Source organism: Klebsiella sp. PK01 (assembly GCF_057624675.1).
In genome coordinates this window covers 1-113,435 of record NZ_JBYEZM010000008.1, presented here as the reverse complement: position 1 = coordinate 113,435, position 113,435 = coordinate 1, and the positions used below count along the sequence as shown (strand labels likewise).

The 113,435-nt window shown below is 57.4% G+C and carries 114 protein-coding genes, 3 tRNA genes and 1 rRNA gene (1 of these 118 running past the window's edge); 73 read left to right on the top strand and 45 right to left on the bottom strand.

Annotated features, from left to right (window positions below):
• Positions 1–438: the 5' portion of a murein transglycosylase gene (gene sltY / locus AC22LX_RS21710; RefSeq protein WP_047043908.1), read on the bottom strand. Its footprint begins 1,500 nt before the window's first position; 438 of the gene's 1,938 nt are visible here — the first part of the coding sequence; its start codon is at positions 436–438; the stop codon falls past the left edge of the window.
• Positions 439–657: 219 nt separating this feature from the next.
• Between sltY and ettA the strand changes: the two genes are divergently transcribed.
• Entirely contained in the window at positions 658–2,325 is a 1,668-nt protein-coding gene (gene ettA / locus AC22LX_RS21705; RefSeq protein WP_023291900.1) for an energy-dependent translational throttle protein EttA, read from the top strand.
• A 503-nt stretch (positions 2,326–2,828) separates the two neighbouring features.
• On the opposite strand, the gene nadR is transcribed toward ettA, so the two are convergent.
• From nadR to serB, 3 genes are all read right to left on the bottom strand, one after another.
• On the bottom strand, positions 2,829–4,061 hold the full coding sequence (gene nadR / locus AC22LX_RS21700; RefSeq protein WP_487334214.1) for a multifunctional transcriptional regulator/nicotinamide-nucleotide adenylyltransferase/ribosylnicotinamide kinase NadR: 1,233 nt from the start codon (positions 4,059–4,061) through the stop codon (positions 2,829–2,831).
• A gap of 67 nt (positions 4,062–4,128) precedes the next feature.
• Entirely contained in the window at positions 4,129–5,511 is a 1,383-nt protein-coding gene (radA, locus tag AC22LX_RS21695; protein ID WP_015368375.1) for a DNA repair protein RadA, read from the bottom strand.
• Positions 5,512–5,520: 9 nt separating this feature from the next.
• On the bottom strand, positions 5,521–6,492 hold the full coding sequence (serB, locus tag AC22LX_RS21690) for a phosphoserine phosphatase (protein ID WP_015704324.1): 972 nt from the start codon (positions 6,490–6,492) through the stop codon (positions 5,521–5,523).
• Between the two features lie 104 nt (positions 6,493–6,596).
• On the opposite strand from serB, the gene AC22LX_RS21685 reads away from it, so the two are divergent.
• Both AC22LX_RS21685 and lplA read left to right on the top strand, forming a co-directional pair.
• Entirely contained in the window at positions 6,597–7,229 is a 633-nt protein-coding gene (locus tag AC22LX_RS21685) for a YtjB family periplasmic protein (RefSeq protein WP_015368377.1), read from the top strand.
• A gap of 17 nt (positions 7,230–7,246) precedes the next feature.
• Positions 7,247–8,263, top strand: coding sequence for a lipoate--protein ligase (lplA, locus tag AC22LX_RS21680; RefSeq protein WP_063447350.1), 1,017 nt, complete (start codon positions 7,247–7,249; stop codon positions 8,261–8,263).
• A gap of 79 nt (positions 8,264–8,342) precedes the next feature.
• Here lplA and deoD read toward each other — a convergent pair whose 3' ends face one another.
• From deoD to AC22LX_RS21620, 12 genes are all read right to left on the bottom strand, one after another.
• A complete protein-coding gene (gene deoD / locus AC22LX_RS21675; protein WP_002887789.1) occupies positions 8,343–9,062 on the bottom strand; it encodes a purine-nucleoside phosphorylase in 720 nt (239 codons plus the stop codon).
• A 197-nt stretch (positions 9,063–9,259) separates the two neighbouring features.
• On the bottom strand, positions 9,260–10,483 hold the full coding sequence (deoB, locus tag AC22LX_RS21670) for a phosphopentomutase (RefSeq protein WP_213292783.1): 1,224 nt from the start codon (positions 10,481–10,483) through the stop codon (positions 9,260–9,262).
• A 52-nt stretch (positions 10,484–10,535) separates the two neighbouring features.
• Positions 10,536–11,858 (bottom strand): thymidine phosphorylase, encoded by a 1,323-nt coding sequence (gene deoA / locus AC22LX_RS21665; RefSeq protein WP_045395933.1) that lies wholly within the window; start codon positions 11,856–11,858, stop codon positions 10,536–10,538.
• A 113-nt stretch (positions 11,859–11,971) separates the two neighbouring features.
• The gene (gene deoC, locus AC22LX_RS21660; RefSeq protein WP_045395915.1) at positions 11,972–12,751 is read right to left on the bottom strand and encodes a deoxyribose-phosphate aldolase; all 780 of its coding nucleotides are present in this window, start codon (positions 12,749–12,751) and stop codon (positions 11,972–11,974) included.
• A 408-nt stretch (positions 12,752–13,159) separates the two neighbouring features.
• A complete protein-coding gene (locus tag AC22LX_RS21655; protein ID WP_045395917.1) occupies positions 13,160–13,945 on the bottom strand; it encodes a metal-dependent hydrolase in 786 nt (261 codons plus the stop codon).
• Positions 13,942–15,015, bottom strand: coding sequence for a patatin-like phospholipase family protein (locus AC22LX_RS21650; RefSeq protein WP_045395919.1), 1,074 nt, complete (start codon positions 15,013–15,015; stop codon positions 13,942–13,944). The genes AC22LX_RS21655 and AC22LX_RS21650 overlap by 4 nt, the downstream gene beginning before the upstream one ends.
• Before the next feature lie 151 nt (positions 15,016–15,166).
• A complete protein-coding gene (locus AC22LX_RS21645) occupies positions 15,167–15,328 on the bottom strand; it encodes a DUF1328 domain-containing protein (protein WP_015368384.1) in 162 nt (53 codons plus the stop codon).
• Between the two features lie 123 nt (positions 15,329–15,451).
• Positions 15,452–16,063 carry a molecular chaperone OsmY gene (osmY, locus tag AC22LX_RS21640; RefSeq protein WP_487334213.1) on the bottom strand — a complete coding sequence of 204 codons (612 nt, stop codon included), beginning with the start codon at positions 16,061–16,063 and terminating at the stop codon, positions 15,452–15,454.
• Between the two features lie 217 nt (positions 16,064–16,280).
• Complete coding sequence (prfC, locus tag AC22LX_RS21635; RefSeq protein WP_045395922.1) at positions 16,281–17,870, bottom strand: peptide chain release factor 3; 1,590 nt, start codon at positions 17,868–17,870, stop codon at positions 16,281–16,283.
• A gap of 91 nt (positions 17,871–17,961) precedes the next feature.
• Positions 17,962–18,639, bottom strand: a complete 678-nt coding sequence (yjjG, locus tag AC22LX_RS21630; RefSeq protein ID WP_045395924.1) for a pyrimidine 5'-nucleotidase — start codon at positions 18,637–18,639, stop codon at positions 17,962–17,964.
• 14 nt (positions 18,640–18,653) lie between these two features.
• The gene (rimI, locus tag AC22LX_RS21625) at positions 18,654–19,100 is read right to left on the bottom strand and encodes a ribosomal protein S18-alanine N-acetyltransferase (protein ID WP_015368389.1); all 447 of its coding nucleotides are present in this window, start codon (positions 19,098–19,100) and stop codon (positions 18,654–18,656) included.
• Positions 19,069–19,482, bottom strand: a complete 414-nt coding sequence (locus AC22LX_RS21620; protein ID WP_045395927.1) for a DNA polymerase III subunit psi — start codon at positions 19,480–19,482, stop codon at positions 19,069–19,071. The genes rimI and AC22LX_RS21620 overlap by 32 nt, the downstream gene beginning before the upstream one ends.
• Positions 19,483–19,584: 102 nt before the next feature.
• Between AC22LX_RS21620 and rsmC the strand changes: the two genes are divergently transcribed.
• The 4 genes from rsmC (at position 19,585) to AC22LX_RS21600 (ending at position 21,103) form a co-directional block, all read left to right on the top strand.
• Positions 19,585–20,613, top strand: coding sequence for a 16S rRNA (guanine(1207)-N(2))-methyltransferase RsmC (rsmC, locus tag AC22LX_RS21615; RefSeq protein WP_045395931.1), 1,029 nt, complete (start codon positions 19,585–19,587; stop codon positions 20,611–20,613).
• Between the two features lie 172 nt (positions 20,614–20,785).
• Positions 20,786–20,872, top strand: a tRNA-Leu gene (locus AC22LX_RS21610).
• A 28-nt stretch (positions 20,873–20,900) separates the two neighbouring features.
• Positions 20,901–20,987, top strand: a tRNA-Leu gene (locus tag AC22LX_RS21605).
• 29 nt (positions 20,988–21,016) lie between these two features.
• Positions 21,017–21,103 (top strand) — tRNA-Leu (locus tag AC22LX_RS21600).
• A 21-nt stretch (positions 21,104–21,124) separates the two neighbouring features.
• Here the strand turns inward: AC22LX_RS21600 and AC22LX_RS21595 are convergent.
• Positions 21,125–21,364, bottom strand: coding sequence for a DUF1435 domain-containing protein (locus tag AC22LX_RS21595; protein WP_045395533.1), 240 nt, complete (start codon positions 21,362–21,364; stop codon positions 21,125–21,127).
• Positions 21,365–21,629: 265 nt separating this feature from the next.
• Between AC22LX_RS21595 and AC22LX_RS21590 the strand changes: the two genes are divergently transcribed.
• Together AC22LX_RS21590 and fhuF are read left to right on the top strand one after the other, a co-directional pair.
• The gene (locus AC22LX_RS21590) at positions 21,630–22,676 is read left to right on the top strand and encodes a GGDEF domain-containing protein (protein WP_045395530.1); all 1,047 of its coding nucleotides are present in this window, start codon (positions 21,630–21,632) and stop codon (positions 22,674–22,676) included.
• Positions 22,677–22,788: 112 nt separating this feature from the next.
• Positions 22,789–23,577, top strand: coding sequence for a siderophore-iron reductase FhuF (fhuF, locus tag AC22LX_RS21585; protein WP_487334212.1), 789 nt, complete (start codon positions 22,789–22,791; stop codon positions 23,575–23,577).
• Positions 23,578–23,614: 37 nt separating this feature from the next.
• Here the strand turns inward: fhuF and AC22LX_RS21580 are convergent, their stop codons facing one another.
• Complete coding sequence (locus tag AC22LX_RS21580) at positions 23,615–24,958, bottom strand: PTS sugar transporter subunit IIC (RefSeq protein ID WP_487334211.1); 1,344 nt, start codon at positions 24,956–24,958, stop codon at positions 23,615–23,617.
• A 336-nt stretch (positions 24,959–25,294) separates the two neighbouring features.
• Here AC22LX_RS21580 and AC22LX_RS21575 point away from each other — a divergent pair, with 336 nt between their 5' ends.
• Positions 25,295–25,753 carry a YbaK/EbsC family protein gene (locus AC22LX_RS21575; RefSeq protein ID WP_045395524.1) on the top strand — a complete coding sequence of 153 codons (459 nt, stop codon included), beginning with the start codon at positions 25,295–25,297 and terminating at the stop codon, positions 25,751–25,753.
• Between the two features lie 8 nt (positions 25,754–25,761).
• Here AC22LX_RS21575 and bglJ read toward each other — a convergent pair whose 3' ends face one another.
• From bglJ to pobA, 4 genes are all read right to left on the bottom strand, one after another.
• Positions 25,762–26,442: a DNA-binding transcriptional activator BglJ gene (bglJ, locus tag AC22LX_RS21570; protein WP_045395522.1), complete on the bottom strand. Its 681-nt coding sequence runs from the start codon at positions 26,440–26,442 to the stop codon at positions 25,762–25,764.
• A complete protein-coding gene (locus AC22LX_RS21565; RefSeq protein WP_047043894.1) occupies positions 26,403–27,125 on the bottom strand; it encodes a helix-turn-helix domain-containing protein in 723 nt (240 codons plus the stop codon). Before AC22LX_RS21565 ends, bglJ begins: the two co-directional genes overlap by 40 nt.
• Positions 27,126–27,383: 258 nt before the next feature.
• Positions 27,384–28,253, bottom strand: a complete 870-nt coding sequence (locus AC22LX_RS21560) for a helix-turn-helix domain-containing protein (RefSeq protein ID WP_045395518.1) — start codon at positions 28,251–28,253, stop codon at positions 27,384–27,386.
• 24 nt (positions 28,254–28,277) lie between these two features.
• Positions 28,278–29,462, bottom strand: a complete 1,185-nt coding sequence (pobA, locus tag AC22LX_RS21555) for a 4-hydroxybenzoate 3-monooxygenase (RefSeq protein ID WP_487334210.1) — start codon at positions 29,460–29,462, stop codon at positions 28,278–28,280.
• A 270-nt stretch (positions 29,463–29,732) separates the two neighbouring features.
• Between pobA and AC22LX_RS21550 the strand changes: the two genes are divergently transcribed.
• From AC22LX_RS21550 to opgB, 6 genes are all read left to right on the top strand, one after another.
• Positions 29,733–30,509, top strand: a complete 777-nt coding sequence (locus AC22LX_RS21550; RefSeq protein WP_047043890.1) for a threonine/serine exporter family protein — start codon at positions 29,733–29,735, stop codon at positions 30,507–30,509.
• Positions 30,500–30,973 (top strand): threonine/serine exporter, encoded by a 474-nt coding sequence (locus AC22LX_RS21545; RefSeq protein WP_045395512.1) that lies wholly within the window; start codon positions 30,500–30,502, stop codon positions 30,971–30,973. Before AC22LX_RS21550 ends, AC22LX_RS21545 begins: the two co-directional genes overlap by 10 nt.
• A gap of 85 nt (positions 30,974–31,058) precedes the next feature.
• Positions 31,059–31,598 carry a primosomal protein DnaT gene (gene dnaT / locus AC22LX_RS21540; RefSeq protein WP_487334209.1) on the top strand — a complete coding sequence of 180 codons (540 nt, stop codon included), beginning with the start codon at positions 31,059–31,061 and terminating at the stop codon, positions 31,596–31,598.
• A gap of 2 nt (positions 31,599–31,600) precedes the next feature.
• Positions 31,601–32,338: a replicative helicase loader DnaC gene (gene dnaC / locus AC22LX_RS21535; protein ID WP_026612409.1), complete on the top strand. Its 738-nt coding sequence runs from the start codon at positions 31,601–31,603 to the stop codon at positions 32,336–32,338.
• Between the two features lie 65 nt (positions 32,339–32,403).
• Positions 32,404–32,895: a YjjA family protein gene (locus tag AC22LX_RS21530; protein ID WP_015368407.1), complete on the top strand. Its 492-nt coding sequence runs from the start codon at positions 32,404–32,406 to the stop codon at positions 32,893–32,895.
• Between the two features lie 256 nt (positions 32,896–33,151).
• Positions 33,152–35,443, top strand: coding sequence for a phosphatidylglycerol--membrane-oligosaccharide glycerophosphotransferase (gene opgB, locus AC22LX_RS21525; protein WP_045395509.1), 2,292 nt, complete (start codon positions 33,152–33,154; stop codon positions 35,441–35,443).
• Positions 35,444–35,470: 27 nt separating this feature from the next.
• Here opgB and AC22LX_RS21520 read toward each other — a convergent pair whose 3' ends face one another.
• Entirely contained in the window at positions 35,471–36,286 is an 816-nt protein-coding gene (locus AC22LX_RS21520) for a GNAT family N-acetyltransferase (RefSeq protein ID WP_045395507.1), read from the bottom strand.
• 32 nt (positions 36,287–36,318) lie between these two features.
• Between AC22LX_RS21520 and AC22LX_RS21515 the strand changes: the two genes are divergently transcribed.
• Positions 36,319–36,852 carry a GNAT family N-acetyltransferase gene (locus AC22LX_RS21515; protein WP_487334208.1) on the top strand — a complete coding sequence of 178 codons (534 nt, stop codon included), beginning with the start codon at positions 36,319–36,321 and terminating at the stop codon, positions 36,850–36,852.
• An 81-nt stretch (positions 36,853–36,933) separates the two neighbouring features.
• Entirely contained in the window at positions 36,934–37,797 is an 864-nt protein-coding gene (locus AC22LX_RS21510) for a MurR/RpiR family transcriptional regulator (protein ID WP_015368411.1), read from the top strand.
• Here AC22LX_RS21510 and AC22LX_RS21505 read toward each other — a convergent pair.
• The 5 genes from AC22LX_RS21505 to AC22LX_RS21485 all read right to left on the bottom strand — a co-directional run bounded on the left by AC22LX_RS21505 (position 37,794) and on the right by AC22LX_RS21485 (position 42,778).
• The gene (locus AC22LX_RS21505) at positions 37,794–38,393 is read right to left on the bottom strand and encodes a 2-dehydro-3-deoxy-6-phosphogalactonate aldolase (protein WP_049059818.1); all 600 of its coding nucleotides are present in this window, start codon (positions 38,391–38,393) and stop codon (positions 37,794–37,796) included. The genes AC22LX_RS21510 and AC22LX_RS21505 overlap by 4 nt on opposite strands.
• On the bottom strand, positions 38,380–39,252 hold the full coding sequence (locus tag AC22LX_RS21500) for a 2-dehydro-3-deoxygalactonokinase (protein ID WP_049059819.1): 873 nt from the start codon (positions 39,250–39,252) through the stop codon (positions 38,380–38,382). Before AC22LX_RS21500 ends, AC22LX_RS21505 begins: the two co-directional genes overlap by 14 nt.
• Positions 39,253–39,261: 9 nt before the next feature.
• The gene (locus tag AC22LX_RS21495) at positions 39,262–40,749 is read right to left on the bottom strand and encodes a sodium:solute symporter family protein (RefSeq protein ID WP_487334207.1); all 1,488 of its coding nucleotides are present in this window, start codon (positions 40,747–40,749) and stop codon (positions 39,262–39,264) included.
• Between the two features lie 186 nt (positions 40,750–40,935).
• Complete coding sequence (locus AC22LX_RS21490) at positions 40,936–41,328, bottom strand: RidA family protein (RefSeq protein WP_015368415.1); 393 nt, start codon at positions 41,326–41,328, stop codon at positions 40,936–40,938.
• 10 nt (positions 41,329–41,338) lie between these two features.
• The gene (locus tag AC22LX_RS21485) at positions 41,339–42,778 is read right to left on the bottom strand and encodes an N-acyl-D-amino-acid deacylase family protein (protein WP_045395497.1); all 1,440 of its coding nucleotides are present in this window, start codon (positions 42,776–42,778) and stop codon (positions 41,339–41,341) included.
• Between AC22LX_RS21485 and AC22LX_RS21480 the strand changes: the two genes are divergently transcribed.
• Both AC22LX_RS21480 and AC22LX_RS21475 read left to right on the top strand, forming a co-directional pair.
• Positions 42,756–42,935, top strand: coding sequence for a hypothetical protein (locus AC22LX_RS21480; RefSeq protein ID WP_487334206.1), 180 nt, complete (start codon positions 42,756–42,758; stop codon positions 42,933–42,935). The two genes, AC22LX_RS21485 and AC22LX_RS21480, sit on opposite strands and share 23 nt — an antisense overlap.
• 43 nt (positions 42,936–42,978) lie before the next feature.
• On the top strand, positions 42,979–44,199 hold the full coding sequence (locus AC22LX_RS21475) for an amino acid deaminase (RefSeq protein WP_487334205.1): 1,221 nt from the start codon (positions 42,979–42,981) through the stop codon (positions 44,197–44,199).
• 115 nt (positions 44,200–44,314) lie between these two features.
• Here AC22LX_RS21475 and AC22LX_RS21470 read toward each other — a convergent pair whose 3' ends face one another.
• The 5 genes from AC22LX_RS21470 to AC22LX_RS21450 all read right to left on the bottom strand — a co-directional run bounded on the left by AC22LX_RS21470 (position 44,315) and on the right by AC22LX_RS21450 (position 50,475).
• Entirely contained in the window at positions 44,315–45,331 is a 1,017-nt protein-coding gene (locus AC22LX_RS21470; RefSeq protein WP_487334204.1) for an Ldh family oxidoreductase, read from the bottom strand.
• Between the two features lie 11 nt (positions 45,332–45,342).
• On the bottom strand, positions 45,343–46,944 hold the full coding sequence (locus AC22LX_RS21465) for an APC family permease (RefSeq protein ID WP_045395494.1): 1,602 nt from the start codon (positions 46,942–46,944) through the stop codon (positions 45,343–45,345).
• 15 nt (positions 46,945–46,959) lie between these two features.
• Positions 46,960–48,564, bottom strand: coding sequence for an aldehyde dehydrogenase (NADP(+)) (locus AC22LX_RS21460; protein WP_487334203.1), 1,605 nt, complete (start codon positions 48,562–48,564; stop codon positions 46,960–46,962).
• 14 nt (positions 48,565–48,578) lie between these two features.
• On the bottom strand, positions 48,579–49,499 hold the full coding sequence (locus AC22LX_RS21455) for a dihydrodipicolinate synthase family protein (protein ID WP_008807565.1): 921 nt from the start codon (positions 49,497–49,499) through the stop codon (positions 48,579–48,581).
• 151 nt (positions 49,500–49,650) lie between these two features.
• Positions 49,651–50,475: an AraC family transcriptional regulator gene (locus AC22LX_RS21450; protein WP_023288209.1), complete on the bottom strand. Its 825-nt coding sequence runs from the start codon at positions 50,473–50,475 to the stop codon at positions 49,651–49,653.
• A 310-nt stretch (positions 50,476–50,785) separates the two neighbouring features.
• Between AC22LX_RS21450 and AC22LX_RS21445 the strand changes: the two genes are divergently transcribed.
• From AC22LX_RS21445 to AC22LX_RS21430, 4 genes are read left to right on the top strand one after another with little or no spacing between them, the layout of a single operon-like run.
• Entirely contained in the window at positions 50,786–51,733 is a 948-nt protein-coding gene (locus tag AC22LX_RS21445) for a 4-hydroxyproline epimerase (protein WP_045395490.1), read from the top strand.
• On the top strand, positions 51,730–52,839 hold the full coding sequence (locus tag AC22LX_RS21440) for an NAD(P)/FAD-dependent oxidoreductase (RefSeq protein WP_045395489.1): 1,110 nt from the start codon (positions 51,730–51,732) through the stop codon (positions 52,837–52,839). Before AC22LX_RS21445 ends, AC22LX_RS21440 begins: the two co-directional genes overlap by 4 nt.
• Positions 52,836–53,099, top strand: coding sequence for a (2Fe-2S)-binding protein (locus AC22LX_RS21435; RefSeq protein ID WP_045395487.1), 264 nt, complete (start codon positions 52,836–52,838; stop codon positions 53,097–53,099). The genes AC22LX_RS21440 and AC22LX_RS21435 overlap by 4 nt, the downstream gene beginning before the upstream one ends.
• Positions 53,080–54,342 carry an NAD(P)/FAD-dependent oxidoreductase gene (locus AC22LX_RS21430; protein WP_045395486.1) on the top strand — a complete coding sequence of 421 codons (1,263 nt, stop codon included), beginning with the start codon at positions 53,080–53,082 and terminating at the stop codon, positions 54,340–54,342. Before AC22LX_RS21435 ends, AC22LX_RS21430 begins: the two co-directional genes overlap by 20 nt.
• A 3-nt stretch (positions 54,343–54,345) precedes the next feature.
• On the opposite strand, the gene hpaR is transcribed toward AC22LX_RS21430, so the two are convergent.
• A complete protein-coding gene (gene hpaR / locus AC22LX_RS21425; RefSeq protein ID WP_045395485.1) occupies positions 54,346–54,786 on the bottom strand; it encodes a homoprotocatechuate degradation operon regulator HpaR in 441 nt (146 codons plus the stop codon).
• A 287-nt stretch (positions 54,787–55,073) separates the two neighbouring features.
• On the opposite strand from hpaR, the gene AC22LX_RS21420 reads away from it, so the two are divergent.
• The 14 genes from AC22LX_RS21420 (at position 55,074) to yjiA (ending at position 69,231) form a co-directional block, all read left to right on the top strand.
• The gene (locus AC22LX_RS21420; protein ID WP_015704295.1) at positions 55,074–55,706 is read left to right on the top strand and encodes a fumarylacetoacetate hydrolase family protein; all 633 of its coding nucleotides are present in this window, start codon (positions 55,074–55,076) and stop codon (positions 55,704–55,706) included.
• Positions 55,703–56,467 (top strand): fumarylacetoacetate hydrolase family protein, encoded by a 765-nt coding sequence (locus AC22LX_RS21415; protein ID WP_487334202.1) that lies wholly within the window; start codon positions 55,703–55,705, stop codon positions 56,465–56,467. Before AC22LX_RS21420 ends, AC22LX_RS21415 begins: the two co-directional genes overlap by 4 nt.
• On the top strand, positions 56,464–57,930 hold the full coding sequence (gene hpaE, locus AC22LX_RS21410; RefSeq protein ID WP_008807572.1) for a 5-carboxymethyl-2-hydroxymuconate semialdehyde dehydrogenase: 1,467 nt from the start codon (positions 56,464–56,466) through the stop codon (positions 57,928–57,930). Before AC22LX_RS21415 ends, hpaE begins: the two co-directional genes overlap by 4 nt.
• Position 57,931: 1 nt before the next feature.
• Positions 57,932–58,789, top strand: a complete 858-nt coding sequence (hpaD, locus tag AC22LX_RS21405; protein ID WP_009485358.1) for a 3,4-dihydroxyphenylacetate 2,3-dioxygenase — start codon at positions 57,932–57,934, stop codon at positions 58,787–58,789.
• Between the two features lie 9 nt (positions 58,790–58,798).
• On the top strand, positions 58,799–59,179 hold the full coding sequence (locus tag AC22LX_RS21400) for a 5-carboxymethyl-2-hydroxymuconate Delta-isomerase (RefSeq protein ID WP_015368431.1): 381 nt from the start codon (positions 58,799–58,801) through the stop codon (positions 59,177–59,179).
• Positions 59,180–59,287: 108 nt separating this feature from the next.
• Positions 59,288–60,091 carry a 2-oxo-hept-4-ene-1,7-dioate hydratase gene (gene hpaH / locus AC22LX_RS21395; RefSeq protein ID WP_487334201.1) on the top strand — a complete coding sequence of 268 codons (804 nt, stop codon included), beginning with the start codon at positions 59,288–59,290 and terminating at the stop codon, positions 60,089–60,091.
• A 10-nt stretch (positions 60,092–60,101) separates the two neighbouring features.
• Complete coding sequence (gene hpaI, locus AC22LX_RS21390; protein WP_045395484.1) at positions 60,102–60,899, top strand: 4-hydroxy-2-oxoheptanedioate aldolase; 798 nt, start codon at positions 60,102–60,104, stop codon at positions 60,897–60,899.
• Positions 60,900–60,920: 21 nt separating this feature from the next.
• Entirely contained in the window at positions 60,921–62,279 is a 1,359-nt protein-coding gene (gene hpaX / locus AC22LX_RS21385; RefSeq protein WP_045395483.1) for a 4-hydroxyphenylacetate permease, read from the top strand.
• A 9-nt stretch (positions 62,280–62,288) separates the two neighbouring features.
• Positions 62,289–63,179 (top strand): 4-hydroxyphenylacetate catabolism regulatory protein HpaA, encoded by an 891-nt coding sequence (gene hpaA / locus AC22LX_RS21380; protein WP_004182836.1) that lies wholly within the window; start codon positions 62,289–62,291, stop codon positions 63,177–63,179.
• 225 nt (positions 63,180–63,404) lie between these two features.
• Positions 63,405–64,967, top strand: coding sequence for a 4-hydroxyphenylacetate 3-monooxygenase, oxygenase component (gene hpaB / locus AC22LX_RS21375; protein ID WP_002887473.1), 1,563 nt, complete (start codon positions 63,405–63,407; stop codon positions 64,965–64,967).
• 19 nt (positions 64,968–64,986) lie between these two features.
• Positions 64,987–65,499: a 4-hydroxyphenylacetate 3-monooxygenase reductase subunit gene (locus AC22LX_RS21370; RefSeq protein WP_002887467.1), complete on the top strand. Its 513-nt coding sequence runs from the start codon at positions 64,987–64,989 to the stop codon at positions 65,497–65,499.
• Positions 65,500–65,799: 300 nt separating this feature from the next.
• Positions 65,800–67,950, top strand: coding sequence for a carbon starvation CstA family protein (locus AC22LX_RS21365; RefSeq protein ID WP_045395482.1), 2,151 nt, complete (start codon positions 65,800–65,802; stop codon positions 67,948–67,950).
• Between the two features lie 109 nt (positions 67,951–68,059).
• Positions 68,060–68,263: a YbdD/YjiX family protein gene (locus AC22LX_RS21360; RefSeq protein WP_002887451.1), complete on the top strand. Its 204-nt coding sequence runs from the start codon at positions 68,060–68,062 to the stop codon at positions 68,261–68,263.
• Positions 68,264–68,274: 11 nt separating this feature from the next.
• On the top strand, positions 68,275–69,231 hold the full coding sequence (gene yjiA / locus AC22LX_RS21355; protein WP_049059833.1) for a GTPase: 957 nt from the start codon (positions 68,275–68,277) through the stop codon (positions 69,229–69,231).
• Positions 69,232–69,288: 57 nt separating this feature from the next.
• Here the strand turns inward: yjiA and AC22LX_RS21350 are convergent, their stop codons facing one another.
• Together AC22LX_RS21350 and AC22LX_RS21345 are read right to left on the bottom strand one after the other, a co-directional pair.
• Positions 69,289–70,659 carry an NAD-dependent succinate-semialdehyde dehydrogenase gene (locus tag AC22LX_RS21350; RefSeq protein WP_049059834.1) on the bottom strand — a complete coding sequence of 457 codons (1,371 nt, stop codon included), beginning with the start codon at positions 70,657–70,659 and terminating at the stop codon, positions 69,289–69,291.
• Between the two features lie 166 nt (positions 70,660–70,825).
• The gene (locus AC22LX_RS21345; protein ID WP_049059835.1) at positions 70,826–71,764 is read right to left on the bottom strand and encodes an Rpn family recombination-promoting nuclease/putative transposase; all 939 of its coding nucleotides are present in this window, start codon (positions 71,762–71,764) and stop codon (positions 70,826–70,828) included.
• 205 nt (positions 71,765–71,969) lie between these two features.
• Here AC22LX_RS21345 and AC22LX_RS21340 point away from each other — a divergent pair, with 205 nt between their 5' ends.
• The 6 genes from AC22LX_RS21340 to AC22LX_RS21315 all read left to right on the top strand — a co-directional run bounded on the left by AC22LX_RS21340 (position 71,970) and on the right by AC22LX_RS21315 (position 77,104).
• Positions 71,970–73,262: a DUF445 domain-containing protein gene (locus AC22LX_RS21340; RefSeq protein ID WP_163310999.1), complete on the top strand. Its 1,293-nt coding sequence runs from the start codon at positions 71,970–71,972 to the stop codon at positions 73,260–73,262.
• 56 nt (positions 73,263–73,318) lie between these two features.
• A complete protein-coding gene (gene mdtM / locus AC22LX_RS21335) occupies positions 73,319–74,563 on the top strand; it encodes a multidrug efflux MFS transporter MdtM (protein ID WP_049059377.1) in 1,245 nt (414 codons plus the stop codon).
• A gap of 24 nt (positions 74,564–74,587) precedes the next feature.
• Entirely contained in the window at positions 74,588–74,827 is a 240-nt protein-coding gene (locus AC22LX_RS21330; protein ID WP_045395479.1) for a DUF2164 domain-containing protein, read from the top strand.
• Positions 74,828–74,924: 97 nt separating this feature from the next.
• Positions 74,925–76,076, top strand: a complete 1,152-nt coding sequence (locus tag AC22LX_RS21325; RefSeq protein WP_487334200.1) for a putative 2-hydroxyacyl-CoA dehydratase YjiM — start codon at positions 74,925–74,927, stop codon at positions 76,074–76,076.
• A 9-nt stretch (positions 76,077–76,085) separates the two neighbouring features.
• On the top strand, positions 76,086–76,853 hold the full coding sequence (gene yjiL / locus AC22LX_RS21320) for a putative 2-hydroxyacyl-CoA dehydratase activator YjiL (protein ID WP_045395476.1): 768 nt from the start codon (positions 76,086–76,088) through the stop codon (positions 76,851–76,853).
• Positions 76,850–77,104, top strand: coding sequence for a putative Se/S carrier protein (locus AC22LX_RS21315; RefSeq protein WP_045395474.1), 255 nt, complete (start codon positions 76,850–76,852; stop codon positions 77,102–77,104). The genes yjiL and AC22LX_RS21315 overlap by 4 nt, the downstream gene beginning before the upstream one ends.
• Here AC22LX_RS21315 and AC22LX_RS21310 read toward each other — a convergent pair.
• The 4 genes from AC22LX_RS21310 to AC22LX_RS21295 form a co-directional block, all read right to left on the bottom strand.
• The gene (locus AC22LX_RS21310) at positions 77,101–78,165 is read right to left on the bottom strand and encodes a DUF2955 domain-containing protein (RefSeq protein ID WP_045395472.1); all 1,065 of its coding nucleotides are present in this window, start codon (positions 78,163–78,165) and stop codon (positions 77,101–77,103) included. The genes AC22LX_RS21315 and AC22LX_RS21310 overlap by 4 nt on opposite strands.
• Entirely contained in the window at positions 78,155–79,222 is a 1,068-nt protein-coding gene (locus tag AC22LX_RS21305; protein WP_045395470.1) for an HlyD family secretion protein, read from the bottom strand. Before AC22LX_RS21305 ends, AC22LX_RS21310 begins: the two co-directional genes overlap by 11 nt.
• A gap of 6 nt (positions 79,223–79,228) precedes the next feature.
• On the bottom strand, positions 79,229–79,693 hold the full coding sequence (locus AC22LX_RS21300; RefSeq protein ID WP_045395468.1) for a MarR family winged helix-turn-helix transcriptional regulator: 465 nt from the start codon (positions 79,691–79,693) through the stop codon (positions 79,229–79,231).
• 148 nt (positions 79,694–79,841) lie between these two features.
• Complete coding sequence (locus tag AC22LX_RS21295; RefSeq protein ID WP_064571553.1) at positions 79,842–80,006, bottom strand: DUF1127 domain-containing protein; 165 nt, start codon at positions 80,004–80,006, stop codon at positions 79,842–79,844.
• Between the two features lie 177 nt (positions 80,007–80,183).
• Here AC22LX_RS21295 and AC22LX_RS21290 point away from each other — a divergent pair, with 177 nt between their 5' ends.
• Complete coding sequence (locus tag AC22LX_RS21290; protein ID WP_045395466.1) at positions 80,184–81,596, top strand: aminotransferase-like domain-containing protein; 1,413 nt, start codon at positions 80,184–80,186, stop codon at positions 81,594–81,596.
• Between the two features lie 77 nt (positions 81,597–81,673).
• Here the strand turns inward: AC22LX_RS21290 and fosA are convergent, their stop codons facing one another.
• On the bottom strand, positions 81,674–82,093 hold the full coding sequence (fosA, locus tag AC22LX_RS21285) for a FosA5 family fosfomycin resistance glutathione transferase (protein WP_045395464.1): 420 nt from the start codon (positions 82,091–82,093) through the stop codon (positions 81,674–81,676).
• A gap of 179 nt (positions 82,094–82,272) precedes the next feature.
• On the opposite strand from fosA, the gene dagR reads away from it, so the two are divergent.
• The 25 genes from dagR (at position 82,273) to trpS (ending at position 105,282) form a co-directional block, all read left to right on the top strand.
• Positions 82,273–85,074 carry a transcriptional regulator DagR gene (dagR, locus tag AC22LX_RS21280; RefSeq protein WP_063447364.1) on the top strand — a complete coding sequence of 934 codons (2,802 nt, stop codon included), beginning with the start codon at positions 82,273–82,275 and terminating at the stop codon, positions 85,072–85,074.
• Positions 85,075–85,193: 119 nt separating this feature from the next.
• Entirely contained in the window at positions 85,194–85,622 is a 429-nt protein-coding gene (locus AC22LX_RS21275) for a PTS sugar transporter subunit IIA (protein ID WP_015368461.1), read from the top strand.
• Between the two features lie 10 nt (positions 85,623–85,632).
• On the top strand, positions 85,633–86,118 hold the full coding sequence (locus AC22LX_RS21270; protein WP_015368462.1) for a PTS sugar transporter subunit IIB: 486 nt from the start codon (positions 85,633–85,635) through the stop codon (positions 86,116–86,118).
• A 25-nt stretch (positions 86,119–86,143) separates the two neighbouring features.
• Positions 86,144–86,893 (top strand): PTS mannose/fructose/sorbose/N-acetylgalactosamine transporter subunit IIC, encoded by a 750-nt coding sequence (locus tag AC22LX_RS21265; protein WP_015368463.1) that lies wholly within the window; start codon positions 86,144–86,146, stop codon positions 86,891–86,893.
• Entirely contained in the window at positions 86,890–87,750 is an 861-nt protein-coding gene (locus AC22LX_RS21260; protein ID WP_161799897.1) for a PTS system mannose/fructose/sorbose family transporter subunit IID, read from the top strand. Before AC22LX_RS21265 ends, AC22LX_RS21260 begins: the two co-directional genes overlap by 4 nt.
• 3 nt (positions 87,751–87,753) lie before the next feature.
• The gene (gene dgaE, locus AC22LX_RS21255; protein ID WP_049060889.1) at positions 87,754–88,863 is read left to right on the top strand and encodes a D-glucosaminate-6-phosphate ammonia lyase; all 1,110 of its coding nucleotides are present in this window, start codon (positions 87,754–87,756) and stop codon (positions 88,861–88,863) included.
• Positions 88,850–89,596 carry a 2-dehydro-3-deoxy-phosphogluconate aldolase gene (gene dagF / locus AC22LX_RS21250; protein ID WP_213292799.1) on the top strand — a complete coding sequence of 249 codons (747 nt, stop codon included), beginning with the start codon at positions 88,850–88,852 and terminating at the stop codon, positions 89,594–89,596. The genes dgaE and dagF overlap by 14 nt, the downstream gene beginning before the upstream one ends.
• A gap of 166 nt (positions 89,597–89,762) precedes the next feature.
• On the top strand, positions 89,763–90,347 hold the full coding sequence (locus AC22LX_RS21245) for a TetR/AcrR family transcriptional regulator (RefSeq protein ID WP_015704263.1): 585 nt from the start codon (positions 89,763–89,765) through the stop codon (positions 90,345–90,347).
• A gap of 21 nt (positions 90,348–90,368) precedes the next feature.
• Positions 90,369–91,172: a winged helix-turn-helix domain-containing protein gene (locus AC22LX_RS21240; RefSeq protein WP_045395452.1), complete on the top strand. Its 804-nt coding sequence runs from the start codon at positions 90,369–90,371 to the stop codon at positions 91,170–91,172.
• A complete protein-coding gene (locus AC22LX_RS21235) occupies positions 91,169–91,687 on the top strand; it encodes a FidL-like protein (protein WP_023322003.1) in 519 nt (172 codons plus the stop codon). Before AC22LX_RS21240 ends, AC22LX_RS21235 begins: the two co-directional genes overlap by 4 nt.
• A gap of 446 nt (positions 91,688–92,133) precedes the next feature.
• On the top strand, positions 92,134–92,412 hold the full coding sequence (locus AC22LX_RS21230) for a BMC domain-containing protein (RefSeq protein WP_012542984.1): 279 nt from the start codon (positions 92,134–92,136) through the stop codon (positions 92,410–92,412).
• Positions 92,413–92,429: 17 nt separating this feature from the next.
• Positions 92,430–92,714, top strand: coding sequence for a BMC domain-containing protein (locus AC22LX_RS21225; RefSeq protein WP_487334199.1), 285 nt, complete (start codon positions 92,430–92,432; stop codon positions 92,712–92,714).
• Positions 92,715–92,726: 12 nt separating this feature from the next.
• Positions 92,727–93,005, top strand: coding sequence for a BMC domain-containing protein (locus AC22LX_RS21220; RefSeq protein WP_004146125.1), 279 nt, complete (start codon positions 92,727–92,729; stop codon positions 93,003–93,005).
• A gap of 53 nt (positions 93,006–93,058) precedes the next feature.
• Positions 93,059–94,660 (top strand): acetaldehyde dehydrogenase (acetylating), encoded by a 1,602-nt coding sequence (locus AC22LX_RS21215; protein ID WP_045395450.1) that lies wholly within the window; start codon positions 93,059–93,061, stop codon positions 94,658–94,660.
• 24 nt (positions 94,661–94,684) lie between these two features.
• Positions 94,685–94,942 (top strand): EutN/CcmL family microcompartment protein, encoded by a 258-nt coding sequence (locus AC22LX_RS21210; RefSeq protein WP_015368471.1) that lies wholly within the window; start codon positions 94,685–94,687, stop codon positions 94,940–94,942.
• Positions 94,943–94,959: 17 nt separating this feature from the next.
• Positions 94,960–96,141 (top strand): 1-propanol dehydrogenase PduQ, encoded by a 1,182-nt coding sequence (locus AC22LX_RS21205; RefSeq protein ID WP_045395448.1) that lies wholly within the window; start codon positions 94,960–94,962, stop codon positions 96,139–96,141.
• 133 nt (positions 96,142–96,274) lie between these two features.
• Positions 96,275–99,661, top strand: coding sequence for a choline trimethylamine-lyase (gene cutC / locus AC22LX_RS21200; protein WP_487334198.1), 3,387 nt, complete (start codon positions 96,275–96,277; stop codon positions 99,659–99,661).
• 85 nt (positions 99,662–99,746) lie between these two features.
• Positions 99,747–100,694, top strand: a complete 948-nt coding sequence (cutD, locus tag AC22LX_RS21195) for a choline TMA-lyase-activating enzyme (RefSeq protein ID WP_487334197.1) — start codon at positions 99,747–99,749, stop codon at positions 100,692–100,694.
• A 12-nt stretch (positions 100,695–100,706) separates the two neighbouring features.
• Positions 100,707–101,105, top strand: coding sequence for a BMC domain-containing protein (locus AC22LX_RS21190; RefSeq protein ID WP_045395442.1), 399 nt, complete (start codon positions 100,707–100,709; stop codon positions 101,103–101,105).
• Entirely contained in the window at positions 101,102–101,722 is a 621-nt protein-coding gene (locus AC22LX_RS21185; RefSeq protein WP_063447368.1) for a phosphate propanoyltransferase, read from the top strand. Before AC22LX_RS21190 ends, AC22LX_RS21185 begins: the two co-directional genes overlap by 4 nt.
• A 12-nt stretch (positions 101,723–101,734) precedes the next feature.
• Complete coding sequence (locus tag AC22LX_RS21180) at positions 101,735–102,403, top strand: hypothetical protein (protein WP_045395438.1); 669 nt, start codon at positions 101,735–101,737, stop codon at positions 102,401–102,403.
• Positions 102,404–102,434: 31 nt separating this feature from the next.
• Positions 102,435–102,848, top strand: a complete 414-nt coding sequence (locus AC22LX_RS21175) for a DMT family transporter (protein ID WP_045395436.1) — start codon at positions 102,435–102,437, stop codon at positions 102,846–102,848.
• A 17-nt stretch (positions 102,849–102,865) separates the two neighbouring features.
• Positions 102,866–103,195: a DMT family transporter gene (locus AC22LX_RS21170; protein ID WP_004204123.1), complete on the top strand. Its 330-nt coding sequence runs from the start codon at positions 102,866–102,868 to the stop codon at positions 103,193–103,195.
• 240 nt (positions 103,196–103,435) lie between these two features.
• On the top strand, positions 103,436–103,999 hold the full coding sequence (locus tag AC22LX_RS21165; RefSeq protein WP_227504561.1) for a hypothetical protein: 564 nt from the start codon (positions 103,436–103,438) through the stop codon (positions 103,997–103,999).
• A 275-nt stretch (positions 104,000–104,274) separates the two neighbouring features.
• Positions 104,275–105,282: a tryptophan--tRNA ligase gene (gene trpS, locus AC22LX_RS21160; RefSeq protein ID WP_487334196.1), complete on the top strand. Its 1,008-nt coding sequence runs from the start codon at positions 104,275–104,277 to the stop codon at positions 105,280–105,282.
• A 47-nt stretch (positions 105,283–105,329) separates the two neighbouring features.
• Here trpS and AC22LX_RS21155 read toward each other — a convergent pair whose 3' ends face one another.
• Positions 105,330–106,724, bottom strand: coding sequence for a diguanylate cyclase (locus AC22LX_RS21155; RefSeq protein WP_045395430.1), 1,395 nt, complete (start codon positions 106,722–106,724; stop codon positions 105,330–105,332).
• Between the two features lie 372 nt (positions 106,725–107,096).
• Here AC22LX_RS21155 and AC22LX_RS21150 point away from each other — a divergent pair, with 372 nt between their 5' ends.
• The 3 genes from AC22LX_RS21150 to AC22LX_RS21140 are packed head-to-tail and all read left to right on the top strand — an operon-like array spanning position 107,097 to position 112,041.
• Positions 107,097–108,161, top strand: a complete 1,065-nt coding sequence (locus tag AC22LX_RS21150; RefSeq protein WP_045395428.1) for an HlyD family secretion protein — start codon at positions 107,097–107,099, stop codon at positions 108,159–108,161.
• Complete coding sequence (gene rbbA, locus AC22LX_RS21145; protein ID WP_045395426.1) at positions 108,158–110,917, top strand: ribosome-associated ATPase/putative transporter RbbA; 2,760 nt, start codon at positions 108,158–108,160, stop codon at positions 110,915–110,917. The genes AC22LX_RS21150 and rbbA overlap by 4 nt, the downstream gene beginning before the upstream one ends.
• Complete coding sequence (locus AC22LX_RS21140) at positions 110,917–112,041, top strand: ABC transporter permease (protein ID WP_045395424.1); 1,125 nt, start codon at positions 110,917–110,919, stop codon at positions 112,039–112,041. The genes rbbA and AC22LX_RS21140 overlap by 1 nt, the downstream gene beginning before the upstream one ends.
• A gap of 27 nt (positions 112,042–112,068) precedes the next feature.
• Here AC22LX_RS21140 and AC22LX_RS21135 read toward each other — a convergent pair whose 3' ends face one another.
• The 3 genes from AC22LX_RS21135 to rrf all read right to left on the bottom strand — a co-directional run bounded on the left by AC22LX_RS21135 (position 112,069) and on the right by rrf (position 113,435).
• Positions 112,069–112,386, bottom strand: a complete 318-nt coding sequence (locus tag AC22LX_RS21135) for a hypothetical protein (RefSeq protein WP_020079735.1) — start codon at positions 112,384–112,386, stop codon at positions 112,069–112,071.
• A gap of 324 nt (positions 112,387–112,710) precedes the next feature.
• Positions 112,711–112,986 (bottom strand): DUF2574 family protein, encoded by a 276-nt coding sequence (locus AC22LX_RS21130; protein ID WP_020079736.1) that lies wholly within the window; start codon positions 112,984–112,986, stop codon positions 112,711–112,713.
• Positions 112,987–113,320: 334 nt separating this feature from the next.
• Positions 113,321–113,435, bottom strand: a 5S ribosomal RNA gene (rrf, locus tag AC22LX_RS21125).

Below are 113,435 nucleotides of genomic sequence, written 5' to 3'. Positions count from 1 at the left end.
CTGCGACTGGCCGACGCTGAGTTTGGCGTAGTAGTAGTTACACTGCGCTTCGGTTGTCGCCGGTTTATCCGGGCTGAACGCCAGTAAGCCTCGCCAGTCGGTGCGCCGCGCCAGCTCATTAACAAAGCGTGATTTCAGCGAACGCGCCGCCGGTAGCGTCGGGTTCGCCGCAATGAAATTAGTGACCACCAGCGGCGGCTGGTTCATCAGGTCATCGGTAATTTGTCGATATTGCAGGTAGGGATACAGCGGATAGCTGCTGAGCGTGGGCATCAACTGGTTGACGACATCCATCTGGCGGTTGTCCCACGCCTGTTTAATTTGAGCATAGCGGCTGCGCTGTTCATCCAGTGAATCCGCATGCGCCAGCTGGCTTAGCGTCAGCAGACTCACGCCGGCAGCCAGAAGACGCCATGCCGTAGTTTTGGCTTTTTCCACAAGCTCTTCCTCTAGTTTGGTGCATCACCGCGGCATCGTGCCGCTTCAAAAAAATCAGGTATTGCTTAGTTATGCTAATCAGACAACTGAAAACATGCCATGTCCTGAACATTTTTTTACGCTTCTGTGAATCCTGTCGCCTCGCTGGGATTACCGCGCGAAAAAGGCTACACTTCGCCTTTGAACTATCTATCAGAATAGAAAGAGGCGAAGTCCAACGTGGCTCAATTCGTTTATACCATGCATCGTGTCGGCAAAGTGGTTCCGCCGAAACGTCATATTTTGAAAAATATCTCCCTCAGTTTCTTCCCTGGCGCGAAAATCGGTGTTCTCGGTCTGAACGGCGCCGGTAAATCTACCCTGCTGCGCATCATGGCCGGTATCGACACCGAGATCGAAGGTGAAGCGCGCCCGCAGCCCGGGATCAAAATCGGCTACCTGCCGCAGGAGCCGCAGCTGAATCCGGAGCACACCGTACGCGAATCCGTTGAAGAAGCGGTCGCCGAAGTGGTTAACGCGCTGAAAGGCCTGGACGAAGTTTATGCCAAATACGCCGAGCCGGATGCCGACTTCGATAAGCTTGCCGCGCAACAGGGCAAGTTCGAAGAGATCATCCAGGCGCACGACGGCCATAACCTGAACGTGCAGCTGGAGCGTGCGGCCGATGCCCTGCGCCTGCCGGACTGGGATGCGAAAATCGCCAATCTTTCCGGTGGTGAACGCCGCCGCGTCGCACTGTGCCGCCTGCTGCTGGAAAAACCAGACATGCTGCTGCTCGACGAACCGACCAACCACCTCGACGCCGAGTCCGTCGCCTGGCTGGAGCGCTTCCTGCACGATTTCGAAGGCACCGTAGTGGCGATTACCCACGACCGTTACTTCCTCGATAACGTCGCCGGCTGGATCCTCGAGCTTGACCGCGGCGAAGGTATTCCGTGGGAAGGCAACTACTCCTCCTGGCTGGAGCAAAAAGATCAGCGTCTGGCGCAGGAAGCTTCTCAGGAAGCCGCACGCCGCAAATCTATCGAGAAAGAACTCGAGTGGGTTCGCCAGGGCGCGAAAGGCCGTCAGTCTAAGGGCAAAGCCCGTCTGGCGCGCTTTGAAGAGCTTAATAACGTCGAATACCAGAAACGTAACGAGACCAACGAACTGTTCATTCCGCCAGGAGCGCGTCTGGGCGATAAAGTTCTGGAAGTCAGCAATCTGCGCAAATCTTACGGCGACCGCGTACTGATTGACGATCTGAGCTTCTCCGTACCGAAAGGCGCTATCGTTGGTATCATCGGTCCGAACGGCGCGGGTAAATCTACCCTGTTCCGCATGATGTCCGGCCAGGAACAGCCTGATTCCGGCACCATCACGCTGGGTGAAACCGTTAAGCTGGCCTCTGTCGATCAGTTCCGTGACGCGATGGACAACAGCAAGACCGTTTGGGAAGAAGTGTCCGGCGGCCTGGATATCATGAAGATCGGCAACACAGAGATGCCAAGCCGCGCCTACGTTGGCCGCTTTAACTTCAAAGGCGTCGACCAGGGCAAACGCGTTGGCGAGCTGTCCGGCGGTGAACGCGGTCGTCTGCACCTGGCAAAGCTGCTGCAGGTCGGCGGTAACGTACTGCTGCTCGATGAACCAACCAACGACCTGGATATCGAAACCCTGCGCGCGCTGGAAAACGCCCTGCTGGAGTTCCCGGGCTGCGCCATGGTTATCTCGCACGACCGCTGGTTCCTTGACCGTATTGCGACCCACATTCTGGATTACCAGGATGAAGGTAAAGTTGAGTTCTTCGAAGGTAACTTTACCGAGTACGAAGAGTACAAGAAACGCACCCTCGGCGCCGATGCGCTGGAGCCGAAGCGTATCAAGTACAAACGTATCTCAAAATAAAATACAAAAAGGCAACGCAAGTTGCCTTTTTTAGTGTTTGCTCCCTCTCCCAATGGGAGAGGGCCGGGGTGAGGGTAAGGTAAATGCAAAAAGGCAACGCAAGTTGCCTTTTTTAATGTTTGCTCCCTCTCCCATTGGGAGAGGGTCGGGGTGAGGGTAAGGTAAATGTAAAAAGGCAACGCAAGTTGCCTTTTTTAATGTTTGCTCCCTCTCCCATTGGGAGAGGGCCCGGGTGAGGGTAAGGTAAATGTAAAAAGGCAACGCAAGTTGCCTTTTTTAGTGTTTGCTCCCTCTCCCATTGGGAGAGGGTTGGGGTGAGGGTAAGGTAAATGCAAAAAGGCAACGCAAGTTGCCTTTTTTAGTGTTTGCTCCCTTTCCCATTGGGAGAGGGTCGGGGTGAGGGTAAGGTAAATGTAAAAAGGCAACGCAAGTTGCCTTTTTTAGTGTTTGCTCCCTCTCCCATTGGGAGAGGGTTGGGGTGAGGGCTACAGCCCGCAGAGCCTCTACCCCTGCTCGCCCATCAGCTGCTTCACCAGCTCAACGCAGCGCAGGAACCGGGCGTCGTAGTCCGACTCTTCCACGTGGACGAACTCGATGCCGTTTTCTTTCAGCAGTGACACCAGCAACGTCTGAAACTCTTTGCGATCTACCGAACTACCGAGGCTACGCAGCCCATCGGCCACCCAAGGCGTGTTGTTCTCCAGCAGGATCACCAGATCAAAGCGGTATTCATCGATTAACGCCTGCACGAACGGATGCTCGCGGCCTTCGTACTTCAGGCAGAAGGCCTGAGTGCTGACGAAGTCGGTATCGATAAACGCCACCTTATTGGCATACTTCACCGCGAAATCAATGTACTGTGCGTGCCCCAGCGCGATTTTATCGTAATCGGAATACTGCAACGCCATTTCATCGCCGCCGAGGTGTGAAAAGACGTAATCGCGGCCGTATTCCCAGGCGCTGGTGGTATTGAAGATATTGGCGAGCTTATTCACCAGCGTCGATTTACCGCTCGACTCGCCGCCTAGGATCGCCACCGTACGCACAAAGAACGGTTTTACTTCGGTCGGAATATATTCCCAATAGCGGAACGGGTTTTCGCGGATCTGGCCGCCGCTGATACTCATGAAGGTTCGCTTCGGATCGATAAGCACGGTTTCGATCCCCAGATGCTCCAGATACTGCGGCGCATCGGCCTCTTCCGAGGTGTAGATCCAGTTAGGTTCGATCCCTTTCTCGCTCATGAAGGCGCGGATCCCGCGGCTCCAGACGTCCCAGCCGTGCGGGTACGGCTCCATCCCCTCTTCGTTGAAGGCGTGGATGCGAATGTTTTTTTGATATTTAAAGGTTTGCAGCAGCCAGCGCAGACGATCGGGAACCGTCGGCTGTTGCGACATGGCGCTCTCCTCGAACAGCTCGCGGTCACGAGTGTCGTCATAGCCCATGACGATATGAAGCTCATCGACCTGGCTACAGGCGCGCTGAATCAGGTAAATATGCCCGGTATGCAGCGGATAAAATTTACCAAAAACCACCCCGACGCTTTTCTGTTTACGCGGGAATTCAAGGCCGAGGAAGCGGTGTAAGGCTTCGAGCTTCTGGGCGCTCGGGCTTTTGATTTTCGCGTTTAATAGCTGACTGAGATAACCTTTGGTCATCCCGCTGGCTTCCGCCACCTGCTGCAGCGTACAACCCTTTTGCTTAATGGCGTTTTTCAGATAGTCGAATGACGACATAGTTTATGCGTGCCTCCTGCAAACTCGGGTTTGATACCCGTCATACCCTGAAGTATGACGGGTATCATTATAAGTCGTCAAAAACGCTCAGCGCATCGGCCAGTTTTTTCACGCCAAAGATTTGCATCCCTTCCGGCGCTTTTTTAGGCACGTTTGCCGCAGGTACGATGGCGCGACGGAACCCGTGCTTCGCCGCCTCGGAAATACGTTCCTGGCCGCTTGGCACCGGGCGAATTTCACCGGCTAATCCGACTTCGCCAAAGACCACCAGATCCTGCGGCAACGGGCGATCGCGCAGGCTCGAAACCATCGCCAGCAGCAGCGCCAGGTCGGCGCTGGTTTCAGTGACTTTGACCCCGCCAACCACGTTAACGAAGACGTCCTGATCGGCCATCTGCAGGCCGCCATGACGGTGCAGCACCGCCAGCAGGATCGCCAGACGGTTCTGCTCCAGGCCTACCGCGACGCGACGCGGATTAGACATCATCGAGTGATCGACCAGCGCCTGGATCTCAACCAGCAGCGGACGGGTGCCTTCCCATACCACCATGACCGAGCTGCCAGAGGTGACTTCATCGCCGCGGCTGAGGAAGATGGCGGAGGGGTTGCTCACTTCGCGCAGGCCCTGCTCGGTCATCGCGAAGACGCCGAGTTCATTGACCGCGCCAAAGCGGTTTTTATGGCTGCGCAACGTGCGGAAACGGGAATCCGCATCGCCGTCCAGCAGCACCGAGCAGTCAATACAGTGTTCCAGTACTTTCGGACCGGCCAGCGAGCCGTCTTTGGTGACGTGGCCGACCATCACAATCGCCACGCCGCGAGTTTTGGCAAAGCGCGTCAGATAGGCCGCGGTTTCGCGTACCTGGGCCACGCTCCCCGGCGACGACTGGACATCAGCCATATGCATCACCTGGATGGAGTCGATGACCATCAGCTGAGGCTTTTCTTCATCGGCGATCTGGCAGATTTGCTCGATGCTGGTCTCCGAGAGCATATTCAGATTCGCCGTCGGCAGCCCGAGACGATGCGCGCGCATCGCGACCTGCTGCAGGGATTCTTCCCCGGTGACGTACAGCGTTTTCATTCCTTCCGCCAGCTTGCAGAGCGTTTGCAGCAGCAGCGTCGATTTCCCGGCGCCGGGGTTGCCGCCGATTAGAATGGCGCTACCCGGTACCACGCCGCCGCCGAGCACGCGGTCGAACTCTTTAAATCCGGTGGAGAAACGCGGCAGCGCCTCCAGGCTTATCTCCGACAGCTTCTGTACCTTCGACACGCCGGCATTACCGGCGTAGCCTGACAGACGCTCGTTTCTCGCCACCTGCGGCGAGGCGGCGATGCGCATCTCGGTGATGGTATTCCAGGCATGGCAGGCGCTGCACTGCCCCTGCCAGCGCGGATAATCCGCACCACATTCATTACAGACAAATGCGCGTTTTGGAGCTTTCGCCACGTTAACCTCTTACTTTTGATTCATGCTGCCGGAGAGAATACAGAATACCCCCATCAGGTCAGCGTGGCGGATGGTGACTTCCGCCTGTTCATTGACTTTTGGTTTCGCATGATAGGCAATGCCGAGGCCTGCCGCCTTGATCATCGGCAGATCGTTGGCGCCATCGCCAATCGCCACGGTTTGCGCCGGCGGAATCTCATATTTTTCCGCCAGTTTACGCAGAGTATTGGCTTTATATTTGGCATCGACAATGTCGCCGATAACGTTGCCGGTGAGCTTGCCGTCCATGATTTCCAGCTCGTTGGCGAATACCGCGTCGAGATGCAGCTTATCGCGCAGGTATTCGGCAAAGAAGGTAAAGCCGCCGGAGGCGATGGCTACCTTCCAGCCCAGCGTTTCCAGCTTCAGCACCAGTTGCGTCAGCCCCGGCATCAGCGGCAGCGCTTCCCGCACCTGCAGCAGGATGTTCGCGTCGGCGTCTTTCAGGGTGGCGACGCGCTGGCGCAGGCTGGCGGTGAAGTCGAGCTCGCCGCGCATCGCGCGTTCGGTCACTTCCGAAACCAGCTCGCCGGTGCCGGCAAGCTTAGCAATTTCATCGATACATTCGATCTGAATCGCCGTGGAGTCCATATCCATCACCAACAGGCCCGGCGTGCGCAGATGCGGGATTTTGCCCAGCGGCGCGACGTCCAGCCCGGCTTCATGGGCCAGGCGTGTGGCGCGCTGCGTCAGCGAGCCCGCCAGGCGAATCACCTGATAGTCTTCCACGACCCAGGAAGAGACGATAACCAGCGCCGCGCCGAGTTCGCGCTGCCACGCCGTCAGCCGACGTTTATCGAGACCGCGACCATACAGCAGCCAGCCGCTGCGCCCGGCGTGATAATCCAGCGGCATGACCTCGTCGCCGCTCAGGGAAAGCGGCAACCCAGGCCACAAGGAAACATCTTCGGGCAGGTCGCACCAGGTCAAACTGTTAGGCATTACGGCTCCACATCTCTTCATTCAGGCGAGGAAAATAACGCATGAGGCTACCTTGTAACCAGCGCTTCTGGCAACATTAAGCTGCAAATTTTCAAAGGTGGAATATGGTACGAGCAAAACTGAAATTCCGACTGCATCGCGCCGTCATTGTTCTGATCTGTCTCGCGCTTCTCGTCGCGCTGATGCAGGGCGCCTCGTGGTTCAGTCAGAATAGCCAAAAGCAGCGTAATCCGCAGCTGGAAGAGCTGGCGCGGACGCTGGCGCAGCAGGTTACGCTGAACCTGGCGCCGCTGATGCGCAGCGAAACGCCCGACGAAAAGCGCATTACCCGCTTGCTGGAACAGCTGACGGATAAAAGTCGGGTGCTCGATGCCGGGGTATATGATGAACAAGGCGATTTGGTGGCTCGCTCCGGCGAAAGCGTTGATGTGCGCGACCGCCTGGCGCTGGATGGCAAAAAAGCCGGCGGCTACTTTAACCAGCAAATCGTCGAGCCGATCCTCGGCAAAAACGGCCCTGTCGGCTATCTGCGCCTGACGCTGGATACCCACACGTTGGCGACCGAGGCGAAACAGGTGGATAATACCACCAATATCTTACGCCTGATGCTGCTGTTGTCGCTGGCCATCGGCGTGGTGCTGACCCGTACGTTGCTGCAGGGCAAACGTACCCGCTGGCAGCAATCGCCCTTCCTGCTCACCGCCAATAAGCCCGTCCAGGACGAAGATAAAGATTAATCAGACAAGGATATCCTATGCCGACGCTCCGCCTGTTGCTCTCCGATTCCTACGACCCCTGGTTTAACCTCGCGGTCGAGGAGTGTATTTTCCGCCAGATGCCGGCCACCCAACGGGTACTGTTTCTGTGGCGCAACGCCGACACCGTGGTGATTGGCCGCGCGCAGAACCCGTGGAAGGAGTGCAATACCCGGCGCATGGAAGAGGACCACGTCCGGCTGGCCCGGCGCAGCAGCGGCGGCGGCGCGGTATTCCACGACCTCGGCAATACCTGCTTTACCTTTATGGCGGGCAAACCGGAATACGACAAAACCGTTTCTACCGCTATCGTGCTCGCGGCGTTGAATTCGCTTGGCGTGACCGCCGAGGCTTCCGGGCGCAACGATCTGGTCGTGAAAACCGACAATGGCGACCGCAAGGTGTCTGGCTCCGCCTATCGCGAAACGATGGACCGCGGTTTTCATCACGGCACCCTGCTGCTAAACGCCGACTTAAGCCGTCTCGCCAACTATCTTAATCCGGACAAAAAAAAGCTGCAGGCCAAGGGCATTACCTCGGTACGCGGGCGCGTAGCGAACCTGGTTGAACTCCTACCGGGCATTACCCATCAGCAGATTTGCGAAGCCATTCAGGAGGCATTTTTCAGCCATTACGGCGAACGGGTAGAGGCGGAAGTCATTTCGCCGGACAACACGCCGGATCTGCCGAATTTTGCCGAGACCTTCGCCCGCCAGAGCAGCTGGGAGTGGAACTTCGGCCAGGCGCCCGCTTTCTCCCACCTGCTGGATGAGCGCTTTCGCTGGGGCGGCGTCGAGCTGCATTTTGACGTCGAGAAGGGCCATATCACCCGCGCCCAGGCTTTTACCGATAGCCTGAATCCGGCGCCGCTGGAGGCGCTGGCGGCACACTTAGCCGGCTGTCAGTATCGGGCGGAGGTCCTGCAGCAGCAGTGTGAGGCGTTGATTAGAGATTACCCTGAGCAGGAAGCGGAACTGAAAGAACTGTCGGCGTGGATGGCTGGCGCGGTGCGCTAATAAAAAAGCCCGCTGCGCTTAGCGGGCCTGGGAAACCGTAGGCCGGGTCAGGCGAAGCCGCCACCCGGCACAACAGGTCTTACTCTTTATCGCCCAGCAGTACGGATTCCAGCGCGATTTTGATCATATCGTTGAAGGTCGTCTGACGCTCAGCGGCAGTGGTCTGCTCGTGGGTACGAATATGATCGGAAACGGTGCAGATAGTCAGCGCTTTCGCGCCGAACTCCGCCGCGACGCCATAGATGCCGGCCGCTTCCATTTCCACGCCCAGAATGCCGTATTTTTCCATCACGTCGAACATAGACGGGTCCGGCGTATAGAACAGGTCAGCAGAGAAGATGTTGCCGACGCGCGCGTCAACGCCCAGCGCTTTCGCCGCGTCTACCGCGTTACGCACCATGCCGAAATCAGCAATCGCCGCGAAATCATGGTCTTTGAAGCGCAGACGGTTAACTTTAGAGTCGGTGCACGCGCCCATGCCGATAACCACATCACGCAGTTTGACATCTTCACGTACCGCGCCGCAGGATCCAACGCGGATGATTTTTTTCACGCCGAAATCGGTGATCAGCTCTTTGGTGTAGATAGAGCAGGATGGGATACCCATACCGTGGCCCATCACGGAGATTTTGCGGCCTTTGTAGGTACCGGTGAAGCCCAACATGCCGCGCACGTTGTTTACTTCACGCACGTCTTCAAGGAAAGTTTCGGCAATGTGCTTCGCGCGCAGCGGGTCGCCCGGCATCAAAACTACGTCAGCGAAATCGCCCATTTCTGCGTTAATGTGTGGGGTAGCCATCGTTTTATCCTTATATAAATTGTTCGTGCCTGATGGCGGCTACGCCTTATCAGGCCTACAAAACGTATTCAAATACCCTAAGGATTTCGCGTTGTAGGAAGGCGACGAATTCGTGAATCTCCGGGAGCATAGATTAACTATGTGACCGGGGTGAGCGAATGAAGTCAACGCATCTACAGCGCGAAAGACAACGGGTATCACAGCATGTTTTTACCGTATTCCATTGGCGACGTACCAAAGTATGTCGCCAGCGTCTGGCCGATATCGGCGAAAGTTTCGCGGTGGCCTAACGAACCCGGCTTCACTTTCGGGCCGTACACCAGCACCGGAATGTGTTCGCGGGTGTGGTCGGTACCGGTCCAGGTCGGGTCGCAGCCGTGGTCGGCAGTGAGGATGAGAATGTCGTCTTCCCCAACCAGCTCCATCAGCTCCGGCAGACGACGGTCGAACAGCTCCAGACCCGCCGCGTAGCCAGCGACGTCGCGACGGTGGCCCCAGGAGGAGTCAAAATCGACGAAGTTAGTGAAGACGATAGTCTCGTCGCCCGCTTCCTTCATCTCTTTGATGGTCGCGTCGAACAACGCGTCCAGCCCGGTGGCTTTCACTTTCTTAGTGATGCCGCAGTTGGCGTAGATGTCGGCGATTTTACCCACGGAAACCACGTGGCCGTTTTTCTCGTCGACCAGCTTCTGCAGCACGGTCGGCGCCGGCGGCTCGACCGCCAGATCGTGACGGTTACCGGTACGCTGGAAGTTACCGGCTTTGTCGCCAACAAACGGACGAGCAATCACGCGGCCAATGTTATAGCCGCCTTCGGTCAGCTCTTCACGGGCGATTTCGCACAGCTCATACAGCTTGTCGAGGCCGAAAGTCTCTTCGTGACAGGCGATCTGGAACACCGAGTCAGCAGAGGTATAGAAAATCGGTTTCCCGGTTTTCATATGCTCTTCACCCAGCTGGTCCAGAATCACGGTACCGGAAGAGTGGCAATTGCCGAGGTAGCCCGGCAGGTTCGCGCGCTTAACCAGTTTATCCAGCAGTTCCTGCGGGAAGCTGTTCTCGTGGTCGCTGAAGTAGCCCCAGTCAAACAACACCGGCACGCCGGCGATTTCCCAGTGGCCAGACGGCGTATCTTTACCGGAAGAGAGTTCATGCGCCCAGGCGTAAGCGCCAACGACTTCAGCATTACCGTCCATACCGGCGGCAATTTTACCGGTAGAACCTTCATGCGCTTTCACCAGGCCCAGGCGGGTCAGGTTAGGTAAATTCAACGGGCCTTTACGACCATTGTCAGCTTCACCTTTGGCGCAGGCTTCCGCAATGTGGCCCATGGTATCGGCGCCCACATCGCCAAAGCGGTCAGCGTCTTCCGTTGCGCCAATCCCAAAGGAGTCCAGCACCATAATAAATGCACGTTTCATCTTGTTCTCCATACATCATGCGCTGCAAAAAAGCGATCAGATCAGTATATCGCTACTTGGTGATTCGGCGATAGACCGTCGGTGTAATTTCTGGGGCTTGAGCGTCCAGTTTAATTGCCGCTTTCACGGCTTTGGCCGCCTCCTGCCAGCTGGATTCATCTTTCGCATGAATCACCGCCAGCGGACGTTCGCCATCGACTTTATCGCCAAGGCGCGCCATATCAGTAAAACCAACGCTGTAGTCAATGGTATCGGATGCCTGACGACGACCGCCGCCCATCGACACCACCGCCATCCCCAGCGCGCGGGTATCCATATCAGAGACAAATCCGGCGCCTTCAGCATAGACCGCTTTGCTCAGCATTGCCGTCGGCAGGTATTTCGCATAGTTTTCGACAAAGTCGTTCGGCCCTTTCTGCGCCGCCACCATGCGGCCAAAGACTTCCGCCGCTTTACCGTTATCCAGCACCGCCTGCAATTTCGCGCGCGCCTCGGCGTCATCCGCCGCCAGCTTGCCGGAAATCAACATTTCCACGCACAGCGCCATGGTGACGTCGTACAGACGCGGGTTACGGTATTCCCCGGTCAGGAACTGTACCGCTTCGCGAACTTCAACGGCGTTACCTGCGCTGGAGGCCAGCACCTGGTTCATATCGGTTAACAGTGCGGTCGTGCGCACGCCGGCGCCGTTGGAGACGCCAACGATCGCTTCGGCAAGCGCTTCTGAAAGCTCATAAGTCGGCATAAAGGCGCCGCTGCCGACTTTAACGTCCATCACCAGCGCATCCAGACCTTCCGCCAGTTTCTTGGCCAGGATCGATGCGGTAATCAGCGGGATGGAATCCACCGTCGCGGTAATATCGCGGGTGGCATAGAAACGTTTGTCAGCCGGCGCGAGCGAGCTGGTCTGCCCGATGATCGCCACGCCGACATCTTTAATAATTTCGCGGAATCGCGCGTCGTCCGGGAAGATATCGAAGCCCGGGATCGCTTCCAGTTTATCAAGCGTACCGCCGGTATGGCCGAGGCCGCGCCCGGAGATCATCGGTACGTAACCGCCGCAGGCGGCAACCATTGGCCCCAGCATCAGCGAGGTAACGTCACCCACGCCGCCGGTCGAGTGTTTATCAACGATCGGGCCGTTGAGGTTAAGGCTTTTCCAGTCGAGAACGGTCCCTGAATCCCGCATCGCCATGGTCAGCGAGACACGTTCCGGCATAGACATATCATGGAAGAAGATGGTCATCGCCAGCGCGGCGATCTGTCCTTCAGAGATAGTATTATCGCGGATGCCGTTGATGAAAAAGCGAATTTCTTCATCGCTTAATGCATGACCATCACGTTTTTTACGAATAATTTCTTGTGCGAGAAACACGGTAACCTCCCAACGGGTATAAATTGCCGGATAGCGGCGCGAGCGCCTTATCCGGCCTACAGGCATCAATTCGTAGGCCGGATAAGCGCATAACCATCCGGCATATCAAGGGATTAGTAGCTGCTGGCGCTCTTACCGTCGCCGTGACCCAGGGCTTTCAGCAGGCTAGCCAACAGGCTTGATGCGCCAAAACGGTAGTGACGGGAATCAGCCCAGTCGGCGCCGAACAGTTCATCGGCAATCGCCAGGAACTGCTGCGCGTCTTCCGCGCTGCGCACGCCGCCGGCAGGTTTGAAGCCAACGGTTTTCTCAACGCCCATATCGCGGATGACTTCCATCATGATGCGCGCGCTTTCCGGCGTCGCATTCACCGGCACTTTACCGGTAGAAGTTTTGATGAAATCCGCGCCCGCTTTAATAGAAATTTCAGATGCCTTACGAATCAGCGCTTCTTCTTTCAGCTCGCCGGTTTCGATGATCACTTTCAGCAGCACATTCGCCGCCGCACAGGCGTCTTTACAGGCTTTCACCAGATCAAAACCTACCTGCTCGTTACCAGCAATCAGCGCGCGGTACGGGAAAACCACATCCACTTCATCCGCGCCATAGGCGATTGCCGCGCGGGTTTCCGCCAGCGCGATATCGATATCGTCGTTACCATGCGGGAAGTTGGTCACCGTCGCGATACGGATGTCCGGTGTTCCTTGCTCATTCAGCGTCTTACGGGCAATCGGGATAAAACGCGGGTAAATGCAGACTGCAGCGGTATTGCCCACCGGGGTTTTTGCCTGATGGCACAGCGCGATCACCTTCTCATTGGTGTCGTCATCATTCAGGGTGGTCAGATCCATCAGTTTCAACGCGCGCAGGCTGCTTGCTTTTAAATCAGTCATTTCATACTCCGACGGCGTGTTGCCGGTTCAATAGTTTGTTCACCATGCGAGCCTGTTACTATTGTAACATCCGCTCGCCATTACACTTCGACATTCATCACAGTTAATGAAAACTAGTTACTAATTTGCATTACTGTAACGTGATTCAAATCACAATTACCTACCATTTACTTCGATCCTCATCGTGAGGTCCTGTTTAAGCATAATTGGCAAATCGAAGCTCATGATGATGTTATTATTCTAACATAACGAAACGTATTATCTCGACGTCGTGGCGCACAAATTGTGCAATACCGGGACATAAAAACACTTTCGCATTGAAATTTAATAGATTTTATATTTACCAAAAATGATGGGATTGTCACAATCCGTCAAAACCGGGACGATTTTGTCCAGAATGTGGGGGCGTTAGAGGGTTAGCGCGGTAAAGAGGCTTTTGGTATTCGCCAGTAGCGCCGCTTCAATTTCCTGCGCCGGTTCCGCGCGCAGTTCACATAGCGCGTCAAAGACGCGGGCCGCCTGTTCCGGGCGGTTCGGCTGCCCCTGAAAACCATTGAGCGGCATATCCGGAGCATCGGTTTCCAGCAACAGCGAAGAAAGCGGCAGACGCGCCATAACATCACGAGTTTTGCTGGCGCGGGGATAGGTAATGGTGCCGCCGACGCCAATCTTATAGCCCAGCTGTACAAAACGTTCCGCCTGCTGCAGGCTGCCGGCAAAACCATGCACCACCCCAGCGCGCGGCAGGTTATGTTTTTTTAGCAACATCGCCAGCTTATCGTGGGTGCGCCGCGAATGCAGGATCACCGGCAAATCGTAACGCTTCGCCAGCCGCAGCTGCGCTTCCAGCAGCGCCTGCTGGCGATCGAATTGCGGATCGTCGCGGTAAAGATCGAGGCCAATCTCTCCGAGGGCCACGAGTTTCGGATGACGCTGTGCAAGATAGCTTTCCAGTTGCGCTAATCCGCGGTCATCATGCTGTTCGATAACAATAGGATGCATCCCTAGCGCGGCATACAGCGGCTCGTGTTGCTCCGCCAGCGCCAGCACGCGAGCAAAGCGCGCGGCGGATATCGACGGCACGATAATACGCCCAACGCCGGCCTGCGCCGCCCTCGCGATACTTGCGGGTTCATCCTCTGTAAACGGGGGAAAATCGAAGTGACAGTGGGTATCAATAAAGCGTAACGTCACGCCAGATCCTCGTTATTAAAGCTGGGGTCATTAGCCTGCGGCGCGGTGATAATCGCCTGTTGCGGCGTTTCGTTAGCCACCGGCAGCGGCGGCACCACCACCGGCGTCGGCCTTGCCACACGCGGCGCATGGCGTAACAGAGGCGGTTGCTCGGTCAGCAGTTTCCCTACCGTGGCGAGGAAGTAGCGGCCGCACTGGCGCCCGGTTTTATAATCTTCCAGCAGCGCCGGCAGACGGCTGCCAAGCGCCATACTGCGCAGCGGCCGCTGCGGATAAATTTCGAATATCCGCAGTTTACCCGGCGGTTTTTCAATAAACTGCTGCGTCGCGCGATAGGTGGTTTCATGGTGCTGTACCAGGTTCACAAAAGGCTGCAGGCTGCTTTCTCCCAGCCAGCGTTCCATTCGTTTAAACCACTGCGGGGTGTAGAACATCTGCGAAGGGACGGTACGGATCACCACGATAGTCTGCGCGCCGCGGCGTGCCGCCTCCTGCACAGGGATCGCATCGCTGACGCCACCATCGAGGTAGCTCACGCCATCCAGCAGGACGCCGCTACGATAGAAGCCGGGAATGGCGCTGGAGGCGCGGATCAGGTCGAGCCAGGTCTGGCGGGTGGGGGAAAAATAGTTTGCCGTGTAGTCGTCACCGCGGCAGGCGCACATCCACAGCTCTTTACCCAGCGCAAACTGCTCCTCGGCATAGTTCATCGCCAGCGGCATTTGTTGCGAAGTGGAATCGACCAGCCAATCGAGATCGATAAGATTGCCGCCGCGAACAAAGCGCATCGGGTCGAAAAACTGCCTTGAGGTGGTATAACGCGTAATGACTTTGCGGGCGTAGCCCTGCTGATTACAGATATAAGCGGAGATGTTTTGCGCGCCAGCGGAAGTGCCAAGCATCAGGTCGAAAGGGTTAAATCCGGCGCGCATGAATTCGTCCAGAACCCCGGCTGTGAAAATACCTCGCTGACCACCGCCTTCGCACACCAGAGCAAGTTTGCCTGGACGGAAGGGTTTTACCGCTAACGGGGCAATATTGCCCAACGTCACGGGAATGCGCTGCCCCACCCTGCTTTCCTGTTTGTTTATTTTCTGTCATTAAAGTAACGCAAATTGTCGTCCCCTGAAACCGCAAAAGCCAGTCACATTGACTGGCTTTATGTAAGACGTTATGTCATCACTGCGCGGTTATTGATTCACGCCTTTCGGCACATCGCCTCTAGGGTCGTTTTCGACCGGTAAACAGGCTGACCAGGAAAATGATAATACCGACAACAAAGACGATTTTAGCCGCCCACGCCGCGGTACCCGCCAGACCACCAAAGCCCAATGCGGCGGCAATCAACGCGATGATCAGAAAAATAATGCCCCATCTAAACATACTGTTCTCCTTACCATATGATTAACGGTCGCTTTTCTGCGCGCTCAGGCCGCGCATACATCAACCCTGCGTACAACTCGCTCAGCGGTCTCGCCGCTGGCGAATATCTTTTAATGAATACCCTTACTGCACTTTAAGATCGTTCTTCACGCCCTTAACACCGGTTACCGCTTTGGCAATGTCTGCCGCGCGATCGACCTGCTTGCTGGATTCCAGCGTCCCGGAGAGATGAACTACCCCGTTGCTGTTCTCCACCGTAACCTTACGCGACGGAACGATATCGTCCGCCAGCAGTTTGGCTTTGACTTCGCTGGTGATTGCGGTGTCGCCAGCATAGCCCTTCAGGCTGGCTGATTTTTCCCCCGCCACGGTCAGCTTATCGCTTACCGAACTCACTCCTTCGACGCCTTTCGCCGCGCTGACGGCCTGTGATTTTTGCTCAGCGCTCTCCACGGTCCCGCTTAAGGTCACGACTTTGTTTTCCGTTTTCACCGAGATATCGGTGCTACGGATACTTTTGTCATCAATCAGCGCCGCTTTAACACGGGCAGTGATCGTGCTGTCATCCATAAAATCGCCAACCTTGTTGATCGACTTATCGACGCTTTCTCCGGCGCTGGTCGCGGCAGCCTTCGCGCTATCGGTTGCGGTGGTTTCCGCATAGGTCGAGGCGCTTATCAACGCTGAGCCTAAGAAGAGAGGCAGCAATAGCCTGGCGCTCTTTAGTCTGGTCATTGGTATGCCCTCACGATGTCTGCTTTGGTAAAACAAATGGCTATTTATTCAGCCAGGTTTCTGAAAAGTGCTTAATAAATATAGTAGATGAGCGGAGATGCGGCGGAGGGTTTGAATAAAAAAGCTACGATTTGCGCAGATTTAAGAACTTTCTATGGTAAGGATGAAGGCGGACAAAACGGGCTGGAGCGCAGCATCGCCGCGCTCCAGAGAGACATTAGTGCTCGCGCGTTTTGCGGAACACCACATCAGGATAACGCTCTTGCGTCAGGTTCAGGTTAACCATCGTCGGGGCGATATAGGTCAGATTATCGCCGCCATCCAGCGCCAGCTGAACTTCGTTCTTACGCTTGAACTCTTCGAATTTTTTCACGTCAGTTGATTCAACCCAGCGCGCGGTGGCCACGTTGACGGATTCGTAAATCGCTTCAACGTTATATTCGCTTTTCAGACGCGCAACTACCACATCGAACTGCAGCACGCCGACGGCGCCGACGATCAGATCGTTATTAGCAATAGGACGGAAGACCTGTACCGCGCCCTCTTCAGAGAGCTGAACCAGCCCTTTCAGCAGCTGTTTCTGCTTCAGCGGATCTTTCAGGCGAATACGACGGAACAGTTCCGGCGCGAAGTTCGGAATACCGGTGAACTTCATCATTTCGCCCTGGGTAAAGGTGTCGCCAATCTGAATGGTGCCGTGGTTATGCAGGCCGATAATATCGCCCGGGTAGGCTTCTTCAACGTGCGAACGGTCGCCCGCCATAAAGGTCAGCGCGTCGGAAATCACCACGTCTTTGCCGATACGCACCTGACGCAGCTTCATGCCTTTCTCGTATTTGCCGGAAACCACGCGCATAAAGGCCACGCGATCGCGGTGTTTCGGGTCCATGTTGGCCTGAATCTTAAACACGAAGCCGGTGAATTTCTCTTCTGCGGCCGTCACTTCACGGGTATCAGTATTACGCGGCATCGGCGCCGGCGCCCACTCCACCAGGCCATCAAGCATATGATCCACGCCGAAGTTGCCTAATGCGGTCCCGAAGAACACTGGAGTAATTTCGCCCGCCAGGAACAGATCCTTATCGAACTCGTTCGATGCGCCCTGTACCAGTTCCAGTTCATCGCGCAGCTGCTGCGCCAGATCGTCGCCCACCGCGGCATCGAGTTCAGGGTTATTCAGCCCCTTAACCACGCGCACTTCCTGAATGGTGTGCCCTTTACCGGTCTGATAGAGGTAAGTTTCATCTTTATAAAGATGATAAACCCCTTTAAACAGCTTGCCGCAGCCGATAGGCCAGGTAATCGGCGCGCAGCCGATTTTCAGCTCATTTTCGACTTCATCCAGCAATTCCATCGGATCGCGGATATCACGGTCGAGTTTGTTCATAAAGGTGAGGATCGGCGTATCGCGCAGACGGGTAACTTCCATCAGCTTGCGGGTACGATCTTCGACGCCTTTCGCCGCATCGATAACCATCAGACAGCAGTCAACCGCCGTCAGGGTACGGTAGGTATCCTCGGAGAAGTCTTCGTGCCCCGGGGTATCCAGCAGGTTAACCAGGCAGTCATGATACGGGAACTGCATCACCGAGGTGGTAATCGAGATCCCACGCTGCTTTTCCATTTCCATCCAGTCGGATTTTGCATGCTGGCTGGAACCACGGCCCTTCACGGTACCGGCGGTCTGAATCGCCTGTCCGAACAGCAGCACTTTTTCAGTGATGGTGGTCTTACCGGCATCCGGGTGAGAAATAATGGCAAAAGTGCGGCGTTTGGCCACCTCTTGCAGATAAGGAGACAACGTCATAATTCAATCTTCTAAGTAAACGCGGCAATGGGCCGCGCATGTGGAATACGAAAAATTGCGGCTATTTTACCCATCAATGGGGGGGAGGCAATTAGTGTTTACACAGGAGTTGCTCCAGTTCGCTTAAAGAGGTCACCGTCCAGTCGGGCTGCAGGTCTGCCGGCAGCGTTTGCTGGTGCGCATTCAGCCAACAGGTAGCAAGCCCGGCATTGACGCCGCCGCGGATATCCGACTCGGCGGTATCGCCGACCATCAATACCCTGTCGCGCGACGGATTACCCGCCTGCGCCAGCGCATAATCGAAGATACGCGCATCCGGCTTCGCGACGCCGACTTCCTCAGAAATAATCAGCAAATCAAAGTGATCGCGCAGGCCGGTACGCTCCAGACGAGTCTGCTGCAACGAGGTAAAACCGTTGGTGATGATGCCCATTTTTACCTTGCCCTGCAGCGCATCCAGCAGCGATACGGCGCCCGGCAGCGGCGCGCAGATTTCGGCCATCGCATTCATGAAAGCGTCGTTCAGTTCTCCCGGGGGGACGTTCAAACGTTCCGCCCAGCTATCAAAACGCTGATGCTGTAATTGTAGCGAGGTGATGGCGCCGTTTTGATAATCCACCCACAGCGGCTTATTAACGGCCTGATAGTCCTGAAAATCTTCGGCGGTAAATGTCACGCTATAGTCGAGAAACATCCGCTGTAAGCCGCTGAAAGAGTCAAACGTAAACAACGTTTCATCGGCATCAAAGAAAATCCAGTCCCATTTCATCGTTTCACCTTGTCTTACATACTGATTGGCAGAGCCATGATAATTGCGTCCTCACGCCCATCGGCCGTAGGGTAGTAATTGCGGCGGATAGTCGCCTCGTTAAAGCCTAAGCTTTCGTAGAGCGCGATGGCGGCGACATTCGATGCCCGCACCTCCAGCCACAGCGTAACGACGCCGAGTTTTTCAACTTCATCAATAACATGTTCCAGCAGTTCCCGTCCCAGGCCGCGGCGCTGGTATGCGGGGTCGACGGCGATGTTAAAAAGCGTCGCTTCATCAAGGACAATTTGGGTGATGGCAAAGGCCGCCATTTCCCCATCAACTGCTAGTTGGTAATTCAGATAACGTTCACCCTGATTGCTGGCAAAGGTTTGTTCGCTCCACGGAAAAGCGTGGGCGCGTTTTTCGATTTGCCAGGCTTTGGATAAATCAGCCGTGCTGAGGGTAGAAATCGTGTTCATGTGCGCAGATTTGTTGCCAGAGCGCGATGCGAGCCGGCACGCTGCTCTGAAGTTCATCAAAAACGGGCGTCGAGACCTGGGCGCCCGCCAGCGACAGCGGCGTCTCGCAGCCCAGTCGCCAGCTGTTGCAGCGGCTATTTTGCGGCAGCATGGCTACCCGGTCCGGCGTAAGTTGCAGCACCTGATCGGCATTAATCGAGAGCGCGCGCAGAATATCGCTAATTAGCGGTTCAGTCAGCGACGGCGGGGTTTCCGCCACCATCACCAGACGAATATGTTCAGGAAGCGAGATAGCGATTTCGCCCTGCAACGCCCCTGGGCGACGCAGCGACCACTGGGTAATCCCCAGTTGCTGTAATTGCCAGTCTCGTCGGGAAGTCATAGCGAAACACTCCTGTTAAACAAGCGCGCAATATAGCAAATCCGTCGTATCTGCGCCAACAAACTACTATAATCGGCGCCAGTCTTATTGAAGGAGTGTTTCATGTCAGCTTTTACCCCGGCAAGTGAAGTCTTGCTGCGCCACAGTGATGATTTCGAGTCCGCCCGCGTTCTGTTTGCCGGTGACCTGCAGGATGACCTGCCTGCACGTCTGGATACCGCGGCCAGCCGCGCTCATACCCAACAATTCCACCACTGGCAGGTCCTGAATCGCCAGATGGGCGATAACGTTCGTTTTAGCTTAGTAGCCGAGGCCGCCGACGTCGCCGATTGCGACACCCTGATCTACTACTGGCCGAAGAACAAGCCGGAAGCGCAGTTCCAGCTGATGAACCTGCTCTCTCTGCTGCCGGTGGGGATCGATATTTTCGTGATCGGCGAAAACCGCAGCGGCGTGCGTAGCGCCGAGCAAATGCTCGCCGAATACGCGCCGCTGAATAAAGTGGATAGCGCCCGCCGCTGCGGTCTCTACCACGGCCGTCTGGAAAAACAGCCCTCCTTCAACGCCGAACAGTACTGGAACGAGTACGCGCTCGATAACCTGACCATTAAAACGCTGCCGGGCGTGTTCAGCCGTGACGGCCTTGATGTTGGCAGCCAACTGCTGCTGTCGACTCTACAACCGCATACCAAAGGCAAAGTGCTCGATGTCGGCTGCGGCGCTGGGGTGCTGGCCGCGGTACTGGCCAGCCATTCGCCGAAGGTACGCCTGACGCTATGCGACGTCAGCGCTCCGGCGGTCGAAGCCAGCCGCGCGACGCTTGCCGCGAATGGTTTTGAAGGCGAGGTTTTTGCCAGCAACGTCTTCTCTGAGGTCAACGGCCGTTTTGACATGATCATCTCAAATCCGCCATTCCACGACGGCCTGCAAACCAGCCTTGAAGCGGCGCAGGCGCTGATCCGCGGCGCGGTCCGCCATCTGAACAGCGGCGGCGAACTGCGTATCGTGGCCAACGCCTTCCTGCCCTATCCGCAGGTGCTGGATGAGACGTTTGGTTTTCATGAAGTGATCGCCCAAACCGGCCGTTTCAAAGTTTACCGCACGGTGATGACTCGCCAGGCGAAGAAATAATCTTCGTTTCTCATCGGCGGCATGCTCGACGTGCCGCCGGTACTTCCCTACGCTCTGAATAGCCCATTTTTGCAGCAATCGAGAAAACCTGCATAATTAACTATTGACGTGTCGCCGAAAACCACTAGAATGCGCCTCCGTGGTAACGATACTTTTATAGTGTCGATGGTATGCGAAGGTGGCGGAATTGGTAGACGCGCTAGCTTCAGGTGTTAGTGTCCTTACGGACGTGGGGGTTCAAGTCCCCCCCCTCGCACCATAATCCACGTTGATATCGCTCGCACTGTGCGAAGGTGGCGGAATTGGTAGACGCGCTAGCTTCAGGTGTTAGTGTTCTTACGGACGTGGGGGTTCAAGTCCCCCCCCTCGCACCAACGAGGCGATATCAGATTAAGAATACTGTGCGAAGGTGGCGGAATTGGTAGACGCGCTAGCTTCAGGTGTTAGTGTCCTTACGGACGTGGGGGTTCAAGTCCCCCCCCTCGCACCAATATTCTTACCCTTCTCTGTTTTATCCCATCAGCTTCAAATTCAACATTATCAGCATCATTCCACCGATCAGCGCTACGCTTGACGGCAACAGTACGAAATGACGCAACTGACGGTGCCAGATCATTGCCGCCGATAGTAGTAATCCCAGAGCAATCATCACGCGCCAGGCTTCTACCGGCAGGCCAATTATGCCTAACGCCATCACCAGTACGCCCGGCAGCAGAATTCCCCAACCACTCCCTAAAGCTCGCTGCAACATGGTTTCGCCTCTCACAACGATAATGATAACCAATATCATATGATAATTTTTATCATTTGTCATGCCGAGCCGTTTAACTTTTATTACTCTTGCACTCAGGAGTAATGACATACATTCATTGGGATGATAAATTAAGCAAATTAAATCTATATATTAAATTGTCTGATCATTTGCGCAGATAGCCTTATATTACGTGTTGTTTTATATTTTTCCCCTTTGGCAGCCATCATCTTGAAACTTAACTACTAATAATGATAGTACCAATATGACTGCACAAACCTGGCGGGCTCATTACGAGCAAAAATATCAGTATTCCTTACGACTTTTTTTATTACTTAATTGTGTTTCTGCCGCTCTGTCGCTGCTCAGCCCGCTGTTTACCATTGTCACCGTCACGCTACCGTGTGCGCTGATATGCGCGGCCAGCCTGGGCCTCTTGTTATGGAATTGGAAATTCCCACAACAGAAAATAAATATTCCTGTTATTTCTCTGTTATTTGGCATGCTATGGGCCTGGCACATCGTAATAAAAGCCTCATTGTTACCGCCACCGCATTTTAACTTCCTGGTTATCGCCTTATTAAGCATTCTGTTTATTGGAACTATCGCTTTTTCTAACAATATCATTGCCTTTACTCTACATTCCCTACCCACTTTTATTGTGTGTCTGGCGCTGGCTGGCGGAGAACAATGGATGCGGATGTTTTACTGCTTTGTCCTGCCGGTTGCCGGAATTACGTTGCAGAACATTATGCAAAAGCGCAGCGATAATTTTACCCAAGGGCTAATGGATAAACTGCTGCAAGAGCGTAACACCCTGAACGATCTCAGTATGCTTGATCCATTGACCGGCCTGTATAACCGTCGTGGCCTGCAAAACCGGCTGGATAACATCCTGACAGTGGATTCGCGCGAACATTTCATCCTGCTGTTGGATATTGATCACTTCAAAGCCTACAACGATAACTATGGCCATATGATGGGCGACCAGGCGCTAATTCAGGTATCGGCGGCGATTCGTAATTCCGTGCGCTCGCGCGATATCGTCGCTCGCTTTGGCGGTGAAGAGTTTATGGTGGTACTGACCAGTAGCACGGCGGAAACCGCATTCCAGACAGCAGAGCGTATTCGCCAGCGGGTTTACGATTTAAAAATCGCACACCGTTTTAATGAAAGCGTCGCCACCAATGTCACCATCAGTATCGGTATGACCCCGTTGGTGAATGGCGATATCGACAGTGCGATAAAACGCGCCGATAGCGCGCTATATGAAGCCAAAAACCAGGGGCGTAATATCATTCTCGTCAACTAACCCCTCCAGCCCGCCGCGAGGGATATGCGGCGCTGACAAATCGCTTGCGCTCCCTGCAACGAACAACTAGTATCAGCAATCATTATCATTTAGATTTGTATCTGGAAATCTGATGGCTTACCGTACCTTCTCCTTCAGCGATGAAATCATCTGGCGTGCGCCGCTTGCGCCCGTCGAGCATGCATTGGCGAATGCGGTACGGGAAAAGATCGTGGCGGTACGCCCGCATCTGCTGGATTTCCTGCGTCTGGATGAAGAAGCGCCGCCGCGTGCCCTAACCCTCGCGCAATGGTCGCAACCTACTACCCTTACTTCGCTGCTGGCCACCTATTCCGACCATATTTACCGTCACCAACCCAGCCAGCCGCGCGAACAAAAACCCCTGCTTTCACTGTGGGCGCAGTGGTATATCGGCCTGCTGGTGCCGCCGCTGATGCTGGCGTTACTCACTGAAGAACAGGCTATTAGCCTTGAACCGGAGCATTTCCGCGTTGAATTCCATGAAAGCGGGCGCGCGGCCTGCTTCTGGATTGACGTGCATGCCAACCATGATGCGTTGACGCTTTCCGCACAAGCGCGTATGGATATGTTGGTCAATAAAGCGCTGAAACCGGTGGTGGAAGCGCTGGAAGCGACCGGCGACATTAACGGTAAGCTTATCTGGAGCAATACCGGCTATCTGATTAACTGGTATCTCGGTGAAATGAAAAAACTGCTTGGCGACGAGCGGGTGAACGCGTTACGTCAACACTGTTTTTTTGCAAAGCAGCAGACCAGTGGCGAGGATAACCCGCTGTGGCGAACGGTGGTCTTGCGTGAAGGTCTACTGGTACGCCGAACTTGCTGTCAGCGTTATCGCCTGCCGGACGCTCAGCAATGCGGCGACTGCACGTTAAAGTAATCATCTGACGGGCGGCAATATGCCGCCCGTTGTTATTTTACGCGGTCTGCTCGTTCTCCTGCGCCGCGAGCTGCGCCTCTTCAGCTTCCTGCGCCAGCAGCTGCTTTTCGTACACCTTAAAAAACGGGAAGTAGATGATAGCCGACACGCAAGCGAGAATAACGACCAGGATCGCCGCACGGAAATCCCATCCCAAAGCCCATGCGCCGCCAATCGGCGCCGGCGCCGTCCACGGCACAACGGAGATAACACGGCCGATCAGATCTAACTTCATGGCCGCCCAGGCAATGACTGCGTTAACCATCGGCGCCAACAGGAACGGAATAAAGAATACCGGGTTCATGACGATGGGCGTGCCGAAGATAACCGGTTCGTTAATGTTAAACAGGCTTGGCACCACGCTTAAACGACCTATCGAGCGCAAATGCGCAGAACGACTGCGCAAATAACAGAACACCAGCCCCATCGTGGCGCCGGAACCGCCAACGACAATAAAGAACGTCCAGAACGCTTCCATAAAAATATGCGGCAGCGGTGCGCCCTGCGCCAGTGCTTGCTGGTTCATCCCCAGATTAGTGAGCCAGAACATCTGCAGCATACCGGAGACTATCGCCGCCCCGTGAATCCCGGCAAACCATAGCAGGTGGCCAATCAAAACCGCCAGTAAAATAGCCGGTAATGAATCTGCGGCAGAGACCAATGGCTTAAAGATAGCCATGATTGCCTGCGGGATCAGCATGTCGAAATGATGTTGGATAAACAAGCTCAGCGGATAAAGCGTCAGTACCACCACCAGAACTGGGATCAACAGATCAAATGAGTTTTTGATCATCGGCGGCACCTGATCCGGCAGACGGATCCCGATGTTGTGCGCCTTTAAGAAACGCATCATCTCTACACAGTAAATCGCCACCAGGATCGCGGTAAAGATCCCGGTGCCTCCCAAACTATCAACCGGCAGATTACCATTGGTTTTTGGCGCAGCGATCAGCAGGAACGCCATGATCGACAGCATGGCGCACATGAAAGGATCGAGCTGGTGCGCCTTTTCATAATGTTTGCCCAGGTTGTAGGAAATTGCCGCGCAGATATAAATGGACATGATGCCCATGGTCATATCAAAAGGCGTCAGAATGCGTCCTTCGAACTCTTTGGCTAAATCCAACCAGGCACGGGCGAAGCCCCAGGTGGTGTCCGGTGAAAAAGGCGGATAAGCGAAGACTAAGAGAAAGGAACCTACGATCATAAACGGCATGGCCGAGATAAATCCGTCACGAATAGCCATGACGTGGCGCTGCGAAGAAATGCGCCCGGCAACGGGACTTATATAGTTCTCTACAAAGCGAAATATCAGATTAAACGCAGCATGGTTTGCAGACATAGCAGCCCTCCTGACAGGCTATCGAAACAGGCCCAACAACGGTAATCTTGCCGCTATGCTGAAATTAACTGCCTACGGATTGTGGCTGACCGGGATGTCAGGTCGCCATATTGTCAGCAGGAACATCTCATGCGCGGCTGTTAGTTATCTTTGGAACAGGGAGTTACCCTGTCAGTATTCATCGACGAGCGCGATCCTGCAACCGGTTACAGTAACCGGTTGCGGCGATTGTGAAGAAGATCCAGAAATCGGAATAATTCCTGATTATCCATCGACAATATTTACAGATTTCCGGCCTTGTGACAGATTTAAGCGGATAACTACCAGGAGAACCCCATGAGTCTGCAGTCCGTGAGGCAGTTTTTTGCTGAACATGCCCCCGATATTGAAATCATCGAGTTGAATCAAAGTACGGCGACCGTTGCGCTTGCCGCCGCCGCGCATCGTGTCGAGCCGGGGCAAATCGCTAAGACTTTATCTTTAAAGGTAAAAGATCGGGTTATATTGATCGTCGCTAAAGGCGATGCTCGCCTTGATAACAAGAAGCTGAAAGACGCCTTCGGCGCAAAAGCGCGGATGCTCAGCAGTGATGAAGTTGTTACGCTAACCGGCCACCCCGTCGGCGGCGTCTGTCCGTTTGGCCTGGAAAACCCTCTGCCGGTCTATTGTGATGTTTCACTCAAGCAGTATGCCGAGGTTCTACCGGCAGCAGGTGCCATTCATAGCGCGGTACGAATTTCGCCTGAGCGCATGGCACAACTGACAGAAGCCGACTGGGTTGACGTCTGTCTGTAAATTGCCAGTTATTGCGCCAGGCACATTCCCTGCCCATCGTCGTTATTCGCCGGCAGACACAGCAGAATGTCCGCCGCGCTGAGCAGGCCAATATCAGAGTTAACGCCCAGTTTGGTCATCGCGTTAAATTTATGCGCGCGAATAGTTTTGATATTTCTATCAAGCTGGGTAGCGATTTCGGGCAACGAATAACCATAGGTCATATAACGAAGTATCGTATGCTCCGTCGGGCTAAGAATTTGCCCGCAGGAGCTATTGCTACGCTCCAGAATGCTTTCTTTATCCAGCGGCGCCTGCTCGATCAGCTGCAGTAAACGCTCCTGCAAACGAGTAAGACAAGATGATTTATTCAAAATAGTTTGCGGGCTTGAAGGTGTCAGATGACTGATCAGACGCATTTCCGCAGTATTATCCGCCAGTACAATTCGCTGTATTTCGGGGCGTGTTTGCGCTATTTCATGTAAAAAAAGCAGGCTTTCCAGACGAATACGTCGACTACCGGAAAGGGAAAAGATAACGGCGATAAAGTTTTTGGAAGCGAATTCACGCTTTAAGGCCTGAGTATTTTTATAAAAATGAATGCTATATTTTTTACCTGCTTCGTTATCTAAAATATAACGAAGCGCCATTTCAGTCATTGCGCATTTTTCTACGATAGCGACACATCGTGTTGTGAGATTTTTTTCCATTCCGTGTTATCTCCATAGGCTGAATACAGATTCAGTTCCTTCATTCCTTGAGCGCTATTGATCCAGGCATACATTTCTGCATTACTGCGTAACGACAGTCGGCGCATGGCGCTATTTTTCTGCGCGCTTATCGTTTTATTGCTTTTTTTCAGCAAGGCAGCAATTTGGTTAATTCCCCACCCTTTTGCCAGTAGCCGCAAAACTTTACGCTCTGAAAAGGTTAAGATGACCGTATCACTAGCATCATCACCTAAGTTGTCCATCTCGGGTGAAAAAAGTGTCTGACTAATTCTTTCGGCAGAAGCTTTACCAGCACGGATGACCTCGATGAAACGTTTAACCGGCTCGCTATCAGAAATCAGAGAGCTTTCCGGCCGCATCAAAAACTCAACTGCCAGTGGAAAGCAGGAGTGACCAACCATAAAGATCCAGTGAATGTCCCGGTATTGATTCATTAATGAATAATAATGCTCACAAATATCTCGCGGGTGTTCAATGTGACCGGAGAGGTCGACGAGGACCAGCACGGCGCGCCGAAGCTGAAGTAGCGTGAGTTCATCCTGTGAAGCACAGAAACTCAAATCGTAATCAGGGAGATGCTCCCTTAAAATAGCGTTCAAACCCGATTGCATAACCGGTATTCTACTAATGATGACGCCAAACTTACCTTGTCCTGGCAACATAAAACCTCCACCTCCTGTCAAAGATTCAAACCCAAATAAGTAATGGATGAATGGCTACAATAATATTATTTTGCCAATTGAATCTTTATCGTCCCTGGCGGGCATGACGTATGCCCTGAACTTCATTCCATAACCATGAGAGATATATTAGCATTACTCTCACCAGCGATTTACCCTAACACAAAATGATGTCATCAATAAATTAGAAAAAATTAAAACCCTCATTAGTAAAATTACCTTAAAAATTAAATAAATAACTTATTTAATTTCTTTCCTAAATGCTTTCGGTGAGATCCCGCTATAGCGCCTAAAGAATCTCGAAAAATAAGCAGCATCAGTAAATCCTAAATAATCAGAAAGTTGGGTGATAGTCATGCTGGTATATTGTAGGTTACGCCGTGCTTCTAACATTAAACGTTGATGTAATACGCCTAATGCGCTGCAGCCATGAAATTCACGACACAAATAATTTAAATGCGTTGTGGAGAGCCCCACTAGCCTTGCATATTCAGCCAGCGGCAGATGTTCCCGATAGTGGCTTTCAATCAGACGTGAAAAATGCCGCATGACGCTGCGCTTACGCTCTGCTTTGTCCTCTGTCATTGGTGTCGGCTGGCACTGGCGATTTAACCATACCAATAGTGCTCCCAGCAGCGAATGCAGCATCATTTCGCGCGCATCATGCTCCTCGCAATACTCTTCACGCAAGGCGGTAAACAGTGAACGAATATGGCCGCGGGAGCGTTTCACCGCAACGCATTGCGGCTGCGATAGCACATCAAGCGTACGCCCAAACTGGTTTTCAAAGCGGCTCAGCAACGGCTGCGACAGCGACAGGACAAACCCTTGGGTACCGGGCGAGAAACGAAAGCCGTGGATGCATAATGCCGGCACGACCTGAATACAGGCTTCGGTCATCACCCTGGTGACGCCTTCAATTTCAATTTCAGCACGCCCCTTATGCAGATATAACAGCTGTACCATTTCGGCATGTTGATGTACGCGGATATGCCACTCATAAAGGCTGCTGCGCTGCAAAATGGATTCGCAATGCAGCAGATCCGGCGTCGGCCAACCGCGCTCTTCGCCATACAAGGTAAAAACGGGAATCGTGTTCGCGGTTAACATGGTCTCTCCAGTTTTCGTTTGTCGTTACGTGACGCGCTCCATCGGCAACCCCACATAGTTTTCGGCAATGGTCGTTAGCCCAGCGCGAGAACCCAGATAGTAGCGGCGGTCGGCGGCCTGCATTTTTTTATCGAATTCATTCTGTTCAGGAAAGTCGTGCAACAGGCGAGTCATAAACCAGCTGAATCTTTCTCCTTTCCACACGCGGTCGAGAGCAAAGCGTGAATAGCTGGCGATCAGGTCCTCGCGGCCATGGTGATAATATCCGCGCAGGATCCGCCATAAATAATTGACATCCGACGCCGCCAGATTCAGCCCCTTTGCGCCGGTTGGCGGCACGATATGCGCGGCATCGCCGACCAGAAACAGTCTGCCGTACTGCATCGGCTCAACGACGTAACTGCGCAGCGGCGCAATACTTTTCTCAAGTGAGTGACCAGTTACTAACTTATTTGCCAGATCCTCCGGCAAACGGCGTTTTAGCTCATCCCAGAAGCGTTCATCAGACCACGCCGAGACACTATCGCTTAGCGGCACCTGCAGGTAATAGCGGCTACGGGTGAGTGAGCGCTGACTACACAATACAAACCCGCGTTCATGATGGGCGTAAATCAGTTCCGGATTCACCGGCGGCGTATCCGCCAGCAAACCTAACCAACCAAACGGCCACACGCTTTCATACTCTTTGAGAATGTCACGTGGAATGGTTTGCCGCGAAACGCCGTGGAAGCCATCGCAACCTGCAATAAAATCGCACTCCAGGCGACATTTTTCGCCGCCGCTTACGTATGAGACTACCGGCCGATCGCTTTTAACATCTTCGAGTGCAACCTCGCTAACGCCATAAATAATCGGCGCGCCGCTGTCGCGTCTTGCCGCCATCAGGTCACGGGTGACTTCGGTCTGACCATAGACCATCACGCTTTTACCGCCGGTCAACTCGCTGAGCGGTACCGGCACTCGTTGGCCTTCAAATAAAAACTCTACGCCATGATGAACCAGCCCTTCCGCGTCCATTCGCTTTGCCACCCCTGCTTCGCGCAGTAGCTCGACGGTACCATTTTCCAGTATCCCGGCGCGGATGCGCCCCAGCACATATTCCGCACTCTGACGCTCAAGGATAACGGTATGAATACCAGCGTTATTCAGCAGTTGGCCCAACAGCAGCCCCGACGGGCCCGCGCCAATAATGGCAACCTGTGTTCTCATAGGGTACTCGCTCTCGAAAGTTAATTATTTGTTTGTTTTTTGTTTATTAAAAGTTCACAGATGCATTTTTGATAACTCAAACGGGAAAAAGAAGGGATGAATGGCGGTAAAAATTGCACTTTCCAACGAAGTGACGAAAGTGTGGCGCGGTTCAAATTTCAGCCAACACCATTGATGGAGCAATTTTTGCACATTGTTTGATCCCGCACGCCGCACAACGGGATGGAGTTCAGGTAAAAGTATCAATAGAGACGCGGACAGCAGGTACTTATGCAGGTAGATAAATCAGAACAGCGCGCCATCACCCGGCTGTGTATTCAGTGTGCCCTTTATTTACTCCAGCACGGTGCGGAAAGCGCGCTGGTGGAAGAGCTTTCTACCCGCCTTGGGCGGGCATTAGGCATGGATAGCGTTGAGAGCGCCATCTCTTCTAACGCGATTGTGCTAACGACGATTAAAGATGGTGAATGCCTGACGTCCACGCGCAAAAACAGCGATCGCGGAATTAACATGCACGTGGTGACGGAGGTACAGCATATCGTGATCATGGCCGAACATAAGCTGCTGGATTATAAAGACGTCGAGAAGCGCTTCGCGCAAATTAAACCCCTACGCTACCCGCGTTGGCTGCTGGTGTTGATGGTTGGCCTTTCCTGCGCCTGCTTTTGTAAATTGAACAACGGTGGTTGGGATGGCGCGGTGGTCACCTTCTTTGCCAGCACCGTCGCCATGTATATTCGCCAGTTGCTGACCCATCGCTCCATGCATCCGCAGATTAATTTCTGCATTACCGCCTTCGTCGCCACCACGATTTCCGGGCTGATGCTGCGCCTGCCGGCATTTAGCGACACGCCGACTATCGCCATGGCCGCCAGCGTGCTGTTGCTGGTTCCCGGCTTTCCGTTAATTAACGCCGTCGCCGATATGTTCAAGGGCCATATCAATACCGGGCTGGCCCGCTGGGCGATCGCCAGCCTGCTGACGCTGGCGACCTGTATCGGGGTGGTGATGGCAATGACCGTGTGGGGGCTACGCGGATGGGCATAATCTCTTTTCTTTTCGACCTGGCGCAGGATATGGCGCTGGCAGCCATCCCTGCTGTCGGTTTCGCGATGGTGTTCAACGTCCCACAGCGCGCGCTGCGCTGGTGCGCATTACTGGGCGCTATCGGCCACGGCTCGCGGATGGTAATGATGAGCGCAGGCTTCAACATTGAATGGGCCACCTTTCTCGCCGCGTTACTGGTCGGCAGTATCGGCATTCAGTGGTCGCGCTGGTATCTGGCGCACCCGAAGATTTTTACCGTCGCCGCGGTGATCCCGATGTTCCCCGGGATTTCGGCCTATACGGCGATGATCTCGGCCGTCAAAATTAGCCATTTTGGTTATTCCGAGGAGATGATGATTATGCTGCTGAGCAATTTTTTAAAAGCCTCCTCCATCGTCGGGGCGCTCTCTATCGGGCTTTCTATCCCTGGGCTGTGGCTGTACCGCAAACGCCCGCGCGTGTAACCGGCAGCGCTGCTTCCTGGCCTCGCACTATGCTACTATGTCAGCAATTCCCCCACTCTTTGCTGTTCAGAGTTGAGATAGCGTTATGTCTTCACGAATTTTAACCACCGACTTTTGCGGTCTTGACGATTTCGTCGAGAACCACGCGGCCAGGCTGCAAAAATCAGCCAGCGGCGCCGTCGCCGTGTTTGCCAATAACGCCCCGGCGTTTTACGCGCTGACGCCGGAGCGCCTGGCGCAGCTGCTGGAGCTGGAAGCGAAACTGGCGCGCCCCACCAGCGATATCACGCTGGATGCGCAGTTCTTTGACGAGCCGAACGCCGCGCCCGTCGCCGTGCCGATGGGTAAATTCGCCATGTATGCCGGCTGGCAGCCGGATGCCGATTTTCAACGTCTGGCGGCGTTATGGGGCATCGCCCTGACGCAGCCGGTCACCCCGGAAGAACTGGCCGCCTTCGTCGCCTACTGGCAGGCGGAAGGCAAAGTTTTCCACCACGTGCAGTGGCAGCAAAAGCTGGCGCGTAGCGTGCAAATTGGCCGTGCCAGCAACGGCGGGCAGCCGAAGCGCGACGTAAACGCCATTAGCGAACCCGATAACCAGATCCCGCGAGGTTTCCGAGGATGAGCATGAAAAACGTTGGCGATCTTATGAAGCGCCTGCAAAAAATGATGCCAGCCCACGTGCAACCGGCGTTTAAAACCGGCGAAGAGCTGTTGGCCTGGCAAAAAGAACAAGGCAAGCTGCGTTCGGAGGCGCTGGAGCGGGAAAACCGGGCGATGAAAATGCAGCGCACCTTTAACCGCTCCGGGATCCGCCCCTTACATCAAAATTGTTCATTCGATAATTACCGCGTCGAAAACGACGGACAGATGATCGCCTTGTCCCGCGCTCGTCAGTACGTTGAAGAGTTTGACGGCAACATCGCGAGCTTCATCTTCTCCGGCAAGCCGGGCACCGGTAAAAATCATCTTGCCGCCGCTATCTGCAACGAGCTGCTGCTGCGCGGTAAATCAGTATTAATCATCACCGTCGCCGATATTATGTCGGCAATGAAAGATACCTTCGGTAATCGGGAAACCAGCGAAGAGCAACTGCTAAGCGACCTGAGCCGGGTCGATCTGCTGGTTATCGACGAAATCGGTATGCAAACGGAATCGCGCTACGAGAAAGTGATAATCAACCAGATTGTCGATCGTCGCTCCTCCTCGAAACGCCCAACCGGCATGCTGACCAACAGTACGATGGACGAAATGAACAAACTGCTCGGCGAACGCGTCATGGATCGCATGCGCCTCGGCAATAGCCTGTGGGTGAACTTCACCTGGGATAGCTACCGCGATCGCGTTACCGGTAAAGAGTATTGAGAGATTTCCGAGCTCAAGCGGCGTTATACTGAAGAGATTCTTAAGTAACGACGAAGAGTACGTTTATGAAATCTTTGCAGACAGCTTTTTGCGCCGCTATCGCAGCCGGCGCGTTGATGGCGGCCCCCACCTACGCCGCCTCCTGGCAGGACTCACTCAATAGCGCCGCCAGCCAGCTCAGCAGCAGTTCCCAACAGAGCGGCGGCGGTATGTCTATGTCGTCCTTAACCAGCCTGCTCAATGGCGGCAACCAGGCGCTCACCTCCAGCAGCATGAACAATGCCGCCGGCGTTCTCTCTTACTGCGCACAAAAAAAACTGACCTCGGTCACCAACGCCGACAACGTGAAAAACCAGGTACTGGATAAGCTTGGCCTGAGCACGCCGGAGAAACAGAAACAAGATACCGGTTATCTGGAAGGGCTACAGGGATTGCTGAGCAGCAATAACGGCCAGCAGTTGAATCTCAACACCCTCGGCAGCAGCCCGCTGGCTGAAAAAGTGAAGACCAAGGCCTGTGACCTGGTGCTGAAACAGGGCGTTAATTTCCTGTCTTAAATTTCCCCGCCGATGCCGCGTTTGGAGCTTTAGCGTTGCCAGCGCGGCCGCAATCGCTATTTTTACTTTTCTGCTCCTGTTTTCCGCGCTATGACAGGATGAGACATCGTACAAAAAAGACGCTTTCTAAACCAATTCTGAATCACAGCACACTTTCATGACACTACAATTGCAGCAGAAAGACGCTGCCATTACAGTGTAGCGTGAAAATCGATCTATCCGGCCAGCCCGCCGCTGGCGCACATGAGGGTTAGCTGTGTCAGAGTTGTTATCCATCGCCTTGTTTCTCGCCTCGGTGGTGATCTATGCCTGGAAAGCCGGTCGCAATACCTGGTGGTTTTCTGCCACTCTTGCGGTGCTGGGGCTGTTTGTTGTGCTCAATATCACCCTCTACGCCAGCGACTACTTCACCGGCGACGGTATTAACGACGCGGTACTTTATACCCTGACCAATAGCCTGACCGGCGCGGGCGTCAGTAAATATATTCTGCCAGGTATCGGTCTGGTGCTGGCGCTGGTCGCCGTATTTGGCGCTCTCGGCTGGATATTACGCCGTCGCCGCCATCATCCGCATCACTTTGGCTACAGCCTGATTGCGCTGGTACTGGCGCTGGCCTCCGTCGACGCCAGCCCGGCGTTCCGCCAAATCACCGAACTCGTGAAATCGCAGTCCCGCGACGGCGATCCGGACTTCACGGCTTACTACAAAGAGCCGTCGAAAAGCATCAACAATCCGCATCTGAATCTGGTCTATATCTACGGCGAGAGCCTGGAACGCACCTACTTCAATAACGAGGCTTTCCCGGAGCTGACGCCGGAACTGGGTAAAATCAAAAGCGAAGGGCTGGATTTCAGCAACACCGCGCAGCTTCCCGGCACCGATTACACCATCGCCGGTATGGTCGCTTCCCAGTGCGGTATTCCGCTGTTCGCGCCGTTCGAAGGCAACGCTTCCGCAGCGGTATCCAGCTTCTTCCCGCAAAATATCTGCCTTGGCGATATCCTGAAAAACTCCGGTTACGAAAACTACTTTGTGCAGGGCGCCAACCTGCGTTTTGCCGGTAAAGACGTTTTCCTCAAATCTCACGGTTTCGATCACTTGTTCGGCGCGGAAGAGCTGAAAACAACGGTGGCCGACCCGTCCTACCGCAACGACTGGGGCTTCTACGATGACACCGTGCTCGACGAAACGTGGAAAAAGTTCGAAGAGCTCTCCCAATCCGGCAAACGCTTCTCGCTGTTCGCCCTCACCGTCGATACCCACCACCCTGACGGCTTTATCTCGCGCACCTGCGAGCGCAAACGCTATGACATGGATGGCAAAAAGAACCTCTCCTTCAGCGCCGTGGCCTGTAGCCAGGAGCACATCGCCGCGCTGATTGAAAAGATTAAGGCCTCGCCGTACTTCAAAAATACGGTCATCGTGGTCTCGTCCGATCATCTGGCGATGAAAAACAGCGCCTGGGATTATCTGAACAAACAGGATCGCAGCAATCTGTTCTTTATCCTGCGCGGCGACCAGCCTCAACAGGATGTGCTGGCCGTGAAGCGTAATACCATGGATAACGGCGCAACGGTGCTGGATATTCTCGGCGGCGATAACTATATCGGCCTCGGCCGCAGCAGCCTTTCCGCCGAATCGCTTTCAACCATTTTCATGAATATGAAAGAGAAAGTGCTGGCCTGGAAGCCGGATGTCATTCGTCTGTGGAATTTCCCGAAGGAGATTAAGAGCTTCAGTATCGACTCGCAGAAGAACATGATCGCATTCTCCGGTAGCCACTTCCGTCTGCCGCTGCTGCTGCGGGTCTCGGATCAGCGCGTCGAACCGATTCCGGAAAGCGAATACTCGGCGCCGCTGCGCTTTCAGCTGGCGGACTTCGCCCCGCGCGACAACTTCGTATGGGTCGACCGCTGCTACAAGATGGGCCAACTGTGGCGGCCGGAACTGGCGCTGTCCACCGACTGGTGCGTCTCTCAGGGTCAACTGGGCGGCGAACAAAAAGTACAGCATGTCGATAAGCCGCAGTGGCAGGGCAAAACCGCCTTCAAAGATACCGTCATCGATATGGAGCGCTATAAAGGCAACGTCGATACGTTGAAAATTGTCGATAACGATATTCGCTACAAAGCCGACAGTTTCGTGTTTAACGTCGCCGGCGCGCCGGAAGAGGTCAAACAGTTCAGCGGCATCTCGCGACCTGAGCTATGGGGACGCTGGTCCAACGCTCAGCTCGGAGACGAAGTGAAGATTGAGTACAAAGAGCCACTGCCGGAAAAATTCGACCTGGTGATCACCGCCAAAGCCTTCGGCCCGAACGCCAACCAGCCGATACCGGTACGCGTCGGGAAAAGTGAGCAAGTACTTACTTTAGCCAATGAAGTGACCACCACAACGCTGCATTTCGACAATCCGGCGCGCAGCAACACCTTAACTATCACTCCGCCGGAACCGCAGTCCACCAACGAAGGCAACATTGTCGGTCACGCGCCGCGCCAGTTAGGCATTGGCATGGTGGATATTAAAATCGTCAGCCGCGAAGGCTAATACCCGTAGCCCGGCTCCGCCGCCGGGCTAGTTCAACGGCAGGCACATCTCGTACTGCTGCAGCGCCAGCGGCGCATAGCCCGCCGATTTAAACAGCGGCGTGAAGGTTTCCGGGATGGTCACCGAAGTGCTTAGTCCAGGAAACTGTTGAGCCAGCGCGAGCAGCATTTCTCGCCCCAGCCCGCGTCCGCGCGCCGCCGGCGTCAGCCATAAAAACTGTAGCTGCGGCTTGCTGGCGGTGGTTGCCAGCACGGCGAAGGCCTGCTGCTGCAGCGTCAACGCCCGACAGGGCAAGGTAATAAAGGTCAGCGGATCCAGCAGCCACGGCAGTTGTCCTTCCAGCTCTACGCTTGCATGACGCAGCAGACTCAGCAAATCGTAATCCTCCAGGGTGGACTCACGCGGCTCCGCTTGCGCCGCGCTGAGATAGCCGCACAGCCCGTGACGCACGGTAAAACCCAATGACTGATACAGCGCCACCGCCCGGTGATTATCGCGGATCACTTCCAGCCACATTCGCTGTACGCCCTGAGCGCGTAAATCGGCGATAAGCGAAGTCATCAATTGTCGCCCTCGTCCTTTGCCGCGAAAGCCGGGATGAATAGCAAAAGCCGCCAGCCGCGCATCGCGCCCGCGGCGGGCGATGAGCCCGATAGCGGCCGGTTCATCTCCTGCCAACCACACTTTAGACTGCAACAGGTTTAACCCTTCGGCGCTAAAGCGCTGTACAAACAGATCTACCGACATCGACACCGGCACCAGATAATCGGCAAAGCAGTCATTCAAAATCGTAGTCAACTGCGCGCCGCTAAACTGGACGGCAGGAACGGCGGTGAACTCCATGCATTTCTCCCTGAGGCTGCTATGCTGAGGCAATGAAAACTAACACTATAAACCCCACCATCACTTTTCGCCTGACCGAAGAACGCGATCTGCCGCAGCTGCCCGCGCTGGAACGTTCGGCGTCACAGTCCTTTGCGCGCATTCCCGCTTTCGCCTGGCTGGCGGAAAGCCCGGTGATGAGCGTTGAACAGCACCGGCAATACCTGGAAACCGGCCACAGTCTGCTGGCGCTCGCTGACGACAGGCCCGTCGGTTTCCTGCTGAGCGAGCCGCTGGACGATGCGCTATTTATTGTAGAAATCTCCGTCCATCAGCAGTGGCAGGGCCAGGGCATTGGCCGCGCCTTGCTTAGCCAAACTATCGACAACGCCCGCCACGACGGCTTCCCGGCGGTGACGCTCACCACCTTTCGCGAGGTGCCGTGGAACGCGCCCTTTTATATCCGGCTGGGCTTCACCATCCTCAATGAACTGCACCTACCAGAAGGGCTGGCGGCGAAACGCGCGCTGGAAGCAGAGCACGGCCTGACGGCGGAAACCCGCTGCGCGATGCGCCTTGATTTTTAACGCCGCGAGAGGCGCCGCGCTGATTTTGTCACCGGTATATGGTACAAAGTACCATTCCCAATACATAACCTGATACCCGGAATGGCCTACTCGATCGATATCATCTCCTGCATCACCGACCGCTTTATGGCGCTGACCGCGACCGAAAAGCGCATTGCGCAGTTTATTCTCGACGACGTCGCCGCCGCGGCGGAAATGCCGATTGCCGAACTGGCGCGCCTGACCGACACCAGCCAGGCATCGGTGACGCGCTTTGCGCGTGCGCTGGGCTGTAAAGACGTGCGCGAACTGAAAATGAAGCTCGCCCAGTCGCTGGCCATTGGTCAGCGCTTTATTCTCGATGTGCCGGATCTGGAAGGCGTACAGGGAATTTATGAGTCGATCATCAGCGTGCTGGAAACCAACCGCCGGGCGCTGGATCTTGCGGCGCTGAAACGCGCGGTGGAATGGATTAGCGACGCCCGTCAGGTGCTTGCGCTGGGTATGGGCGGCGGTTCGACCATCTGCGCGCAGGAGATCCAGTATCGCCTGTTCCGCCTCGGGTTGCCGGTAGTCAGCCAGAGCGATGGCCTGCTGGTGCGCATGATGAGTTCAGCGGTGACGGCGAAAGATGTGGTGATTGTGCTGTCGCTCGGCGGCTATACCAAAGAGATGATCGAAAGCGCCGCCATCGCCCGGCAATACGGGGCGAAAATTGTTGCCATTACCCCGCCGGAAACGCCGCTGGCGGCGCAGGCCGATATCGTGCTGCCGCTACTGGTGAGCGAAAACGACTATATCTTTAAGCCCAGCGCTTCACGCTATGCGATGCTGGCGATGGTAGATGTGTTGGCCACCGAGCTGGCGATGGCCAATAAACCACAGGCGAAAGACCGTCTGCGCCGCATTAAGCTGGCGCTCGACGACCACCGTGACGGCGTCGACCGACTGCCGCTCGGCGATTAATCGCCGCAGGCGGCGATAAAGCGTTGCGCCTGCTGGCGGGTACGCGCCAACGGCTGCCCGGCGCGGTAGAGATCGCTGCCTAATCCCGCCCCCGCGCAGCCCGCCTGACGCCAGCTGTGCAGATTTTCCGGCGTCACGCCGCCTACCGCCAGCACCGGCACCTCCGGCGGCAACACCGCTTTCAGCGCGCGGATATAGTCCGGGCCGAATGCCGATGACGGAAAGATTTTCAGCCATTGCGCCCCGGCATCCAGCGCGCTAAACGCCTCGGAGGCCGTCGCGCAGCCGGCGCACACCAGCATCCCCTTATCTACCGCGCGGCGGATCACCGCCGGGGCCGTATTGGGCGTCACGATAAGCTTCGCCCCGGCTTCAGCCAGAAAATCAACCTGTTCAACCTTCAGCACCGTCCCTGCACCAATCACCGCCCGCTCGCTAAACTGGCGCACCATCGCTGGAATACTCTGCTGCCAGTCCGGCGAATTAAGCGGAATTTCAATATAGCGAAAACCCGCATCGATTAGCGCGGCGATATGCTCCGCCGCCTCATCGGGTTGAATACCGCGTAAAATCGCCACCAGTTTAACCTTGTCCATCTATCATCCTCGCCATACCCGAAAGAAACGCCGCCTCGCCGGAACAACAAGAAACGGCCAATCCGCGTGCCACCATCGCCTGCTGATAACGTGCGCTGAGCGAGCGCTCACCAACCAGTACCACGCGGCTGGCGCGATAGCGTTCGCTGAAGGTCGCCACCTCCGCGCCAATCAACAGCCCGGAGAGATAATCGCTCACCGAAGTCGCCGCCAGCGCCCCTAACACCCGCGCGGCGCGGGCGCTGAATAACCCGTCCAGTATCGCCGGCTGATTTAGCCCTTTTTCCATACCGAGAGCGAAAGCGGCGTCATCAGGTTGTTGTGCCGGCAGTTGCTGGCCGAGCAGCGAATGGTTAAGCAGCAGGTGATGCAGTTCGCCGGTCATCGCGGTGGCGAACTGGCGCACCACGCCGTTCTGCACCTGCACCCATTTGCAGTGGGTGCCGGGCATCACGTAACACTCCGCGGGCATCCGTTGCCAGGCCCCCAGCAGCTGGGTCTCCTCGCCGCGCATCACGTCGTACTCTGCGGCCTGCGCTACTTTCAGCCCCGGCACGATCCACACTTTTTCCGCCACCTCATGTAACTGACCGTTGAGCGCCTCCAGCGCCAGCGGGCAGGCCAGATAAGGCACCGGTTGCCAACCGGCATCGCTACCGATCATGCCCGCCATCACTACCGGCAGCGCGGGGTCGCCGCGCCACGGCGCCAGCTGCTGCTGAAAAACCGCTTCGGCGCGCTGCCCGTTCAGGCGCGTGATGCCGTAAGGCAGCTTCAGCTTGTCGATGCATTCGCCATCGCGCATCCGCCATGCCCGCAGCTGCGTAGAGCCCCAATCGACGGCAATATACTCGTTCATGATGGCCCCTTACCCGCGTGAGGTATGACGTTTGCCAATCGGCAGCGGCGGCGGCGTTGGGCAGCTTTCACGTTCGTGGGTAATCATTTCCAGCGCCTGCTCGCGGCTCAGGCTGCTGGCCGGGGTCAGTAACGTCACCACAACCGAAGCCACCAGGCTCGTCAGTACCGCCGGAATACACGGGTTGCCCCAGAACGCCAGCCAGTCGCTATCCACCAGCACCGCAACCGATGCCCCGGCGCCGCCGGCCAGCGCAGCGACCGCGCCCTGCCAGTTAAAGCGTGTCCAGAAACGGCCAAGCATGGTGCAGATAAACATCCCGGACATAATCATCGAGATCATTTTGGTGATATAGCTGATGATGTCGTTGGAGGTCAGGGCAAACAGCAGCGCCAGCGCAATCACCAGAACCAGGAAGATCCGCGACAGGCGAATCGCTTTCTCCGGTGCGGGCATATGGCCGGTCACCAGGGTGTAGAGGTCGCGCAGCATAATGGACACCGCGGCGATGGCATCAGAGCTGCCGGAAGACATATTGGCCGACATCCCGGCAATCAGGATCGCCATCGCCAGCACCGGCGGCAGCACCTGAGTGGCAAACAAGAAGGCGAAGCCGCTGTTTTCCAGCTGCGGGTTCATGGTCCATACCGCCATACCGATGATCGCCGGCAGGAAGGAAAATCCCAGATACAGCAGGCCGGTAATCGTGAAGGACTGACGTACCGAGGAGACGGTCTTCGCCGAGTAAATACGCTGGCGATAAGAAGGGGTCGCCAGCACGCCGACGCCGATCACCATCGCCAGCGATAGCGCCGGCAGCACGCCTAATTTATCGACCGCGAACAGGCTTTGCGCCGCCGGATCGACGGCCTGCTGAATATGGCTCCAGCCGCCAACGTGATGGACTGCGAGTACCGCCATCAAAATAAAGCCGACGAACAGCACGATCGATTGAATAGTATCGATCCACACCACCGCGGAATAGCCGCCAATACCGACATAAACCACAAAAGCCAGCGCGATAATAATTTTCGCGACATTAATATCAATGCCGCTGGCCCACGCCAGATATAATCCGCCACCTAATATATGCGCTCCCAGCCAGCCGATAGAGGCAATAAAAATAAGTATCGCGACGAGGTTTTTAATTATTTTACTGCCGCCGGTGTAATACGACATTTCTTCACTCATGGTCATGAAGCGAAGTTTACGTACCGGAGCGAATAACCATGCCACCAGCAGGATCCCCACCGCGCCGCCGAGGCCGTAAAGCATCCCGGCCCAGCCGTTGCTGTAGCCAAAGCCGACGGCGCCGACGCTGGAGCCGGTGCCCACCATGGTGCCGACCGTCGAACCGAGAGTGAGGATCATCGGCAGCGAACGGCCGCCAAGTAAAAAGTCTTCGCCGGTTTTCTGTTTGCGCGAAACGTACCAGCCTAAGGTAATCATCGCGCAGGCATAAACGGAAAACCAAATCATAAATGACATATTATTCATGGCTCACATCCAGACGTAATAAATAATATTCGTGCCGCTGAATATTATGAGTTAACAGGAACCATGCCTGAAAAAAGGCATAGCGAACCCAGTGGCACCGATTTATTTATTCACTCTGGTGCCGATATCACACTTTTTTGATGCTCCCTCCCGCAAAGGGAGGGATTTATTTTTAGGTTTCGAGCGTTATTGTCGCGCAGCGTTAAAACAGGTCACATCCACTTCAACTTTGCAATCCACCACCAGGTCCGCCACGCAGCAAATGCGCGCTGGCGGATTATCGCCAAAGAACTCGCGAAATACCTTATTGAACGACTGAAAATAGCGCGCGTCGGTGAGGATCACTTTCACGTGTACCACGTCCGCCAGGCCGTAACCGGCTTCGCTCATGATATCGACGCAGTTCTGGATCGCCAGCCGCGATTGTTCGACGATGCCGCCTTCCACGACTTCGCCATTTTTCATCGGCGTCTGCCCGGAGACATATAGCCAGCCGCCCGCTTCCACCGCGCGGGCGAACGGCAGATGCTGACCGCCGGTTCCGGTACCGCCTTCCACGCCATAACGTTTGATACTCATACTCAACTCCTTAGTCCATCCGACGGCGCAGGAAACGCCCTGCCCGCCCGGTAATTTTCTTATCACTGCCGTAGCTCATCACGCCGTTGACCATCACCGCCTCAATGCCGTCCGCCGGGCGTTTCGGGTCGGAGAAACTGGCGACATCGCGCACCGTCTGCGGGTCAAACAGCACCAGGTCGGCGAAGTAGCCAATTTTCACCAGCCCGCGATCCGCCAGCTGGAAGCGCGCCGCCGACAGCCCGGTCATCTTGTGTACCGCGGTAGTCAGCGGGAATAGCTGCTCGTCGCGGCTATAGTGACCAAGTACCCGCGGGAAGGCGCCCCACAGGCGCGGATGCGGCATCGGATCGTTCGGTAGCCCGTCAGAGCCAATCATGGTGACCGGATAGCGCATCACCCGCCGTACGTCCTGTTCATCCATGTTGTAGTAGATAGCGCCCGCCGGCATCAGCCGCGCCGCGGCCTCGTGCAGGCTCACCTGCCACTCATCGGCGATCTGCTGCAGCGTTTTCCCCGCCTGCTCCGGCTGCGCTTCGGACCAGGTGATCACGATATCAAACTCATCGGTCACCTGTTTCATATCCAGCGTCGACGAGCTGGCGGAGTAGGGATAACAGTCGCAGGCGATATCCTGCTGCTGGCGCATCTCATCGAAAAACGTCAGCGTCTCTTTGGTACGCCCCCAGTTTTTCGCCCCGGCGCACTTGTGGTGCGAAACCACCACCGGCACGTTGCCGTGACGGCCGATACGGAAGGCTTCGTCCAGCGCCTCAAGAATCGGCTCGAACTCTGAACGTAAATGGGTGGTATAGACGCCCTTCCCGGCGGCTAACTCTTCCGCCAACGCCATCACCTCTTCGGTGGTCGACTGGAAGGCGCTGGCGTAGGCCAGCCCGGTACTGAGCCCTAATGCCCCCTGGCGCAGCGCATCGCGTAGCTGTACGCGCATGCCGGCGATTTCCGTCTCGTTCGCCGGACGAAACAGATCGTCCATATGGTTATTGCGCAGCGCGGTGTGACCGATTAACGTGCCAACATTCAGCGACGGCCGCGCCGCTTCAACCGCATGGGCATAAGCCTCCACGGTGGGATAGATAAAGTGCTGCTGCTCGCCGAGGAGATTCATCGGGTCCGGCACTTCGCCGCGCATAGTGGCGGTCGCCGCGCTAATCCCGCAGTTGCCGACGATCACCGTCGTCACCCCCTGGCTGAGCTTCGGCAAGTACTCAGGCATGCGGATAACGTTGATATCATCATGGGTATGCACATCAATAAAGCCCGGCGCCAGTACCCGCCCCTGGCCATCAATTTCCTGCTCCGCCGCGACGTCCAGCGCCGGGGCGATAGCGATTATTCGGTCGCCCTTCACCGCCACATCGGCACGGTATTGCGGCCCGCCGCTCCCGTCGATCACCGTGACGTTTTTGAAAAGCCAGTCAACTTTCATAGCAATTACTCCCTTTCGACATGCCGATAAGTTAACCATTTACAAGCGCAAAAAACAGTGGAAAACTACGCAAAGCCCAGATCATTTTGTGATACTTTTATTCAAAAAAAATAACATTTTTATATTAAAAATATATTTATCAAATAGTTATAAATGATACCCAGCGACTAACCGATTATAAACCCTGAAAGGATAGTGTTATGAAATACCATTCAGCACCGCTCATCCCGCACAAATCCGCCCTCATGTCCGCGCCGGCTAATCTGCTGGCGGAAGAGGTCTGTCTGCCCGCCGCGCTGTTAAAAAAGTCGGCGCTGGAAAACAATATTTCATGGATGCAGCGCTATGCCGACGCCCGCGGCGTGTCGCTGGCGCCGCATGGTAAAACGACAATGACGCCATGGATATTTCAGGCGCAGCAGCGAGCGGGAGCGTGGGGGATCGGCGTGGGTAGCGCCTGGCAGGCCAGCGCGGCGATGGCCAGCGGCATCCAACGCGTCCTGATGGTCAATCAGCTGGTCGGCAAGGCCAATATGCAGGTGGTCGCGCAGCTAAAAGCCCACTATCGGGCAGTAGATTTTATCTGCTGCGTCGATAGCGAGGCCAACGTGCGCACCCTCTCCGCTTTCTTCACCGCCCAGGGACAAACGCTGGATGTGCTGATTGAACTTGGCGTGCCGGGCGGGCGCTGCGGCTGTCGTAGCGTCGATGACGCGCTGGCGCTGGCGCAGCGGGTAAGCGACCTGCCGGGGTTACGGCTACGCGGACTGGAATTGTATGAAGGAGTGTTGCACGGCGACGATCCGCAGCCGCAGGTAGAAGCGTTATTACAACAGGCCGCGGCGCTTGCCTGCCGCATGGAGCCGCTGGTTGACGGCGAATTTATTCTCACCGGCGCGGGCACCGTCTGGTATGACGTGGTGTGCAACATCTGGCTGGCGGCGGCAAAACCGCGCCGCTGCCGTATCGTCATCCGCCCTGGCTGTTATATCACCCACGATCGCGGTATCTACGATCTCGCACAACAAGAGCTGATCGCACGCGATCCGATTGCCTGCGATCTCGCCGGCGATCTCACTTCAGCGCTGGAGCTGATGGCGATGGTGCAATCGGTGCCAGAGGCGGATCGCGCAGTGGTGAATTTCGGCAAGCGCGACTGTGCTTTCGACGCCGGGCTGCCGCAGCCGATCGCCCATTATCGTAACGCCCAGCAGTTAGCGCTGCGCGCGGAGTCGATCGTCAGCACCGGCATCATGGATCAGCACTGCATGCTGCGCCTGGCGCCGGGCAGCGATGTGCAGGTCGGCGATATTCTGCTGTTCGGCACCTCGCACCCGTGTCTGACCTTTGATAAGTGGAAGACGTTGCTGCTGGTCGATGACGACTACAACGTGCTGGACGAGCTCGACACGCTGTTTTGACCGGCATCCCGGGTGGCGGCGCTTCGCGCCTTACCCGGGCTACACAACCCGCGACGTTCGGTAGCCCGGCTAAGTGTAGCGCAAGCCGGGGAATGTACCGGATGGCGGCTGCGCCTTACCCGCCCTGGCGCAAGGCGCAAATCTCATCATGCAATGAACGGCTAATGACGACCCCCTGCCGCTCACTCTGCTGGCGGCAGGCGAAACGCCGCTCGCCCGGCAGCCGCGCCCCCTGATCCTGCATCGCATTGAACAACGTTTCGGCGCGCGCCTGCTGCTCTGGTGCCTGCGCGCCGAGAAAGCGCTGCGGATCCAGCGCCAGGATAAGCTCGCCGCCGTAGGGGAGACCGCCCGCGCCGTTATCCCACGCCAGCGATTCGGCGCTGGTCATATCGCCGATAAGCGGCCCGGCCAGCAGCTCGACCATTGCCGCCAGCGCCGAGCCCTTATGGCCGCCGAAAGTTAACATCGCGCCGTTCAGCACCTCCGCGGCATCGGTCGTCGGCTGTCCCTGACTGTCGATTCCCCACCCTTGCGGTAGCGCTTTGCCGGCGCGCTGATGCAGCTGGATCTCGCCGCGCGCCGCGGCGCTGGTCGCCATATCAACAATAAACGGCGGCTTATCCCGCCGCGGCCAGCCAAAGGCGATAGGGTTGGTGCCGAACAGCGGACGCGTGCCGCCCGCCGGGGCGACCCAGGCGTGACTTGGCGTGCAGGACAGCCCCACCAGCCCTGCCTCGGTCAACGGCTCAATATCGGCAAACAGCGCGGAAAAATGGACGCAGCGGTTAATCGCCAACGCCGCAATGCCGCTGTGCCGCGCCTTCTCCAGCAGTAACGGCAGCGCGCGCTCGTAGGCCAGCAGCGAAAAAGCGCCGCCGGCGTCCGCCCGCGCAATCGCCGGCGCCTGATCGTGGATTTGCGGCTCGGCATCAGGCGATACCTTGCCTTTACGCAAGGTATCGACAATGCCCAACAGCCGCCACAGGCCGTGGGAAGCGCAGCCGTCGCGCTCCCCGGCGGCCACATTACGTGCAATGGCCGCCGCGTGGTCGGCGCTAAATCCATTGGCGCTGAGTACCTCCAGCGCCAGGTCATAAGCTTCAGGTAACGATAGAGTTACCGACTCCATACTGTTCTCCTTTACTCTTCTTCGTCTCCGCTAAAGTTAGCCTGCGGCAGGCAGCTGCGCGCGCCCCAGTAGTAAATCCCCAACGACATCGCCGCCACCAGCACCGTATCCCAGGGGTGACCTATGACATTAAGCCCGCCGAAGCTGCCCAGCCAGGAAAAGAGGATAATCAACGCATAAAAAACGATCAGCCACAGCGACGATTTCACCTGCTGCGCCAGGCTCACGGTATGTTCCGGCACCTTACCTTTGCACATCACATAGACGACAAACATCACGATTTGCAGCCCCAACAGCCACGAGAGCGTATTCCAGCCGGACCAGTAGACAATCAGCGCCGAGATCATAAACGATACCGGGCCGATGATGCCGAAGGCGCGCACGCGGAACGGCCGCGGCAGATCCGGCGCGTTGCGGCGCAGCCCGGCGGCGGTTACCGGGGCGATGGCGTAGCTCAGCACCAGGGCAGCCGACACCACACTAATCAGCTGTTCCCAGGATGGGAACGGCAGCGTCCAGAAAATCGACAGTCCAAAAGTCAGCCATAGCGCCGGGCGCGGAATACCTGACTCTTTATCAATATGGGTAAAGGCTTTAAAGAAGGTACCCGCCTTCGCCCAGCCGTAGATCACCCGCGGCGTCGCGTTCATATAGATATTGCCGGTGCCGCTCGGGGAGATGATCGCATCGCTTATCACCATAAAGGCCAGCCAGCCCATGCCGAGGGTAATAGCGATATCGCGATACGGCAGCGAGAACTGTTTGCTCACCTCGGCCCAACCGCCGCTCAGCATCTCGGTGGGGATACTGCCAAGAAACGCCAGCTGCAGCAGCACGTAGATAATCGTCGACAGCACCACTGATAAAATCAACGCGATAGGGATAGTGCGCTGCGGCTTTTGCACTTCGCTGGCTACCGAGATAATCGGCGTCAATCCCAGATAAGCGAAGATAATTCCCCCCGCACTGATCGCCGCTTCCACCCCGGACATGCCGAATGGCGCAATACCCTGAGCGTGCAGGTTCTCCGGTTTAAAGAAGGCGAATAGCGTCACCACCACCAGCAGCGGCACCAGAAACTTGAGCACGCTGATGAAGTTGTTCGATCGGGCGAAGGTCTTGACGCTGTAGTAGTTCAGCGCAAAGAAGAAACAGAGCAGCAGGAACTGCACCACCCACCCCAGCAGCGTCGGCGAACTGGAACCCGGCTGGGTCAACGCCGGAAACCAGGCCGCGGCATATTGCCGGGCGGCGACGATTTCAATCGAGATCAGGCTGGAGAAAGCGATCAGGGTGATGAACCCCAGCAGATAGCCCATCAGCTCGCCGTGGGAAAAGACCGGGTAGCGAATAATGCCGCCGGCGCGCGGCAGCGCCGCCCCCAGTTCGCAGTAGACAATCCCCAACAGCAATACTGCAAAACCGCCGATCACCCACGACGCGATCCCGGCCGGACCGGCGATGGAGGCCACGTGGCTGGCGGCGAATAACCATCCGGAGCCGAAAATCGCGCCCAGGCCGATAAACGTGAGATCCGTTAGGGTCAGCTGTTTTTTAAACTTACCCGACTCTGCAACGCGGGTTTGACTGTTATGCGTAGAGTGAATGGTCATGGTGATGCCCTTGCGTCAATGAGAGGAGGAAATCGCTTCCCGGGTCCACTGGCCGTTGACCAGGCGCAGCAGGTTCAAAGGGTTCGCATCCTGCAGCGCCGGCGGTAACAGGGCGGCGGGCGCGTTCTGCAGACAGACCGGGCGCAGAAAGCGTTCAATCGCCCGGCTGCCAACCGAAGTCCCGCGCGCGTCGGTGGTCGCCGGCCACGGGCCGCCGTGGACCATCGCATCGCACACTTCCACGCCGGTGGGATAACCGTTAAACAGTACCCGTCCGGCCTTTTCGCAAAGCAGCGGTAGCAGGCTCGCCGCCAGCGGGCCATCATCCGCCTCGGCATGCAGCGTCGCGGTGAGCTGCCCCTGCAGCGCTTTCACCACCGCCTGCAGCTGGGCCACGTCGTCCACTTCCACCAGTAGCGATAGCGGGCCGAAAACTTCGGTCTGCAGCAGCGTATCCTGCGCCAGCAGATCCTCGGCCTGAGCCTGCCATAGCAGGGTCTGCGCCTGCCCGGCGCCGGCGGCGATGCCGCTCGCCAGCTTCTCGATACGCGGGTGCGCCGCAAGCGCCGCCACGCCCTGGCGGTAGTGCTCAAGGGTCGGCGCATTGAGCAATACCTGCGGCGGGGAGCCCGCTACCGCCGCGCACAGCGCCGACTTAAAGCGTTCCAGCCCGGCGCCGCGCAGCGCCAGAATCAGCCCCGGACGGGTACAGAACTGGCCGCCGCCGAGGGTGAATGACGCCACCAGCTCGTTTGCCAGCGCCTCGGCCCGCGTTTGCAGCGCCTGCGGCAGAATAATCAATGGGTTAATCGCCGACATTTCAGCAAACAGCGGGATTGGCTGCGGGCGTTGCTGCGCCAGCTGATACAGCGCCTTACCACCGGCCAGCGAACCGGTAAAGCCAACGGCCTGAATCGCCGGATGGCGGACTAATTCGGCGCCGATATCGGTCCCGAAAATCATATTGAATACGCCGCCGGGTAAACCGCACCGCACCACCGCCCGGACGATCGCTTCAGCGGTCAGCTCGGCGGTGGCCATATGGCCCGGATGGGCCTTCACCACCACCGGGCAGCCAGCCGCCAGCGCCGAGGCGGTATCGCCGCCGGCGGTGGAAAAGGCCAACGGAAAGTTGCTGGCGCCAAACACCGCCACCGGCCCTAACGCCTGCTGATACTGGCGCAGGTCCGGGCGCGGCAGCGGCTGACGGTCGGCTAAGGCGGTATCAATACGGGCGGCGAAGGTATCGCCGCGCTGGATCACGCCAGCAAACATTCTCAGCTGGCCGCTGGTGCGCGCCCGTTCACCCTGCAGCCGCGCCAGCGGCAGCGCGGTCTCCTGTCCGGCGATAGCAAAAAACGCCTCGCCCAGCGCATCCAGTTCATCAGCAATGGCGTTGAGAAAGCGCGCCCGCTGCTGCGGCGTGGTTTGTGAATAGACGGCAAAGGCCTGCTGCGCGGCTTCTGCGGCCTGAGCGGCTTCCTCGCGTGAAGCCGGATAAAAGCGGTGGCCGGTGGCTTCGCCGTCCACCGCCCGTAGGCTCAATAGCGTCGCCTCACCGCTGGCAATGCGGCGTCCGGCAATAAACTGCCGTCCCGCCGTGGTCTGAGATGCATTCATATTGACTCCTGTGCTCAGAGGCCGACATCCGGCAGCGTCGGACGAGTCGCCAGCGCCTGTTCAACGATCGCCACCACCTGCTGGCGCGTTTCGCCTTCCAGCGCCAGACGAGGCGGACGAGTGATGGCGCTGCCGCGACCCAGCAACTCTTCACACAGCTTGATGCACTGCACCAGATCCGGACGCGCATCGAGATGCAGCAGCGGCATGAACCAGCGGTACAGCGCCATCGCCTCTTCGTAACGCTGCTGACGGGCGAGACGGAATAACGTTTCCCCTTCGCGCGGGAAGGCGTTGGACATCCCGGAGATCCAGCCTTCCGCGCCGACGGCGATGCTTTCCACCACCACGTCATCCAGCCCGGCAAACAGCACGAAGCGGTCGCCAACGGTGTTACGCAGGTCGATAAAGCGGCGGGTATCGCCGGAGGAGTCTTTAAAGCAGACGATGTTGTCGCAGTCGGTCAGGGTGGCGAGAATGTCCGGCGTCACGTCGTTTTTGTAAATCGGCGGGTTGTTGTAGACCATAATCGGCAGGTCGGTAGCGCTCGCCACGCTGCGGAAGTGGGCCGCGGTTTCATGTGGTTTTGAGGAGTAGACCAGCGCCGGCATCACCATGATCCCGTCGACGCCGACGCGCTCCGCCTCTTTCGCCATTTTCTGGGCAAAGGCGGTGGTGAACTCGGCCACCCCGGCGATGACCGGAATTTTGCCGCCGGCGGCATCCTTCGCCACCTCGATAATCTGCAGTTTTTCATCGGTGCTCAGCGAGGTGTTTTCACCTACGCTGCCGCACACCACCAGCCCGGAAACGCCATCTTTCACCAGGTTTTTCATCACCGCGTGAGTGGCGTCTAAATCGAGGGAGTAGTCGCTACGAAACTGCGTGCTGACCGCCGGGAATACGCCGCTCCAGTGAATCGCTTTTTTGCTCATGCTCGGTTCCTTGTCGTCATTTTGTTAAGTCAAAGTGAATGAATGGTGAATATTCACTGACAGATTGACGTGTCGCGGAACCGGCGGCTTGTCGGTTTTCCCTCAATACGATGACGAAATTAGCACAGTCGGCAAAAGTGTGAGCCAGCGTTTATCCGAGCAGCGTGAGGCGAAAATCGCGCGGCGTCGAGCCGGTCATCGCCTTGAACTGGCGGCTAAAAGCGCTGTGATCGGTATAGCCGCACTGCAGGGCGATATCGGTAATCGGCGTATCGCCAGCCAGCAGTTCGGTGGCTTTTTCCAGCCGCACTTTGTGGATCATCTGCCGCGGGGTGAGATGAAAGATCCGCTTGCAGTAGCGTTCGATCTGCGCAATCGACATCCCGCTTAAGGCGGTTAACTCTTCCATGGCGATCGGCCGGTGATAGTGGCGGCGTATATGATCGTCGACGATCGCCAGCCGCTGCCATGCCGGATGGCGGGCGTGGGCCTCCTGCAGATCGTGCGAGATCCCGGCCATGCCGATCACCTGGCCGCTGATATCGCGTAGCGCCAATTTCTGCGTCAGGCACCAGCCGCGCTCGCGGCCATTGTAGAGATGCATTTCCAGCTGATCGCGCAGGGTCACGCCTTCCCGTAGTACCCGAAGATCCTGCTCGGTATAACCCTGACCCAGCGCGGAAGGAAAGACATCGGCGGAGGTTTTGCCCAGCAGCGAGGAGACGCTTTTGAAACCACAGCGGCGGGCCAGCGTCAGGTTCGCCAACAAATAACGCGCCTGGCGATCTTTGATAAAAAAGACCACATTAGGAATGGCATTGAGCAGGGGCGCAATCAGCGCCAGCGCATTCAGCAGCGCCGGCATATTTTCCGGCCGCTGGCGCGCCAGCCCTTCGCAGATCTGGCTCAGCTCATCGACGGCCAGCTCAGGTTGGTTAACCGCGCGCGGCGGCGCCGCATCAGAAACACCGATCATAAGGCCTCCTCATGGTAAGTGACCGAGGGATATTTATTCACTTTCCGTTAACACCACAAGCAGCAAGCGCTGGATTTGCGATCCTGGATCCGCTTTACGCCTTCCCCTGATTTAGCCACTGGCGCAATGGTCACTTTCGGTTTACCACAGCATTAAACAAATGATTAATAAGAAATAACTATGTGAAATAGAAATATACCGCGCTCAGTACTATGCAGATTTCGTCATTTTCTCTGACGAAAGCGCTCAAGCAGGCCGGGAAAGGTTGCGCCAGCATGATGAAACATGTTGTTAACTTCCGGAGAGTCTGATGACCGCGCCACGCCCCCCTATTACGCTGAGAGCTATCGATTCACATACCGGCGGCGAACCGACCCGCCTGATCGTTGACGGCTTCCCCGGCCTCGGCGACGGCAGCATGGCGGAGCGCCGCGACCGCTTCGCCCGCGACTTCGACCATTGGCGTCAGGCGGCCATTCTCGAACCGCGCGGCAATGACGTACTGGTCGGCGCGCTGCTGTGCAAACCGGTCTCGGCGGCGGCTACCGCTGGGGTGATTTTCTTCAACAACGCCGGTTTTCTGAATATGTGCGGCCACGGCACTATCGGGCTTATCGCCTCGCTGGCCTGGCTTGGGCGTATCAAGCCCGGCGTACACCTGATTGAAACGCCGGTCGGCGACGTAAGCGCGACGTTGCACGACGATGGCAGCGTATCGGTGCAAAACGTCCCGGCCCGCCGCTGGAAAAAACAGATCCGCGTTGAAACCGCGCTGGGTCCCGTCATCGGCGATATTGCCTGGGGCGGCAACTGGTTTTTCCTGATTAACGACCACCCGTTCGCCATTACCCCCGAACAAATTCCACAGCTCACCGACTACGCCTGGGCAGTGCGCGAGGGGCTGGAAGCCGCGGGGATCCGTGGCGACGACGGCGGCGTTATCGACCATATCGAACTCTTCGCCGATGACGATACCGCCGACAGCCGCAGCTTCGTACTCTGCCCGGGAAAGGCCTGGGATCGCTCGCCGTGCGGTACCGGCACCAGCGCCAAGCTGGCCTGTCTGGCGCAGGATGGCAAGCTGCAGCAGGGGGAAATATGGCGTCAGGCCAGTATCATCGGCAGCCAGTTTACCGCCAGCTACCAGCGCACCGCTGAAGGCATCATCCCAACGATCCGCGGCGAAGCCTGGGTCTGCGGCGATAACCAATTGATCCTCAACCCTGACGATCCCTTCTGCTGGGGGATCGCGCCGTGAAGCAGAGCGATGTCATCGTGATCGGCGCCGGGATCATCGGCGCCGCCTGCGCGTGGCAGTTGGCGAAGCGGGGGCAGAGCGTGACGCTTATCGATAACGGTCAGCCCGGCGCCACGGCGGCCGGTATGGGCCATCTGGTGTGCATGGATGATGACCCCGCCGAGCTTGCCTTGTCGGCGTGGTCGCTGGAACGCTGGCGCGCTATCACGCCACGGATGCCCGACAATTGCGCCTGGCGCGGCTGCGGCACGCTGTGGCTGGCGGAAAGCGAAGAAGAGATGACCGTCGCCGACGAAAAACAGCGGCGGATGGCCGGCCATCAGGTGCACAGCGAACTCCAGACCCCGCAGCAGATCGCCGGGCGCGAGCCGCTGCTGCGCGGCGGGCTGGCTGGCGGGCTGTGGGTGCCGGGCGATGGCATCGTCTACGCGCCGAACGTCGCCCGCTGGTTGATTACCGATGCCGGAGACCATCTTACCTGCATGCGCGACAGCGTACAGACGATTGAAGAGCCGCAGGTGCTGCTCGCCAGCGGCCAACGGCTACAGGCGCGAGCGATCGTGGTGGCCTGCGGCCTTGAAGCCAATGTGCTGTTAGCGGAAAACTGGCTGCGACCGAAAAAAGGCCAACTGGCGATTACCGATCGCTACCGGCCGCTAGTGCAGCACCAGTTGGTTGAACTGGGCTACGGCGCCAGCGCCCACGGCGGCGGCACCTCGGTGGCGTTTAACCTTCAGCCGCGGCCCACCGGCCAACTGCTGATTGGCTCTTCGCGTCAGTTTGATAACCGCGAGCGCGAGTTGGATCTGCCCCTGTTGGCGCAGATGCTCGATCGCGCCCGCCACTTCGTGCCGTCGCTGGCGACGTTGAATATTATCCGCTGCTGGAGCGGTCTGCGCGCCGCCTCGCAGGATGGCAACCCGCTGATCGGCCCGCACCCCGCTCGCCGTGGCGTATGGTTAGCGCTGGGCCATGAAGGGCTGGGCGTCACCACCGCTCCGGCCACGGCCGAACTGCTGGCGGCGCAGATCCTCGATGAACGCTGCCCATTGGCGCCCGACGTCTGGCTCCCGGCTCGTTTGTGTCAACAGGAGGCGATTGCATGAAGGCCACTCTCAACATCACCGTCGATGGCCAGCCTCTGACGGTGCCGGAAGGGATCAGCGTGGCGGCGGCGCTGGCGTTGACCGGCGACCCCACCACCCGCCAGGCGGTTAACGGCGAGCTCCGCGCGCCGTTTTGCGGCATGGGCGTCTGCCAGGAGTGCCGGATCGCCGTCGATGGCCTACGGGTGCTGGCCTGCCAGACCCTGTGCCGGGCCGGTATGCAAATAGAAAGGAGCCGCGATGAACACGCTGCGCTGTGACATTTTAATCCTCGGCGCCGGCCCCGCCGGCATGGCGGCCGCGCTCTCCGCCGCCGCCTGCGATAAACAGGTCATCATCCTCGACGATAACCCCGCCCCTGGCGGACAAATCTGGCGCGCGGGTCCGCAGGCGACGCTGCCCGCCCTGGCCCGGCGCTACCGCGACGCCATCGCCGCGTCTGCCGCCATCCGGGTAGTGAACGGCGCGCGGCTGATTGCCCGCCCCTCCTCGCACAGCGTGCTGTTTGAAACCGCCGACGGCGGCGGCGTGGTTTACTGGCAGAAACTGATCCTCTGCTGCGGCGCGCGCGAGCTGTCGCTGCCCTTTCCCGGCTGGACCTTACCCGGCGTGACCGGCGCGGGCGGCCTACAGGCGCAAATCAAACAGGGGCTGTCGCTGAAAGGTGAAAAGGTGGTGATTGCCGGCAGCGGTCCGCTACTGCTGGCGGTGGCGGATACGGTGAACAAGGCCGGAGGCGAAGTGACGAATATCATTGAGCAAGCGCCGCTCCCGGCGCTGCTGCGCTTCGCCAGCGGTCTGTGGCGCTGGCCGCAGAAGCTGCGCCAGTTAGCGACGCTGGCCCCGAAAGGCTATCTTAGCGGCGCGCAGGCGATCCGCGCTCACGGTACAACGCGGCTGGAAGCCGTTACGCTTCGCCAGCGCGGCGTCGAGTGGACTATCGCCTGCGATCGGCTGGCTATCGGCTACGGGCTGATACCCAATATCGAGACGGCGCTGCTGTTCGGCTGCGCCACGGCGCAGGAGGCGATACAGGTTAACCGCTGGCAGCAGACCAGCATCGAGGATATCTACGCCGCCGGCGAGTGCACCGGTTTCGGCGGTAGCGAACTGGCGCTGGCGGAGGGCGAAATCGCCGGTTTTGCCGCCGCCGGGGCCAGCCATCAAGCGCAGGCGATTTTTGCCCGTCGCGCCCGCTGGCAGCGCTTCGCCGAAGCAATCAACCGTACCTTCCGGCTGAGGGAGTCCTTGAAAAACGCCGCGACGCCGGAAAGCCTGCTGTGCCGATGCGAAGATGTACGCTGCGGCGACGTTGACGCCGCCGGAGGCTGGCCGCAGGCCAAACTTAACCTGCGCTGCGGAATGGGCGCCTGTCAGGGGCGCACCTGCGCCGCCAGCGCCCGCTGGTTGTACGGCTGGCCGCTGCCGCAGCCAAGAGAACCGCTGGCCCCCGCCCGCGCGGAAACGCTTATTGCCCTCGCCCGGCCGAGCGCCGAGCCTTAACCGCTACTCTTCTTCATCACCGCGCGCGGCAGGGACGCCAAGCGCAATAAACTCCTCCAGCAGCGTGGTCAACTGGCGCATCTTCTCCGCCGTAAACTGCGCTTCTATCTGCCGGTAGGCCTCTTCCACCTGCGCCTGGGCGCTCTCATACAGCGCCAGCCCTGCGGGCGTCAGCGACAGGTAGAGCTTGCGCTGATCGTTGACCGGTTTTAAGCGCAGCACTAAACCGTCGCGCTCCATGCGCGTCAGAATCCCGGTCAGGCTGGGGCGCAAAATGCAGGCGCGCCAGGCCAGGTCGTGAAAATCCATCGATGGGTTTTCCGCAAGGATACGCACAATACGCCACTGCTGTTCGGTCAGGTTGTGGCGTTTAACGATCGGCCGGAAATGGCCCATCGCCGCTTCTCGCGCCTGCAGCAGCGCAATGGTTAATGAATCATGCATGGTATCCCCTCAACAACGCTCACCAAAACTTATTAACAATTTAATAATTAGCCCTAATCCTGCCATGTACAACCGGTTTCTGCACCTGAAAAGTACCAGACGCTATCAAAAATAAATATATCTAATTGATATATAAGATATAAATAAAAAACATGTAAATATTGTGTTAATCCGATCACAAAACATTCACTTCTATTTGCCAAACCGGCGCGCAAAGAATAAAAGATGATCATTAACATATTAATGAAATCCCTTCGAATCCAAAATCAGTACCAGAGGAGTGGTGAATGAAAGGTACCATCTTCGCCGTTGCGCTCAATCATCGCAGCCAGCTCGACGCCTGGCGCGAAGCGTTTCAACAGGCCCCCTACAAGACGCCGCCGAAAACCGCGGTCTGGTTCATCAAACCCCGTAATACCGTGATTGGCGATGGCGAAGCCATTCCCCATCCGCAGGGCGAGACCGTACAAAGCGGCGCGACGGTGGCGCTGATTGTCGGCAAAACCGCGCGTAAAGTGGCGGCGGAAGAGGCGGCGCACTATATCGCCGGCTACGCGCTGGCTAACGACGTTAGCCTTCCGGAAGAGAGTTTTTATCGCCCGGCGATCAAAGCCAAATGCCGCGATGGCTTCTGCCCCATCGGCGCGCTGTCGGCGGTGCGCAACGTCGATAACCTGACCATCATCACCGAAATCAACGGCCGCGAGGCGGATAGCTGGCATACCGGCGATCTGCAGCGTAACGCCGCGCAGCTGCTTAGCGCCTTGAGCGAGTTCGCCACCCTCAATCCCGGCGACGCGATCCTTATCGGCACGCCCCACTCTCGCGTTACGCTGCGCCCCGGCGACCGCGTACGTATTCTCGCCGACGGTTTCCCGGCGCTCGAAAACCCGGTTGTCGCAGAAGGAGAGCTGGCATGAAACAGGCACGCATTGAATGGCAAGGACAGGTACGCGACGTGCTGGTCGATGAACGCGACCAGGTGCGCCTGCCCGATGGCACGGTATTGAAAGAAGGTGAATTCCGCTGGCTGCCGCCCGCCGACGGCACGCTGTTCGCGCTGGGGCTGAATTACGCCGATCACGCCAGCGAGCTGGAGTTTAAACCGCCAACCGAACCTTTGGTGTTCATCAAAGCGCCGAACACCTTTATTGGCCACCAGCAGCAGTCGGTACGCCCGGATAACGTCGAATACATGCACTACGAAGCCGAACTGGTGGTGGTGATCGGGAAAACCGCGCGCCGCGTCAGCGAAGCCGAGGCTATGGATTATGTCGCTGGCTATACCGTGTGCAACGACTACGCGATCCGCGACTATCTGGAAAACTACTACCGCCCGAACCTGCGGGTGAAAAGCCGCGATACCCTGACGCCGATCGGCCCGTGGATCATCGCTAAAGAGGCGATCCCGGATCCGCATAATCTGGCCCTGCGTACCTGGGTCAACGGCGAACTGCGCCAGCAGGGCACCACCGCCGATCTGATCTTCAGCATCCCGTTCCTCATCGCTTATTTAAGCGAATTTATGACCCTGCAACCGGGCGATATGATCGCCACCGGCACGCCGAAAGGGCTATCCGATGTGGTGCCGGGCGATGAGGTGATCGTTGAAGTCGAGGGCGTGGGCCGCCTGGTCAACCATATCATCAGCCAGCAAGCGTATGAGGAGACACTGTCATGAAAAAGATTAACCATTGGATCAACGGTAAAAACGTTGCCGGCGCAGACTATTTTCATACCACCAACCCGGCCACCGGCGAGGTACTGGCTGAAGTCGCATCCGGCGGCGAAGCCGAAATCAACCAGGCGGTAGCGGCGGCGAAAGAGGCCTTCCCGAAGTGGGCTAACCTGCCGATGAAAGAGCGCGCGCGCCTGATGCGCCGCCTGGGCGATTTGATCGATCAGAACGTCCCGGAGATCGCGGCGATGGAAACCGCCGATACCGGCCTGCCTATCCACCAGACCAAAAACGTGCTGATCCCGCGGGCGTCGCATAACTTCGAATTTTTCGCCGAAGTATGCCAGCAGATGAACGGCAAGACCTATCCGGTCGACGACAAGATGCTTAACTACACCCTCGTGCAGCCGGTTGGCGTCTGCGCGCTGGTGTCGCCGTGGAACGTGCCATTTATGACCGCAACCTGGAAGGTGGCGCCGTGCCTGGCGCTGGGCAATACCGCGGTGCTGAAAATGTCCGAGCTGTCGCCGCTGACCGCCGATCGTCTGGGCGAACTGGCGCTGGAAGCCGGGATCCCGGCTGGCGTGCTCAACGTGGTGCAGGGCTATGGTGCCACCGCTGGCGACGCGCTGGTACGCCATCATGATGTGCGCGCCGTCTCCTTCACCGGCGGCACCGCCACTGGCCGCAACATTATGAAGAACGCCGGCCTGAAAAAGTACTCCATGGAGCTCGGCGGAAAATCGCCGGTGCTGATTTTTGAAGACGCCGATATTGAGCGCGCGCTCGACGCCGCGCTGTTCACCATTTTCTCGATCAACGGCGAACGCTGCACCGCCGGTTCACGCATTTTCATTCAGCAGAGTATTTATCCGGAGTTCGTCAAGCGCTTCGCCGAGCGCGCCAACCGCCTGCGCGTAGGCGATCCGACCGATCCGAATACCCAGGTCGGCGCGCTGATTAGCAAGCAGCACTGGGAGAAAGTGTCCGGCTACATTCGCCTCGGTATCGAAGAGGGGGCCACCCTGCTGGCCGGCGGCGCGGATAAGCCGTCCGATCTGCCGGCGCATCTGAAAGCCGGCAACTTCCTGCGCCCGACGGTACTGGCGGATGTCGACAACCGCATGCGCGTCGCCCAGGAAGAGATTTTTGGCCCAGTCGCCTGTCTGCTGCCGTTCAAAGACGAAGCGGAAGGGCTGCGCCTGGCCAACGATGTGGAATACGGCCTGGCGTCGTACATCTGGACCCAGGACGTCAGCAAAGTGCTGCGTCTGGCGCGCGGTATTGAAGCCGGGATGGTGTTCGTCAACACCCAGAACGTGCGCGACCTGCGTCAGCCGTTCGGCGGCGTGAAGGCCTCCGGCACCGGCCGCGAAGGCGGCGAGTACAGCTTTGAAGTGTTCGCCGAAATGAAAAACGTCTGCATCTCGATGGGCGACCATCCGATCCCGAAATGGGGAGTCTGATATGGGTAAGTTAGCGTTAGCAGCAAAAATCACTCACGTGCCGTCGATGTATCTGTCTGAGCTGCCGGGGAAAAACCACGGCTGCCGTCAGGGCGCGATCGACGGACATAAAGAAATTGGCAAGCGCTGCCGTGAAATGGGCGTCGATACCATTATCGTGTTCGACACCCACTGGCTGGTCAACAGCGCCTACCACATCAACTGTGCCGACCATTTCCAGGGCGTCTACACCAGTAACGAACTGCCGCATTTTATTCGCGACATGACCTACGACTACGACGGCAACCCGGAACTGGGTCACCTGATTGCCGACGAGGCCGTCAAGCTTGGCGTACGCGCCAAAGCGCACAATATTCCGAGCCTGAAGCTGGAATACGGCACCCTGGTGCCGATGCGCTACATGAATAGCGATAAGCATTTCAAAGTGGTGTCCATTTCCGCCTTCTGTACCGTTCACGATTTTGCCGACAGCCGCAAGCTGGGCGAGGCCATCCTCAAGGCCATCGACAAATACGATGGCACCGTGGCGGTGCTGGCCAGCGGTTCGCTGTCGCATCGCTTTATCGACGACCAGCGCGCCGAAGAGGGCATGAACAGCTATACCCGCGAGTTTGACCATCAGATGGATGAGCGCGTGGTGAAGCTGTGGCGCGAAGGCAAATTCAAAGAGTTCTGCACCATGCTGCCGGAGTACGCCGACTACTGCTACGGCGAAGGCAACATGCACGACACGGTGATGCTGCTCGGCCTGCTGGGTTGGGATAAATACGACGGCAAGGTGGAGTTTATCACCGAGCTATTCGCCAGCTCCGGTACCGGCCAGGTTAACGCCGTGTTCCCGCTGCCGGCGCAGGCGTAAGGAGGCCCCATGCCGCATTTTATCGCCGAGTGTAGCGACAATATCCGCGAACAGGCCGATTTACCGGGGCTGTTCGCCAAAGTCAACGAGGCGCTGGCCGCCACCGGCATCTTTCCGATTGGCGGTATTCGCAGCCGCGCCCACTGGCTGGATACCTGGCAGATGGCCGACGGCAAGCATGATTACGCCTTCGTGCATATGACCCTGAAGATCGGCGCCGGCCGTAGCCTGGAGAGCCGTCAGGAGGTGGGCGAAATGCTGTTCGCGCTGATCAAGGCCCACTTTGCCGCGCTGATGGAGAGCCGTTATCTGGCGCTGTCGTTCGCCATGGAAGAGCTCGACCCGACGCTGAACTACAAACAGAACAACGTGCACGCGTTATTTAAATAATGTGCAAATTGCCCGGTGGCGCTGCGCTTACCGGGCCTACAACGGCCATGAATTTGTAGGCCGGATAAGCGAAGCGCCATCCGGCAATACAATGCCACAGGAATCACTATGCTCGATAAACAGACCCGAACCCTGATTGCCCAGCGGCTGAACCAGGCCGAAAAACAGCGTGAACAGATCCGCGCGATCTCGCTGGATTATCCGTCGATCACCATTGAGGACGCCTACGCCGTCCAGCGCGAGTGGGTCGAAATGAAGATCGCCGAAGGCCGCGTGCTCAAAGGCCATAAGATCGGCCTGACCTCTAAAGCGATGCAGGCCAGTTCGCAGATCAGCGAGCCGGACTACGGCGGGCTGCTCGATGATATGTTCTTCCACGACGGCAGCGAGATTCCCACCGACCGCTTTATCGTGCCGCGTATCGAAGTCGAGCTGGCTTTCGTGCTGGCCAAACCGCTGCGCGGCCCGAACTGCACGCTGTTTGATGTCTACAACGCCACCGACTACGTTATCCCGGCGCTTGAGCTTATCGACGCGCGTTGCCACAACATCGACCCGGAAACCCAGCGCCCGCGCAAAGTGTTCGACACCATCTCCGACAACGCCGCCAACGCCGGGGTGATCCTCGGCGGCCGGCCGATTAAACCGGACGAGCTCGACCTGCGCTGGATCTCCGCCCTGCTGTATCGCAACGGCGTGATTGAAGAGACCGGCGTCGCCGCGGGCGTGCTTAATCATCCGGCCAACGGCGTGGCCTGGCTGGCCAACAAGCTGGCGCCGTACGATGTCCAGCTCGAAGCCGGGCAGATTATCCTCGGCGGCTCGTTCACCCGCCCGGTCCCGGCGCGCAAGGGCGATACCTTCCACGTCGACTACGGCAACATGGGCGCCATCAGCTGCCGCTTTGTTTGAGGAGAGCAACATGAACAACGCATTTAAAGAGGCGCTCAAGGCCGGGCGTCCGCAAATCGGCCTGTGGCTCGGGCTGTGCAGCAGCTACAGCGCCGAACTGCTGGCCGGCGCGGGCTTCGACTGGCTGCTGATCGACGGCGAACACGCGCCCAACAATGTACAAACGGTGCTGGCCCAGCTTCAGGCCATTGCGCCCTACCCCAGCCAGCCGGTGGTGCGACCGTCGTGGAACGATCCGGTACAAATTAAACAACTGCTGGATGTCGGCGCACAGACCCTGCTGGTGCCGATGGTGCAGAATGCCGAAGAAGCGCGGCTGGCGGTCAGATCCACCCGCTACCCGCCAGCCGGCATCCGCGGCGTCGGTAGCGCGCTGGCCCGCGCCTCGCGCTGGAATCGCGTCCCGGACTATATCCACCGGGCCAACGACGCCATGTGCGTACTGGTACAGATTGAGACCCGCGAAGCGCTGAAAAATCTGCCGCAGATCCTCGATGTCGACGGGGTGGACGGCGTGTTTATCGGTCCGGCGGATCTCAGCGCCGATATGGGCCACGGCGGCAATCCGCAGCACCCGGAAGTGCAGGCCGCCATCGAAGATGCCATCCAGCAAATCCGTCAGGCCGGCAAGGCGCCGGGGATCCTGATGGCCAATGAACAGCTGGCGAAACGCTATCTCGAACTGGGCGCGCTGTTCGTCGCCGTCGGCGTCGATACCACTCTGCTGGCCCGCGGCGCAGAAGCGCTGGCGGCCCGTTTTACCCACACCGCAACGACCACAACCGATAACAATAAATCCGTCTATTGAACGGATAATGTGGAGCGCAACATGACTACCTCTACCCTGCAACACAATGATAATAAAGCCGTTGAAGTAGAAAACCGGGTGATCAAAAAGCTGTTCCGCCGCCTGATCACCTTCCTGTTTGTTCTCTTTGTTTTCTCATTTTTGGATCGAATTAATATCGGTTTCGCCGGCCTGACGATGGGCAAAGATCTCGGCCTGACCTCCACCATGTTCGGCCTGGCGGCGACGCTGTTCTACGTCACCTACGTGCTGTGCGGGATCCCCAGCAATATCATGCTGGCGAAAGTCGGCGCGCGCCGCTGGATTGCCGGGATCATGGTGGTCTGGGGGATCGCCTCGACCTGTACCATGTTCGCCACCAATCCACATACGCTATACATCCTGCGCATGCTGGTCGGCATCGCCGAGGCCGGCTTTCTGCCGGGGATCCTCGTCTATCTGACCTGGTGGTTTCCGGCCTACCATCGCGCCCGCGCCAACGCCCTGTTTATGATCGCCATGCCGGTGACCATGATGCTCGGCTCGATACTTTCCGGCTATATTCTGGCGCTCGACGGCCTGTGGAACCTGAAAGGCTGGCAGTGGCTGTTTCTGCTGGAAGGCCTGCCGTCGGTGGTACTCGGCGTCGTCACCTGGTTCTTCCTCAACGACACGCCGGATAAAGCCAACTGGCTGGACAACGAAGAGAAACAGGCGCTGAAGGCGATGATCGATCGCGAACGGGAACATGCGGCGATCGTCCCAGCCTCGCCGCGCTCCACGCTGCGCGAAGTACTGACGCCGGCGGTGCTGATGTATACCCTCGCCTACTTCTGCCTGACCAATACCCTCAGCGCCATTAATATCTGGACGCCGCAGATCCTGCAGAGCTTTAACACCGGCAGCAGCAACATCATGATTGGCCTGCTGGCGGCGATCCCGCAGTTCTGCACCATTTTCGGCATGATCTGGTGGAGTCGCCGCTCCGACCGGCGCAAAGAGCGCAAGATGCATACCATCCTGCCCTACCTGTTCGCCGCGGCGGGTTGGCTGCTGGCTTCGGCAACCCACCACAGCCTGATCCAACTGATCGGTATTGTTATGGCCTCGGTGGGATCCTTTACCGCGATGGCCATTTTCTGGACCACCCCGGATCGGGTGATCAGCCTGCAGTCGCGCGCGGTGGCGCTGGCGGTGATCAACGCCATCGGCAACGTCGGCTCTGCCGTCAGCCCGCTGTTGATCGGCATATTGCGCGATACCACCGGCAGCTTTAGTTCCGGGCTGTGGTTTGTCGCCGGGCTGCTAATCGTCGGCGCGCTGGTGCTCACCCGCATTCCGATGAGCCAGCGCGATGATGCCGCCGCCGCGCCGGGCTTAGCGGCGCAAAAAGGCCACTAAGGAGCGGGTATGTGTCAGCATTCAATCGCCAACATCGATATCAATAAAGATTACGACGAGAGCCTGGGTACCGAAGAGGTGCACTATCAGTCGTTTGCCCGTATGGCGGCCTTTTTTGGCCGCGACATGCAGGCGCATCGCCACGACCGCTATTTTCAGATGCACTTTCTTGATACCGGGCAGATTGAGCTGCAGCTTGATGACCATCGCTACTCGGTGCAGGCGCCGCTGTTTGTGATAACGCCGCCTTCGGTGCCGCACGCCTTTATTACCGAGTCCGATAGCGATGGTCACGTGTTGACGGTGCACGAAGAACTCATCTGGCCGCTGCTGGAGGTGCTTTATCCCGGCACGCGGGAGACCTTCGGCCTGCCGGGGATCTGCCTGTCGCTGGCGGATAAACCCGACGAGCTGGCGGCGCTGGCGCACTACTGGCAGCTGATTCGCCGCGAATCCACCGCTCAGCTGCCGGGGCGCGAGCATACCCTGGCGCTGCTGGCGCAGGCGGTATTTACCCTGCTGCTGCGCAACGCCAGGCTCGACGATCATGCCGCCAGCGGGATGCGCGGCGAGCTGAAATTATTCCAGCGCTTTAACCAGATGATCGACAGCCACTTTCATCAACACTGGACGGTACCGGATTACGCCAACGAGCTGCATCTGACCGAATCGCGGTTGACCGATATCTGCCGCCGCTTCGCCAACCGCCCGCCGAAGCGATTGATATTCGACCGCCAGCTACGCGAGGCGAAGCGGCTGCTGCTGTTTTCCGATAGCGCGGTCAATGAGATAGCCTGGCAACTGGGGTTTAAAGATCCCGCCTATTTTGCGCGCTTTTTTAGCCGCCAGGTCGGCTGCTCGCCAAGCAGTTACCGGGCGCAAAAAGTACCGGTGTCGTAATACCCCGGCGGCGCCGCGCTTGCCGGGGCTACGGTCCATAGGGCGGGTCAGCGCCGCGCCGCCCGCCAAAAGCTGCAGAGATCACAAAATTCACTCCCGCCTGAAAAGTACCCGCCGTTGTCGCAAACGTCCCTTCACGACAAGCGCAATAACCGCTTCAATTAAACAACAAAAACAAAACATATATTTAACATCATTATTCCGATAAATACTGAAGAGGCCCCTATGAAACCTGAAGATTTCCGCGCCGACGCGAAACGCCCGTTAACTGGCGAAGAGTATTTAAAAAGCCTGCAGGATGGCCGCGAAATTTATATCTACGGCGAGCGCGTGAAGGATGTCACCACGCATCCAGCCTTCCGTAATGCCGCGGCTTCTGTCGCTCAGCTGTACGATGCGCTGCACAAACCGGAGATGCAGGATTCCCTGTGCTGGGGCACCGATACCGGTAGCGGCGGCTACACCCATAAATTCTTCCGCGTGGCGAAAAGCGCCGACGATCTGCGCCAGCAGCGCGACGCCATCGCCGAGTGGTCGCGCTTAAGCTACGGCTGGATGGGCCGCACCCCGGACTACAAAGCCGCCTTCGGCTGCGCGCTGGGCGCCAACCCGGCGTTTTACGGCCAGTTCGAGCAGAACGCCCGCAACTGGTACACCCGCATTCAGGAAACCGGCCTGTACTTTAACCACGCTATCGTCAACCCGCCGATCGACCGCCACAAGCCGGCTGATGAAGTGAAGGACGTCTACATCAAGCTGGAAAAAGAGACCGATGCCGGGATCATCGTCAGCGGCGCGAAAGTGGTCGCCACCAACTCGGCGCTGACCCACTACAACATGATCGGCTTCGGCTCCGCACAGGTGATGGGCGAGAACCCGGACTTCGCGCTGATGTTCGTCGCGCCGATGGATGCCGAAGGCGTCAAGCTTATCTCCCGCGCCTCCTATGAAATGGTCGCCGGCGCGACCGGCTCGCCGTACGACTATCCGCTTTCCAGCCGTTTCGACGAGAACGACGCGATTCTGGTAATGGATAAAGTGCTGATCCCATGGGAGAACGTACTGATTTATCGCGACTTTGACCGCTGCCGCCGCTGGACCATGGAAGGCGGTTTCGCCCGCATGTACCCGCTGCAGGCCTGCGTGCGCCTGGCGGTAAAACTGGACTTTATCACCGCCCTGCTGAAGCGTTCTCTGGAATGTACCGGCACCCTCGAATTCCGCGGCGTGCAGGCCGACCTTGGCGAAGTGGTGGCGTGGCGCAACATGTTCTGGGCGTTAAGCGATTCTATGTGCTCGGAAGCGACGCCGTGGGTCAACGGCGCATGGCTGCCGGATCACGCCGCGCTGCAGACCTACCGCGTGATGGCGCCGATGGCCTACGCCAAGATCAAGAACATCATCGAGCGTAACGTCACCAGCGGCCTAATTTATCTGCCGTCCAGCGCCCGCGATCTGAACAACCCGCAGATCGACCAGTATCTGGCGAAGTACGTGCGCGGCTCCAACGGTATGGATCACGTTGAACGTATCAAGATCCTCAAACTAATGTGGGACGCGATCGGCAGCGAATTCGGTGGCCGTCATGAACTGTATGAAATCAACTACTCCGGTAGCCAGGATGAAATTCGCCTGCAGTGTCTGCGCCAGGCGCAGAGCTCCGGCAATATGGACAAAATGATGGCGATGGTTGACCGCTGCCTGTCCGAGTACGACCAGAACGGCTGGACGGTGCCGCATCTGCACAATAACGCTGATATCAACATGTTGGATAAGCTGCTGAAGTAATTCACAGCGGGAGGTCATAATGCAATTAGATGAACAACGCCTGCGTTTTCGCGATGCCATGGCCAGCCTGTCGGCGGCGGTTAACGTTGTCACCACCGCAGGCGAAGCAGGCCGCTGCGGCATTACCGCCACGGCGGTTTGCTCGGTGACGGATACGCCGCCATCGGTAATGGTTTGTATCAACGCCAACAGCGCGATGAACCCGGTCTTTCAGGGCAACGGCAAGTTGTGCATCAACGTGCTGAACCACGAGCAGGAAATCATGGCCCGTCACTTCGCCGGGATGACCGGGGTGACGATGGAAGAACGGTTTGCCCTCAGCGGCTGGCAGCAGGGCGCGCTCGGGCAGCCGGTGCTGAAAGGCTCGCTGGCCAGCCTCGAAGGCGAGATAAGCCAGGTGCAAACCATTGGTACCCACCTGGTGTATCTGGTGGAGATCCGCAATATTACCCTGAGCCCGCAAGGGCACGGCCTGATTTACTTTAAACGCCGTTTCCATCCGGTGATGATGGAAATGGAAGTCGCGGTGTAATGGCCTCGTCTGCTCCTCTCCGCCCGGGGAGGAGCCTTATCTTTCATGACCATCTTCCCGGTCATAATACCCTGTGATCTCAATCACATATTTATCTCCTGTTCACTTCATAGCCAACCGCTTACCCCAGCTAGCGACCGCTTAACCCCCCATACAACCACTCACTCATTTACCCAACTTTACGCGCGCGCAGTTCTGGCAAGATCGACGCTAGCCTAGCTAATCAATACCTCCACCAACCCAAACACAAAACCAGACGGCTTCGGCCAATTATTAATCTAATTAACGCCAGGTTTTACTATGGATACCAAAAAACTACTCAAGCACATACCCTGGGTGATTCTTGGAATCATCGGGGCATTTTGCCTCTCAGTCGTCGCGTTGCGCCGCGGTGAGCACGTCAGTGCTCTGTGGATCGTCGTCGCGTCGGTTTCCGTGTACCTCGTCGCCTACCGTTATTACAGCCTGTATATCGCGCAGAAGGTGATGAAGCTTGACCCAACGCGCGCGACGCCGGCGGTCATTAATAACGATGGTCTGAACTACGTGCCGACCAACCGCTACGTGCTGTTCGGCCACCACTTCGCCGCTATTGCCGGCGCCGGCCCGCTGGTCGGCCCGGTACTGGCCGCGCAGATGGGCTATCTGCCGGGCACCCTGTGGCTACTGGCCGGCGTGGTGCTGGCGGGCGCGGTACAGGACTTCATGGTGCTGTTTATCTCCTCGCGGCGCAACGGCGCCTCGCTGGGCGAGATGATTAAACAGGAGATGGGGCCGGTACCGGGGTCTATCGCCCTGTTCGGCTGCTTCCTGATTATGATCATCATCCTCGCGGTGCTGGCGCTCATCGTGGTGAAAGCGCTGGCGGAGAGCCCGTGGGGCGTCTTTACCGTCTGCTCGACGGTGCCTATCGCGCTGTTTATGGGTATTTATATGCGCTTCCTGCGCCCTGGCCGCGTCGGTGAAGTCTCGGTTATCGGTATCGTGCTGCTGGTGGCGTCTATCTGGTTTGGCGGCATCATTGCCCACGACCCGTACTGGGGCCCGGCGCTGACCTTTAAAGACACCACCATCACCTTTACCCTGATTGGCTACGCGTTTATCTCCGCGCTGCTGCCGGTATGGCTGATTCTGGCGCCGCGTGACTATCTGGCCACTTTCCTGAAAATCGGCGTGATCGTCGGCCTGGCGTTGGGGATCGTTATCCTCAACCCGGACCTGAAAATGCCGGCAGTGACCCAGTACATTGATGGTACCGGCCCGCTGTGGAAAGGCGCGCTGTTCCCGTTCCTGTTTATCACCATCGCCTGCGGCGCGGTCTCCGGCTTCCACGCGCTGATCGCCTCCGGTACCACGCCGAAGCTGCTGGCCAACGAAACCGACGCCCGCTTTATCGGCTACGGCGCGATGCTGATGGAGTCGTTCGTCGCCATCATGGCGCTGGTCGCGGCATCAATTATCGAACCGGGTCTCTACTTCGCGATGAATACCCCGCCGGCAGGCCTTGGCATCGTCATGCCGAACCTGCACGAAATGGGCGGTGAAAACGCGGCGATGATCGCCGCACAGCTGAAAGAAGTGACCGTCCACGCGGCGGCTACCGTCAGCTCCTGGGGCTTCGTAATTTCACCTGAGCAGATCCTGCAGACGGCGAAAGATATCGGCGAACCTTCAGTACTGAACCGCGCCGGCGGCGCGCCGACGCTGGCCGTCGGTATCGCTCACGTGTTCCACAAAATCATCCCGATGGCGGATATGGGCTTCTGGTACCACTTCGGTATCCTGTTTGAAGCGCTGTTTATCCTCACCGCGCTGGATGCCGGTACCCGCGCAGGCCGCTTTATGCTGCAGGATCTGTTGGGTAACTTCGTGCCGTTCCTGAAAAAAACCGACTCGCTGGTCGCCGGTATTATCGGTACCGCCGGCTGCGTCGGCCTGTGGGGTTACCTGCTGTATCAAGGCGTGGTCGACCCGCTGGGCGGCGTGAAGAGCCTGTGGCCGCTGTTCGGTATTTCTAACCAGATGCTGGCCGCGGTGGCGCTGGTGCTCGGCACGGTGGTGCTGATCAAAATGCAGCGCACCAAATATATCTGGGTTACCGTTATTCCGGCTGCGTGGCTGCTGCTGTGCACCACCTGGGCGCTGGGTCTGAAACTGTTCAGCACCAACCCGCAGATGGAAGGCTTCTTCTTTATGGCTCAGCAGTATAAAGAGAAGATTGCCGCCGGCGGCGAGCTGACCGCGCAGCAGGTCGCCAACATGAACCATATCGTGGTTAACAACTACACCAACGCCGGCCTGAGCATCCTGTTCCTGGTGGTGGTGTATAGCATCATCTTCTACGGCATCAAAACCTGGCTCAATGTCCGCAACAATAAGGTGCGTACCGACAAAGAGACTCCGTACGTGCCGGTACCAGAAGGCGGCGTGAAAACCTCGTCACATCATTAACCCTGATGCCGGATAGCGCTACGCTTATCCGGCCTACCAAAAGCGCATTAACGTAGGCCGGATATGGCGCTAGCCGCCATCCGGCTTTATTCGTTATCTGGAACTCACAATGTTTGGTAACTTAGGTCAGGCAAAAAAATATCTCGGTCAGGCGGCAAAAATGCTGATCGGCATTCCGGATTACGACAACTACGTCACCCATATGCAAACCAACCATCCGGATCAGCCGTACATGACTTATGAAGAATTCTTCCGCGAACGCCAGCAGGCCCGCTACGGCGGCGACGGCAAAGGCGGCGTACGCTGCTGTTAATGGAGGCAATAATGGCACCGATTGCAGTCACCCTACTCACCGGTTTTCTCGGCGCGGGAAAAACCACCCTGCTGCGCCACATCCTTAATGAGCAGCACGGTTTCAAAATCGCCGTGATTGAAAATGAATTTGGCGAAGTGTCCGTTGACGACCAGCTGATCGGCGATCGCGCCACGCAGATTAAAACCCTGACCAACGGCTGTATTTGCTGTACGCGCTCCAACGAACTGGAGGATGCCCTGCTCGATCTGCTCGACAGCCGCGATCGCGGCGAGATTGCCTTCGACCGACTGGTGATTGAGTGCACCGGCATGGCCGACCCGGGGCCGATTATCCAGACCTTTTTCTCCCACGAGGTGCTTTGCGAACGCTATCTGCTGGACGGCGTGATCGCCCTGGTCGACGCCGTCCATGCCGACCAGCAGATGGATCAGTTCACCATTGCCCAGTCGCAGGTCGGCTACGCGGACCGGATTCTGTTAACCAAAACCGATGTCGCCGGCGACACAGAAAAGCTGCGCGAACGGCTGGCGCGCATCAACGCGCGGGCGCCAATTTATACCGTCATCCACGGCGATATCGATTTAAGCCTGCTCTTTAATACCAGCGGTTTTATGCTGGAAGAGAAGGTTGTCAGCACCACACCGCGCTTTCACTTCGTGGCGGAAAAACAGAACGACGTCTCGTCGATTGTGGTCGAGCTCGACTATCCGGTGGATATCAGCGAAGTGTCACGGGTGATGGAAAACCTGCTGCTCTCCTTCGCCGAGCAACTGATGCGCTATAAAGGCATGCTGTGGATCGATGGCGAGCCAAATCGCCTGCTGTTCCAGGGCGTGCAGCGCCTCTACAGCGCCGACTGGGATCGCCCGTGGGGCGATGAAACGCCGCACAGCACGCTAGTGTTTATCGGCATTCAGCTGCCGGAAGAGGAAATCCGCGCCGCGTTTGCCGGGCTACGCAAATAGCCGCGGCAAAAAGGTTACCCTCTCCCGATGGGAGAGGGATATTGCGCGCTGGGTGGTTTAGCGGCGAACGACCACCAGCTTCTGATTCACAAACTCTTTGATACCGAGGTCGGAGAGCTCGCGGCCAAAGCCGGAACGCTTCACGCCGCCAAAAGGCAGCTCCGGCGCGGTATCCGTTAACCAGTTGATATAGACCATGCCGGTTTCAATCCCCGAAGCCATGCGCTTCGCCCGCTCAATATTCTGACTGAACACCGCGCCGCCCAGGCCGTAGTGAGAGTCGTTGGCGAGCGCAATCGCCTCATCATCGTCTTTCACCACGTAAATCTGCGCCACCGGGCCAAAGAACTCCTCGAAGTACGCCGGGTTATCACGGGTAATTCCCGTCAGAATGGTGGGTTCATAGAAGTTGCCTTCGCCTGAAACCGGCTTGCCGCCAAGGTGTAATTTGGCGCCATGCTTCACCGCCTCGTCGACCTGCTTGCTTAAGGTTTCCAGCGCATCTTTCGAGGAAAGTGGGCCAAGCGTAGTGCTTTCATCCAGCGGATCGCCGATCTTCACCTGGCGGAAGGCATCGCTAAATTTGGTCAAGAACGACTCGGCGATCTTTTCATGCAAAATAAAGCGCTTGGCGGCGGTGCAAACCTGCCCGGCGTTGTTCAGCCGCGCCTGTACGCCAATTTTCACCGCGCGTTCCAGGTCGGCATCGTCGAGCACTACAAACACATCGTTACCGCCCAGCTCCAGCGTCGCTTTCTTGATATGTTTCGCCGCCTGCGCCGCCACGATGCCGCCCGCTTTTTCCGAACCGGTCAGCGCCACGCCCTGCACACGATCGTCGGCGATGATTTTCGCCACCTGATCCTGGGAGATAAATAGATTGGTCCACGCCCCTTCCGGCGCGCCAGCCTCGCGCACCAGCTGCGCGAAGGTCTCGGCGCAGTGCGGAACGATGCTGGCATGTTTAGCAATAACCGGATTACCGGCCGCCAGATTTGGCGCCAGCACGCGCATTAACTGGTAATAGGGGAAGTTCCACGGCTCCACCGCCATTAAGACGCCGATGGGATGATGCTCAACCCAGGCTTCGCCAGACTCGGAGGGATACTTCACCGGCGCCAGGAACCGTTCGGCGTTGTCGGCGTAATAGCGGGCGATCTGCGCGCAGAGTTTGACCTCGCCGCGGCTTTGCTTAATGAGCTTGCCCATCTCCTGGCTGGCGATTTTCGCCAGCTCCTCCGCCCGGCTGTCGATAAGATCGGCAAGCTTATGCAGCACCGGCAGACGCTGCGCAATATCGCCTTTCGCCCACGCAGAATGATAAAGCGCATCGGCCTGTTTTAGCGCCGCCTCCACGTCCGCATCGCTGTGTGCGGGATAGCTCTTAATTAGCTGGTTATTCGCAGGATTCACTGTCTGATAAGCCATATCGCATGTCTCCTTGTTATCGCTATTAACGCAGTCAAAAATGCCGCTAAGGATATTAAGGGTAGTCGAGATAGCTGACGATGCGGGTAAAGTTAGGTATATCCGGAATATTCCATGAGGGTGGATAGCAGGGACGTCCCTGGAGCGCCCCGGCATAACGGCATCATTAATGTGATAACGTGGCTATTTCTTCGGCGGCCAGACCGGTGATCTTCAGTACGGTTTCAGGTGCAATACCGTCGGCAAGCATCATCCTCGCAATTCGCTGCGCTTCGGCGTGCTGCCCTTCTTGTCTACCTTCTTGCCATCCTTCAAGCCGCCCTTCACGTTTGCCTTTTCTGCGGCCAACTTCCTGTAATCTTTCGGCGATGGTCATCAATCTCTCCCTATGCTGAGGAACCCGATGCGCGACTTCGCGAATAAACCGGCCGAAGCGGCGCACGTTGCCAGTTTGCAGCAAATAATTAAATAGCGTTTTTAACTGCCTGTCATTAGCGTAACCGCTAAGTAAAATTGACGTTAGCTGCTCGACGATGCCCATTAAATCACGCTGACGAATATGTTTTTGCATAAGTTCTAATAGCGCCACGCGTCGATGTCCCACAATTTCATCGTCCGGGATAACGGTGATATCTACCAGCGGAAAGGGTGACGAATAAAGCGCCCTCGCCAGCAGCGGGTCAGCAAACCTATCGAGCCAGTTAAGCGACCCGGGATACGGAGACACGCAGCCATGGTAGAACAGCATCGGCACCACCAGCGGCAAGGTATTATGGCCACCGTCGAGATGACGTTGCATAGCGGCAATAGCATAGCGCATCAGGCGAAACGCCATCTGCGCATCGGGTGAACTCTGATGCTCGATAACCACGTAGATGTAGCCCTCGCCAGAAGTCGTTTTTACCGACCACAGCACATCCGAATACCAGGCTCGCAGATTCTCTTCGATAAAACTACCTGATTCCAGCTGTAGCGAATTGAGATCGCAAATCTGACGCAGCAAGGGCGGTAGGTGGATCGACAAAAAATCACGCGCGGTATCAGTGTGCGTGAGAAATTTTTTGAAAACCGCATCATGCGGCGTAGACGTTGTGGACTTTTCCATGTGTTCGCCCCTGCCAGCCAATTCTGCTGCGACTTCACGCTGCTGGTTTTCCTCAGACACCTGGCAAAAAGCGTTTTCACGAGCCGTGCCGAAAGCTAATTTCTGCGTGCTGCAATCGTTATCCAATATTGGCAGCCCACTCGCAAATTGACCCGCAGGCACAGGAAGTGCTGCCAATTTTTGCATGACCTCGCCGTCAGGTTATATGCTTAAACCTATGGAAAAACTCGCTGAATTAAAACGCGCCAAACTGCTGGCGCTGTCGCTGCTGCTCATTGCGGCGGTGCTGTTTATCACTACGCTGCTGCTACCGCCGACGCCGTGGGTCAGCGCGCTAAAGGCTATTTCCGAAGCGGCGATGGTCGGGGCGCTGGCCGACTGGTTTGCGGTGGTGGCCCTGTTTCGCCGCATTCCGCTGCCGTTTGTCGCCCGCCATACGGCGATCATCCCGCGTAATAAAGACCGGATCGCCGATAATCTTGGCCATTTCGTGCAGGAAAAGTTTCTTGATACTCCCTCACTGGTGGCGCTGATCCGCCGCTATGAACCGGCCCTGATGCTCGGCAACTGGTTCAGCCAGCCTGAAAACGCCCGCCGTGTCGGCCAACATCTGCTACAGGTGATGAGCGGTTTTCTCGAGCTCACCGATGACACCCGTATTCAGCGTCTGCTGCGGCGCGCGGTGCACAAGGCTATCGATAAGGTCGACCTGACGCAGACCAGCGCCATGATGCTGGAGGGGCTAACCCGCGATAACCGTCATCAAAAGCTGTTGGATTCACTAATAAGCCAGCTGATCGCCCTGCTACAGCGCGACAGCTCCCGCGCCTTTATCGCCCGCGGTATCGTGCACTGGCTGGAGACCGAACATCCGCTGAAGGCCAAACTGTTACCCACCGAGTGGCTTGGCGAGCACAGCGCCGAAATGGTGACTGACGCGGTGAATACGCTGCTCGATGAGGTCACTCAGGACCGCACGCACCAGATTCGTCAGGCCTTCGACCGCGCGGCGCAGAAGCTTATCGACAATCTGAAATCCGACCCGCAAATGGCGCAAAAAGCCGATAACATCAAAGCGTATCTGAAAAACGATGAGACCTTTAATCGCTATCTCGGCGAGGTGTGGGCGGATCTGCGCGGCTGGGTGAAAAACGATATCAGCAGTGACGATTCGCGCATCAAGCAGCGGATCGCCGAGGCCGGTCAGTGGTTCGGCGAAACGCTGGTGCGCGACGACGCGCTGCGTGAATCGCTGAATGAGCATCTGGAGCAGGCGGCGCATCGGGTGGCACCGGAATTCTCCGCTTTCCTCACTCGCCATATCAGCGATACGGTCAAAAGCTGGAACGCGCGCGATATGTCGCGACAGATCGAGCTCAACATCGGCAAGGATCTGCAGTTTATTCGCATCAACGGCACGCTGGTCGGCGGCACTATCGGCCTCGGCCTGTGGCTGTTATCGCAAATTCCGGCGCTGCTGCATCTGCATATCGGCTGACAATGGTAGCATCATAACCATTCGAACGATGAATACCCGACGGCAAGGAGAAGGTTATGTCATGGATTTCGCGATTGAGCGCCCGCTACAGCGCATCGCTGTTCTTTCCGATGGCGCTGATCCTGTATGACTTTTCCGCCTACCTGACCACCGATCTCATCCAGCCGGGGATACTGCACGTAGTACGGGATTTTAACGCCGATGTGGCGCTGGCTCCGGCCTCGGTGAGCCTGTATATGGCCGGTGGGATGGCGCTACAGTGGCTGCTGGGACCGCTTTCCGATCGTATTGGCCGCCGACCGGTACTGCTGAGCGGCGCGCTGATTTTTACCCTCGCCTGCTTCGCCACCCTGTGGACGACCTCAATGACCCAGTTCCTGATTGCCCGCTTTGTGCAGGGCACCAGCATCTGTTTTATCGCCACCGTCGGCTACGTCACCGTGCAGGAGGCCTTTGACGAAAAGCGGTCAATCAAGCTGATGGCGGTGATTACCTCCATCGTGCTGGTGGCGCCGATCGTCGGCCCGCTTTCCGGTGCGGCGTTGATGCATTTTATCCACTGGAAAGCGCTGTTTGGCATTATCGCCGCGATGGGGCTGGTGGCCTGGCTGGGTTTACTGTTTAACATGCCGGAGACGGTGCGTCGCGGCGACGTGCCGTTTAGCCCGCTCGGCGTGATGTGCGATTTTCGCGACGTCTTCCGCAACCGCATCTTTTTACTCGGCGCCGCCACGCTGGCGCTGAGCTATATTCCGCTGATGAGTTGGGTGGCAGTATCGCCGGTGATTTTAATGGACGCCGGCGGGCTCACCACCAGCGAGTTTGCCTGGAGCCAGGTGCCGGTCTTCAGCGCGGTGATTATCGCTAACCTGTCGGTGGCGCGCTGGGTGAAAGACCCGACCCGCCCGCGCTTTGTGTTAAGCGCCGTGCCCATCCAGATGGTTGGCCTGGCGATCCTGATTATCGGTAATCTGACGTGGCCGCACGTCTGGCTGTGGTCGGTGCTCGGCACCTGCTTCTACGCCTTCGGCATCGGGCTGATTTTCCCGACGTTGTTCCGTTTTACCCTGTTTTCCAACGACTTGCCGAAAGGCACCGTTTCCGCCTCGCTGAATATCGTGATCCTTAGCGTCAGCGCATTGTCGATTGAAGGCGCGCGCTGGTTATGGTTCCATGGCGGCAGATTGCCGTTCCACCTGCTGGCGGTAGCCGCCGGGATCGTCGCCGCCTGCTGTCTGGCGGGGTTACTCCGTAATTTGCGCCAGCGTTCAGAGGCGGTCATCGAAGCCCGGCAATCCTGACTAACTCACCGAGATTAACCACGCATGAGCGATATTGAACTCAGCCCGGCGCAGCGCGATCTGCTACGCGAGCGGCTAAGCAAGTACTGCGAAGAGACCTTTAACCTGGAGCTGGAACAGTTCGACGCCGAGTTTTTTGTCGACTTTATCGCCACAGAGCTGGGGCCTTTGTTCTACAACGCCGGTATTGAAGAAGCCATCCGCACCCATCTGGCATGGAGCGAGCGCATTCAGGAAGAGATGGATTTGAAGAAGGTCTATTAACGCCGTAAGGATGGGCGGGAGATCAATAAACACACACAAATAACATGGTTATAATGGCGGCTCTTTCATCATCTCCCGTGTACGGGGAAGGAAAATCATGTCGCTCATCACCGATCTACCCGCCCTCTTCGATCAATTCTCAGAAGCTCGCCAGAAAGGCTTTCTCAGCGTAATGGAACTCAAAGAGCAGAACGTACCGCTGGTCGGTACCTACTGCACTTTTATGCCCCAGGAGATAGCCATGGCGGCGGGCGCCGTGGTCGTCTCACTGTGTTCCACTTCTGATGAAACCATTGAAGAGGCGGAGAAAGACCTGCCGCGCAATCTCTGCCCGCTGATTAAAAGCAGCTACGGCTTTGGCGAAACCGATAAATGCCCCTACTTTTATTTCTCCGATCTGGTGGTCGGCGAAACCACCTGCGACGGCAAAAAGAAGATGTACGAGTACATGGCCGAATTCAAGGCGGTACACGTAATGCAACTACCGAACAGCGCCAGCGACGCCGCCTCCCGCGCGTTGTGGAAAGCGGAAATCAAACGCCTGCAGCAGGTCGTTGAAACCCGGTTCGCCACGCCCATTAGCGAAGCGGCGTTGCGTGAAGCCATCGTACTGAAAAATCGCGAACGCCGGGCGCTGGCCAACTTCTATCGCCTCGGGCAACTCAATCCGCCGGCGCTTAGCGGCAGCGATATTCTAAAGGTGGTTTATGGCGCCACCTTCCGCTTCGACAAAAGCGCGCTGATTGACGAACTGAACGCGATGGCGGAACGTATCCATCAGCAATGGCAAGGAGGCCAACGGCTGGCGTCTCGTCCGCGTATTCTGATCACCGGCTGCCCGATCGGCGGCGCGGCGGAAAAAGTCGTCCGCGCTATCGAAGAAAACGGCGGCTGGGTGGTGGGCTACGAGAACTGTACCGGCGCGAAGGCCACCGAACGCTGCGTAGCGGAAGATGGCGACGTCTACGATGCCTTAACCGATAAATATCTCGCCATCGGCTGCTCCTGTATTTCACCTAACGACCAGCGCCTGCAATTGCTAAGTCAGATGGTTGAGGAGTATCAGGCCGACGGCGTGGTCGATGTGATTCTGCAGGCTTGCCATACCTACGCCGTGGAATCGCTGGCGATCAAGCGCCACGTTCGCCAGCGGCACGACATTCCTTATATCGCGATTGAAACCGACTATTCGACGGCGGATCTCGGCCAGCTCAGCACCCGCGTCGCCGCCTTTATTGAAATGCTATAAGGAGCAAGCGTGATCTACTCGGTAGGTATTGATTCCGGCTCCACCGCCACCAAAGGTATCCTGCTGGCAGACGGCGCCATCGTGCGCCGTTTCCTCGGCCCGACGCCCTTTCGCCCCGCCGATGCCATTCACGAGGCCTGGGAGACGCTGCGCGCGGGCCTCGCGGCAACGCCTTTTTTAACCCTCACCGGCTATGGTCGCCAGTTGGTCGATTTCGCCGATAAACAAGTCACCGAGATTTCCTGTCACGGGCTCGGCGCGCGTCTGCTGGCGCCGAAAACCCGCACGGTAATTGATATCGGCGGCCAGGACAGCAAAGTCATTCAACTGGATGCGCAGGGCAATCTCAGCGACTTTCTGATGAATGACAAATGCGCCGCTGGTACCGGGCGCTTTCTGGAAGTGATTTCACGGACCCTCGGCGCCAGCGTCGAACAGCTTGACGCCATTACCGAAGGTGTAGAACCGCACGCCATCACCAGCATGTGTACGGTTTTTGCCGAATCGGAAGTCATCAGCCTGCGTTCCGCGGGGGTTGCCCCGGAGGCGATTCTGGCCGGGGTGATCAACGCCATGGCGCGGCGCAGCGCGAACTTTATTGGTCGTTTATCGGCGCAAGGACCGCTGCTGTTCACCGGCGGCGTCAGCCACTGCGCCGCCTTCGCCCGCATGCTGGAGACTCATCTCGGCATGCCGGTCGCGACCCATCCCGACGCCCAATTTGCCGGGGCGATCGGCGCGGCGCTGATCGGCCAGCGCCAGCGGAGGCGCGGATGAGCAAATATCTATTCTTATTCCATTCAACAGTGGGCGTCGTGCGGATGCGCAAAGCCCTGCAGGCGGCAGGGATAACCTTCGAGGTAAAGGATATTCCCCGCCAGCTGCGCAGCGGCTGCGGCCTGTGCATATTGATTGAGGGGAGCGAAGAAGCGGCGCGAAGTTGGATAATCGCCGGGCATACTGCGGCGCTTTATCAGCAAAACGGGGAAGCGTGGCGCTGCATCACCCGCTTCCCGCAGGAGGATTAATCGGTCACTACAAAACGCGTCGGCGCGAAGCAGTTCAGTACCCGATGGACCAGAAACACCATGGTCAGCGTCGCCACCAGCGAGACCGTGACCGAAGTAATACGGTACAGGTCGCTGAACACCAGATCCTGATTCGGATGCAGGTTCTGGCCAAACATAATACCGATAGTAGTAATGCTGGCGAAACCCACGCCCGCGCCCACTTTTTCCATCACGTGCAGGCGGGCGCTAAAAGCCAGACCAAGACCAATCAGCGGCATCATCAGGATCATGTGGTTGCTGAAATCATAGATAATCAGCTGCACCACCAGAATGTAAAGACAAGCCAACACGACCCCCGCCACACGCCAGATCGAGCTTATCACCGCGCCGCGATAGTGCATCGGAAACAGGATCAGCACCCCGGCCATCAGCGCCGATAGCGAATCGCTCAGATCGCAGATCTGGAAGATCACAAAGATAATGGTCGCAACCGTGCCGGAAAGCAGCGATTCATGACGGATCCGCGCGGCGTCTTTCTCAATGCGCGGCGGCGGCTTACGCGGTTCGACATCCGGGATCAGGTAATGGAGCAATGCGCTCAGCGCCACCGCCATCACGCAGGCCTCCATATTGGAGAACATCAGCGTGTGCCAGTTGCTGGAGGGATAGCTCATAAAATTGAGCATCGTGCTCTGGCACACCACGCCCATCGACCCCAGCAGGAACAGCGGCCCTTGGCTCATAAAGCGAAAGCGCATCACATACAGACCAAAGACAACTAACGTCATTATCACCGGCCACTGCGACAGATAGCCGACGATGAGCACCATTTCGACGCAATTCACCGCCGCGCTGAACACAAACTGTCGGGCGACGTGACGGTTAAACACCGGCACCAGCGACATCAGCATCAACGGATAAACGACGAAAAACACGCCGTACTGCACGTCGTAGAAAGTCGAAATACTCAGCGCGATGGTCCCGGCGACGGCAATGCGTACCGTCTGACGAAAATCATTGGCCGTGTAGACGATATTGCCGTGCGGAGTAAAGACGTGCGCCAGGGTGTTAATAGACATAGTGCAACCAGCTCACCAGGTGGATCTGCAGGCCGGCAAAGGTGCGGGCGAAGGGGCCGTCGCTATTGTACAACTGCACCGTAGCGCGGGCGCCGGTCGGCAGCGGCTTATCCAGCGGTTGATCCAGCGCGACGTGGATCCGCATGCGCTGGGCATCGCGCACCCAGCGGGTGGACTGCTCAGGCTGCGACAGTTGGCCATTCACCGCTTCCTGACCGGCAAGAATACCGGCGTCGCTGCTGGTCACGTGCGCCGGGAAGACTTTACCCGGCAGGGCATCGAACACTACCGCCGCATCGGTATTCACCGCCGTGTGGCGCAGGCTTTTTTCACGGAAGTCGGCGACGATATCGGTGTTGTTGTTAACCAGCGCCAGCACGGCGGTGGCGGCGGTGGCGTAAATTCCCGGGTTAAGCTGCAGGTTGCTGACCATACCGTCGGTCTCGGCGCGTACCTGGGTCCAGCCGAGATTGAGCTGCGCCTCTTCCAGCGCGTTGCGGTATTTCTGCAGCGTCACGTTGCGCTTATCGTCGCGCTCGCCGCGCTGGATCAACAGGTTCTGAATTTGCGCATTCAGGGCGCTGACCGATTGTTCGCTGGTCTGCCATGTCGTGCGCACCTTATCGAGATCCGATTGCGACACGTTTTGCATGGTACTCAGGCGCTGGTAGCGGTCGAGGGTGACTTTGTCATTACGCGCGGTATATTGCGCGGTGCGCAGGTTGGCGCGAGCGGCGGCGATTTGCGCATCCAGCTGCTGGTTGCTCAGTTTGGCCTGTTGAAGAGCGATTTGCGCCGCTTCAACTTTATTAATGAATGGCGTGGGATCGAGCTCATACAGCAGGTCGCCCTTTTTGACCTGGCTATTGTTGTGCACGTAGACGTGCGAGACGTAGCCGGAGACCCGCGACGAGACCGGAGTCACCACGCGCATCACGGTGGAGTCCGGGGTCAACGGGATCCAGATATCGGCAACGATAAACCAGGCGAATATCGCCAGGAAAGCGGCAATACTTACCCTTACCCAGCGGGCAAATTTTTGTTCTGGCGTCATCATAGTGTTTTAGATCTTGTTATCTTCTTCGCGGATAATCCGCAAGTTGCAGGCGATTTGATTTAACGTGGCGCTGAAGGTGTCGAGGTCCGCATCGGGGATGGTTTCCGTCACGCGCCGTTGATAGGTTTCAATCACGCGGTTCAGCTTTTCCAGGACTGTACGGCCTTCTACCGTCAGCGTAAGCAGACGAATGCGCTTGTCGTATGGCGATGTTGAGCGCAGTAGATACCCCTGCTTTTCCAGCTGCGTGAGAGTGCGCATCAGCGGCGGCAACTCAATACCCTGCACTTCCGCCAGTTCGCTTACCGAGACGTTGCACCCCAGTTGATGCAGCTGCATCAGCACCGTCCAGCTTGACTGGGTCAGGCCGGTATCGGTAATGGCGCTGTCGATAATCGCGCGCCACTGGCGCACCACCATCGCCATGCGCATCCCCATCGGGCGGCGGGCAAACAGTTCGTCTTCGGTCATGTTACTTTCCTCACTTAGCTGTGGGGAAAATAATACTTATCATGGTAAGTATCAAGAAACGATGGGAGTAGAAGCATCAATTGATAAATTTTGTGAATGTAATTCCCCGGTAGCGCTGACGCTTACCGGGGCTACAAAAAAGCACTCTTTAATTGATCTGATCCCGGCGCAACCCGACATCTTTCAGCTGTTCGTCGCTCATTCGCTGCAATACTTTGCGCGTTTGCCCACGAAGCCACCATTTTCTAATTGCTCGCGCCAGAAATACCCAGCCGATAAACGGCTGTTTTGCCCGATTCTCGTGAAATTCCATCCTCTACCTCCTCGCCTTGCCAGAGGCTTTATCTTCACGGATCCGGGCCTGAACAATACAGATTCACAAAACACTTTTCTTTAACATACAGATTGGCTAAAACGTACACCATGCCCCATTTTTGACCGCCATCTGTACTGGTTTATCTATCTGTATGGCAATTACTAAGGATACAGCATGACCCGTTATCAACATCTGGCCAGCCTGCTGGCTGAGCGTATCGAACAAGGGCTGTATCGCCAGGGCGAAAAGTTGCCGTCGGTGCGCAGCCTGAGCCAGGAGCATGGCGTCAGCATCAGTACCGTTCAGCAGGCCTACCAGACGCTGGAACAGCAACAGCTGATCGTGCCGCAGCCGCGCTCCGGCTATTTCGTCGCCCCGCGTAAAGCTCAGGCGCCGGTACCGACGATGTCGCGCCCGGTGCAGCGCCCGGTGGAGATCACCCAGTGGGACCAGGTGTTGACCATGCTCGATGCGCGCAATGATAAATCGATCATTACCTTCGGCGGCGGTTCGCCGGACGTCACCCAGCCGAGCCTTAAGCCTATCTGGCGCGAACTGAGCCGGGCAATTCAGCACAACCTCAGCGAAGTGCTCAACTACGACGAGCTGGCCGGGCGTCGCGAACTGCGCGAACAGATCGCCCGCCTGATGCTCGACGGCGGATCGGTCGTCACCGCCGACGATCTGCTGATCACCAGCGGCTGCCACAGCGCATTATCGCTGGCGCTGCTGTCGGTGTGCCACCCCGGCGATATCGTCGCTGTCGAATCCCCCTGCTACTACGGCACCATGCAGATACTTCGCGGCCTGGGGCTGAAAGCCATTGAGATCCCAACCGATCCGGAATCCGGGATCAGCATCGAGGCCTTAGAGCTGGCGTTGGATCAGTGGCCAATCAAAGGGGTGATCCTGGTGCCTAACTGCAACAATCCGCTGGGATACATCATGCCTGACGCGCGCAAACGCGCGGTGCTGTCCCTTGCCCAGCGCCACGATATCGTGATTTTCGAAGATGATATTTACGGCGAGCTGGCGACGGAATACCCGCGCCCGCGTACGATTCATTCATGGGATATCGACGGTCGGGTGATACTTTGCAGCTCGTTTACCAAGACCATCGCCCCCGGCCTGCGCATCGGCTGGATTGCCCCCGGGCGCTACTACGATCGTCTGCTGCAGATGAAGTACGCCGCCAGCGGCACTAACGTCCCTTCAACCCAACTGGCGGCCTGTAACTTTATTCGCGAAGGCCATTACCACCGCCACGTGCGGCGGATGCGGCAGATCTATCAGCGTAATATGGAGATCTACACCTGCTGGCTGCGGGAGTTTTTCCCCTGCGGCATCTGCGTCACCCGGCCAAAAGGCGGCTTTATGCTGTGGGTCGAGCTACCGGAGCAGGTGGATATGGTCTGCGTCGCCAAGCAGCTGTGTCGGCTGAAGATCCAGGTCGCGCCGGGCTCGCTGTTTTCGGCATCCGGGAAATATCGCAACTGCTTAAGGATCAACTGCGCCCTGCCGCCGATCGAGAAGCATAAAGAGGTGATGGTCAAGCTGGGGGAAGCGGTGAAGGTGGCGATGGAGTGAGGCTCTGGCGTCCCCACCGTCTACGAACCGGTAGCCCGGAAAAGGCGCGGCATGCGCCGCCTCCGGGAGACTCTCCATCACTCGTCAAAAAACACCATCCCCTTATACGGCTGCTCGCGACAGGCGGCCAGGCGCTGGGCGAGGCTGCCAACATGTAGCTCCAGCTTGTGACCGTCGGGGTCAAGGAAATAGTGCGATTCGCCTTCGCTACGGTTTAGCTTCCATACCGCTACGCCAGCGGCCTCAAGACGGGCGGCAAAGCTGGCGAAATCCGCCTCGCTGATGCTAAACGCATAATGGGTGTAATCGCTCTCTTCTGGCGGAGTGACGCGCCGCTGCGGATCCAGCGACAGGCACAGCCACAGATCGCCGCAGGAAAGATACGCGCCGCTATCCCAGCGCGCGTGCAGCGTCATGCCGAGTAGCTGATGATAAAACGCCACGCTCGGCGCCAGCTGGCTGACCGCCAGGGTCAGATGATTCAATCCGCTCAACATATCTGTTCCTCCGGTGAGATGCGCTAACCATATCCAATCCCACCCTAAACCACCATTGTGGCAGTGAAAGGACACTCTGTAGATATCGTTATGGCCGCCAACTTCGCCCCCGGTCTCTTTCTGACGCCGCGTAATAGTGTATGTTCTCAACTATCGACATTGAACAACCCGGTAACGAGATGAGACGTATTGAGATAGTACTGCGGGAGCTGGAGAGGCTGAGCCAGGCCGTCACGCTGGACGATTTAGCCAGGGGCTCGAACGCCTTCACCGCAGAGCAAATCGGCTTTAACCTCGGGCTGGCGCGCAACTCGGTGAGTAAAGATCTCAATCAGCTATGGAGTGACGGGCTGGTGATTAAAACGCGCGGCCGCCCGGTGTTCTTTTTACATCGCCGGACGACGGAAACGCTGCTCGACCGTACGCTGACGGAAAGCGAACGCGAGCCGGCAACGCTCGCCGATCTCCTGCCGCAGCCACAAGATAACAATGAGGCTGTCGACCCGTTCGCCATGCTGATCGGCCACGATCGCAGCCTGCACGATGCCGTGGAAAAAGGGAAAGCCGCGGTATTGTATCCCCACGGCCTGCACGTCCTGCTGACCGGTCCCTCCGGCGTGGGTAAAACCTTTTTTGCCGAGCTGATGCACCGCTACGCCTGCGAGCATGCCGGTGAAAAACGGCCGCCGCTGGTCTACTTCAACTGCGCAGAATACGCCAACAACCCGGAACTGCTGTCATCGCATCTCTTTGGCCACCGCCAGGGCGCCTTTACCGGGGCGACGGAAAACAAAAGCGGGCTGATCGAACAGGCCGACGGCGGCTATCTGCTGCTGGATGAAGTGCATCGCCTGCCCTATGAAGGGCAGGAAAAGCTCTTCTCGCTGCTGGATAAAGGCGAATATCGCCCGCTCGGCGCCAGCGGTCCGGCGCGCAATATCGCCGTACGTCTGATCTGCGCCACCACCGAGCCCATCAGTTCATCGCTATTACGCACCTTCCAGCGGCGTATTCAGGTCACCATCGATCTACCCGGTATTCGCCAGCGTTCGGTAGAGGAGCAGATTGAGCTGATCATCGGCTTTTTACAGCGTGAAAGTCGCAAGATCGAACGCACGGTAAGCGTAGATAAACCTTTGCTGCTGTGGCTGCTGAACAAGCCGCTGGAAGGCAACATCGGTCAGCTCAAAAGCGATATCCAGTTTTTATGCGCCCAGGCATGGGCGTCGGGAATGGCGGCCAATAACGAAGTTTTGCTGCTGGACAGCAAACTGGCGGACGGCCCGATCAATGCCACGCCGGAGCAACGACAGCTGGTCGATGCGCTGTTTAACGGCCGTCCCCTGCTGAACATCGATGCCCGAACTCTTCCGCAGCTGAAAAGTTCGGCGGCCGATGACAGCGTCGAGGAGAGCGATCTGTTCTACAGCTTCCTGACCCGCGAATACGTTAACCTGCGCAATAGCAACGTGCCGCCCGCCGAGACGCTGGCGATTCTTAAAAATAAGCTCAGCTCGATTTTTGAATATGGCCTCTACAGCCGCGATAACGCCAGCCACGCGCCACGCTATGGCGATCGGATTGAGGAGCGCGTGACCCTGCTTATCGGCTACGTTGAGCAGGTACTCGGCTTCGCCCTGCCGGAAAACCTGGTCAACCCGCTGCGTAAACACTTTCTCGCTCTCATCAGCTACGTACAACGCGGCCTGATCCCGCAGTTATACTCTTCGAGCCTGATCCTCGATCGCTGCAAAGATGAATACGATAATGCCACTCTGTTGTGCAAGAAGATCAACGACCTGCTGCATATCCAGTGTCCGGCCACCGAGGTGGTCTGGCTGTGCCTGTTCCTCAAAGAGTGCCGCCATTACCGCCAGCGCATCACCGCCAGCCCGGACTGCGGGGCGATCCTCATTGCCCATGGCGCCACCACGGCCACCAGCATGGCGCAATACGTCAATCGGGTGCTGGAGCGCGAATTGTTCAACGCTATCGACATGCCGTTCGAACAATCGGTGCACGATACGCTGGAAAAGCTGATCCAGTTGATCCACAGCAAAGGCTGGCAGCGGCTGATCCTGATGGTCGACATCGGATCGCTGGTCCATTTCGGCAGCACCATCAGCAAACTGTTCCAGATCGATGTCCTGCTGATGCCGAATATCACCCTGACCAGCCTACTGGAGATCGGTCTCGATCTCAGCTACGAAACCGGCGACCTGCCGCGGTTGGTCAATCTGATGCAGGAAAAAGGCATCGCTAGCCAGCTGTGCACGCCGCAGCAGGAGAACGCCGGCAAGGTGCTGGTTATCTCCTGCATTACCGGCATGGGCACGGCGGAAAAAATCAAAAAGGTGCTGGAGGAGAGCTTTGGCGAGCTGATGTCGCAGGATACCCGGATGGTTATCCTCGATTACAACGAAGTTCGCAGCCCGGAGCGCCTACAGCAGGCAATCAGGGCGCATGAACGGTTGGCGGGTATTGTCGGGACATTCCAGCCGGGGCTGCCCGATATCCCGTTTATCTCGCTGGAGGAGCTGTTTTCCGAGCAGGGGCCGGAGCTGGTGCTCAGCCTGCTGACCCCCGATCTGTCCAGCAGTGAACGTCGTCTGGAGATGGAGCGCAGCGCTTCACGGTTTATCAGCGCCCTGACCATGGAAAGCATTATCAACCATATTTCGGTGCTCAATCCGCAGCGCATATTAAAAGAAATGGAAGGGATCCTGAACCAGCTCAGGAACACGCTGGCCATCGCGCCTAACCGCCAGGTGACACTACGCTTCCTGATCCACTGCTGCTGTATGGTCGAGCGTATCGTGATTAACCGGAAACCGTTACAGATGGCGCTGGAAACGCGGCCGGATATGGACGCTCAGGCATTTAGTGTCATTAAATCGGCTTTCCATCCGGTTGAGGAGGCCTACGCCATCCGTTTATCCGATGCCGAGTACATTTATATCTACGAATTATTATTTAGTTAACGCCTGTTCTGGCGCGGCTTTGCGGCCCGCCAGCCTTTTCCTCTTCGGTAGATGACACAAATTGTGGCACGCGCTTTGCTCTTATTAGTGCGTCAACGATTCGGCGCCAGGAGGCCACTTTGTCATCCACTGAACCTACCACCCAGTTACCCCAAATTCTGCTGCTGACGCACGGCGGCTGGGGCACGCAACTTTGCGACAGTCTGCGCATGGTGACCGGCGAAATCGCCGGCGTCAGCGAAATCGCGCTTATGCCTGTCGATACCCTCGGCGAGTTTTATCAGCGCGTCGAAGCGGCCGTGCAGGCGATGCCGGCAGGCTCGCTGATTTTGACCGATTTTCTCGGCGGCACTACCTCCAACGTCGCCGCGCGCTTGAGCGCGGATTACCCCATCGCCGTCGTCTGCGGGCTCAACGCCTCGCTGCTGCTGGAGGCGTTGGATCTGCGCGAGCAGGGCCCGCTCACCGGCTGCGTTAATGCGCTGGTCGAAGCAGGACGCAGCAGCTGCCGCGACGTTGTCGCCCACGTGAACCAGTTAACCTCTTAAGGAGCCCATCATGGCAAAAATCGTTTTATGTCGTATCGATAGCCGTCTGATCCACGGTCAGGTCGTCACCAAATGGGTCGGCCAGTCGCAGGCCAATCGTATCGCCGTGGTCAGCGACGAGCTGGATGCCGATCCGTTTATGAAAAATATCTATTTAATGGCCGCGCCGCCGAACATCAAAGTCGACTGTTACGGCAACGCCAGCTTCGCCGCCGCCTGGAAAGAGAATCAGCTCGGCGATGGCAATGTGCTGGTGCTATTCCCGTCGCTATCAGCCGTTCAGGAAGCCGTCCAGTTGGGCTTTGACGTGCAGACGATTCAGGTTGGCGGGCTGGGCGGCGGGCCGAACCGCAAGGCCGTGTTCCAGAACATCACCCTTGATGAAAAAGATGTCGGCATCCTCGGCGCTCTGAAGGATAGCGGCATTCAGGTGTTCTTTCAGACCATCCCGGAAGATAAACCACAGTCACTGGACGACATCCTGAAAAAATTCTAACCAGTTGATAAAAAGGTAAAAAACTATGGATACCTTACTTTTTGCGAGCCTGATGGGGTTGTATTACTGGTTCGCCCGATTACGTTTAGGCTATACCTTCTCCGCCATGTTGCTGCAGCCCGTGGTGATCGCCGTATTCGTCGGCCTGCTGCTGGGCGATATGAAAACCGCGATGATCATCGGCGCGGGTATGCAGCTGGTCTATCTTGGAGTGACCTCCACGCCTGGCGGCAACGTGCCGTCGGACCCGGCGCTGGCCGCCTGTATCGCCATTCCGATCGCCGTGAAGGCCGGGATGGAGCCCAACCTGGCGATCGCGTTGGCAATCCCGTTTGGCGTCATCGGGGTATTCCTCGATCAGCTGCGCCGCACGCTCAACGCCGCGTGGGTGCATATGGCCGACAAACACGCCGAAAGCGCCAACATGGCGGGCATCATGCGCTGCGCCTTTATCTATCCGGCGCTGCTGGGGCTGGTGCTGCGCTTCCCGGTGGTCTTCGCCGCCAACTACTTTGGCCAAAGCGTAGTGGAAAAATTCCTCAAACTGATGCCGCACTGGCTGACCCACTCGTTTGAAATTATGGGCGGTATCCTGCCGGCGCTGGGCTTTGCCATCACCATCATGGTGATCGGCAAAAAGAGCCTGCTGCCGTGGTTTATCGGCGGATTTTTCGCGGTGCTCTACCTGAAGGTGGACATCATGGCGATGGCGATTTTCGGCACCTGCGTCGCCTTCCTGATTAAAGGCCTGGCCAAAAATGAAGGAGCTGCATGATGAGTAGCGATGTAATGGAACATGAACTGGTTGAACGCGCCCGCGAAACCCAGGCGCTGAGCAAAGCCGATATCACCAAGGCCTGGCTGATTTACTGGCTGGGGGCGGAAGTATCCAGCTCCTACGAACGTCTGCAGAGCCTGATTTTCTGCGCCTCAATGACGCCCATTATCAAAAAGCTGTACCCGGAAAAAGAGGAGCAGGCCGAGGCGCTCAAACGCCACCTGAACTTCTTTAACTCGGAACAGACTTTCGGCTCGGTTATCCAGGGTATCTCCATCGCCATGGAAGAGCAGAAAACCCGCGGCGAGCCGATCAGCGACGCTTCAATCACCGGGATAAAAACCGGCCTGATGGGCCCGCTGGCCGGGATGGGCGACTCGATTATCTGGGCCGCGGTGATGCCGTTGCTGATTGCGATTTTCATCCCCTTCGCCGCCAGCGGCAGCGCGTTCGGCGGGATCGCCCCGCTGATCCTCTACCCGGCGATTACCATGGCGATAAGCTACGGACTGGTGCATAAAGGCTACACCCTGGGCCGTGACTCCATTATCGGCCTGCTGCAAGGGGGGCGAATTAAAGAATTGATTTACGGCGCCAACGTGCTGGGTCTCATCATGATGGGCGCGCTGTCGGCAAGCTACGTCAAAATCACCACCCCGCTGAAAATCAGCGCGCTTAAAGGCTCGGAAGTGGTGGTCCAGCAGATCCTCGACTCAATTGCCCCCGGCCTGCTGCCGCTGGCGGCGGTGTTCGCTATCTATTTCTACTTACTGAAAAAAGGGCCGCGCTACACCACCATTTTACTGTCGATAGTCGCTATCAGCATCGTCTGCTCGCTGTTGGGAGTGCTGTAAATCATGAACGGCAATATCTACCAGCAACTGGGCTTAAAACGGGTGATTAACGCCTGCGGCAAAATGACCATCCTCGGCGTGTCCGCCGTCGACCCGCAAGTGATGCAGGCCACCGCGCAGGCGGCGGGAGCCTTCGTCGAAATCGATAAATTAACCGACCGCGCGGGCGAACTGGTTTCCGCCCACACCGGCGCGGAAGACAGCTATATCACCTCCTGCGCCTCCGCCGGTATCGCCATCGCCGTCGCGGCGGCGATCACCCGCGGCGAGCCGGAAAAGGTGGCGCAGATGCCGGACAGCAGCCAGTGGCCGAACGAGATAGTGATACTGCGCGGGCATAATGTCGATTACGGCGCGCCAATCACCAGCGCTATCCGCCTCGGTGGCGGGCGTATTGTCGAAGTCGGCTCCAGCAATCTGGCGGCACGCTGGCAGCTGGAGAGCGCGGTGAACGCACGCACGGCGGCGCTACTGTATGTGAAATCCCACCATTGCGTGCAAAAAGGGATGCTCGGTATTGACGATTTCGTGCAGGTCGCCCGCCAGCATAATCTGCCGCTGATCGTCGATGCCGCCGCCGAAGAAGACTTGCGCCAGTGGGTTGCCAGCGGCGCGGACATGGTTATCTACAGCGGGGCGAAAGCCTTTAACGCCCCAACCTCAGGCTTTATTAGCGGCAAGCGTAACTGGATCGCCGCCTGTAAAGCCCAGCATTACGGCATCGCGCGGGCGATGAAAATCGGCAAAGAGAATATGGTCGGTCTCGTTTACGCGCTGGACCGTTACCGGACGGCGGCACCGGCGCCCGACGCCGCCGCGCTGCGTCCATTCGCCGAGGCGATCTCCGCGCTACCCGGCCTGCGCGCCGATATCGAGCAGGATGAGGCCGGGCGCGCCATCTGGCGCATTCGTGTCAGCGTCGACGCCAATGAACTGGGACTCAGCGCCCATGAGGTTGAAGCCCAGCTACGCGGCGGCGATATCGCCATTTACGCCCGCCGCTACTATCTGCATGAGGGCCATTTTAGCCTTGACCCTCGCACCGTCGGCGAAGGAGAAATGTCGCTCATCGTCGCGCGCTTACAGGAGATTACGCAGCATGCAGCGGATTAACTTTTATCGCCAGCGGGTGGCGATTAACGTGCTGGCGAAGGACATCGCCAACGCCCGGGAAATCTATGACGCCGCTGAAGGGCACGCGGTGATTGGCGTACTCTCGGCGCAATTTACCAACGTCGAACAAGGCGTTGCAGAAGTGCGCCGCTGGATGGCGGAAGTGCCTTCTATTTCCGTCGGTCTCGGCGCCGGCGATCCGGCGCAGTTTTACAAAGCGGCAATGATCGCCGCGCAGGTCCACCCCGCTCACGTCAACCAGACCTTCACCGGCAGCGGCTTTGCCGCCGGGGCGCTGGCGGCGACCGGAGGCCAGCAAACCTTTATTAATGCGCTGGTCAGCCCCAGCGGCACGCCCGGTGAAGTACGCATCTCCACCGGCGTGCGCAGCGCCCAGGGCATTCCGGCCCAGGTATCCTGCGATGCGGCGGTCAGAATGATGCAGGATATGGGCGCGCATGCGGCTAAATTTTTCCCGATGGACGGCGAAAAGTCGCTGGCGGAGCTGAAAGCGCTCGCCCAAAGCGCGGTAGAAAACGGTATGACGCTGATTGAGCCCACCGGGGGCATCGATCTCGATAACTTTGCGCTGATTCTACAAACCTGCCTGCAGGCCGGCGTCGCGCAGGTCATGCCGCATATTTATAGTTCCATTATCGATCCGCAAAGCGGCAATACCCGCCCGCAAGATGTCCATGCTCTGATGAACATCGTCAAGGAACTGGTCGATTAACCCCCCCGCGCGTGCGGTGTAGGCCACTATTACCGCACGCGCTAACTTCCTGATCTGCTGAAGGTCACTGTCAATCTGTGAGCCTCCACGCAATAACGACATCCCGCCGTCCGAAGCGCCCTCTCATATTGATAGCGATCAAGAATAATCATACCGTCTGGTCGGTATGATTCGGGCCATGAACATGGAAGCCCAGCATCGTAAAAAAGACCCCGTCCGTCTGCATCGTCAACTGCTTGAATCCGCAGCGATGATCGCCGGTCGGGATGGTATTGCCGCCCTGTCGCTAAACGCCGTCGCCCGCGAAGCTGGTGTCAGCAAAGGCGGGCTCATGCACCATTTTCCCAATAAACAGGCGTTGATTTTCGCCCTGTTCGCCCGGCTGTTGGCGATTATGGAAAAGGCGATTAGCGAGCTGATGGCCGCCGATAACATCGCTTATGGACGCTTTACCCGCGCCTATTTGCGCTATCTGTCCAACCCGGAGCTGACGGATACCCACGAGAGCCGCCAGCTGATGGTGCTGTCGTTGGCGATGCCGGACGAACCGGTGCTGCGAAAATGCTGGCGCGACTGGATGCTGGATCATCTGGCGCAGGGCGATGCGCTCGACAACGGCCCGACCGGCACGCTGGTGCGCTACGCCGCCGACGGCATCTGGTTATCGGAACTGACCGAAGGGCGCACCATGAGCAGCGAACACCGCCAGGCGCTGGTAAACGATCTGACAAAAATGACGCTTCCCGCGTGAAGCGAGTAGAGTGAGGCCGCGATGCGCTACAACATCAATGCCCGTCTCATTTATGACGCAACGGACGGCACCCTAACATTACCGGGCGGCAATGAGCCGGATAGTCAGCTATCCATTACCGCCAACGCGCTGCTCTATTTCTTTCTTCGCCATACCGGCGTTGTCAGTCGCGATGAAGTGTTGAAAAAGGTCTGGGACGATAACGGCTTAACCTCATCCAACAGCAATCTCAATCAATACCTGAGCATGCTGCGCAAAACCTTCCGCCACTACGATATCGATAACATTATTGTCACCGTGTCGCGCGGCATGCTGCAGCTGAATCAGGATCTCAGCATCGAACTGCTCGACGCCGAGCCGACGCCCGCCGATGCCGTTCTCACATGCGATACGCCTGATGAAGCCGCCCCCGCTGCGGCGCCAACGTCGCCCACCGCTTCTCTACATGCGCGCGGTATGTGCTGGTATCTGGCCGGCGGCTGTCTGTTGCTCATCGCCCTGCTGCTGGTGGCATTTAGTCTCGCCGGCACCCACGTCGCCCGGCCAATCAATCTGACGCTGATGAGCCACAGCCAGTGCGAACTGCTGGCCAGCGATGAAATGCTGCGTTCGGTCTCGGCCACGGCCTATGGTAAGAATTTCGATGAGGTGCGTCAGCGGCTGAAGCTCGGCTGCAAGCCGGGGGAGCGTTTCGTTTTCTTCTACGGCGACCGACTGGAGACTAACGGCCTGGGCCGGGTATTTCTCGCCCACTGCGCGATGCACGAAGACAACCCATTTAGCTATTGCGATAACTACTTTTACTACTCCTGGAAGCCGCAATGAGACTCGCGCCCCGCACCTTTTTCGCCCTCTCCGCCCTTGCATTTATCGCCGCCGCCGGGTTTAGCGCCTGGCGCCTGCTGCCGGATGCCAACGACGGCGTGATGAGCTGCTCCACCAAAGCGATCATGCGTTTTGAAAACATGGAAAAAGAGAATGTGAACGGCAATATCCATTTTAATTTTGCCGCCAACGGTAACGGTTCGATGGTGGTGGAAGGCTATACCGACTCCGCCGCCGGCTGGCTCTACCTGCAGCGCTACGTCAAATTCAGCTACACCAGCCAACGTATCTCGGCAACCGAACGCCACTACCGCATTAAAAAATGGGAATCCAGCGCCTCGTCCATCGACGAATCGCCGAATGTCATCTTTGACTACTTCATGCGCGAGATGTCCGACAGCCACGATGGCCTGTTCCTCAACGCGCAGAAGCTTAACGACAAAGCTATCCTGCTGAGCTCTATCAACTCACCGCTCTACATCTGCACGCTGAAGTCCGGCAGCACGCTTAACTAACCCGTCCCCTCTGTATCGCCGCGAGGAAAATGCGCCCTCGCTCACGCTCCGTTATTGCCCCCTCTTTCCACGATGCTAAAAGCGCACGTTTTGCATTTAGCTTCGACGTCAAAACTTGCGCATACCCACAATTATCACGCGGCTATATTACCGCCTGCTGGCAAGTAATTAGCATCTTATTAACATTCACCTCTCGCCGATAAATAGCCTAAAAAAGCGCCATATCATCATAAAAATCAACACGCATAAAACAGAACGAAAAGATAAATGGAAGGCTAAATAAGGCTAAATCACAGAGTAAAAACCTAAAATATTCATCTCCACGGATTTAAATTTCACTTCTTTCCCCATTCCCTATAGTGAACCCCGAACGCCGCTTCCGCGTGTTGATGCCGTTACGCGGACGGTTTTCCCGAATAACAAAACCTGTTCTGGAGGAAATCACGATGGGTGATGCATTGGGGCTTATCGAAACCAAAGGTCTGGTGGCCTGTATTGAAGCAGCGGACGCGATGTGTAAAGCCGCCAACGTCGAACTGATCGGCTATGAAAACGTCGGCTCTGGCCTTGTCACCGTGATGGTGAAAGGCGACGTCGGCGCGGTGAAAGCGGCGGTGGATTCCGGTGTGGAATCCGCGCAGCGCATCGGCGAAGTGGTGACCTCGCTGGTCATCGCGCGTCCGCATAACGACATCAACAAAATCGTCATTAAACACAAGGCCTGAAGGCCAGGAGAACGCAAATGGGTGATGCATTAGGTCTGATTGAAACCAAAGGTCTGGTGGCCTGCATTGAAGCGGCGGATGCGATGTGTAAAGCCGCCAACGTCGAACTTATCGGCTATGAAAACGTCGGCTCTGGCCTGGTCACCGCGATGGTGAAAGGCGACGTCGGCGCGGTGAAAGCGGCGGTGGATTCCGGTGTGGAATCGGCGCAGCGCATCGGCGAAGTGGTGACCTCGCTGGTTATCGCCCGTCCGCATAGCGACATCAACAAAATCGTCTCGCATTACAAGATTGCGGACTAACGGAGAATCCTGATGAAAGAAGCGCTTGGTCTTATCGAAACCAAAGGTCTGGTGGCCTGCATTGAAGCCGCGGACGCGATGTGTAAAGCCGCCAACGTCGAGCTTATCGGCTATGAAAACGTCGGTTCCGGCCTGGTTACCGCGATGGTGAAAGGCGACGTCGGCGCGGTCAACGCGGCGGTCGACTCCGGCGTGGAAGCGGCGAAACGCATCGGCGAAGTCGTCAGCTCTCGCGTCATCGCGCGTCCACATAACGACATCGAAAAAATCGCGGCGCAGCACAAAGCATGACCTGACAGGGCGCGCCCCGTCTCCACTCTTTTCGTCTGATGAAGGATAGACTCATGATTGAACTGGATAACGATTTGCAGTCCCGGCAGAACGCGCGGGAACTGGTGCGCAACGCCAAAAAGGCGCAGGCGATTCTGGCCACCTTTTCGCAACAGCAAATCGACGCCATCGTGAAAAACGTGGCCCAGGAAGCAGCGCACCACGCCGAAGCGCTGGCGAAAATGGCCGCGGAAGAGACCGGTTTTGGCAACTGGCAGGACAAAGTGCTGAAAAACCGTTTCGCCTCGCTGCGCGTCTACGACGCTATCAAAGAAATGAAGACCGTTGGCATCATTCATGACGACCCGGTAAAAAAAGTGATGGACGTGGGCGTGCCGCTCGGCGTGATTTGCGCGCTGGTCCCCTCAACTAACCCAACTTCTACGGTTATCTACAAAGCGCTGATCGCCCTCAAGGCCGGCAACGCCATTATCTTCTCCCCGCATCCGGGCGCGCGTCAGTGCAGTTGGAAGGCGATTGAAATCGTCAAACGCGCGGCAGAAGCGGCCGGCGCCCCGGCAGGCAGCGTTGACGGCATCACCCAGTTAACGCTCGAAGCTACCTCCGAACTGATGCACAGCAAAGACGTGTCGCTGATCCTCGCCACCGGCGGCGAAGGCATGGTGCGGGCGGCCTACGCTTCCGGCACCCCGACCATCAGCGGCGGCCCGGGTAACGGCCCGGCGTTTATCGAACGCAGCGCCGATATCCACCACGCGGTGAAAGATATCGTCACCAGTAAAACCTTCGATAATGGCGTGATCTGCGCCTCCGAGCAGTCGATTATCGTCGAACGCTGCATTTACGACGAGGTTCACCGCGAGCTGGAAGCGCAGGGCGTCTACTTCATGAATGAAGATGAGGCGGCGAAAATGGCGGCGCTGCTGCTGCGCCCGAACGGCACCATCAACCCGAAAGTGGTCGGCAAAACCGCGCTATACCTCAGCCAGATGGCGGGATTCTGCGTACCGGCCAGCACTAAAGTGCTAATCGCCGAGCAAACCACCGTATCGCCGAAAAACCCCTACTCGCGCGAAAAACTGTGCCCGGTACTCGGCCTGTACGTGGAAGAGGACTGGAAAGCCGCCTGCCACCGCGTGGTGGAGCTGCTGACCAACGAAGGACTCGGCCATACGCTGGTGATCCACACCCGTAATCAGGACGTCATCCGTCAGTTCTGCCTCGAAAAACCGGTCAACCGCATTCTGATTAACACCCCAGCGGCGCTCGGCGGTATCGGCGCGACCACCAACATCTCTCCGGCGCTGACCCTCGGCTGCGGCGCGGTCGGCGGCGGCTCCAGCTCCGACAACGTCGGCCCGATGAACTTGCTCAATATCCGCAAAGTCGGCTATGGCGTGCGTTCGATTGACGAGCTTCGCGCGCCGGGCAGCCGCCCTGAGCCCCAGCCGACCATCGTTACTCCGGCGAGCGATCCGCAGCGCAGCATTCTTGATGACGTGCGTTTCAACGCTCCGGCCAATGCCGCACCAGCGCACTCCGCAGGCAACGATGACCGTTTCGCCAGCGCAGGCGCCGCCAGTATGGAAGGTGAAATCAACGAACAAAACGTGGAACGCGTTATTCGCCAGGTGCTGGAGCGCCTCGCTAAGTAACGCACTGATATAAGGCGATAAACGATGATTCTCGCAAAGGTAACCGGCCATGTCGTCGCCACGCAGAAATGCGATGAGCTACGCGGCAGCAACCTGCTGTTGATCACCCGCTTAGATGACAAACAGCAGCCGATGAAAGACCAGACCTGGGTCGCCGTCGATAACGTCGGCGCCGGCATGCACGACATCGTGCTGGCGGAAGAGTACTTCGCGCTCAATAAAGACCGCTACAAAGCGATGTCGGTGGTCGCCATTGTCGAGAACGTGTTTCGGGACGCCTAACAGGAGTGAATAGCCCAATGAGTGAATTTTTACTGAAACCGCGGATTTGCTTCGGTCAGGACGCCCTCTCGGTGCTGAACGAACTTTCCGCCCGCAGCGTGCTGCTGGTGACCGATAAAGCGATGGTGAAGTTTGGCCTCGCCGAGCGCGTCACCGCCCTGTTGCGCCAGCGCGGGATCGCCTGGCAGATGTGGGACGACGTAGTGGCGGATCCGGATATCGCCACCGTGGTGCGCGGCATGAAGCTGATGGATAACCACTATCCGGATCTGGTTATCGCGCTCGGCGGCGGTTCGGTAATCGATGCCGCCAAAGCGGTTATTTTCTCCCTGGCGCAGACCCGTCCGCAGGGCAACCGTCCCCGCCCGTGCTTCGTCGCCATCCCCACCACCAGCGGCACCGGCTCGGAAGTCACCGCCTTTTCGGTGGTGAAAGCCAATGCGGAGAAGCTGGTGCTGGTGGATGCGTCGCTACTACCGGATATCGCCATTCTTGACCCGGCGCTGGTGGCTTCGGTGCCGCCGGCAATTACCGCCGACACCGGCATGGACGTATTGTGTCACGCTTTGGAAGCCTACGTCTCTCGCGCCGCCAGCGACTTTTCCGACGCGCTGGCGGAGAAAGTGGTGCAGCAGGTATTCCGCTATCTGCCAACCTGCTGGCGCAGCGGCGACAACCTGCAGGCGCGCGAAAAGATGCATAACGCCTCCTGCATGGCGGGGATGGCCTTCACCAACGCCTCGCTTGGGATAACCCACAGCCTGGCCCACGCCCTCGGCGGCGTCTTCCGCGTACCCCATGGCCGCGCCAACGCCCTGCTGATGGCGCAAGTCGTCGCCTGGAACGCCGATTTCAACGGCCAGTGCGACACCCTTGCGGCAACGAAATATGCCCGTCTGGCGCATCTGCTTGATCTGCCAGCCGCCTCGCCGCGCCAGGGCGTCGCCAGCCTGCTGGTCGCCATTCAGGCTTTAAAAGAAGAGATGAGCATGCCCTCCGGCATTAGCAACACCGGCATTGAGGCGGCTGAATTCGAACGCCGTTTGCCGGAGATGGTCGGCCAGGCGCTGCGCGACAGCTGTACCCCAACCAACCCACGCGCGCCGGACGCTAACGCGTTAACCGAGCTTTATCGCCGGGCCTGGTCCGGTTGCCTGGAATCGCCCGACGGCGCTCCGCTTGCACGGACCTACGGGTAACAAATAACCGGGTGATCGCTGAGTTATTTGTAGGCCGGGTAAGGCGTCAGCCGCCACCCGGCAGGAATACGGACACTGTATCCACAACCGGGTTGTCATCAGCCGCGGAAAAAGAACATCTGGAGAATACTACATGGCACACTACAGCTTAACGCCGCGCGTCAAAGTGCTGGCAGACCGTTTACGCTCACAGGCAAGCACCCTGTGCACCGAGCACGCCGCGATCCTCAGCGCGCTGGATAGCGATATCGCGGGCATTCCCGCCGCCGTCAAACCGGCTCGCCGTTTCTATGAACTGATGCGCCAGCTGCCGCTGACCATCAGCGCCGACGAACTGATCGTCGGTAACCAGACCCGTAAACCGCACGGGGCGATTTTCCATGATGAAAGCGCCGCGCATCGGCCATCCGTATTCCAGTTCCTCAACCTCAATAGCGATCTCGATTCACCGGACTACAACCTGGTCGTCGAAAAAGGCGTGCTGGCGATTAAGCACCAGTTGGAAGAGAAAACCCGCGCCCTCGGTAGCGCCGTTAGCCGCAGCGGTATGGATGAAGTCAACGGCTGCCGCGCCGCCATCTACGCCTGCGACGCCCTGTTAGCGCTGGCGCAAAATCTGGCCAACAGCGCCGAACAGCTTGCGGCCGCGGAAACCAATGCTTATCGCAAAGCCGAGCTGCTCGATAGCGCGGCCATTCTGCACCACGTTCCGGCCCATCCGGCGCGTAATTTCAAAGAAGCCTGCCAGGCGTTCTATCTGTTCCAGCTGGCGCTACAGCTGGATAACGGCAGCTATGCGGTTAACCCGCACGGGGCGGATAAAGCGCTACTGCCTTACTTCCAGCGCGATATCAACAGCGGCGCGCTGAATACCCAGCAGGCCTATGAAATCGTGGAGTGCCTGTGGTTCAAGCTGGCGGAACTGAGCGAAGTCCGCGCCGCCTGCGCCATTGACGGCTATCCGATGCTCGACGCCATGCTGCACGGCGCCTCTTTTGATAACGCCGAAGTGAACGAACTCTCGGCGATGTTTATCAGCGCCCAACGCAACCTCAGCGCGCTGAATCTGCCGGTGCGTCTGTTTAGCGGCGCACAACAGGTCAGCCACGCGCCGTTCGCCGCCTGTGCCGACACGCCGGCGATGGAAGGCTTAACTCCGCGTATGCAGCGCCTGCGTAACCACTACCTGACGGTACGCCCGAGCGTCTCTATCTACCGCGCGCTGGCCTTTACCGAAGTGGTCAAAGCTAACCCTGGCATGCCGACCATTCTGCTACGGGCGAAAGCCTTCCGCCACGCCTGCGAAACCGCGCCGATTCTGATTCAGGACGATGAGCTGATCGTCGGCCATCCGTGCGGCAAGCCGCGCGCGGGCGCCTTCTCGCCGGATATCGCCTGGCGCTGGGTGCGCGATGAGCTCGACACCATGAGCACCCGCCCGCAGGATCCGTTTGAAATCAGCGAAGCGGATAAAAAAACCATTCGCGAAGAGATCGTCCCGTTCTGGGAAGGCCGTTCGCTGGATGAGATTTGCGAAGCGCAATACCGTGAGGCCGGCGTCTGGGCCTTCAGCGGCGAGACCTTCGTCAGCGACCTCTCCTATCACCAGATTAACGGCGGCGGCGATACCTGTCCGGGCTACGACGTGCTGCTGTTCGCCAAAGGGATGAACGGCATTAAAGCCGATGCCGAGGCGCATCTGGCCAACCTGAGCATGGAAAACCCGGAAGATATCGACCGTATCTACTACTACAAAGCGGCGATTGAAACCTGTGAAGGGGTGGTCAACTACGCCCGCCGCATCGCCGCCCACGCCCGCGAACTGGCGGCTAAAGAGCAAAACGCCCAGCGCCGCGCCGAACTGCTGACCATCGCCGACGTCAACGAAAACGTGCCGGCCAATCCGCCGAAGACCCTGCAGGAAGCGCTGCAGAGTATCTGGACCGTCGAGTCACTGTTTGAAATCGAAGAGAACCAGACCGGGCTGTCGCTGGGGCGCGTCGACCAGTACTGCTACCCGATGTTCGAAGCCGATATCCGCGAAGGCCGCCTGACCCACGACAGCGCGCTGGAGCTGCTGCAGGCGTTCATCATCAAATGTGCCGAACTGATGTGGATGTCGAGCGAGCTGGGAGCGAAATATTTCGCAGGTTATCAGCCGTTTATCAACCTCACCGTTGGCGGCCAGAAACGTAGCGGCGGCGATGCCTGTAACGATCTGACCTACCTGATTATGGACGCGGTGCGCTTTGTGAAGGTTTATCAGCCGTCGCTGGCCTGCCGTATCCACAACCAGTCGCCGCAGAAATACATGGAAAAAATCGTCGACGTGGTGAAAGCAGGAATGGGCTTCCCGGCCTGCCACTTTGATGACTCCCACATCAAGATGATGCTGCGCAAAGGCTTCGATTTTGAAGACGCCCGCGACTACTGCCTGATGGGCTGCGTTGAGCCGCAAAAATCCGGGCGCATCTACCAGTGGACCTCCACCGGCTACACCCAGTGGCCTATCGCTATCGAATTCGTGCTCAACCGCGGGCGGATGGTGCTGTTCGATAGCTATCAGGGGCTGGATACCGGCGACCTGCGCGACCTGCGCACCTTCGAAGATTTCGACGCGGCGGTGAAACAGCAGATAGCCCATATCGTACGCCTGTCGGCCATCGGCACCGTCATCAGCCAGCGCGTCCACCGCGATGTGGCGCCGAAGCCGCTGATGTCGCTGCTGGTCGAAGGCTGCATGGAGAGCGGCAAAGATGTCGCCGCAGGCGGCGCGATGGTCAACCACGGTCCGGGGCTGATTTTCTCCGGCCTGGCGACCTACGTCGACTCGATGGCGGCGATCCGCAAGCTGGTGTTCGAAGAGAAGAAATACACCCTTGAGCAGATCCGCGATGCGCTGCTGGCCAACTTTGAAGGTTACGAAGCGCTGCGCCGCGACTGCCTGAACGCGCCGAAATACGGTAACGACGATAACTACGTCGACCAGTACGCGCTGGATATTACCGAATGGACCGAGAAAGAGTGCCGTAAATACAAAATGCTCTACTCGACCCTGAGCCACGGCACCCTGTCTATCTCCAACAACACGCCAATCGGCGAGCTGACCAACGCCACGCCTAACGGCCGCCTGGCGTGGATGCCGCTCTCCGACGGCATCAGCCCGACTCAGGGCGCGGATAAACAAGGCCCGACGGCGATTATCAAGTCGGTCAGCAAGATGAACGTGGAAACCATGAACATCGGCATGGTGCACAACTTCAAGTTCCTCAAAGGACTGCTGGATACCCCTGAAGGTCGCCACGGCTTGATTACCCTGCTGCGTACCGCCTCGATTCTCGGCAACGGCCAGATGCAGTTCAGCTACGTCGATAACGAAGTACTGAAGAAGGCGCAGCAGGAGCCGGAGAAATACCGCGACCTGATCGTTCGCGTCGCCGGCTACAGCGCCTACTTCGTTGAGCTGTGCAAAGAGGTCCAGGACGAGATCATCAGCCGTACGGTGATTGAGAAGTTCTAGTTCTCTTAAAGAGAATTAAATGAGCTGTATTTGAGAAATAACCGGAAGTTCTCCGTCCCGTAACGGGACGGAGCGGGAGGCAAGCGTGATCGCAAAACAAGAATTAACGGGCCGAATTTTCAATATCCAGAAATATTCGATCTATGACGGCGATGGCATTCGCACGCTGGTGTTTTTTAAGGGCTGCAACATTCGCTGCCCGTGGTGCGCCAACCCGGAAGGGCTGAGCAGCCAGTTCCAGGTGATGTTCTCGCACGACAAATGCATTAACTGCGGTGACTGCGTCAGCGTCTGTCCGACGGATATTCATTATCGGGCGGAAGAAAACGGCGAAATGAAGCACTTCGTCGACCGCAACAAAGACTGCATCGGCTGTCGCAAATGCGAAGAGATTTGCACCCAGAACGCGCTGGACATTATGGGCAAGGACGTCACCGTCAGCGAGCTGATGGAGATCATCATGCAGGACTACGACTTCTACATCTCCTCCGGCGGCGGCGTGACCATCGGCGGCGGCGAGATGAGTCTGCAGACCGATTTTGCCGTCGCCTTATTTAGCGAATGCAAAAAGATGATGATTAACACCGCCGTCGAAACCCAGGGCACCACTCCGCTTGCCAACTACCAGAAGCTGGCGCCGGTCACCGACACCTTCTTGTTCGACATAAAGCAGATTAACAGCGAACACCACAAGGCGATGCTCGGCATCGGCAACGAAGGGATCCGCCGCAATCTCGAATGGCTGGTGGATTCCGGCGCCAATGTGATTGTGCGCATGCCGCTCATTCGCGGCTACAACGACTCATTCGACGCCATTACCGGCGCGATTGATTACGTACAGAAGCTGGCGAAGCGCGGGAATATCCGCCGCATCGACATGCTGCCGTACCACCAGTTGGGGCGCAAAAAATACGAACGCCTGGATATGCCCTACCCGATTACCCAGGACCCGTCTTATTCACCGGACGAACTGGACCGGCTGGAAACCTTCTTCCAGCAATTTGATTTTGATATTCGCTTAGTCCGCCATTAACAGGAGCCGACCATGAAAAGTTTAGGCGTAATTGAAACGCGAGGATGGGTCGCCGCCATTCAGGCCGTCGACGCCGCCTGTAAAGCCGCGGGAGTGACCTGCATTGGCTATCGCAAACCAGGCTCCGGGCTGGTGAGCGTCTGCTTTGAAGGGGAAATCAGCGCCATCCACACCGCTATCGAGCGCGGCGTGGCGGTGGCTGGCGCCGAGCACACCGTGAAGTCGCTGGTCATTGCCCGCCCGGAGCGCTGCGTGGTTGAAGCGTTAAGCAACCTCAAAGGCAACCCGCCGCCTGCGAAAAAAGCGGCCGAACCTGTGGTTATCGCCGCCCCGGAACCCATCGTTCCGCCTGCCGCCCCGAACGAAGCGGAAGATAAGCATCCGGCGCTGAAGAAAGGGAAGAAGTCATGATCGACACCTTGCTTCGCGAAAAAATCACCGTTCGCCTGAACGCAACGGCGCCGGTAATCCCGGTGGGGATCTCCAACCGCCACGTTCATCTCGCGCAACAGGACGTCGAGGCGCTATTCGGCAAAGGCTACAGCCTGACGCCGTTCAAACCGCTGCGCCAGCCGGGGCAGTTCGCCGCCCAGGAGTGCGTGACCGTTGTCGGGTCGAAGGGCTCGCTGACCAACGTCCGCGTGCTGGGGCCAACCCGCCCGCTATCGCAGCTGGAAGTGTCGCGCGCCGACTGCTTCACGCTCGGGATTAAGGCGCCAGTTCGTGAGTCCGGCCAGCTGGAGAATGCCGGCAGCGCGCTGCTGATTGGGCCCGCTGGCCACGTTGAACTCCATTCGCAGGTGATCTGCGCCTGGCGCCATATTCATATGTCGCCGCAGGACGCGCGCCGACTCAACGTTAGCAATGGCCAGAAGGTCAGCGTGCGCAGCAACGGCGAGCGCCAGCTGACTTTCGATGAAGTGGTGGTGCGGGTGCGCGATGACTTCGCGCTGGAGTTTCACATTGACACCGAAGAAGCCAATGCCGCCGGGTTGAAAAACGGCGCGCAGGTGACGCTCATCGGCTAACGGAGGCTCGCCATGACCGACGAACAGATTGAAGGTTTAGTCGCGCGGATTTTACAGCGCCTGCAACCGCCGGTACTGGTGATGGTGACCGCCGCTGACGGCTACCGCGCGGCAATCCGCCAGCGCCTGGCAAGCTGCGGCTACCCGCTGCGCCTCGCGCTGGAGGATGGTCTCGCCGACGCCGCCGCATGGCGAGAGGTAGGCGAGATTATCCCGTCATCGGCCTGGCAGGATGCCCTGCCGTCAGCGCCGTGGCGGGCGGTACTGCTGCCGTTTCTCGATTACCCGCTGGCTTCAGACCTGCTGAACGGCACGCGCAGCAGCCCGCTCGCCCGCTGCGCGCACGAGGCGCTGCTGAAGGGTATTCCCGTGCTGGCGCTGCGCTATCACTGCGATCCGCTTAGCGAACTCAACCAGCTACGCGGCGCGCAGGCCGACAGCGCCTATACCGGGCATCTGCTGGCCACGCTGGCTCGTCTGGAAGCCTGCGGCGTCTTCCTCGGCACGATGAATGAGCTGCTGGCGACGCTGGACGCGCCCACCGCGCCTGCCGCCACCAGCAGCGAACCGCGCCGTTATCTCACCGTCACAGACGTGGTGAATAATCCGGCGCTGGCGGCGGCCCCGTACGCGCAGCTGACCGATGCGGCCATTGATTATTTAAAAAACAGAAAGATATGACCTTACCCAACTATGAACCTGGAGCTTAACGATGTCTTCGAAAACAAAATGCTGGTTATGGATGCTGCTGGTTATCCTCTCCGAAACCTCGGCAACCTCGACGTTAAAAATGTTCGGTAGCAGCGAAGGCAGCACAAAAATGCTGCTGCTCGGCCTGCTGATTGCGCTCTACTGCACCTGCTATTACTCGCTCTCAAGGGCGGTGAAAGATATCCCGGTCGGCCTGGCGTACGCCACCTGGTCCGGCACCGGTATCCTGGTGGTCTCGACGCTGGGAATGGCATTCTACGGCCAGCACCCGGATACCGCCGCCATCATCGGCATGGCGGTGATCGCCAGCGGCATCGTTATCATGAACCTGTTCTCGAAGATGGGTTCCGAAGAGAGCGAAGAGGCTGCACCCATCACGCCAGTCGCCTCCATGGATAAGAAAATCGCCAACTAACAGGAAAGGAATACCCTATGTTTAATCTCGGATTTTTATGGCTGGCGCTGTCTATCGGCTCCGAAATCACCGGCACCTCGATGATCAAAAAGACCAACGGCTTCAGCAAGCTGGCGCCTTCAGTGCTGGTGGTCTGCGCCTACGGCCTGTGCTACTTCGCCCTCACCCGCGCGATGAGCACCATCCCGGTGGGCGTAGCCTACTCGCTGTGGTGCGGCTTCGGTATCGTCGGCGTGACGATCTGCTCCATGATCCTCTATAAGCAGAAGCCGGACCTGGCGGCCATTATCGCCATGGCGCTGATTATCTCCGGCGGCGTGATCATGAACGTCTTCTCGACCATGTAACAACGGTTTGTTTATCTTGCCGGGCGGCGGCTACGCCTTGCCCGGCTCATTCACCATGCTGGGTGAGAGCCGTGATTTACATGGACATCGCCTCGGCATTTGTCGGTAGCGCGATTCCGGGCACCATCAGGCCCCTCAGAATATGACATAATCAGGGAAGTATCTTTTGGCTTAATTCAATCGCTTCCATTCACTGGGCTCCATTGCTCCACAATGATGAAATATATTAAGAAGAGCCTCGTGTTGAGCGCTATCATCAAGAAAAAACTGGCAACCAGCGATCTGCAACACCTGGAACAACTAAAGGATCGGTTAAAAAGCCGATTCGGCGCGGCGCCTGGTATACACATGGCCGGTATTCCTATCGCGATCAGCATGATACTTGCTATCTTTTGCTACGCGATGCCCCAGATTTATGTATGGATGCTACTCTTTCGCTGGTTAGGAATACCTGAATACAAAGTACTGATGGGCGTATTTTTTGCAGCGATCGTATATTGCGTAGTCATCATGACTACAACCTTACTGACTGCTCGAGGCTCTTTAAACGGATATAAATTACATTTGATTATTATCACGCTGACAGGAATAACTAGCATTATCTACTTTATCGGTTCCTGGTTTTCATTTTTATTCGGCACGGTAGACAATTATACGCCGCAGATAACATCTGCTTTAGGTTTGATGTTTTTCTGCCTGAATATCATGTGGATGAATTCATCATCATTTTACCAGTCGATCGTCTTGACGTTACATAACCGCGTATGGCGTAAGCAATTGAAAATTGAAAAACAGCATATGTGATCCTTCCAGTCAGAGGTACCAAATTCAGCAAAACCTGCTTACGAGCAGGGTTTCAGATTGCTGAATAATACTTTGTATGCAACAGGTTTACCCCGCCGTGATTTCGTGGCAGGATAAAAAGATGAACAGAAACGTTATCGTTACCTACCCCCGTCGTTGGTGGCTGCCTGCATAACAGGCGGCATGATACACGTTTCCATTTTCAAAGCCGCCGGAAGGCGGCTTTGTTATTTTCAGGACGTCTTTCGGCTGAACAGTCTGATAAGGAGTCCCTGATGAACCATCCACAAACCATCCTCACCGGCGACCGCCCGACCGGCCAACTACATCTTGGCCACTACGTCGGCTCGCTGCGCCAGCGCGTCGCGCTGCAGCACGACCACCAGCAGTTTATCCTGATCGCCGACCTGCAAGGGCTCACCGATAACGGCAGCAACCCGCAAAAAATCAGCCACCATATCCTCGAAGTCATGGCCGATTATCTGGCCGTCGGCATCGACCCCAGGCTCACCACTATTTGCCTGCAGTCCGCTCTACCCGCGCTGGCGGAGCTCAGCGCGCTGTATATGAATATCGTCACCGTCGCCCGCGTGGAACGTAATCCGACGGTAAAAAATGAGATTGCCCAGAAGGGATTTGCCCGCTCGCTGCCGGTTGGCTTTCTCGCCTATCCAATTAGCCAGGCCGCCGATATCACCGCCTTCAAGGCCGAGCTGGTGCCGGTAGGCGACGATCAGCTACCGATGATTGAGCAGACCAATGAAATCGTCCACAAAATGAATAGCCTCACCGGCGAACCGGTGCTCCACCACTGCAAAGCGCTACTCAGCGAAGTGAGCCGCCTGCCGGGCGTCGACGGTAATGCCAAAATGTCGAAATCGCTGGGCAATACGCTGACGTTATCGGCCAGTGAAGAGGAGATTCACCGCGCGGTCAGCGCGATGTATACCGACCCGACACACCTGAGAGTCAGCGATCCGGGGCATGTCGACGGCAACGTAGTGTTCACCTATCTCGACGCTTTCCATAGCGATAAGGCGCTGGTTGCTGAGATGAAAGCCCACTATCAGCGCGGCGGGCTGGGCGATCGCCAGTGTAAGAATGAACTGGAAACCTGCTTGCAGGAGCTACTGGCGCCGATCCGTGAACGCCGGGCCACGTACAGTCAGGATAAAGGAATGCTACTGGAATTGTTGCGCCAGGGCAGCGAACGCGCCCACCAGCTCACGCAGCGGACGCTGCATGAAGTGAAGCGCGGGCTGGGGCTGCCGGTGCTGTTCTGAGCTTCAGAGCCCTGCCCCGGTCGTGCTACGTTTACCGGGGCTCGGTTTTATACCCTGCCTTTGTGCATCTTCACGCAGTTGCGTCCCTCGCGTTTGGCGGCGTACAGCGCATTATCGGCATCGCGCAACAGCAGGTTGTAATCGGGATGGCCGGAGTGCACGGCATAGCCAATGCTGGCGGTGATCGGGATCTGCGTGTCGCCGCCAACGTTAAACGCCAGTTGGCTAATTTTCTTCCGCAGGCGGTCGAGGATGGTAAACGCCTCTGACACGCCGGTCTCCACCAGCACCAGCAGAAACTCTTCCCCGCCGTAGCGGAAGATATAGTCGCTGGAACGGATATTGTCGCTGAGCAGTTCGGCAACATGTTTAATCGCCCGGTCGCCGACCATATGGCCCCAGTTATCGTTAATGCCTTTGAAATGATCGATGTCGACGATCGCCACCGTCATCGGCAACTCATGCTCCATCGCCAGCGTCACTTCATGCTTGAGCACCACCGGCAAATAGCGGCGGTTAAGCAGGCTGGTTAATGCATCTTTGCCGTTTTGCATCTGCGACAGGCTGCTAAAAATTACGCCCAGTTGGCTGCCGATTTGCTGGCAATGAATATGGATCCCCTGAATCAGGTTTTGTGTATTTTTATAATCCATGGCAGAGGCTGATGCCCGCCATCCTATTAATAAGTCGTCGACCTGCGAAATTAATGCGGCGATTTCGTCCATCTGGCTATTTTTGTTAAAATAGCGCACGCATTTATGGCGGAACCAGAGACCAAATTCCGATTCAGATAATAACGTAGCGTTAGTATGCGCTTTATTTTCGCTAACAATATTAAAAATTGCCGTATTTTCCCAACCGGAAAGCGCCGCCTGCTGTTTGCCATATTCCATCGGGACATTGTCCATCAAACTATACAGGCGATAAGCCTCTTCGTTTTTGGTCGCCCGATAGTGCGATAAGGTATAGGCATGGCACATCATCTCAACGGCCATATTAATCGCCATAATAGCGTAATAGATGGCATCGACGGCAATCTGGCGGTCGTTAACGTGGCTGCGGATATACTCAATAAGCCCGGCCTTAATTTGCCGGGCGCCGCGCAGCACCGCCTCCGCCGGGATACCGATCCGCGCGTGGATGCTGCCAATCTGATATTGCCGTTCCGCCAGCGCCGGCAACTGCGCTTTGTCGCTGGTCAGGATCTCCTTCACCCATAGCGCCAGCGAGCGGCTCAGTCTTTCCTGAACTAAATCATAAGTCAGGTGGCGGGCAATATCCGGATCCTGAAAAATAAAATCATAAAACCGGGCCGCTAACGCTTCCGATTGCTCCTCTGCGATATTTTTAAGTACCTCCTTAACGGCTGGCGTCAGGCTGTCATACAGCGGTAGCCACTCCTTAAAAATAACAGAGATATATTTTTTGCTTTCATCGTTCATGAATAAAGCGCTCGCCGGGCGTTAGTCTATTTCGGGGGTGCCGATCATACATGAGTTGCCGCAGGTCAACCAGACGAAGAAAATCATAGGGATAGCGTATTTCTCAGTCATTATAGCGAGGGGGTCGCAATTCCATAGTTTATATATGGACTTTGACGCTACCGATGTTAGTATCCAGATTATAAATATGCGTGTTTCATTTAAGGCCAGGATTGCTGATGATGACCACTCTAAAAGCACATCTTCCCCACCGGTTGGCAACGTAACAGGATTTTGCGCCGGACGGCCTTATCTCCCTTTTGTTTTATCGTCCCGCCGGGCGAAATAGCGAAACGCGCACCACTCAGCAATATGGAACAGAGCGAGTCGCGTATGGACAAGAACAAACGACGTTGGACCGGGTATATCGTAGTTGCAGCGGTGGTCATCGCCGCCGCATGGTGGATGTTGCGCCCGGCTGGGCTACCGCCGGGCTTCGCCGCCAGTAATGGCCGCATCGAGGCGACGGAAGTCGATATCGCCACCAAAATTGCCGGGCGTATCGAGACGATTCTGGTCAAAGAGGGGCAGTTCGTCCATAAAGGCGATGTGCTGGCGCGGATGGATACGCGGGTGCTCAATGAGCAGCGCCTCGAAGCCGCCGCGCAAATCAAAGAAGCGCAAAGCGCGGTTGCCGCCGCCAACGCGTTACTCGACCAGCGGCAGAGCGAAATGCGCGCCACCGAAGCGGTGGTGAAACAGCGCCAGGCGGAGCTAGACTCCACCGCTAAACGTCACGTCCGTTCCAGCACTCTTTCACAACGCGGCGCCGTCTCCGCTCAGCAGCTGGATGACGATCGCGCGGCCGCTGAAAGCGCCCGCGCGGCGCTGGAATCGGCGAAAGCGCAGGTCTCCGCCGCCCGCGCCGCCATCGAGGCTGCCCGCACCAGCATCATCCAGGCTAAAACCCGCGTTGAAGCCGCCGAAGCCACCGAGCGGCGGATCCTCGCCGATATTGACGATAGCCAGCTGAAAGCGCCGCGCGACGGCCGCATCCAGTACCGCGTCGCCGAACCAGGCGAAGTGCTGGCCGCCGGGGGGCGGGTATTAAACATGGTCGACCTGGCAGACGTCTATATGACCTTCTTCCTGCCAACGGAACAGGCGGGTCTCCTGGCGCTCGGCAGTGAAGCGCGCTTGATCCTGGATGCCGCGCCAGATCTAGTGATCCCGGCAAATATCAGCTTTGTCGCCAGCGTCGCGCAATTCACCCCAAAAACGGTAGAAACCAGCGACGAGCGGCTCAAGCTGATGTTTCGCGTCAAGGCGCGCATTCCGCCAGAGCTGCTGGAACAGCATCTGGAATATGTCAAAACCGGCCTGCCTGGGATGGCCTGGGTACGACTGGATAAGCAGAAAAGCTGGCCTGAAGCGCTGACGGTGAGGTTGCCGCAATGAAACTCACGCCGCAGGATACTTCGCCTCCCGTCGCCCTGCTGGAAAACGTTGGCCAGCAGTTTGGCGCCACCATCGCGTTGCGCGATATCAACCTGGCGATCCCGGCGCGACGTATGGTTGGCCTGATTGGCCCGGACGGGGTCGGCAAATCAAGCCTGCTCTCGCTTATCGCAGGGGCGCGGGCCATCGAGCAGGGTAACGTGATGGTGCTCGGCGGCGATATGCGCGACGTTCGTCACCGCCAGCAGGTATGCCCGAAAATCGCCTGGATGCCGCAGGGCCTGGGGAAAAACCTCTACCATACGTTATCGGTCTATGAAAACGTCGACTTCTTCGCCCGCCTGTTTGGTCACGATAAAACCGAGCGTGAACTACGCATCAACGAACTGCTGCAGAGCACCGGGCTGGCGCCGTTTCGCGATCGCCCCGCCGGTAAACTCTCCGGTGGAATGAAACAAAAGCTCGGCCTGTGCTGTGCGCTGATCCACGATCCGCAGTTACTCATCCTTGATGAACCCACTACCGGCGTCGACCCGCTCTCCCGCGCGCAGTTCTGGGATCTGATAGACAGCATTCGTCAGCGCCAGCCGGAAATGAGCGTACTGGTCGCTACCGCCTACATGGAAGAGGCCGAGCGCTTCGACTGGCTGGTGGCGATGAACGCCGGCGAGATACTGGCGACCGGTAGCGCGGCGGCGCTCAAAAAACAGACCGGCAGCCAGACCCTGGAGCAGGCGTTTATCGCCCTGCTGCCGGAAGCGCAGCGCCTGGCGCATAAAGACGTGGTCATTCCGCCGCGCGACGGCAGCGAGGAAGAGATCGCCATTGAAGCGCGCGGCCTGACGATGCGCTTCGGCAACTTTGTCGCCGTCGACCACGTTAACTTTCGTATCGCCCGTGGCGAAATTTTTGGCTTCCTCGGCTCTAACGGCTGCGGCAAATCCACCACCATGAAAATGCTCACCGGCCTGTTGCCCGCCAGCGAAGGCGAGGCCTGGCTGTTTGGCCAACCGGTCGACCCGAAAGATATCGCCACCCGCCAGCGAGTGGGTTATATGTCGCAGGCTTTCTCGCTCTATAGCGAACTGAGCGTACGGCAAAACCTGGAGCTGCACGCCCGCTTGTTTCACATTCCGGATCATGAAATAGCCGGCCGGGTCGCTGAAATGAGCGAGCGTTTTATGTTGACCGAGGTTGAAGACGCGCTCCCCGCCGCTCTACCGCTGGGGATCCGCCAGCGCCTGTCATTAGCGGTCGCGGTAATTCATCGCCCGGAGATGCTGATCCTCGATGAACCCACCTCCGGCGTTGACCCGGTGGCGCGCGATATGTTCTGGCAACTGATGGTTGACCTGGCGCGGCAGGATCGCGTCACCATCTTCATCTCCACCCACTTTATGAATGAGGCGGAACGCTGCGATCGCATCTCGCTGATGCACGCCGGCAAAGTGCTGGCCAGCGATACGCCGCAGGCGCTGGTTGAGCAACGTGGCTCCGCCAGCCTCGAAGAGGCGTTTATCGCCTGGCTGCAGGAGGCGGCGGATGCCACACAGCCGACCGTTTCTGCCTCTACAACGCCCGCGCCGCCTGCTGTCGCATCACACCACAAGAACGCGTCCCCACGCCAGTCATTCAGCCTGCGCCGCCTGTTTAGCTATAGCCGCCGCGAAGCGCTGGAACTGCGCCGCGATCCGGTGCGATCGACGCTGGCGCTGCTGGGAACGGTGATCCTGATGTTTATCATGGGCTATGGGATCAGCATGGATGTCGAGGATCTGCGCTTTGCCGTCCTCGACCGCGATCAAACGATCAGCAGCCAGAACTGGTCGCAGAACATTGCTGGCTCACGCTACTTTATCGAGCAGGCGCCACTGCAGAGTTATGACGAATTGGATCGTCGAATGCGTAACGGCGAGCTGGCGGTGGCGATAGAAATTCCGCCGAACTTTGGCCGCGATATCGCTCGCGGTACGCCGGTGCAGATTGGCGTGTGGGTGGACGGCGCAATGCCAAATCGCGCGGAAACGGTGCGCGGGTACGTGCAGGCGATGCATCTGGCCTGGCTACAGGAGATGGCCGGGCGGCAAAGTAGCCCGAATCGTGATACTTCGCTCATTTCTATCGAGACCCGCTATCGCTATAACCCGGACGTGAAGAGCCTGCCGGCCATCGTCCCGGCGGTGATCCCGCTGCTGTTGATGATGATCCCGGCAATGCTCAGCGCGCTGAGCGTGGTGCGGGAAAAAGAGCTCGGTTCGATCATCAACCTGTACGTGACGCCGACCACCCGCAGCGAATTCCTGCTCGGCAAACAGCTGCCTTACATCGTGCTGGGCATGTTTAACTTCTTTCTGCTGTGCGCGCTGTCGGTCTTCGTGTTTGGCGTTGCGCATAAGGGGAGTTTCCTGACCCTCACCCTGGCGGCGCTGCTGTATGTCACCATCGCCACCGGGCTGGGATTGCTGATCTCGACATTTATGAAGAGCCAAATCGCCGCCATTTTCGGTACCGCGATTATTACGCTGATTCCGGCCACCCAATTCTCCGGGATGATCGACCCGGTGGCGTCTCTGGAGGGGCCAGGTCGCTGGATCGGACAAATCTACCCGACCAGCCATTTCCTGACCATCGCCCGCGGTACCTTCTCCAAGGCGCTGAATATTAGTGATTTGTGGGTTTCGTTCATTCCACTATTGATTGCGGTGCCGCTGGTGCTCGGGCTGAGCGTGTTGCTGCTGAAAAAACAGGAGGGGTGATGCGCGGATTACGCAATATTTATAACCTCGGCATCAAAGAGCTGCGCAGCCTGCTCGGCGATAAAGCGATGCTGGCGCTGATCGTGTTTGCTTTTACCGTGTCGGTTTACTCCTCGGCCACGGTAATGCCCGGCTCTCTACACCTGGCGCCTATCGCTATTGCCGATATGGATAAATCACAGCTCTCATCGCGGATCATTAACGGCTTTTATCGGCCATGGTTTTTAACGCCGGAGTTGATCAGCGCCGATGAAATGGATGCCGGGCTGGATGCCGGACGATATACATTCGCCATTAATATTCCGCCAAACTTCCAGCGCGATGTGCTAGCCGGTCGTCAGCCGGAGGTGCAGGTCAACGTCGACGCCACGCGAATGAGCCAGGCCTTTACCGGCAACGGCTATATCCAGAATATTATCAGCGGTGAAGTGAACAGCTTTGTTGCCCACTATCGCGACAACAGTACGCTGCCGGTGGAGCTGGCGGTGAGGATGCGCTTTAACCCTAACCTTGAACAAGAGCGCTTCGGCGCGGTGATGGCGATTATCAACAACATCACCATGCTGGCCATTGTCCTCACCGGTTCGGCGCTTATCCGCGAGCGAGAGCACGGCACCATTGAGCACCTACTGGTGATGCCGGTAACGCCGTTTGAGATAATGATGGCCAAGATATGGTCGATGGGTCTGGTGGTGCTGGTTGTGTCCGGGCTGTCGCTACTGCTGATGGTGCAGGGAATTTTGCAGGTGCCGATTGAAGGGTCGATCCCGCTGTTTATGCTGGGGGTAGCGCTCAGCCTGTTCGCCACCACCTCCATCGGCATTTTTATGGGCACGCTCGCCCGTTCTATGCCGCAACTGGGGCTACTGATGATCCTGGTGCTGCTGCCGCTGCAGATGCTCTCCGGCGGATCCACGCCACGGGAGAGTATGCCGCAGCTGGTTCAGGACATTATGTTGACCATGCCAACCACCCACTTCGTCAGCCTCGCGCAGGCGATACTGTACCGCGGCGCCAGCTTTGCCATCGTCTGGCCGCAGTTTTTAATTTTGTTCGCTATCGGCAGCGCTTTCTTTACCATTGCGCTGCTGCGTTTTCGCAAGACAATTGGTGAGATGGCATAAACCTGAACCAGGCGCTGCGCCGATGGCTTATTTTTGACGATTCATAAAGCGACGTAGACCCCAGGTGAAGGCCATTGCCATACTGAAAAGGATGAATAACAGCACAATCCAGCTGATAGAAATGCGCAGCAACGTGCCAGGCGTCATAAATGGCTGAAGATAAACGGTGAAAGAGTGGGCAGGCGATTTTCCCAGCAGTTGATAGGCGCTATCGGTAAGCCACACGCCAACCCGGCAGAACAGCCAGATAATCGCCGGCCAGCAGAGCAGAACCAGAAAGGTAAAGCGCTCCTGAATGTAAGTGACGATCTGGCGCAGCGGCGGCCAGTTAAGCAGGATTTTCATTTATATTCTCATATTGCCAGCCGATGACCTGCAACATTCATCGCAAGGCATTCCGGGCAGCGTCCGTACAGGCAATCTACCCTATTTGTATATCAAATTTACCGTCACTTAAACCAGATCAAGTTAACAAAGTGTTAATGATGTATCGCATCAACCCCAAAAAGAGTGGATAACCCTGTCGTTCATGGAAATAAGCGGAGAGGAGAAGTATTAAGCGGCGGGAATAAATTTTCAAGTCCACAAGTGGCTGATTTTATATCTGATAGCAGCGCGCCATTATTTCGCCGCTGGGCAATATAATGGCGCGGAAATATAAGTGGGTGATTAATCGTAGCTGCTGATAATTATTTTCCTGTTCGCATCATTCGGTAAATTCACCGTTTGGGTAACCACCCCATGAGAAGGGACTGCCATATTTTGCGTGTTAATGAGGTAAGTATTTTGCCCACAACGCTGTTGAGCTTTTTCATTAATGATATTGGTACTGCAGGTAGGTGTCGCCACACGCCCGGAGATCGTTAATGTAGCGGTATCAGCAGCGAATGCAGGCAAGCTCAATCCATAAGCTAATGTCAGAATCCCAATTAGCGGTTTTTTCATTGAATTTATAACCAGTTAACAGGATGAGAAATAAGCGATTTGCTTTCTATTTTTCTCCCTCAGGAGAAGTGATGCGTTGATGTCATCACGCAGGAAAGATAATCCATATAATTAATAAGGACAATTATACTGAGAGCTATTAGTGTGATAGGTATTACTGATGTTAGCGGACCAGGCGGCTGGGCAGGGTGTTTCCCCGGAGGCGGTGTAGGCCGGGGAAGGAGCGGTAGCCCCGGTAAGCGCAGCGCCACCGGGGGAGACGGCGGCGCGTCTGGCCGCAAAACACAAAAACAAAAGGCCCAGTCTTCCGACTGAGCCTTTCGTTCTATTTGATGCCTGGCAGTTCCCTACTCTCACATGGGGAGACCCCACACTACCATCGGCGCTACGGCGTTTCACTTCTGAGTTCGGCATGGGGTCAGGTGGGACCACCGCGCTATCGCCGCCAG

Excerpts from the sequence above, each read along its gene's own strand:
- nadR (WP_487334214.1), bottom strand. The coding sequence starts at position 4,061 with ATGTCGTCATTCGACTATCTGAAAAACGCCATTAAGCAAAAGGGTTGT.
- serB (WP_015704324.1), bottom strand. The coding sequence starts at position 6,492 with ATGCCTAACAGTTTGACCTGGTGCGACCTGCCCGAAGATGTTTCCTTG.
- AC22LX_RS21685 (WP_015368377.1), top strand. The coding sequence starts at position 6,597 with ATGGTACGAGCAAAACTGAAATTCCGACTGCATCGCGCCGTCATTGTT.
- lplA (WP_063447350.1), top strand. The coding sequence starts at position 7,247 with ATGCCGACGCTCCGCCTGTTGCTCTCCGATTCCTACGACCCCTGGTTT.
- deoD (WP_002887789.1), bottom strand. The coding sequence starts at position 9,062 with ATGGCTACCCCACACATTAACGCAGAAATGGGCGATTTCGCTGACGTA.
- deoB (WP_213292783.1), bottom strand. The coding sequence starts at position 10,483 with ATGAAACGTGCATTTATTATGGTGCTGGACTCCTTTGGGATTGGCGCA.
- deoC (WP_045395915.1), bottom strand. The coding sequence starts at position 12,751 with ATGACTGATTTAAAAGCAAGCAGCCTGCGCGCGTTGAAACTGATGGAT.
- AC22LX_RS21645 (WP_015368384.1), bottom strand. The coding sequence starts at position 15,328 with ATGTTTAGATGGGGCATTATTTTTCTGATCATCGCGTTGATTGCCGCC.
- osmY (WP_487334213.1), bottom strand. The coding sequence starts at position 16,063 with ATGACCAGACTAAAGAGCGCCAGGCTATTGCTGCCTCTCTTCTTAGGC.
- prfC (WP_045395922.1), bottom strand. The coding sequence starts at position 17,870 with ATGACGTTGTCTCCTTATCTGCAAGAGGTGGCCAAACGCCGCACTTTT.
- yjjG (WP_045395924.1), bottom strand. The coding sequence starts at position 18,639 with ATGAAATGGGACTGGATTTTCTTTGATGCCGATGAAACGTTGTTTACG.
- rimI (WP_015368389.1), bottom strand. The coding sequence starts at position 19,100 with ATGAACACGATTTCTACCCTCAGCACGGCTGATTTATCCAAAGCCTGG.
- AC22LX_RS21620 (WP_045395927.1), bottom strand. The coding sequence starts at position 19,482 with ATGACTTCCCGACGAGACTGGCAATTACAGCAACTGGGGATTACCCAG.
- rsmC (WP_045395931.1), top strand. The coding sequence starts at position 19,585 with ATGTCAGCTTTTACCCCGGCAAGTGAAGTCTTGCTGCGCCACAGTGAT.
- AC22LX_RS21595 (WP_045395533.1), bottom strand. The coding sequence starts at position 21,364 with ATGTTGCAGCGAGCTTTAGGGAGTGGTTGGGGAATTCTGCTGCCGGGC.
- AC22LX_RS21590 (WP_045395530.1), top strand. The coding sequence starts at position 21,630 with ATGACTGCACAAACCTGGCGGGCTCATTACGAGCAAAAATATCAGTAT.
- fhuF (WP_487334212.1), top strand. The coding sequence starts at position 22,789 with ATGGCTTACCGTACCTTCTCCTTCAGCGATGAAATCATCTGGCGTGCG.
- AC22LX_RS21580 (WP_487334211.1), bottom strand. The coding sequence starts at position 24,958 with ATGTCTGCAAACCATGCTGCGTTTAATCTGATATTTCGCTTTGTAGAG.
- AC22LX_RS21575 (WP_045395524.1), top strand. The coding sequence starts at position 25,295 with ATGAGTCTGCAGTCCGTGAGGCAGTTTTTTGCTGAACATGCCCCCGAT.
- bglJ (WP_045395522.1), bottom strand. The coding sequence starts at position 26,442 with ATGGAAAAAAATCTCACAACACGATGTGTCGCTATCGTAGAAAAATGC.
- AC22LX_RS21565 (WP_047043894.1), bottom strand. The coding sequence starts at position 27,125 with ATGTTGCCAGGACAAGGTAAGTTTGGCGTCATCATTAGTAGAATACCG.
- AC22LX_RS21560 (WP_045395518.1), bottom strand. The coding sequence starts at position 28,253 with ATGTTAACCGCGAACACGATTCCCGTTTTTACCTTGTATGGCGAAGAG.
- pobA (WP_487334210.1), bottom strand. The coding sequence starts at position 29,462 with ATGAGAACACAGGTTGCCATTATTGGCGCGGGCCCGTCGGGGCTGCTG.
- AC22LX_RS21550 (WP_047043890.1), top strand. The coding sequence starts at position 29,733 with ATGCAGGTAGATAAATCAGAACAGCGCGCCATCACCCGGCTGTGTATT.
- AC22LX_RS21545 (WP_045395512.1), top strand. The coding sequence starts at position 30,500 with ATGGGCATAATCTCTTTTCTTTTCGACCTGGCGCAGGATATGGCGCTG.
- dnaT (WP_487334209.1), top strand. The coding sequence starts at position 31,059 with ATGTCTTCACGAATTTTAACCACCGACTTTTGCGGTCTTGACGATTTC.
- dnaC (WP_026612409.1), top strand. The coding sequence starts at position 31,601 with ATGAAAAACGTTGGCGATCTTATGAAGCGCCTGCAAAAAATGATGCCA.
- AC22LX_RS21530 (WP_015368407.1), top strand. The coding sequence starts at position 32,404 with ATGAAATCTTTGCAGACAGCTTTTTGCGCCGCTATCGCAGCCGGCGCG.
- AC22LX_RS21520 (WP_045395507.1), bottom strand. The coding sequence starts at position 36,286 with ATGGAGTTCACCGCCGTTCCTGCCGTCCAGTTTAGCGGCGCGCAGTTG.
- AC22LX_RS21515 (WP_487334208.1), top strand. The coding sequence starts at position 36,319 with ATGAAAACTAACACTATAAACCCCACCATCACTTTTCGCCTGACCGAA.
- AC22LX_RS21510 (WP_015368411.1), top strand. The coding sequence starts at position 36,934 with ATGGCCTACTCGATCGATATCATCTCCTGCATCACCGACCGCTTTATG.
- AC22LX_RS21505 (WP_049059818.1), bottom strand. The coding sequence starts at position 38,393 with ATGGACAAGGTTAAACTGGTGGCGATTTTACGCGGTATTCAACCCGAT.
- AC22LX_RS21500 (WP_049059819.1), bottom strand. The coding sequence starts at position 39,252 with ATGAACGAGTATATTGCCGTCGATTGGGGCTCTACGCAGCTGCGGGCA.
- AC22LX_RS21495 (WP_487334207.1), bottom strand. The coding sequence starts at position 40,749 with ATGAATAATATGTCATTTATGATTTGGTTTTCCGTTTATGCCTGCGCG.
- AC22LX_RS21490 (WP_015368415.1), bottom strand. The coding sequence starts at position 41,328 with ATGAGTATCAAACGTTATGGCGTGGAAGGCGGTACCGGAACCGGCGGT.
- AC22LX_RS21485 (WP_045395497.1), bottom strand. The coding sequence starts at position 42,778 with ATGAAAGTTGACTGGCTTTTCAAAAACGTCACGGTGATCGACGGGAGC.
- AC22LX_RS21475 (WP_487334205.1), top strand. The coding sequence starts at position 42,979 with ATGAAATACCATTCAGCACCGCTCATCCCGCACAAATCCGCCCTCATG.
- AC22LX_RS21470 (WP_487334204.1), bottom strand. The coding sequence starts at position 45,331 with ATGGAGTCGGTAACTCTATCGTTACCTGAAGCTTATGACCTGGCGCTG.
- AC22LX_RS21465 (WP_045395494.1), bottom strand. The coding sequence starts at position 46,944 with ATGACCATTCACTCTACGCATAACAGTCAAACCCGCGTTGCAGAGTCG.
- AC22LX_RS21460 (WP_487334203.1), bottom strand. The coding sequence starts at position 48,564 with ATGAATGCATCTCAGACCACGGCGGGACGGCAGTTTATTGCCGGACGC.
- AC22LX_RS21455 (WP_008807565.1), bottom strand. The coding sequence starts at position 49,499 with ATGAGCAAAAAAGCGATTCACTGGAGCGGCGTATTCCCGGCGGTCAGC.
- AC22LX_RS21450 (WP_023288209.1), bottom strand. The coding sequence starts at position 50,475 with ATGATCGGTGTTTCTGATGCGGCGCCGCCGCGCGCGGTTAACCAACCT.
- AC22LX_RS21445 (WP_045395490.1), top strand. The coding sequence starts at position 50,786 with ATGACCGCGCCACGCCCCCCTATTACGCTGAGAGCTATCGATTCACAT.
- AC22LX_RS21435 (WP_045395487.1), top strand. The coding sequence starts at position 52,836 with ATGAAGGCCACTCTCAACATCACCGTCGATGGCCAGCCTCTGACGGTG.
- AC22LX_RS21430 (WP_045395486.1), top strand. The coding sequence starts at position 53,080 with ATGAACACGCTGCGCTGTGACATTTTAATCCTCGGCGCCGGCCCCGCC.
- hpaR (WP_045395485.1), bottom strand. The coding sequence starts at position 54,786 with ATGCATGATTCATTAACCATTGCGCTGCTGCAGGCGCGAGAAGCGGCG.
- AC22LX_RS21420 (WP_015704295.1), top strand. The coding sequence starts at position 55,074 with ATGAAAGGTACCATCTTCGCCGTTGCGCTCAATCATCGCAGCCAGCTC.
- AC22LX_RS21415 (WP_487334202.1), top strand. The coding sequence starts at position 55,703 with ATGAAACAGGCACGCATTGAATGGCAAGGACAGGTACGCGACGTGCTG.
- hpaE (WP_008807572.1), top strand. The coding sequence starts at position 56,464 with ATGAAAAAGATTAACCATTGGATCAACGGTAAAAACGTTGCCGGCGCA.
- hpaD (WP_009485358.1), top strand. The coding sequence starts at position 57,932 with ATGGGTAAGTTAGCGTTAGCAGCAAAAATCACTCACGTGCCGTCGATG.
- AC22LX_RS21400 (WP_015368431.1), top strand. The coding sequence starts at position 58,799 with ATGCCGCATTTTATCGCCGAGTGTAGCGACAATATCCGCGAACAGGCC.
- hpaH (WP_487334201.1), top strand. The coding sequence starts at position 59,288 with ATGCTCGATAAACAGACCCGAACCCTGATTGCCCAGCGGCTGAACCAG.
- hpaI (WP_045395484.1), top strand. The coding sequence starts at position 60,102 with ATGAACAACGCATTTAAAGAGGCGCTCAAGGCCGGGCGTCCGCAAATC.
- hpaX (WP_045395483.1), top strand. The coding sequence starts at position 60,921 with ATGACTACCTCTACCCTGCAACACAATGATAATAAAGCCGTTGAAGTA.
- hpaA (WP_004182836.1), top strand. The coding sequence starts at position 62,289 with ATGTGTCAGCATTCAATCGCCAACATCGATATCAATAAAGATTACGAC.
- hpaB (WP_002887473.1), top strand. The coding sequence starts at position 63,405 with ATGAAACCTGAAGATTTCCGCGCCGACGCGAAACGCCCGTTAACTGGC.
- AC22LX_RS21370 (WP_002887467.1), top strand. The coding sequence starts at position 64,987 with ATGCAATTAGATGAACAACGCCTGCGTTTTCGCGATGCCATGGCCAGC.
- AC22LX_RS21365 (WP_045395482.1), top strand. The coding sequence starts at position 65,800 with ATGGATACCAAAAAACTACTCAAGCACATACCCTGGGTGATTCTTGGA.
- AC22LX_RS21360 (WP_002887451.1), top strand. The coding sequence starts at position 68,060 with ATGTTTGGTAACTTAGGTCAGGCAAAAAAATATCTCGGTCAGGCGGCA.
- yjiA (WP_049059833.1), top strand. The coding sequence starts at position 68,275 with ATGGCACCGATTGCAGTCACCCTACTCACCGGTTTTCTCGGCGCGGGA.
- AC22LX_RS21350 (WP_049059834.1), bottom strand. The coding sequence starts at position 70,659 with ATGGCTTATCAGACAGTGAATCCTGCGAATAACCAGCTAATTAAGAGC.
- AC22LX_RS21345 (WP_049059835.1), bottom strand. The coding sequence starts at position 71,764 with ATGGAAAAGTCCACAACGTCTACGCCGCATGATGCGGTTTTCAAAAAA.
- AC22LX_RS21340 (WP_163310999.1), top strand. The coding sequence starts at position 71,970 with ATGCTTAAACCTATGGAAAAACTCGCTGAATTAAAACGCGCCAAACTG.
- mdtM (WP_049059377.1), top strand. The coding sequence starts at position 73,319 with ATGTCATGGATTTCGCGATTGAGCGCCCGCTACAGCGCATCGCTGTTC.
- AC22LX_RS21330 (WP_045395479.1), top strand. The coding sequence starts at position 74,588 with ATGAGCGATATTGAACTCAGCCCGGCGCAGCGCGATCTGCTACGCGAG.
- AC22LX_RS21325 (WP_487334200.1), top strand. The coding sequence starts at position 74,925 with ATGTCGCTCATCACCGATCTACCCGCCCTCTTCGATCAATTCTCAGAA.
- AC22LX_RS21315 (WP_045395474.1), top strand. The coding sequence starts at position 76,850 with ATGAGCAAATATCTATTCTTATTCCATTCAACAGTGGGCGTCGTGCGG.
- AC22LX_RS21310 (WP_045395472.1), bottom strand. The coding sequence starts at position 78,165 with ATGTCTATTAACACCCTGGCGCACGTCTTTACTCCGCACGGCAATATC.
- AC22LX_RS21305 (WP_045395470.1), bottom strand. The coding sequence starts at position 79,222 with ATGATGACGCCAGAACAAAAATTTGCCCGCTGGGTAAGGGTAAGTATT.
- AC22LX_RS21300 (WP_045395468.1), bottom strand. The coding sequence starts at position 79,693 with ATGACCGAAGACGAACTGTTTGCCCGCCGCCCGATGGGGATGCGCATG.
- AC22LX_RS21295 (WP_064571553.1), bottom strand. The coding sequence starts at position 80,006 with ATGGAATTTCACGAGAATCGGGCAAAACAGCCGTTTATCGGCTGGGTA.
- AC22LX_RS21290 (WP_045395466.1), top strand. The coding sequence starts at position 80,184 with ATGACCCGTTATCAACATCTGGCCAGCCTGCTGGCTGAGCGTATCGAA.
- fosA (WP_045395464.1), bottom strand. The coding sequence starts at position 82,093 with ATGTTGAGCGGATTGAATCATCTGACCCTGGCGGTCAGCCAGCTGGCG.
- dagR (WP_063447364.1), top strand. The coding sequence starts at position 82,273 with ATGAGACGTATTGAGATAGTACTGCGGGAGCTGGAGAGGCTGAGCCAG.
- AC22LX_RS21270 (WP_015368462.1), top strand. The coding sequence starts at position 85,633 with ATGGCAAAAATCGTTTTATGTCGTATCGATAGCCGTCTGATCCACGGT.
- AC22LX_RS21265 (WP_015368463.1), top strand. The coding sequence starts at position 86,144 with ATGGATACCTTACTTTTTGCGAGCCTGATGGGGTTGTATTACTGGTTC.
- AC22LX_RS21260 (WP_161799897.1), top strand. The coding sequence starts at position 86,890 with ATGATGAGTAGCGATGTAATGGAACATGAACTGGTTGAACGCGCCCGC.
- dgaE (WP_049060889.1), top strand. The coding sequence starts at position 87,754 with ATGAACGGCAATATCTACCAGCAACTGGGCTTAAAACGGGTGATTAAC.
- dagF (WP_213292799.1), top strand. The coding sequence starts at position 88,850 with ATGCAGCGGATTAACTTTTATCGCCAGCGGGTGGCGATTAACGTGCTG.
- AC22LX_RS21245 (WP_015704263.1), top strand. The coding sequence starts at position 89,763 with ATGATTCGGGCCATGAACATGGAAGCCCAGCATCGTAAAAAAGACCCC.
- AC22LX_RS21240 (WP_045395452.1), top strand. The coding sequence starts at position 90,369 with ATGCGCTACAACATCAATGCCCGTCTCATTTATGACGCAACGGACGGC.
- AC22LX_RS21235 (WP_023322003.1), top strand. The coding sequence starts at position 91,169 with ATGAGACTCGCGCCCCGCACCTTTTTCGCCCTCTCCGCCCTTGCATTT.
- AC22LX_RS21230 (WP_012542984.1), top strand. The coding sequence starts at position 92,134 with ATGGGTGATGCATTGGGGCTTATCGAAACCAAAGGTCTGGTGGCCTGT.
- AC22LX_RS21225 (WP_487334199.1), top strand. The coding sequence starts at position 92,430 with ATGGGTGATGCATTAGGTCTGATTGAAACCAAAGGTCTGGTGGCCTGC.
- AC22LX_RS21220 (WP_004146125.1), top strand. The coding sequence starts at position 92,727 with ATGAAAGAAGCGCTTGGTCTTATCGAAACCAAAGGTCTGGTGGCCTGC.
- AC22LX_RS21215 (WP_045395450.1), top strand. The coding sequence starts at position 93,059 with ATGATTGAACTGGATAACGATTTGCAGTCCCGGCAGAACGCGCGGGAA.
- AC22LX_RS21210 (WP_015368471.1), top strand. The coding sequence starts at position 94,685 with ATGATTCTCGCAAAGGTAACCGGCCATGTCGTCGCCACGCAGAAATGC.
- AC22LX_RS21205 (WP_045395448.1), top strand. The coding sequence starts at position 94,960 with ATGAGTGAATTTTTACTGAAACCGCGGATTTGCTTCGGTCAGGACGCC.
- cutC (WP_487334198.1), top strand. The coding sequence starts at position 96,275 with ATGGCACACTACAGCTTAACGCCGCGCGTCAAAGTGCTGGCAGACCGT.
- AC22LX_RS21190 (WP_045395442.1), top strand. The coding sequence starts at position 100,707 with ATGAAAAGTTTAGGCGTAATTGAAACGCGAGGATGGGTCGCCGCCATT.
- AC22LX_RS21185 (WP_063447368.1), top strand. The coding sequence starts at position 101,102 with ATGATCGACACCTTGCTTCGCGAAAAAATCACCGTTCGCCTGAACGCA.
- AC22LX_RS21180 (WP_045395438.1), top strand. The coding sequence starts at position 101,735 with ATGACCGACGAACAGATTGAAGGTTTAGTCGCGCGGATTTTACAGCGC.
- AC22LX_RS21175 (WP_045395436.1), top strand. The coding sequence starts at position 102,435 with ATGTCTTCGAAAACAAAATGCTGGTTATGGATGCTGCTGGTTATCCTC.
- AC22LX_RS21170 (WP_004204123.1), top strand. The coding sequence starts at position 102,866 with ATGTTTAATCTCGGATTTTTATGGCTGGCGCTGTCTATCGGCTCCGAA.
- trpS (WP_487334196.1), top strand. The coding sequence starts at position 104,275 with ATGAACCATCCACAAACCATCCTCACCGGCGACCGCCCGACCGGCCAA.
- AC22LX_RS21155 (WP_045395430.1), bottom strand. The coding sequence starts at position 106,724 with ATGAACGATGAAAGCAAAAAATATATCTCTGTTATTTTTAAGGAGTGG.
- AC22LX_RS21150 (WP_045395428.1), top strand. The coding sequence starts at position 107,097 with ATGGACAAGAACAAACGACGTTGGACCGGGTATATCGTAGTTGCAGCG.
- rbbA (WP_045395426.1), top strand. The coding sequence starts at position 108,158 with ATGAAACTCACGCCGCAGGATACTTCGCCTCCCGTCGCCCTGCTGGAA.
- AC22LX_RS21140 (WP_045395424.1), top strand. The coding sequence starts at position 110,917 with ATGCGCGGATTACGCAATATTTATAACCTCGGCATCAAAGAGCTGCGC.
- AC22LX_RS21135 (WP_020079735.1), bottom strand. The coding sequence starts at position 112,386 with ATGAAAATCCTGCTTAACTGGCCGCCGCTGCGCCAGATCGTCACTTAC.
- AC22LX_RS21130 (WP_020079736.1), bottom strand. The coding sequence starts at position 112,986 with ATGAAAAAACCGCTAATTGGGATTCTGACATTAGCTTATGGATTGAGC.